The following is a 114,060-nucleotide window of genomic DNA, read 5'->3' on the forward strand; positions in this document are numbered from 1 at the left end:
GCTGCCCGAGGCGTGGAATCGATGCCCACGATGCCGTGGAATCCATGCCCACGATCGCGTGGAATCGATGCCCATCATCCGTGGAATCCGCACGTTGGGGCTCATCCCCAGCAGCTTTGACATAGCCGAAGCCGAGTCCATGCCGATGTCGGTGCGGATTAGTTTTGCTCTCAGAGCGATGTCAGCGGCCATGCCAACTATTCCTTCGTCGCCAGCCTTACGCCAGGCCCGCCGTCGACCGTGGCGCCTGCTTCCAGGAAGATCACGCCGGCGGATTCCAGGGCGGTACGGATGGCCAATAGGTTGTTGGCTTCCCGACCATGCCGAAACTTCCCGCGTTAGGAAACACCGATAGAGTCCAGCATTTTCAGATTACTGAAATTTCACCCTGCATAGGCAACCTCCCTCCCCTACCTGCAATCCACAGCCCATTCGAACAATGGGAAGCTGACAATGCGAGTGCGGCTTAAGGGCATAAACAAGGTGACAATGAAATTGGCCAGCGGCCAAACCGTCACCTATTATTATCATCGTGCATCTGGGAGGCGCCTTGTAGGCGCGCCCGGATCTTCTGCGTTTGTGGCTTCTTTTGGAGATGCCGAAAAATCGCTAGCCGGGCGCACTGACGGCACGCTAGCCGGGCTGGTGTCTTCCTTCGAGAAAACAGCAAAGTGGCGCAAACTCGCCGCAAGCACCCAGATTGAATACAAGCGCGTCTTGAAATTCTGGACGGAAAAGTTCGGCACGGTGCCTCTGGCAGCGTTGGCCAGCAAAACATTCCGAAAGCGCGTCCTCTCGTGGCACGACGACTTTTCTCAGGACAAGCCACGCGAGGCTGACAACAGGGTGACCGTGCTGGCGCGCGTCCTGTCATGGGCGGCGAAGGACAGCGACCTATCCGTTAATGTTCTGGACAGCTTCGAACGGGCTTATTCGAGTGACAGGTCTGACAAGATCTGGTTGCCCGAGCACGTGTCAGCTTTCATGGCGGCCGCAGATTCGCACATGCAGCTTGCGATGGCGCTGGCGCTCCACACGGGGCAACGGCAGGCAGACATCCGCAAGATGGCGTGGTCTCAGTATGACGGACAGCGGATAATCCTGAAGCAAGGCAAGACAGGCCGGTCTGTTAGTGTGCCTTGCACAGCAGCCCTGAAGCAGACGCTCGACCACGCCCCGAAACGCGGTGCGTTGATTCTTCTGACAAAGACCGAGAAGGCATTTCAGAAGCGCTACTTCCATGAGTGCTGGACTGAAGTCGCGTCAGAAGCAGCCAAGGCGCAACCGGATATCGGCGACCTCCACTTCCACGACATCCGCGGCACAACCGTCACGATGTTGTTTGAGGCCGGCTGTACGGTGGCAGAGGTGGCATCGATAACTGGCCACACGCTGCGTCGGGCGCAGGAGATTCTCGACCGCTATCTGGCTCGCACCAGCACCATGGCAACTAACGCAATCGCGAAGTTTGAGGCCGTCCTTCCGGTAGTGAAAAAGGAAGCATCAGCACGTACCGAGGGACCACCTGACAGAGTTGTCGCAAGACCCGCTGTGGATGCGGCGCTGGCAGCCATAATGGAAAGCCGAGGCTTCGGTGAACGCGGTGCCTTCACATGTGCTCGATGTAGGCGTGTTGCATCCGTGTTGCACGGACTGATTTGCACCGATTTGTAACCGTTGAAATTGCACGGCTTTTTTTGCAGCGCCTTACAACGCAAAAACCCGCCAGAACATGGCGGGCCTTCGACTAACATACTGATTCCTCTAAGGGAATTTTGGTAGCGAGGGAGGGACTCGAACCCCCGACACGCGGATTATGATTCCGCTGCTCTAACCAGCTGAGCTACCCCGCCGCAGCGACCCGGCAACCTGTCCAGAAGACGCGGCCGGACCGAAGACAGGGCGGATATAGGGGGGCATCGCGCGCCCTGTCAAGAACGCCGGTCGAGTTATCCTCACATGGCGTTGACGCCGTGCGACGGACCTGGCGGGAAGGGTGAAAACACCGGGGGCTTGCTGGCCCCGTCCCCAAGAGGGCCAGGGGACCCCAAGAGAGGGCCAGGGGCCCCAAGAGAGGGCCAGGGGGCGCCAAGCAACCAGGGAACCCAGGAGGGCCAGGGACCCGGAAGACTGAGGCAAGAGCCCAGAAGCCCGGAAGGCTCAGGGGGCCGAAGGCCGGGGGGCCAGGAAGGTGGGGGGGGCGACATGGCGGGCGGACGGCGCGTCATGAGCTTCGTGCGCCCGCTGCGCCGCGGGGCCTGCTGGGCGCCGCGGGGCCTGCTCGCGCCCGCGCGGCGAATGGCCCTTCGTCCGGCCGGCGCGCGGACCTCAGCCAGCCTTGCGCAACCGCACCAGCTTGAAGAACCCGAAGGGGTTGAGCGGCTGCACGCCAACGCGTGTGAAATCACCGCGCTGGCGGGCCCAGGCGTCGAGACGGGCGATCTTGAAGGCAGAGCTCCAGCCCACCTTGCTGACCAGCGGCGCGACGGCCTCCTCCAGCCGCGCCTGCAGGCCCCCGTCAGCGCCGAAGTGGTTGACGAGGATGATCTCGCCGCCGGGCCTGAGCACGCGCGCGAACTCATCCAGGGCGCCTTCCGGATCGGGCACCAGCGTAATCATCATCTGGGCGCTGACAGCGTCGAAGGCGCCGTCAGGAAAACCCAGATGGCAGCCATCCATCACAACAACGCCCTTCACATGGCCGAGCCCCTGCTCGCGCACCTTGCGCATGGCGAGTTTCAGCATGTCCTCGGACAGGTCCGTGGCGATGACCGAACAATCGCTGGGGTATTCTTCCAGCGACATGCCGGTGCCGGCGCCCACTTCCAGGATGGTCCGGCCACAGGCAAGCCCGGCCTCAACCGCCGCGCGGCGTCCCGGCGCGGTCAGCCGCCGGTAAGTCAGATCATAAACGGGAGCCCAGCGGGCATACGCCTTCTTCATGGACGACGTGTCCGGCTGGCTGAAACCATGCCCGGACGCGTCGTCGCCGTTGCCCGAAGTGGCGCCCATTCAAGTCCCTCCCGCCGGATCACAGAACGTCCCCGGCTTCGCGTTCATATGCCGGCCCTTCCCGAGCTGGCCGCGCCAGCGTCGGAACCGATTCTACACAACAAGCCGGCGCGCGCGACGGATACCTGTCCCACGTTAAGAAAATACGTCGAACCCGGGAGGATAAACGCAGTTTTGACCAGACTGGCCAGGTTCACCGGCTTGCGGGCGGTCAGGCGCCCGCCTGCCGTCCGGCCGCCGGCGCGGGACGGCCATCCGGGCGCGCGCCACTCGCCGCATCAGCCAGCGCCTCGCGCGGGGCGCGGCTGATCACGCCGCCGCCGAGCACCCGGGCCTCCGGCCCGGCGCCGTCATAAATCACACAGGCCTGGCCTGGCGCCACGCCCTCCTCGCCCGCGGCAAGCTCCACCTCGGCCACGCCATCGCGGCGGCGCAGCACGGCCGGCGCGGGGGCGCGGGTTGAACGCACCCGCACCGCCACATCAAGCCCGCCCGCCGGCAGATCATCCCAGGCGCCGTCGCCGATCCAGGACATGTCGCGCAGCTTCACCCGACGCGTCAGCAGCGCCGTGCGCGGGCCAACGATCACCTGTGCGCGGGCGGCGTCCAGCGCCACCACATACAAGGGCTCGCCGCCCGCAAGGCCAAGGCCGCGTCGCTGGCCAACGGTGAAGCGGATGATGCCGTCGTGGCGGCCGAGCACGCGACCGTCGACATGGACGACGTCGCCCGGCGTCGCCGCCTCCGGCCGCAGCTTGCGGATCAGGTCGGCGTAGCCGCCGTTCGGCACGAAACAGATATCCTGGCTCTCGCTCTTTTCGGCGACGGCGAGGCCGTAATGGCGGGCCAGCTCACGGGTCTGGCTCTTGGTCATGCCGCCCAGCGGAAAACGCAGCATGTCGAGCTGCGGCTGGGTGGTGGCGTAGAGAAAATAGGTCTGGTCCTTGTCCGGGTCGGCGGCGCGGAACAGGCCGCGGCGGCCATCCGGCAGCAGGCGGCTGGAGACATAATGGCCAGTGGCCAGCACATGGGCGCCGATATCCACGGCGGTGCGCATCAGATCGGCGAACTTCACCGTGCGGTTGCATTCCACGCAGGGGATCGGCGTCTCGCCGGCCAGATAGCTGTCGGCGAAGCGGTCGATCACCGCTTCCCGGAAGCGGTCCTCATAGTCGAGAACGTAATGGGGAATGCCCAGCCGGTCGGCGACGCGGCGGGCGTCGTGGATATCCTGACCCGCGCAGCAGGCGCCCTTGCGATGCACGGCGGCGCCGTGATCGTATAGCTGCAGGGTGACGCCCGTGACGTCATAGCCCTGATCTTTCAGCAACGCCGCGACAACGGACGAGTCGACGCCGCCCGACATGGCGACGACCACGCGGGTGTCGCGCGGCGCCATGGGAAGATCGAGACTGTTCAGCGGCGTGGCGGACATCGGTTCCTGGCTCTTCAAACTTCGCGGCGGCAACCGCGCCATGATGGCTGAGGCGGACGTCGGCGGCAAACCGCGCAATGCCCGGCGTTCCCGCCTCCCCCGCCGCCATCCGGCGCTGTTCGCGCCCGTGTGATAAACGCAAAGCCGGCGGGGCGCCACCTGCCTGCGTCAGGGCTTACAGGGCGGCGGCGTCGGCCCGGCCCGCGCCATTTCCTGCCCCACTGCCCCTTCTGCCGGCGCGGGCCCGCCATCCATGGTCCAGACCTGCGGAAAAAGTATGACCGGAACGTTCCTGGCGCCACGGCTCACGCCCCCTGGCGTCCCGCGCCGGCACAGGCGACGGCTGCAAGGTCATCCGGAGACATCATTCCGAAGCGCGCTGGAAACACACTGTTCACCACGTTCCATCGCGGGAATACCCAAGGTTTTGCTTTAGGCAATTCTTAAAACAGCGCGTGCCAGATTGCCTTCATCGACATGGATCATTGAGTGTATGAGCGTACCATGAGCGAAACCCACCGCCCGAGGGTCAAATACGTGATCGGGCCAGACGGCAGTCCGCTCACCATCGCGGACCTGCCGCCTCCGGACACAAGACGCTGGGTTATCCGCCGCAAGGCGGAAGTGGTCGCCGCCGTTCGCGGCGGCCTCCTGAGCCTGGAAGAGGCCTGCAGCCGCTACACGCTGACGGTTGAGGAGTTCCTCAGCTGGCAGATGTCGATCGACCAGCATGGCCTTGCCGGACTGCGCACCACGCGCATCCAGCTTTACAGGCAGTGAAACGGCGGTCCCCGCAGGCTTCGGCCTGGCGGGGACAGCGCCGTTTCTGGAGCCCTGGCCGCCGCAAGGCGGCTTTTTTCATGTCCGGGCAGCATCTCCTGCTCCATCCCGCATGCCTGACCACACTGGATGAGGCCGCCGCATTGGGTCCCGGTGAAGGAGTTCCGGTGAAGGAGTTCTGGCGCACCTGGCGGCAGGCCCAGGTCAAGCGGGATGGGCGCGGCGCCCCGGGGCCTGACCGTCGTCCTGTCCGGCGACCGGCGCGGCCGTCTTGCGCAGCCACAGGCTGGTTTCCATGGCGCCCTCCGCCAGCGGCAGCCAGCCAACAGCCGCCTGAACCTCGTCGGGCAGGTTGCGGCTGGCCCAGTGGCTGGCGAAAACCAGCTCATACCCCCCGCCCTGCAACAGGGCGCCGACAGCGGTCTGCTCATTGTAGCCGCGCCAGGTCCAGCTTTCCGGATAGGGATCGGGCAGGAAGACATCGTGGATGTGGACATAAACGCCCGCGGGCAGGCGCGGCAGCACGTCGAGCAGCAGCACGTCCACGTCGGAGCCGGGCATGGCGATGTGGCTGGAGTCGATGAACAGGATGTCGTTGGCGCCCAGACCGGCGAACAGGCCGCGATCCACGTCCTCCACCAGAGCGGCGATATGGCGGGCGCCCGTTTCCGCCAAAGCGGCGCGCGGCGCGGGGTCAATGGCCAGCAGCGTCGCCGGATCGGCGCCCATGTCGGCAAGCGCCCGGGCCAGGAAGCGGGTGGAGTGACCCGAGCCGATCTCGATGATGCGCGCCGGACGCAGCCGCCGCGCCATGGCGTAGACCGCCGCCGCGTCGAGACGGGGAAACCAGCTCTGGCCCCAGCGCAGACCCGGGCCAGACGGCGGGATGGCGCGCAAGGCCATGCGCAGGCGGGCGATGTCCGCCAGCAGCGCCGTCATGCGCGGCGCCGCCGCGTGGAACAGCGGCTCCAGCGCCGGATAGGCGGGACGCGCCTGCGGGCGGGCGTGACGGTAGGGAATGAACCAGCCGCCGCCAGCCTGGCCCGACAGCGCCCGCAGCCCGAGCCGCAGCCGGCGCAGACGTTTGCGCGCGCCGGGACCGAATGGACGCAGCAACTGGTCGGCGACCCGGGCGCGCCAGGCGCGAAGGATGGCTGAACTGGCTTTTGCCCCGGCGACCGGATCAAACCCCGGTTGCGGCGCGGGATCGGGGCCACTGCGGCTCACCCGGCGGCCCCGTCATGGGGACTGCCGCCCTGCCGTTCCTTGCCGGCTTCGGCCAGGCGCTCCTGCATGACCTTCGACAGGCGGGAGCGCTCGAACAGCACAACGACCACCAGCGAGAAGGCCAGCGGGATCAGCAGGTAAAGCAGACGGAACACCAGCAGCGCCGCCAGCACGTCGGCCTTGGGCACGCCGGGCATGGCCATGATGAACACCGCCTCGAGCACGCCGATGCCGCCTGGCGCATTGGAGGCCAGGGCGACGCAGAACGACGCCACAAACACGCCCAGAACGATGAAGAAGCCCGGATTGTAAACGTCGGGCAGGGCGAAATAGATGATGCCGGCGGCGCCAATCAGCTCCAGCGGCGCGGCGAAAAGCTGGCGGACGACGATCGGCATGCGCGGATAGACGATCGAGAAATTGCCGATGCGCCAGGGGCGGAATTCCTTCCACGAGCCATAAACGTAAAGCGCGACGAGCAGCAGCAGGACGACGCCGGTTCCAAACGCCCAGTTCTGGGGAATGTTGAACAGGCGCTGGATGATGTCCGGCTCGCCGACCAGCACCAGGCCGCCCAGCAGCACCGCGCCGAAGCCGAAGGTGAAGGAGCACAACGCCACCAGCACGCCGACCTCGGCGAGGCTAAGCCCCATGGCGCCATAGGCGCGCAGCCGCACCATGGCGCCGGAGAACACCGAGGCGCCGATATTGTGGGACAGGGCGTAAGTGGTGAAGGACACCAGCGAGATCGCCGGCCAGGGCAGATGTTTGCCCAGATGCAACAGGGCGATGCGGTCGTACCAGGCCAGGGCGCCGTAGGCGACGATGGTGGCGAAAATCGCCCCCACCCAGTTCTTCAGCGGAATGGCGCGGATGGCGCCGGAAATCTCGGCCAGGGAAATGCCGGACAATTCGCGATACAGCAGCCAGCCCGCGAACACGACCGCGCACAGGCCGACAATGGGCCAGATGTAATCTGCGTACTTTCTCATTTGCCAGCCGGCCCGGGGTCATGCGCGCCGGAAGGAAAGTGCGCGCCATTGCAGGTGTGCCCCAGCGCCGGAGACGCCGCAAGCCAGAACTTCAGATGGGAGGAAATGAACGGGTTACAAGGCCCTGGACCCAGGGCCGTGGCCCGAAGGGGCGTGGCCGGAGGTCGCGGCGCCGCGCCGCTGGCGACGGCGTTGCGCTCCCGGGCGGCGGCGCGAGAGGCCGGCCGCGATCAGGCCCCCAGACGGGCGGCGCGAACCGGGCCGGGGCGCCACTCGTCCGCCGCGCGCTCGCGATCGTCCATGGCCTCGGCGGCCTTCAGGTCCTCCTGCGCTTCATCCAGTTCAGCGCGGGCGTCATGCAACTGCGCCTTCAGTTCGCCGGCGGAGCGCAGCAGGTTGTCCCGCCGGGTGCGGGAGGCGGCGGCGTAGGTTGAATAGGCGAAATGCTCCGGGTCGGTGATGCCGGTTCTCGCCTCTTCCTGACCAATCTCACGCTCCAGTTCGGCGGCCATGCGCTCGAACTCGGCCGCCATGGTCTCGATCTGCATGACGCGACGGCGTTTGCCATCGGCCTGAAAGCGCTTGAGCCGCAGCAATGTATCACGCGATTTCATGAGCGTCCCTGGCTCCCCGTCCAAGGCCGGCGACGCGCCCGGCCATGTGCAGCCTCCTTAAAGGCGTGCGGCGTTTCACCGGGTGGGCCGGCGCCACGCGTGGCGGGGGCTTGCGCCGCTGGCGCCAAACCTCAGGGCACAATGCCTTGGGAAGGTTGAGCCTTCCTTACCGCGTGGCGGCGGCTGTCCACATGGCGCCCTGGTTCTGGCGCCTGTTGGCAACATTTTGTTTACCATTGACGACCAGATTGGCATGACCGACGCCGGGCCGCGACAGATGCGCAGGCCGGAGTCGCCAGAATCACTTGCGCCGATTCGTTAATCCAGTTCGTTAACTATTTTCTGGAACCTAAAAATCTGATTTCTCAACAGCATGGACACATTTTTGTCACCACCTGACAGTCGACCTTGCTAGCCTGAATCAGATTTTGTTAACCGTTAGTGGTTAGCGTTTCGAATCGGATCGACAGGGCGGCCAGCGCCGGTAGCGGCGACGGCGGCCATGGAGGGCGCATGCCCATAACCGATACGACGTTGGGGAGCCGAGATGCGCGTTCTGCTCATTGAAGACGACAGCGCGACAGCGCAGAGCATTGAGCTTATGCTCAAGTCCGAGAGCTTCAATGTCTATGTCACCGATCTCGGTGAGGAAGGCGTCGACCTCGGCAAACTGTATGACTACGACATTATCCTGCTGGACCTGAACCTGCCGGACATGTCGGGCTACGAGGTGCTGCGCTCGCTGCGCGTCGCCAAGGTGAAGACGCCGATCCTGATCCTGTCCGGCCTCGCCGGCACGGAAGACAAGGTGCGGGGCCTCGGCTTCGGCGCCGACGACTATCTGACCAAGCCGTTCCACAAGGACGAGCTGATCGCCCGCATCCACGCCATCGTCCGGCGCTCGAAGGGCCACGCCCAGTCGGTGATCATCACCGGCGACCTGGTGGTCAACCTGGACGCCAAGACAGTGGAAGTGAGCAGCCAGCGCGTGCATCTGACCGGCAAGGAATACCAGATGCTGGAGCTGCTCAGCCTGCGCAAGGGCACGACGCTCACCAAGGAGATGTTCCTGAACCATCTCTATGGCGGCATGGACGAGCCCGAGCTGAAGATCATCGACGTCTTCATCTGCAAGCTGCGCAAGAAGCTGGCCAACGCCTCCTACGGCAAGAACTACATCGAGACGGTCTGGGGCCGCGGCTACGTGCTGCGCGAGCCGGCCGGCGAGGAGCGGATCTCCGCCTGAAAAGCCTGAAGAACGGTCGGCGGAGGCATGAAATCGCCCGCCGGACATGAGCGGATGCACCGAACGCGGGAGGCTTCAGCCTCGCCGCGTTTTTTGCTGTCCGGGCGCGGGAGCAGGCGGGCGCCGCCGCGCGCCTCGCCCCGCCGGCGCGGTTCAGCCCGCGGGCGTCACGTTGATGGTCACCACATCCCCCTGGATGGCGAAGGCGACGGCCATGCCCGCCGCGCGGGCAATCAGGCCGGCATAGTAGGGCTGGATGGCGTGGGCGTCCACGGAGCCGCTGGCCGGGGCGCCGGCGATCAGCTCTTCCGCGTGTGGCGGAATGCGGGCGTTCACGCCCTGGGCGCGCACGGTAAAGGCGCGACCTTCCGGGCCGATCTCCACATGGAGCTGGCCGCCGCGCGGAATGGCGGTGGCGGCGATCAGCAGCACGTTCAGCAGCAGCTTCACCCGGTTCTTGGGCAACAGCAGCCGGGGGCCGGACCAGTCGAGCCGGGTCTTGTCGTCGGAAAAGAAATTGCGCGCCACCTGCTCGGCGTCGCCGGTGTCGATCTCCGCGCCGGCCGAACCGGCGGCGCCAAAGGCGATGCGGCACAGTTGCAGGCGGGCGGACGCCTGGCGGGCGCTTTTGGCGATCAGCTCCTGGGCGAATTCGCGCATGGAGGGATCTTTTTCATCCTCCAGAACCTCCAGCCCATTGACGATGGCGCCGACGGGGCTGATCACATCGTGGCACACCCGGCTGCACAGCAGGGCGGCGAGGTCGAGCGCGTCGAGGCTCACAGGATTCATCTCGATCTCCGGCGCGGGCAGCGCCGGGCGCGGCTCCGCTATGCAAGAAGAAGGGGCGCAGGAAGCCTGACCGGCCGGGGCGCCGCGATCGCGCGAGCAGGCCGGCCATCCCGACGGTCGAAAGCCGCCCGCAGACGCCGGGGGGAAATCACTCCCGCAGTGAACCGGATGTGTTACATGGCGGCGCGGCGCTGGCAATCTGGCGTGAAGCCCGTCGCGGCCAGCCCGCCCTGGGGCTTCACCTCAGACGCGCGCTTTACAGAATAATGCTCTGTGCGGGGAAACACGATGGCAGCGATGGAACCGGAGATGGCGTTCACCGACGAAGCTGGAAATCTGCGCCTCAATGAGGCGGGGCGCGACGCCATCGCACGCGAGCTCGCATACGTCGCCATCGCCGCCGGAAAGTTGATTCGCGACATCACCGCGCGCGGCGTCGTCGCCAGCGAGAAGCCGGACGGCAGCGCCTGCACCGACGCCGACGTGGCGGCGGAGCGGCTGATCGTCGCCGAACTGGCGCGGCGGTTTCCTGGCGTCGCCGTGGTGGGCGAGGAAACCGCGTCGGCAGCCAGCGGGCCGCTGCCCGCGCTGTTTTTCCTCGTCGATCCGATCGACGGCACCAGCGAGTTCGTCGCCGGCGGCGACGGTTACACGGTGAACATCGCCCTCATTCATGACGGCGCGCCCATCGCCGGGGTCATCCTCGCCCCGGCGCAGGCGCGGGCGTGGACCGGCGGCGCCACGGCGCACGCCGCCGACGCCGTGCTGAACACGCCGGCCGGCGCCCTGGCCTGGCGCTCCCTGCATACGCGCCCGGCGCCGGAGGACGGCCTCGTCGCCCTGGCCAGCGCCCGCCATGGCGACGCCGCCACCGAGGCCTGGCTGGCGAGGATGCCGGTGAGCGCCCGGCGCAACGCCTCATCATCACTGAAATTCTGCGTCATCGCCGCCGGCGAGGCCGACGTTTATCCGCGCTTCGGCCGGACGATGGAATGGGACACCGCCGCCGGCCAGGCGGTGCTGACGGCGGCGGGCGGCGTGGTGACGGAACCGGATGGCCGGATGTTCCGCTATGGCGACTGGCGCGGCGGCTTCGCCAATGGCCCGTTCATCGCCTGGGGCGACCCGCTGGCGGCCCTGACGCACGCGGGGCCAAAAGCCTGACCCGAATGAGAAACCTGCGGAAACCTGATCTGAAGGGCGGCTTGACTCCAGCGCCTGCCCGCCCCATCAAGCGGGTATGAACCGCCGTTTCGCCATGCTTCGCAACTGGCGCCGCTCCCCATAAGGAGCGGTCGGGCATTCATGCACATGAGGTTCGGGCCGCCGCGTCGGGCGGCCTTTTTTGTTTTTCCGTTCGGCGTGGCGCGCCTGCCCCCCAACGGAGAACAGCCAATGACCACCTGCGCCACCTCAACCAGTTGCGCCGCGCCAACAAACAGCGCCGCCTCCGCCGGCCGCCCGGTCGTCCTCACCGGTGACCGCGCCACCGGCCCACTGCATCTGGGCCATTACGCCGGCTCGCTGCGCAACCGCCTCGCCCTGCAGGAAACCCACGACCAGTACCTGCTGCTGGCCGATTCCCAGGCGCTGACCGACAATGCCGGCGACATCGCCAAAGTGCGCGACGCGGTGATGGAGATCGCGCTCGACTACCTCGCGGTCGGCGTCGATCCAGCCAAAAGCACCATCTGCCTGCAATCGCAGCTGCCGGCGCTGGCCGAGCTGTCGATGCTGTACCTGAACTTCGTCACCGTGGCGCGGCTGGAGCGCAACCCGACCATCAAGGACGAAATCCGCGCGCGCGGTTTCGGCCGCGACATCCCCGCCGGCTTTCTCTGCTATCCGGCCGCCCAGGCCGCAGACATCACCGCCTTCCGCGCCACGCTCGTGCCGGTTGGCGCCGACCAGGCGCCGCTGATCGAGCAGTCCAACGAGATTGTCCGCCGCATCAACGCAACCGCCGGCGTCCCGGTGTTGCCGGAAGCGGAGGCGCTGATACCGGCGGCGGGACGGCTGCCGGGGATCGACGGCCGCAACAAGATGAGCAAATCATCCGGCAACGCCATTCCGCTCTCGGCCACGCCTGAACAGATCGCGGCGGCGGTGCGCGCCATGTTCACCGACCCGCAACATCTGCGCGCCGCCGACCCGGGACGCGTCGAGGGCAACGTGGTGTTCGCCTTTCTCGACGCCTTCGACCCGGACGCGGCGGAGGTGGCGCGGCTCAAGGAGCACTATCAACGCGGCGGACTGGGCGACGCATTGCTGAAACGCCGGCTGGACGATCTGCTGCAGGGGTTGCTGGCCCCCATTCGCGCCCGCAGGGCGGCCCTGGCCCGTGATCCCGGCCATATCCGGGCGGTGATTCGGCAGGGCGTGCAGCGCGCCCGCGCCATCACCGGGCAAACCCGCGACGAGGTTTTCGGCGCTTTGGGGCTGTTTCAGCCCTGATCGGGCAGCTTGTCAGGAGGCGGATCGCTTTTTTTCTTCCAATGGCAACGAATTCTACGCAATTCACCTGACATGCTGGGCCGGAACGGACACGTTTCGGCCAAGGATGGGAGGCAGTTTCCATATTGTCTTTCACGCCTGCGGCGCGGCGACGTCCGCGGGGTTTTCAGTCATGCCTCCTGTCTGGGGGCGCCGTCTGGCCTGGAGCCCGGCGGCCATGACCGGAAACGTCGTTACACCCCGACTCTGGCATGGCGGCGCCTCCGCTCCGCCCTGTCCAAACCCGAGGCTGAATTCCATGAAAGCAACCCTGAGAGCCCTGCTGATCTTCATGGCGGCGCTGCTGTCGGCGCCGGCGTTCGCACAGGGCCCCCGGATCCAGCAACACGAGACATTCCAGCCTGAGGAAATCGTTCAGGCTGGCCACAGTTTCTTCGGCACCGTGTCGCGCGGCATCGCACTGACCGTTCAGGAAGCGTTCCGGCGCTGGGGCGCGCCCAACGGCTACATCCTTGGGCAGGAAGGCTCCGGCGCCCTGATTGGCGGGCTGCGCTATGGCGAGGGCGTGCTTTACACGCGCAACGCGGGCCAGATGAAGGTGTTCTGGCAGGGGCCCACCGTTGGCTTCGATGTGGGCGGCGAAGGCGCGCGCACCATGATGCTGGTCTACAACCTGCCCTCCATGGACGGCATATTCCGGCGGTTCCTCGGCCTTGACGGCTCGGCCTATTTCATTGGCGGCTTCGGCCTGACGGCGGCCGTGGCGGATAATATGGTTGTGGTGCCCATCCGCTCTGGCGTCGGCGCGCGCCTCGGCGTCAATATCGGGTATCTGAAGTTCACGCCGACCGCGACCTGGAACCCCTTCTGATGTGTGACGGGCGCGCGCCCATTCAGGAGAAAACTTGTATAAAAGGCGCATCCGGCAATAATCCTGGCGCGACCCAGAAATAAAACCGGACGCTGAAAACAGGTTCGGCGCGACAAAACTGAACCCGGCGCGCAGGCTATATTTGTTAGCGCGGGCCGAATCTGGTTTTCTGGCAACTGTCGCCGCACAGGCCGTTCTGACAGGGAGTCACTGGTGGTCGAGCAATCGATGTTCTTCGCGCTTGGCTTTCTGGTCGCCGGGTTTATCGCCGTGTTGCTGACCTCGGCGCTGAACCAGCGGGCAGAGCGGCTGGCCAATCGCCGCATGCGGGCGATGTTTCCCGTCTCCCTGGAAGAGGTGGCGGCGGAGCGCGACCACCTGCGGGCGGAATTCGCCGTGGCCACGCGCAACATGGAGCGCAAGCAAAACCGTTTGCGTGAAGAAAAGGCCGCGGCGCTGGGCGACGCTGGCAAACAGCTTTCCTTCGCCAATGCGCTGAAACGTGAGCTGGATGAAGCCCGCGCCAGGCTGTCGTCGCTGGAGGCGGTGCACGCGGATCTCAAAACCGACCTCGCTGAAGCCCGCAAACAGGTGGAAACCACAACGACGGACCGGACCTCCCTGGACGCGGAGCTTGCCTCCGCCCGCGCCGAAAAGGAGCGGCTGACGCGCGAACAGGCTGACGCCGTCAAGCGCATCGAAAGCCAGCGCGTGGCCATCGCCGAACTGGAGCAGCGGATCAGCGCCATTTCGGCGGCGGCCGGCGAACAGAAGCGTCTGGCGGAACGGCGCGCCGATGAGCTGCTGGTTGAGCAGAACGCGGTGCGGACGCTTCAGGAAACCCTGGCCAGCCACCGCGCCAACGCCGCCCGCCTGGCTGACCGGGTCGCGGCCCTGGAAAAGACCCGGGACGAGGCCCGCGCCGCCAACGGCGCCGTTGGCAAGCTGGAAGCCGAAATCCGCTCCCTGCGCGAGCGCCTCGCCCAGACCCAGGGCGAATGCCAGACGCTTCGCCACAAACTGGCGGCCGAAAGCGCCTCGCGCCCGGCCGGAGCAGCCGGCGCGCCGGAAGCCGGGGCCAGCGACGGAAAGCAGGACGCGGTGATGGCGGACATCGCCAGGCTGCAAACCGAGCTGGCGCGCGCGGCAAAGGGCGGAAGCGTAATGGACAGCGCCGACGGCGCCCTGCGCCAGCGCATCGTTGATGTCGCCGACGCAATCATGGCGCGGCCCGACGCCGAAGCCCCCGCCGCCCCCAGGCGGCGCGCCAGCCGGGCCGCGCGACCGGAAGCCCGCGCCGGGGCGCGCAAGAGCGCTTCCTGAGAAGAGGCTGGAGCGACGCGGCGGGCAGGCCGGTTCCCAGGGCTGACGGAAACAGGGCGGAGCGCGCACACGCGCCTCGTCTGGCGCCTCCCAACGTCTGGCGCCTCGCCGCGTCATCTCCCGTCCGATGCGGCGCGCGCCGGTTTGGCGACAGGTGGACACGTTCATGGCCGCCGGGATTGGCGTGGGCGGAACCGTTCCGGCCATGACGCGTGGAGGCGGGATCGCCGGACCTGCGCATCTCCAGACGGGCAGCGGCGCATCAGCCAGGCCGGTCTGACGCGCCGCGAGCCGGTTCAGGACAGCGCCGCCGTCCGCGCCTCGATGACGTGGCGCAATTGCAGCTTGTCGAGCTGGCGCCCCAGGTCGTCGAGCGCGTCCTGCCCCGCCCCGGCGATGCGCAGGGTGGCCAGCACGCCATGCCTGGGGTGGGGCGCCACTTCCACATCAATATCGGCGCCCTCGCCCAGCACGGCCCGGGCCATGCGGGCCAAAGTGGTCTCGGCCGCCATCAGCCGCAACTGCGGCTTGAAAATCTTGCCGACCGCGGTCACCGGCATCTGCGGCAGAATGAAGATTTCGGCCGGCACGGCGGCGCGCTCCGGGATCAGGCCGCGGATGAACTCGCGGATTTCTTCCGGGTCAGCGTCGGCGCCGGCCTTGAGCTGGACGAACCCCACCGGCATCTCGCCGGCGTAGGCGTCGGGCCGGCCGACAGCCGCGCCCGCCTCCACCGCCGGATGGGCGTGCAGGGCCTCCTCAATCACCACCGGATCAATATTGTGGCCGCTGCGGATGATGATGTCCTTGGCGCGGCCTGTCAGCCAGACGTAGCCGTCCTCGTCCATGCGGCCGAGGTCACCGGTATCGAGCCAGCGCCCGCCTTCGCTCCACGCCGGACGTTGCTCGTCATCCGCCGGCCGCACCCAGGCTTTGGCGTCCTGGTCCGGGTCAGTGTAGCCGCCGAAAACCTGCGGGCCGCGCACCAGCACGCTGCCGATTTCGTTGGGCGCGCAAACCCGGGTCACCTTGCCGTCGACGACTTCCGCGACAATCACTTCAGAGAACGGCAGGCGCACGCCAATGGAGCCGAGGCGGCATTCGCCTGCGCCCGGGTTCATGGTGGCGAAGCCGTGGGTTTCGGTCATGCCCCAGCCTTCCATCATGGGCACGCCAAGCCTGGCGCTCACCGCCCGGGCCACTTCCGGCGCGATGCCCGACCCGCCGCTCTGGGTAATCCGTAGCGAACTGACGTCATGGCCATCGACCGGCACATTCAGCGCCGCCCCCCAGCTGGTGGGCACCATGCCGAGGCAGGTGGCCCGGAAACGGGCGACGTGAGCCCACAGGTTTTGCACCACCAGTGGATTGCGATAGCCGGCCGAGGTCATGATGACGATGGTCGCGCCCTGGCTCAGCGGCGCCAGGCCGGCGCAGGTGGCCCCGCCCACGTGGAATGGCGGCAGGCCGTTCAGCAGCACCTGCTCATCGCCGGGTCCAACCAGAATGGCGAGCGCGTTGGTCCAGCTTTGGGTCAGCAGGCCGCGCTGGGTGTGGCGGGCCAGCTTGGGGGCGCTGGTGGTGCCGCCGGTGTGGAACAGCGACGCCGTATCGTCCAGCGAGACGTCGCGGGTGAAGTCCAGCCGGTCGCCGTTGTAACGGGTCAGCTCCGTGTCGAAGTGCAAGGCGTCGACGCCCGGGCGCTCCGCCGGCCCGCCAATGCGCATCACCGCCTTCAGTCCCGGAATTTCGTGGCGAATCTGCTCGATGCGGTCCCAGACGCCCGGCAGCACGTCGGGATCGGGACCAATCAGCACCTTGCAACCGGCGCTGCGCAGCAGGGCGACCAGATGCTCTTTCTCCAGCATGAAATTGATGGGGTTGGCGACGCCGGCGACCTGGGCGCCGAACATGGCGGTGAAGGTCGCCGGCCAGATCGGCATCAACATGGAAACCGCGTCCTGTGGCTCGACGCCCAGCGCGCGGAACATGTTGGCGGCCTGGGTGATCTGGCGGCCGAACTGCGCGTAGGTGATGTCCTGCGTTTCCTCGTCAGGACGGCCCTCGCGCAACAGGCGAAAAGCCAGCCGGTCGGGATTTCGGGCGCAGGCGTTTTGCAAACGCTCGTAAACGCTGCGCTCGGGCACATGGACGCTGAGCGGCGTCCGCTCCAGTTCCTCGACCTCGGCAAGATTACGCAAGACCATGGGACCCCTCCGGCAAATATTTGTTATTTGATATCCGAAACCGGAAGATGAGCAGGGTCGGCGCCGGGAATCAACCAGTATTTCGGCTACTACGCCGGCGCCCGCGACCGCCTCGGCCGGCGCCCGCGGATCGGGGACTTCCGGCCCGCCCGGAGGGGAGATTTTCAACGCGGGGCGCAGGCGTGCTATGAGGGGAAAACTCTTTCGGGTCAGGAACCGTCATGCCACGCGCCACCGCCATCACCCGCCGCGCCGCCGTCAAGGCCGACCGCGTCGTCGACACCATCACGCTCGATCACCGGGCCCGCGACCTGCAGGCGGGGGAAGCTGGACCGTTGCGCGGCGACGGCGGCCTGCCCGTCGATCTGGCGCTGCCCGGCGCCGCGCTGCTCCACGATGGCGACGCCCTGAAGCTGGAGGACGGCAGCCTGGCGCTGGTGCGGGCCGCCGCCGAGCGGGTGCTGGAAGTGCGGGCGGAGAACCCGGCCCGGTTGCTGCGCGCCGCCCTGCTGGCCGGCGGCGCCCATGTGCTGGCCCAGGCGGAAGCGGACGCGCTTTATATCCTGCCGGACGGCGCGCTGGCCGAGGCCATCCGCGGCCTCGGCTGCGCGGTGACGCCGGTGGAGCGCCCCTTCAGTCCCGACCGGGCCGCAGCGCATGACTGTTGCGGGCATGATCACGGACACCACCATCATGGGCATGACCACGGGCACGGGCATGAGCGCGCCCAACACGCCCACGATCATGACCACAAGCATGAGCATGGCCATGGCTGCGGCTGCGGTCACGACCATCATGATCATGACCACGATCACGGACATGATCACGCGCACGGCCACCATCACGGGCATGCGCACAAATAAGGTCGGCGCCCCGCCCCATAACGTAAGGGCATGGCTGCCGCGATTTTGACTTGATGAGCCCCGCGCCACAGGCATGATGGCGTGAGGGCCCGCCGGCTCGCGGACATGAGGCGCCAGCGCGGGCATGGGGAGCCCAAGTTTCGTGAGGAGAAGCACGCGACCCGCGCGCGACAACCGCGCGGAACGTGCGCCAGGGTAGAAAGATGGAGCGTCCCCTGTGAGCCGGTTTCACCGGGAATGCCCGCAAATGAAGAAGGCCGCGCGCCGCCAGGCGCCAAAACAGGCCGGTCAGGGAGCTAACGACAGTGATGCGTGAGAGGGCCAGCAACGCGCCTCCAGCCGGAGGAACCGCGTCCAGGATCATGACGCCAGCGACAGGCAGATACCCGAGAGCAGGCAGCGCGCGCTTCGCCAGTCGCAGCCGCGCCAGGCGCGCCTGAACGGCGCGCGCCCGGCCCGCAGTCGTCCGCCCCCGGGCCCTCCCCCTTTGCAATCCATTTGCGACGCGCCGCCGGACCAGAGCCGCGCCCGCCGTCGCGCCATCGCCAGCCAAACGGATATGTCATGATCTCCCGCCTGCTGATCGCCAATCGTGGCGAAATCGCCATCCGCATCGCCCGCGCCGCCAGTGAACTGGGCGTGCATACGGTCGCCATCTATTCCACCGATGAGGAAAGCGCCCTGCACGTGCGCAAGGCCGACGAGGCGGTGGCGCTGGAGGGGCGCGGCGCCCGCGCCTATCTCGACGTCAACGCGGTGATCGCGGCGGCGAAAGCGGCCAATTGCGACGGCCTGCACCCCGGTTACGGCTTCCTGTCCGAAAACGTCGATCTGGCGAAGGCCTGCGCCGACAATGGCATTGTCTTTGTTGGCCCGTCGGTGGGCGGGCTTGGCCTGTTCGGCGACAAGACCGCCGCGCGCGAACTGGCCAAAAAGGTCGGCGTGCCGGTGATTCCGGGCACGTCCGGCCCGACGACGCTGGAGGAAACCACCGCCTTCTTCGACAGCCTCGGCGATGGGGCGGCGGTGATGATCAAGGCGGTCGCCGGCGGCGGCGGTCGCGGCATGCGGCCGGTGACGGCGCGCGCCGATCTGGCGGAAGCCTACGCGCGCTGCCAGTCAGAAGCCACGGCGGCGTTCGGCGACGGCGCGGTCTATGTCGAGCGGCTGATGCGCAACGCCCGCCATATCGAGGTGCAGATCATCGGCGACCGCGCCGGCAACATCTCGCACCTGTATGAGCGCGAATGCACCATCCAGCGCCGCAACCAGAAGGTGATCGAGATCGCCCCCAGCCCGGCGCTGACGCCGGATCTGCGCGAACGCATCACCCTGGCCGCCCGCGAGCTGGCGGCGGCGGCGAAATACGACAATCTCGGCACCTTTGAATTCCTGCTCGACGCCACGCCCGGCGCATCTGGCCAGGGCGAGCCGTTCTTTGCCTTCATCGAGGCCAATCCGCGCCTGCAGGTGGAGCACACGGTCACGGAAGAAGTGCTGGGCGTTGACCTGGTGCAGGCGCAGCTGCGGGTGGCCGGCGGCGCCACGCTGGCGGACCTGGGCCTGCTGCAAACGCAGATCCCGGCGCCGCGCGGCTACGCCATCCAGTTGCGCGTCAACATGGAGGCCATCGACGCCAGGGGGAACGTCAAGCCCCAGGGCGGAACGCTGGCGGTGTTCGAGCCGCCCTCCGGCCCCGGCGTGCGCGTCGACACCTTCGGCTACGCCGGTTACCGCACCAGTTCGGCCTTCGACTCGCTGCTCGCCAAGCTGATCGTACACAGCAATGCGCCAGATTACGCGGCGGCGGTCGCCAAGGCCTACCGGGCGGCGCGCGAGTTCCGCATCGAGGGCGTCGGCACCAACCTGCCGTTCCTGAAGGCGCTGCTGTGCAACGCCGCCGTGCAGCGCAATGAGGTGACGACGAAGTTCCTGGAGGAGAATGTCGCCGGGCTGGTCGCTGGCGCCAGCGCCGACCAGCACCGCGACCTGTTCTTCGCGGCGAAGACCGAAACCGCCGACGCGGCCGCCAGAACCGAAACAAAGGCGCCGGAGGGCACGCAGCCCACCGCCGCGCCCATGCAGGGCACCATCGTCTCGATCGACGTGGCGGTTGGCGATCTGGTGCGACCTGGCCAGCAGGTCGCCGTGCTGGAAGCGATGAAGATGGAGCACCTGATCGCCGCCGCCCATGGCGGCGTGGTGCGCGCCATCGCGACCGCGTCCGGCGAAACGCTGATGGCCGGCGAACCGGTGCTGCATATCGAGCCGCAGGAGGTGGGGGGCGCCGACGCCCAGGCGGACGAGGCCATCGACCTCGATCACATCCGCGCTGACCTCGCCCATGTGCTGGAGCGCCAGGGCAATCTGCTCGATGAAAACCGGCCGCAGTCGGTCGAACGCCGCCGCAAGACCAACCAGCGCACGGCGCGGGAGAACATCGCGCAACTGGTCGACGCCGGCACGTTCATGGAATACGGCGGCCTCGCCATCGCCGCCCAGTCGCGCCGCCGCTCGCTGGACGATCTGATCATCAACACCCCGGCTGACGGCCTGATCGTCGGCACCGCCTCGATCAACGGCCGGCACTTTGGCGCCGACGTCGCCCGCGCCATGGTGGTGTCCTACGATTACACCGTGCTGGCCGGCACCCAGGGCAAGCGCAACCACAAGAAGCTCGACCGGGCCATGCACCTGGCCCAGCAATGGTCGCTGCCGCTGGTGCTGTATGCGGAAGGCGGCGGCGGCCGTCCCGGCGACACCGACAGCGGCGGCCTGACCGGGCTCGACACCACCAGCTTCGTGGAGTTCGCCCGCCTCTCCGGTCAGGTGCCGGTGGTTGGCGTCGTTTCGGGCTATTGCTTCGCCGGCAACGCCGCGCTGCTCGGCTGCTGCGACGTCATCATCGCCACGAAAAATTCGTCCATCGGCATGGGCGGACCGGCGATGATCGAGGGCGGCGGCCTCGGCGTCTATCACCCGGCGGAGGTCGGCCCAGTGTCGGTGCAGGTTCCCAACGGCGTCATCGACGTGCTGGTGGAGGACGAGATCGAGGCGACCGAGGTCGCGAAAAAATACCTCTCCTACTTCCAGGGCGAGATCAGCGAGTGGGAGGCGGAAGACCAGCGCCTGCTGCGCCGGGTCATCCCGGAAAACCGCCTGCGCGTCTATGAAGTGCGCGACGTCATCCGCCTGATGGCCGACAAGGGCTCCGTGCTGGAGCTGCGGCCGGAGTTCGGCGTCGGCATCATCACCGCCTTCGTGCGCATCGAGGGCAAGCCGTTCGGCCTCATCGCCAACAACCCCAAGCACCTCGGCGGCGCCATCGACGCCCCGGCCGGCGACAAGGCGGCGCGGTTCATCCAGCTGTGCGACGCCTTCGACCTGCCGGTGATCTCCCTGTGCGACACCCCCGGCTTCATGGTGGGGCCGGAGGCGGAGAAGACCGGCGTGGTGCGTCACGTCTCGCGCATGTTCCTCGCCGGCGCCAACGCCAGCGTGCCGGTGTTCACGGTGGTGCTGCGCAAGGGCTACGGCCTCGGCGCCCAGGGCATGGCGGCGGGCGGCTTCCAGGCGCCGTTCTTCACCATCGCCTGGCCAACCGGCGAGTTCGGCGGCATGGGCCTGGAGGGCTACGTGCGCCTTGGCTTCCGCAAGGAAATGGAAGCCATCGAGGACCCGGCCGAGCGCCAGGCCTATTACGAGAAGATGGTCGCGAAGAAGTACGAGGAAGGCAAGGCGACCTCCATCGCCTCGGTGCTGGAGATCGACAATGTCATCGATCCGGCCGAGACGCGCACATGGATCCTGCGCGGTCTTGCCTCAGCCCCGCCGCGCAAGACCCCGGCCGGCGGCAAGCGGGCCTATATCGACGCGTTCTGACCGGCGTTCGCCAATCGCCCGGACCAGATGGCAGGCCTCCGTTTTACGGGGGCCTGTCCGTTTTTATCGACCATCCCGCCATTTGCTGGCCATTGCGTTGAACCGTAGCCAACGGGCGTACGACCTATTGTTACAGGTAAAACAATTTGGCCCCGGATGTCTGGCGGTTCACTTTTGGTTAGGCTGGATTGCCGCAAACTTAAAAAAACAGGGGACGGTGAGAAGGAGATACAACATGACCGGCATGCGTTTACGCGACCTCATGCTGGCGGCAGGCGTCATGGTCCTGGTGGTCGCTTCGGTTTCCCTCCAGCTTTCGGTGGCTGGCAACATGATGAAGGGCGGCCGGGCCGCCGCGACGGCGATCGCCGCCGTGGCCGAGTGATTGGCGCCGCGCCGTAACGGAACGCCTCTGGCGCACGGATGCGCCAGCCCGCGGGCGAGGCAAGGAATGGCCCCGCCTGCCGCCTGGGATTGACGCGCGCGCGCTTTCGCGCCAACGGCTATAATCACCCCGGACAGGAACGACCCGCGAGGCCGCCGTCGCGCTCATGACCCATCGCAAGGCCCAACGGACCAGCGCTCAAGCCCCCGATGCGCCCGCCGCCCCCCTGCCGGCGGCCCCCTTGCCCGCCGCCGCCCCGCCCGCGCCCGACAGCGCCCGCCCCGGCGATCTGGCCGAACGCAATGTGCTCGTCGATCTGGTGGCGGTGGTGGTCGCCGTCAGTCATGACGAGCCGCGCGTGCTGACGCTCGACAATGGCGCCAGCCTGCCGGCCGGCCCGTTCGGCTCCGACGCGCGTTCATTGCAGACCGGCCTGCGCGACTGGGTGGAGCGCCAGACCCATCACCCCCTCGGCTATGTGGAGCAGCTTTACACCTTCGCCGATCGCGACCGCACGGGCGCCGATGGCCAGCGCGTCATGTCGATCAGCTACCTCGCCCTGACCCGGGAGCAGGCGGAGCGGCGGGCGCAGGCGGAGGGAACCTGGCTCGGCTGGTACGCCTGCTTTCCATGGGAGGACTGGCGGGACGGACAGCCCGCGGTGGTGCGCGAGATTCTTGCCCCCGCCCTCATGCAATGGGCCGCCGCCGCGCCCTCGACCGTGATGCGCGCGCAGCGCCGCCGCCGCGTCGCCACCGCCTTCGGCCTCGACGGCGCGACGTGGCACGACGAGATGGTGTTGCAGCGCTATGAGTTGCTGCACGAGGCGCGCCTGACGCCGGAGTCGCTGCGCCATGTCCCGGAGGCGGAGCGCCCGGCGGTGGTCGCGCCAGGCCACGCCATGACCGGCGACCACCGGCGCATTCTCGCCACTGGCGTGGCGCGGCTGCGCGGCAAGATCAGATATCGTCCCGTGGTGTTCGAGCTGATGCCGGAAACCTTCACGCTGCTTGACCTGCAAAAGGCGGTGGAAGCGCTGGCGGGACGCCGCACCCACAAGCAGAATTTCCGCCGCCTTGTCGAACAGCAGGAGCTGGTCGAGGAGACCAGCGAAATGTCGACGACGCGGGTGGGCCGGCCGGCCCGGCTGTTCCGTTTCCGCGAGGAAGTCCTGCTGGAGCGCGCCATCGCCGGAACCAAGCCGGCCGGCTGAACCACGCCTGCACCACCACGCCTGCACCACCGCGCGCCATATCCACGGATGCGCCGGCGGGCGCACGCTCATCGCGCGTTTTTGCGACAGCGGAATGAACCCGCGATATACCATTGATAATTAAATGATTTATCCCATAGCTCCGCCCTCCTGACGCCGACGTCGCTTCATCATCACGGCTTGACAACGCTTATACTCAGTTTAAGCATATATCCGAATTATACTCATTCGGAGCATATAAAATGCCCTCAGCCGCCTTTGCCTCCGCTGGCGCAGCCGTTCCTTCCGCCGCGCTCTACGAGCGGGTCCGCCGGGTGATCCCGCCCATGGAATGGGCCAGTTTCGCCGATGACGTCGACGCCATCCTCGAACTGAAGCGCCGCAGGAACGCGGTGATCCTGGCGCACAATTACCAGACGCCGGAGATCTTCCATTGCGTCGCCGATATCGTTGGTGATTCGCTGGCTCTCGCCCGCGAGGCGACCCGCGTCGACGCCGACGTTATCGTGCTGGCGGGCGTGCATTTCATGGCCGAGACGGCCAAGATGCTGAACCCGGACAAGACGGTGCTGATCCCTGACCTCGGCGCCGGCTGTTCGCTGGCCGATTCGATCACCCCGGAGGACGTGCGCCTGATCCGCCAGCGCCACCCGGGTCTGCCGATCATCACCTATGTGAACACCTCCGCGGCGGTGAAGGCGGAGTCGGACATCTGCTGCACCTCCGGCAACGCCCTGAAGATTGTCGAATCCTTCGGCCTGCCCGAGGTCATCATGATCCCGGACGAGTACCTGGCCCGCAACATCGCCGCCGAAACCGCCGTGAAAATCATCGCCTGGAAAGGCCACTGCGAGGTGCACGAGCGCTTCACGCCGGCCGACGTGCAGGAAATGCGCCGCAACTGGCCAGGCGTGGTGGTGCTGGCCCATCCCGAGTGCCCGCCGGAGGTGGTGGCCGAGGCCGATTTCTCCGGCTCCACCGCCCACATGTCGAACTATGTCGGCGACGTGAAGCCATCCCGCGTCGTGCTGCTCACCGAATGCTCGATGAGCGACAACGTCGCCGTCAATCACCCGGACGTGGAGTTCGTGCGCCCGTGCAACCTGTGCCCGCACATGAAGCGCATCACCCTCGGCAATATCCGCCGCTGCCTGGAGCTGGGCGAACATGAGGTGACCATCCCGGCCGACATCCTGGAGCGGGCGCGCCTCCCCGTCGAACGCATGCTGGCGGTCTGAGGCGGCCGATGCCCACGCGCCCTTCCCTTGCATCCCTGGCGAACCGGCCGGTCATCGTCGGCGCCGGCGCGGCCGGCCTGATGACCGCCCTGCAACTGGCGCCCATGCCCTGCGTGCTGGTCAGCCCTGGCCCCATTGACGCGACCGGCAGCGATGCGACCAGCTCCAGCGTTCTGGCCCAGGGCGGCCTCGCCGCCGCCATCGGCCCCGACGACGACGTCGCCCTGCACCTGGCCGACACCCTGGCCGCCGGCGACGGCTATTGTGACGCCGCCGCCGCCGCCGCGATCATCGGCGCCGCGCCAGAAGCCATCGCCGATCTGCTGCGCCTCGGGGCGCGGTTCGACCGGAACGACGGCGGCCACCTGGCCGCCGCCACGGAGACGGTTCCAGACGCAAAAGTGGAGGCCACTTTTGCTGGAACTGAGGGACCTTCCACCCTGGACGCAATTTCTGACACAAAAGTGGAAACCACTTTTGCTGGAATTGAAGGGCCTTCCTGGCGGGACGCAATTCCGGGCGCAAAAGTGGGAACCACTTTTGCTGGAATTGCTTTGGGGCTCGAAGCCGCGCACAGCCGGCGCCGCATCCTGCACGCCCATGGCGATTCCAGCGGCGCCGAGGTGGTGCGCGCCCTTGCCGCCGCCGTGCGGACGGCGGCGCATGTCACCGTGCTCGAAGGGGTCATCGCGCGCGACATTCTCACTCGCGACGGCGTCGTGACGGGCGTGGCGCTGCATGACATCGTCAACGGCGAAACCAGCCACGGCGTGCTGGCGACGGCCAGGGTTGTGCTGGCGACCGGCGGGCTTGGCGGGTTGTTCGCCCGCACAACCAATCCGCTGTCCAGCATCGGCGCCGGCGTCGCCCTGGCGGCGCGCGCCGGGGCGGCGGTCGCCGACATGGAGTTTGTCCAGTTCCACCCCACCGCCCTCGATCCAGGGCAGCTTGCCGGCCGGTTTGTTGGCCCCGCGCCGCTGGTCAGCGAAGCGGTGCGCGGCGAAGGCGCCCTCCTGGTCAATGACCTCGGCGTCCGTTTCATGACCGGCGCGCCGGGGGCGGAACTGGCGCCGCGCGATGTGGTCGCCCGCGCCATCTGGCGCCAGCAGCAGGCGGGGCGCCGGGTGTTCCTCGACGCGCGCGCCAGCCCGGGCGCCGGTTTTGCCTACCGTTTCCCGGCGATCACCGCCCTGTGCGCCACGGCCGGGCTCGACCCGGCCCGCGACCTGCTGCCGGTGACGCCGGCGGCGCATTACCACATGGGCGGCGTCGCCGTGGACCTGCGCGGCCGCGCCTCGTTGCCTGGCCTGTGGGCCTGCGGCGAAGTCGCCTGCACCGGGTTGCACGGCGCCAACCGGCTGGCCAGCAACTCGCTGGTCGAGGCGCTGGTCTGCGCCGGATTTGTCGCCAGCGATCTGAAGGGAACCTGTGCCGGCGCCGCCGGCGGAAGCGCCGTCCTGCGGTCGGCGGCGGCGGGTCTTTCCCCGCCGGGTCTTGCGAACGTGACAGGGCTTGCGAACGCGGACCTCGCGCCGATCCGCGCCCTGATGAGCCGCTGCGTTGGCCTTGAGCGGAGCGCGGACGGGCTTCGCCAGGCGCTGGCGCGTCTCGCGCCGCTCGCCGCCAACCCCACCCATCCGGCCGCCGACGCGGCGCTGGTCGGGCTGCTCATCGCCCATGCGGCGCTGGCGCGCCAGGAGAGCCGCGGCGCCCATTTCCGCACTGATTTCCCCACCCCGGCGCCGGCCGCCCCGCGACGCGCGCCCGTTCTTCTGGCCGACGTGCTGGCGGACAGCGCCGCGCCTGCCGCAACCCCTTACGTCACAAAGATTGCATCATGACCCAAGCCACCGTCATCTCGCCCGCGTCGCAGCATGCCGGCACATTTTCCGCCGAGGCCCCCGCCGCCATGCCGGAGGCCGGCGGCACGCCCTTGCCGCGCGTCACGCCCCTGCCGCGCGTCATGCTGGAGCCGCTGGTGCGCGCCGCGCTGCTGGAGGATCTGGGCCGGGCCGGCGACATCACCAGCGACGCCATCGCCCCGGCCGGCGCCCAGGCGACGATGACGCTGACGGCGCGCGATCACGGCGTGCTCGCCGGCCTCGATCTGGCCGTGCTCGCCTTCCAGCTCATCGATCCGGCGATCCGCATCGATATCGCGGTCACCGACGGCGCGACGCTGGCGCCTGGTCAGGTCATCGCCACGATCAGTGGCCCGGCGCGCGGCATGCTCACCGCCGAACGCACGGCTCTGAACTTTCTCGGCCATCTCAGCGGCGTCGCCAGCGTCACCAATGGAATCGTCCGCGCCATCGCGGGGCAGAAGGCGCGGATCGTCTGCACGCGCAAGACGACGCCTGGCCTGCGCGCCGTCGAGAAATACGCGGTGCGGGCCGGCGGCGGCTCCAATCACCGCTTCGGCCTCGATGACGCGGTGCTGGTGAAGGACAACCACATCGCCATCGCCGGCGGCGTCACCGAAGCCATCCGCCGGGTGCGCGCCAGCGTCGGACATATGGTCAAGGTGGAGGTCGAGGTGGACGCCCTGGCGCAGTTGCACGAGGCGCTGGCCCTTGGCGTCGACGCGGTGCTGCTCGACAACATGACGCCGGAGCAGCTGCGTGAGGCCGTGGCCATCACCGCCGGGCGCGCCATCACCGAGGCTTCTGGCCGCGTCACCGCCGCCACCGCCCCGGCCATCGCCGCCGCCGGCGTCGATCTGATCTCGATTGGCTGGCTCACCCACAGCGCGCCGGTGCTGGATATCGGCCTCGACTGGCAGGGGTAACATCACGCGGGCGATTGCCAGCGGCCGGCGCATCGGGCCAAATGGCGGGATTGTCCAGAACCGCCCCGGCCGAAGCGCGACATTCGCTACGGATCGGGATCAACCAATGGACAGGGTCTGGACGTTCGCAAACGCTGGCCCTGCCCCAATAACGCCGGAGGAAAACCGCATGGCCAGCGAGACACTGACAACGCTTGTGGCGCAATTCCGCAAGCGGCCGCTGGACCTTGCGGACGGTGAAGCGGTCAACCGCGCCAAATACGACCGCTTCGCCGAACTGTTCCCCCCAGCGGAAGGCGTGACGATCACGCCCATGACCCTGGGCGGCGTGGCGGCCGAGCGCCATGTGGCCGGCGATGGCCCCTCCGTGCTGTATCTGCATGGCGGCGGCTACACGCTGGGATCAATCCGCTCGCACCGCCACCTGATTTCGAAACTGGCGGCGGATTTGCAGGGCGTGGTTTACGCCATCGACTACCGGCTGGCGCCGGAGGCGCCGTTTCCCGCCGCCGTGGACGACGCCGTCGCCGCCTGGCGGGAATTGCATGAGTCAGACCCCGGACGCGCCATATCCGTGATGGGCGATTCCGCCGGCGGCGGCCTCAGCTTCGCCCTGACCATCGCGGCGCGCGACCAGGGTCTGCCGGCGCCGCGCGCCCTCGTCGCCATCAGTCCCTGGGTGGACATGACGGCGAGCAGCAGCAGCTATGAATTCCTCAGCGGCGTCGATCCGATCCTGTCGCGGCAGGACATCGTCTGGCATTCGGGCCGTTATCTCGCTGGCGCCGATCTGCTCACGGGCCTCGCCTCGCCGCTGTTCGCCGACTTGAAGGGCCTGCCGCCGACGCTGATCCAGGTGGGCGACCATGAGGTGTTGTTCGGTGATTCCGTGCGCATCCACCAGCGGCTGATCGCGGCCGGCGTCGATACGGAGCTGTCGCTGTGGAAGGACATGTTCCACGTCTGGCACTTCTACTGGCGCCAGCTCGACGAGGGCGCCCAGGCCATCGCCGCCGCAGCCAGGTTCATCCGCCGCCAGCACGGGGCGGCCTGAAGCGCTTTTGCCAGACCGGATCGTCCGGTCGACCAGGCGTCGCGCAAGCAAGGCAGACGGGCGGGCATCAGCTCTGGTCAAGCGCGGCCGCGATGTGCGGCCGCATCGCCTCCGCCAGAAACTCCGCCACAGGCGCCACCACGGCGTTGCCGAACTGCCGGTAGGCCTGGGTGTCGGAAACGGCGATTTTCCAACGGCGCTCGCCCCGGTCGAAGCCCATCAGCCGGGCGCATTCCAGCGGCGTCAGCCGGCGTGGGCGTCCGCCCGGCTGGTCGATGAGGATTTCCGAACCGTCCTTGTAGTAGCGCGCCGACAGGGTGCGGGCGACGTCGCCCGGCCCGAACAGGCTGTAGCCAAAGCCGTTGCCCTTCGCCGCGTGCTTGTCGCGATAGGCGCGCAGATAGTCCCACAGGCGCGGCGTCAGGGTATATTTCTCATCGACCTCCGCATGTGGCAGCAGGATGTCGCCCAGCTTCGGTCCGCCGGCCGGCAGTTCCAGCGCGTTCAGGTCAAACGCCGTTGGCTCACGGAAGCCGACGATGAAAATCCGCTCACGCTTCTGTGGAACCCAGTGGGCGGCGCTGATGACGCGGCTCTGCACATGATAGCCAAGCTCTTCGGTCAGCACATGCATGATGGTGGCGAAGGTGCGCCCGCGGTCGTGGCTTTCAAGATTCTTGACGTTCTCCAGCAGAAACGCCGCCGGGCGATGGTGGGCGATGATGCGCGCGGTGTCGAAAAACAGCGTGCCCTGGGTGTCGCACAGGAAGCCGTGCGGGCGCCCAAGGGCGTTCTTCTTGGAAACGCCGGCGATGGAGAACGGCTGGCAGGGAAAGCCGGCGAGCAGCACGTCATGCCCGGGAACCCGCCCCGGGTCGGCGGCGTATTCGCGAACATCGCCGGCGAGTTCGTGATTGTCGCGAAAGTTCAGGGCATAGGTCTTGCGCGCGTTAACGTCCCATTCGGACGTAAAAACGCAATGGCCGCCAATGCCCTGGAAGCCGATGCGCAAACCGCCAATGCCGGCGAACAAATCAATGAAGCGGAACGTCGCCGGCTCCGGCTGCGGCGCGGCCCGTTCGGCCGCTGCGCGCAACACCCGCATGGCCAAGGGCGAAGGCTGCGCGTCGCCAGCAGCGTAGCGGGCGATGGTCCGCTCCGAAACCGCCAGCAATTCCGCCGCTTCCGCCACGGTCAGGCCCGCGCGCTCGCAGAGCTGGCGGAACTCCGGCCTGGATTTCACGGATCGCGCGCGGGTCGGCGTGGCGACGTCGGACATCGGTGCTCCGGCGGTGAGCCGTCCAACCCCTCCCTTGCGCAACAGGAGCGAATCGCGACGACTGGGTCGATTTCAGACACCATGTCGCCGGTTGTCCGGCATCGCAACGCCGTTTCACGGCGGCGGCGCCAGTTACCTGTGCGTTTTCAGTGGCCCTGCGCAAGCCACGGTGGGGCCTCCAGATCCGGGGTCACACGACCCTGTAAGCCCACCACGCCTCAAGAATGACCCAGGCAAGACCGACGAGCAGCAGGCTCGCCACAAGCACATACAGCACCTTGCGGCCCAGCGGACCCTCACGGGCCTGTTCATCGCTCATCACAACCTTGCCGTGATGTTTCCAGAACGTCATGTCAGGTCTCCCCCTGTCATTGCGGCGGCCACATGGGGGCGCCAGGTCTGTTGGATGGGAACGCGGCCACCGGCCCGCGTGTTCCCGGTGAGGCCGCCCGCAGCGACGCATCCTTGATACGGCGCCTTCTCCAATTGGATAAATCGGCGGTCCGCGCGCAGCCTGAAACCGGAATGACGGGAGGCGTCGCCGCCGCGCGCTGAGATAAAAATCAGCGGCAAGGGAGACGAATGTGGGGTGGATCAAAAGCGGCGACCGCACGCTCAGCGGCCCCGAATTCAACGCGCGCGCCCTGCGCGCCGCCGGGGCGCTGGAGAGCCTGGGCGTCCGCAAGGGTGATGGCGTCGCCCTGTATCTGCGCAACGGGCTGGCCTATTTCGAAGCCTCGTTCGGCGTTGGCATGCTCGGGGCCTATTCCATACCAACTGGCATTACACGGCGGATGAGGCGGAGTATCTCCTGCGCGACAGCGCCGTGAAGGTGCTGCTGATCCACGCCGACCTGCTGCCGCCCTTCGCCCACGCCATTCCAGAAGGCGTCACGCTCGTGCTGGTGGAGACGCCGCCGGAAATCATCGCCGCCTATGGCCTCGCCGACGTCGCGCCGCCGGCGGGCGCGAAGACACCCTGCGCGCCGCGCTGCGCAAGACCCTGACCGGCTACAAGGTTCCGCGCCAGATCAACTTCGCCGACAGCCTGCCGCGCGAGGATTCCGGCAATATCTTCAAACGCAAGTTGCGCGAGCCCTATTGGGCGGGACGCGCACGCCATCTGACCGCGCCTGCCCCGCCGCGGCGGCCGAGCGCCAACAAAAAAGCTCCGGAGCCTGCGCCCCGGAGCCTTTTTGCATTGATTTGAAGCCGGCGGCGGCGCCGGCCCCATATCAGTTCTTGACCAGCGGGCAACCGCCTTCGTCCAGCGGGCGAAAAGCCTGGTCGCCGGGAATGGTGCGGACCAGCTTGAAGTAGTCCCACGGATACTTCGACTCTTCCGGCTTCTTGACCTCAAAGACATAGAGATCGTGCACCATGCGGCCGTCGGCGCGGATGACGCCGTTTTTGGCGAAGAAGTCATTGACCGGCGTGGCCTTCATTTTCGCGACCACGGCCTGGGTGTCGGCCGTGCCGGCCGCCTTGACGGCGTTGAGGTAGTGCATGATCGAGGAGTAGACGCCGGCCTGACCCATGGTCGGCATGGCCTTGTGGCGCTCGTAGAAACGCTTTGACCAGGCCCGCGTCTCGTCATTCAGATCCCAGTAGAACGCCTGGGTCAGGATGAGCCCCTGGGCGTCCTGAAGGCCGATGCCGTGAATGTCGGTGATGTGCAGGTAAAGGCCGGCGAGCTTGACGCCGCGCTGCGGCAGGCCGAACTCGGTGGCCTGCTTGATGGTGGCGATCTGGTCGGCGCCGGAACTGGCGATGCCGATCATTTTGGCGCCGGAGTTCTGGGCCTGCAGCAGATAGGACGAGAAGTCGTTGGCGCCCTGCGGATGGCGGACGCCGCCGAGGATCTCGCCGCCGGCCTTGCGCACCGCGTCGGAGGTGTCGCGCTCCAGGGCGTGGCCAAAGGCGTAATCGGCGGTGATGAAGAACCAGGGGCCATCCTTGGCCAGCGGCGCGCCAGTGCCGACGGCAAGGGCGTAGGTGTCATAGGTCCAGTGGATGCCGGTGGGCGCGCAGAACTTGCCGGTGAAATCCGACGAGCCGCCGGTGGAGGCGAGCACCAGCCTGTTCTTCCGCCGGCCAATCTCCTGCACGGCGAGCAGCACCGAGGAGGTGGGAATATCGGCGATCACATCGACGCCGTCCTCATCGATCCAGCGGTTGGCCACGGCCGAGCCGACGTCCGGCTTGTTCTGGTGGTCGCCAGCGAGAATCTCGATCTTGCGGCCGAGCACCGAGCCGCCGAAATCCTCGACCGCCATTTGCGCGGCGATCACCGAGCCTGGACCCGCCATGTCAGCGTAGATGCCCGACATGTCGTTGAGCACGCCAATGCGCAGGGGCTTCGGGGATTCGGCGGCGACAGGCGAAAACAGCAAGGGGGCAAGAACAGCCGCGAGCCCAACGGCAAGAGAACGGACAGACATGTTGACCTGGTCACTGGAGGAAAGCCCCCTCTTCTAGGAGCGACGCCAAAAACAGGTCAACACCGCGCCAGGTTTTGAGAACACGATGATTGCCGGAGATGGTCTTCGTGGAATATTTTTCCAAATCCGTCGGTTTTATGAGATTATTTTTGCGACGCGGGAGAACGCTTCTTCAGGGCGGCGGCCAGATTGCCCTCCGGCAGGGGCCTTGCCCCGGCGGCGCCCCAATGCCCGGCGAGGCTGTTGATGTGACAGACCTCTCCGGCCCAACAACCCGCAGGGCGGCATACGACAGGCGGTTCTCATACGAAGCACGGACTGACGGAATGGACGAAACTCACCGACCTTGCGGCTGACCACTCACGACATCGCCTGACACGCGCGGGACCATGCCGGCGGCGGCCACGCAGAGTTTACACGCGGAAGGCCGAACGGGCGCTACTCGCGAGAAACGGGGGAAGGTTGGCGTAAAGCAAGGATCAGGGGGGCAGGCAGAACCGCAGCTAACCTGATGACGATCTATAATGGCTAACTGCCATACAGGTCATTCATCCAACATGGCAATGGCGCTCCCAAGGGGACTCGAACCCCTGTTTTCGCCGTGAGAGGGCGACGTCCTGGACCGCTAGACGATGGGAGCCGCTGCGGAGGACTGCCGTATATCCAGCATCCGGGAGACTTTCAAGGGCCTTGCGGGTTTATCTGTGCATAGTTTTGCGGATATCGGCCTCTGGCGGGTTGCGGCCGTCGCGGCATGCGCGGCTTCCGCCTTGTCCGCCAAAGATTTTCCGGCAAAAGCGCGCCGGATCGCGTACAACTCCGGCGCGATCCGGCGGGAACCGGTTTTTTGTTCGCGGGGCAGCGACGTTTCCAGAAAACAGGCTTGCTTCGGCAAAGGCGCAAGGTGGACAGCGTGACAGGACAGGACGAGGCAGATGCGCGCGCGCGGGGCGCAACGTCCGCGCCCGGGGTGATCGCGCCTGCAGAAATCACGCCCACAGCAAAGGCGGCGCAGGCAAGGGCCCAGGGGGAAAGCGGGTCGCTGGAAGGGGCGCCTCTGGACACTGCCGTCTTCACCACCGAAGCTGCCGGCCGGCTCGATAAACTGCTGGCCGACGCCTTTCCCGAGCTCTCGCGCAGCCGCTTGCAACAGGTGGTGCGGGCGGGCGGCGTCAGCGTGGACGGGGTTGTCGTGGCGGCGCCGTCGACAAAGGTGAAGGCCGGCGCGCGGATCACCCTGCAGATCCCGGAGGCGGAGCCGGCGCGGCCAGAGGCCCGCGCCATTCCACTCGACATCATCTATGAGGACGACGCCCTCATCGTCATCAACAAGGCGGCGGGCATGGTGGTGCATCCAGCGGCGGGGCATCACGACGATACCCTGGTCAACGCCCTGCTCGCCCATTGCGGCGACAGCCTGTCCGGCATTGGCGGCGTGCGGCGGCCCGGCATTGTCCACCGGCTTGACAAGGACACCTCCGGGGTGATGGTGGTGGCCAAGACCGATCAGGCGCATCAGGCGCTATCCGCGCAATTCGCCGATCATGGCCGCAGCGGGCCACTGCGGCGCGCCTACCTGGCGCTTGCCTGGGGCGCGCCCCCCCTGCCCCGCTTCACCATCCGCAAGGCGCTGGCGCGCAGCGCGCATAACCGGGAGAAGATCGTCGTGGTGGGCGAGGACCGGGGGCGCGAGGCCATCACCCACGTCTCGACGCTAAAATCCTGGACGACGCAGACCCGCCACGCCAGGGAACCGGTCGCCACCCTGTTGCGTTGTGAACTAGAAACGGGGCGAACCCATCAGATCCGCGTACACCTGGCTTCCCAGGGCCACCCGCTTCTGGGGGATGCGCTCTATGGATCCGGGTTCATGTCGCGGGCGGCGAAACTGACGCCGGCCGCGCGCGACGCGCTGGAACAGTTGGGCCGGCAGGCGCTGCATGCGGAAATGCTGGGCTTCGCCCACCCGCTGACGGCGACGCCAATGCGGTTTGAGGCGCCGCCGCCAGAAGATCTGCAACGGCTTCTGCGCGCGCTTGACGAACCCGGCGCCTGACGGCGGCTTTTCCGGCCGGCGCGAGCACACGACGAAAACTGGAAAATTCGGAGCGGACAGGCCCGGAACGCGCCGGGAAGAAGTTTTTTGCACCGTCCTGAACAGCGAAATGAAGATCTCGGCGGGAAAAACCGCTGATCAGGTGCGGCAGCGCACCGCGCCTGCATGGCTCGGGCGCCAGTTTAAACAGGGACGAACGGCGGTCGGGCAGGCATATATTGCCCGGACAGAACGAATGACCTCCAGAACCATGGGCTGAGCGACATTCTGCAATGGCGCAGACGCCAAGTTTCAGCCATGGTTGCCGGCGACCATACGTTCTGCGGTCGGCCCGCGCGGCGGCCGTTCATGCGCCTGCCCAGAAAGGGGGGCGCGAAAGGAGTGTCCTATGGCCACAACATCGATGCCTGTTCTCGCGAACGAAGGCGGACTTTCGCGCTATCTGGACGAAATCCGCAAGTTCCCCATGTTGCAGCCCCAGGAAGAATTCGACCTGGCCAAACGCTGGCGCGACGACGGCGACCGTGAGGCCGCCCACAAGCTTGTCACCTCCCACCTGCGCCTCGTGGCCAAGATCGCCATGGGCTATCGTGGCTATGGCCTGCCAGTCTCCGAGGTTGTTTCCGAGGGCAACGTCGGCCTGATGCAGGCGGTGAAGCGGTTCGAGCCCGAGAAGGGCTTCCGCCTCGCCACATACGCCATGTGGTGGATCAAGGCGGCGATTCAAGAGTACATCCTGCGCTCGTGGTCGCTGGTGAAAATGGGCACCACGGCCAACCAGAAGAAGCTGTTCTTCAATCTGCGCAAGGCGAAGAGCCGCATCTCGGCGCTGGAAGACGGCGACCTGAAGCCAGAGCACGTGGCGCACATTTCGACCCAGCTCGGCGTGCCGGAGCAGGACGTCATCGAAATGAACCGTCGCCTCGGCGGCGACGCCTCGCTGAACGCGCCCCTGCGCGCCGGCGGCGAGGGCGACGGCGAATGGCAGGACTGGCTGGTTGACGACAGCGCCAGCCAGGAGAGCCTGCTGGTGGCGGCGGAAGAGCGCGACAACCGCCACGCCGCGCTGATGGACGCGCTGGGCGTGCTCAATCCACGCGAGCGCCGGATTTTCGAGGCCCGCCGCCTCACCGATGATCCGATCACGCTGGAAGAGCTTTCAGGCGAATTCGGCGTCTCCCGCGAGCGCGTGCGCCAGATCGAGGTGCGGGCGTTCGAGAAGGTGCAGGAAGCGGTGAAGCGCGCCCTGGCGCGCATCGAGACCCCAAGCGCGCGGGCCCCTGGCGCGCGGGCCCCTGGCGCGCGGAAGACCGCGCCGGCGTTGGGCGCGGCGACGCGATAGGCGCCCGCGCCACCGGCGCCTGAAATTACAAAAGCCCGCCTGGTTCAGGCGGGCTTTTCGCGTTTTACGCCCTGTCATGGCCCGGGCGGGCGGGAAGCGCCGGCGCCAGTCACATCGAGCGCGCGGGCGGGGCCGATGCCTCAAACCCGGCCCGGATCAGGGCCGCCTGAGCCTTTCAGGGCCGGATGGGCCTGTCGCCCCGTCCGGGGCTCAGTTGGCGGCGCCCCAGCTTTTGAAAGCCTCGGCGATCACCCGGTCACCGGTCGCGCCCTTTTCCAGAGCGATAACAGCGCGGCGACCATTGTCATACCGCACCGGCAGGTCGATCCATGGCCGGTTGCGGATCAGGTCGATATTGCGCTCCACGTCGTTGGGCAGGTTCGACAGCCCCACCAGGAACACCGACTCCGACACCGCCACCGGCAGGCCGGCGAGCGGCACGCCGCGGGCGTTCTCCTCGGTCTTGAACTGGGGAACGCCAACGTCGCGGATCACCCGCCCGTCACCGGTCGCGCCTTTCCTGAACGTCAGCTCCATCAGATGCGACGCCGGCAGGGCTGCATCCGTATTGCGACGCAGGGTGATCTTGAGATCAAGCCCGGCCTCCGGAATGGTGACGTCGGCGCGCACGACGTTCTCGAGCGGCTGGTTCTGGCCCGGGTTCTCGGAATCGAGCCGCCAGGTCACCGTGCCCTGAAAAACCTTCGGGGTCTGTGGATTGTCCGGCGTTTCCTCATACAGGATGGCGCGCTGGACCCCTTCGGCGGTCTGGCCCTGTTGGGCCGCCCCGCCCTGCTGCCCGGCCGGCGCCCGGCCCGCATCGACCCGCTGGCCGAACTTCTGTTCATTGCCCGCGTCCGGCGCGGCGGCGACGGGCGCCTCCGTTGGCTGCGGCGTGGGCTGGTTCACCTTGTTGGCCCAATACGCGACGCCACCGACGCCCGCCAGCGCCACCACCAGCAAGGCGCCAATCAGGGCGTTGCGGCGTCCCTTGCCGGCGGGCTTTTGCGACGGGGGGCGCAGGCGCGTCTCGTCAACCGCCGGCGCCCCGTCAGGCGCGACGCCCGATGGCCCGGCCTTTGAGCTGCCCGTGGAAGCGGGCTCCCGGCCTGCTCCGGCGCTGGCCTGCGGCGCGCCATTGGCGGGACGGATGCCGGTGTGGCCAAGCTGCGACGCCGGTTTCGGCGCGGCGGACGCAGACGAATCGCCCATGGCGGGCGCGGCGTTTGAAGAAGCGCCGCCGGCCTGGGCCCCGGAGGTCTGAGCCCCGGAAACCTGGGCCCCGGAAGCCTGGACCCCGGAGCCTTGAGGCGTGGGAGCTTGAGGCGCGCGGGACGCGGAGCCTTGCGGAGCAGGGTTCTGCGAAGCGGCGGGAGTGGACGGAGCTGACGCCGCCGGAGCCGGCGAAACGGCGGGCGGGGACGCTGGCGGTTGCCCACCCTTGCCCTCTGCGCCCTGCTCACGCTCGATGCGGGCGATCACATCATCGAGCGCGGCCAGCTCATGGGCGATGTCCGCCTCTGGCAACGGCGGGTCCATGCCCCGCAACTGGGCGAGAAGCACATCCCTGGCGCGCGCAAACAAAGCGTTGCGCGCTTCAGGGGTGTTGTCCGGCAGGCCGCGGATGGCCCGATCCAACAGAGGATAAAAGTCCGCCATGGCTGCTGGAATCGCTCCCGCCTGTCAGGTTGTCAACCTTCGAATGGATTATGCACCAATATGGTATCATCCCGCTCCGGGCTGGTCGACAGAACCGCAACCGGCGCGCCGACAAGCTCTTCAATGCGGCGCACATACTTCACCGCCTGGGCCGGAAGCTCCGCCCAGCTGCGTGCGCCGGCGGTTGATTCGGACCAGCCCTCAATCTCTTCATACACCGGAATCACCCGCGCCTGCTCGGCCTGGCCGGCGGGCAAGTGATCGATTCGCCGGCCGTCCAGATCATAACCCACGCAGACGCGGATCGTCTCGAAGCCGTCGAGAATATCGAGTTTGGTCAGGGCAAGACCGTGGATGCCGGAGGTGCGGACGGTCTGGCGCACCAGCGCCGCGTCGAACCAGCCGCAGCGGCGCTTGCGGCCGGTGTTGACGCCGAACTCCCGGCCGCGCACGCCGAGCAGTTCGCCGATCTCATCGTTCAGCTCGGTCGGGAACGGGCCGCCGCCGACGCGGGTGGTGTAGGCCTTGGCGATGCCCAGCACATAGCCGATGGCCGAAGGGCCAAGGCCGGAGCCGGTGGCGGCCTGGGCGGCGACGATGTTGGAGGAGGTGACGAACGGATAGGTGCCGTGGTCGATGTCGAGCAGCGCGCCCTGGGCGCCCTCGAACAGGATGCGGCGGCCGTCGCGGCGCATGGCGTCGAGGCGGGCCCAAACCGTATCGACGAACGGCAGAATCTTCGGCGCGATCTCCGCCAGCGACGCGATCAGCTCGCGGCCGTCGATTTCGGCGATACCAAGCCCGCGACGCAGGGCGTTGTGGTGGGCCAGCAGGCGCTCCACCTTGCCAGGCAGGGCGTCGATGTCGGCCAGATCAACGACGCGGATGGCGCGACGGCCAACCTTGTCCTCATAGGCCGGGCCGATACCGCGCTTGGTGGTGCCGATCTTCAGGCCTTCGGAGGCATTCTCGCGCAGCTCGTCCAGCTGGCGGTGCAGCGGCAGGATCAGCGTGGCGTTGTCGGCGATCTTGAGATTGTCCGGCGTGACGGCGACGCCCTGACCGGTCAGCTTGGCGATTTCCTCAACCAGGTGCCACGGGTCGACGACGACGCCATTGCCGATCACCGACAGCTTGCCCTTACGGACGATGCCGGAGGGCAGCAGCGCCAGCTTGTAGGTGACGCCATCGATCACCAGCGTGTGGCCGGCGTTATGGCCGCCCTGAAAACGCACGACAACATCGGCCTGCTCCGAGAGCCAGTCGACGATCTTGCCTTTTCCCTCGTCGCCCCACTGGGCGCCCACCACCACGACATTGGTCATCGCGAACTCTCTGATATCCCCGATCGTCAAACGGGCCGCCATCCGACAGGCCCGACAGCAAAAAACCCCGGCGCAAGGCCGGGGTCTTGCACCTCCCTTTGCTCCATTCGCGCCGGAAGGTCAAGGGCGACACGCTGTCCGGCGCCCGCCTGCGACGCGGACGCGCCCATACAAAGGCCCATGGCGCCGGCGCCGCGACTGTGCCACGTTCGGCGCATGTCAGCGCCCGCAAACGCTCCCTCTCCGTCGCCGCTTCACCGTCTGGCCTCCGGCCTTTACGGCAACGGCCCCGTGCTGCTCGCGCTCACCACATTGATGTGGGCTGGCAACGCCGTCGCCAGCCGGCTGGCTCCAGGGCACCTCTCGCCCATGCTGATGACCTGCGTACGCTGGATGGTGGTGCTGGCGATCGTGCTTGTGCTGTTCCGGCGCAGCATCGCGCGCGAATGGCCGGTGCTGAAGCGCAGCTGGCCGACGGTGCTGTTCCTGGGGGCGATTGGCTACACCATCTTCAACGCGCTGTTCTACGCGGCGGGGGCGTACACCAGCGCCATCAATCTCACCCTGTTCCAGAGTTGTCTGCCGGCGCTGATTCTGGTCGGCAGCTTTCTGGTGTTCGGCGTGCGGGCGACATGGATCCAGCTGCTGGGCCTGGCGCTGACCATGGCGGGCGTGGCCGTCGCCGCCAGCCATGGCGATCTTTCCAGCCTGAAGCAGTTACGGCTGAACTTCGGCGACATCCTCACCATGATCGCCTGCGTGCTCTACGCCATCTACACCATCGGCCTTGGCAAACGCCCGGCGGTAAGCGGCCAGACCCTGTTCGCCGGCATGGCGGCGGCGGCGTTTCTCACCTCGATCCCCCTGCTCGGCTGGGAAATCGCCAGCGGCCGCGTGATATGGCCTACCGATGCGACCGGCTGGGGCATCCTGATGTTCATCGCGATCTTCCCCTCGCTGATCTCGCAGATGTTCTACATGCGGGCGGTGGAGCTGATCGGCGCCGACCGGGCGGCGGTGTTCCTCAATCTCACGCCGGTGTTCGGCGCGATCATGGGCGTCGTCATTCTTGGCGAGCGCTTCGGCGTCTACGAAGCCGCCGCCCTGGCGCTGGTGCTGGGCGGCATCTTCCTCTCGGAAAAGCTTGGACGGCCGAGGCAGGCGGCCGCCAGGCCGGCCTGAACTGCTTTCCTGTCCTCAGGACTTGAGGCGCATGCGCTCCACCATCTCGGGCGTCGCCGCGCCTTCGCGAAACACGGCGCTGGCGCGCAGCACCGTCTCGCCGTCGCAGGTGAGGATGCACTGGGCGAACAGGGTGCGATCGACGTTGCGCACCACTTCGGTGCGCCCCTCCATCCAGCCGCCGAGCTTGCCGGCGCCGAGGAAGTCGCAGGTCAGCGACACGGTCATGTGGAAGCCCTGCAGGTCCTCCTGATGCTTGCCGGCGATCGCCATCTGGATATCAGCGAAAGTCAGCAGCATGCCGCCATGGCAGATGCCGGCGACGTTGCAATGCTTCGGCTGGACATAAAATCCCAGACGCAGCTGACCGTCGGCGATTTTCATCGCGAAGGGACCGGTGAGCGCGAGGAAGTCCGTCTCCGTGCCGACGCGGAGCGGCCGGAAGCCGGGCGGCAGCGCCCGCCCGCCCGCGGGGGCGGCGGAAACGGCGGAGGCGACGGGGGAATGTGCGGATGGAGCGGTCGTCAAAGCGGTCATGGCGCCGCCCTACCCGCCCGCGCCGCCCTGGTCAACATGCGCAAATGGCAGCCCTGGCAGGTAAAATCCGGGCGCCATCGCGGCGCGCGGTTGCTCATGGAGCGAGGACTGGAAAAGGGCGGCCGCCGCGCGCGCCAGCGCCAGGACGCCCACGACAACGCCCGGAAGACCATGGCGGTCCTCCGGGCGTCGGAACTGTCAGGAGGTCAGGCAGGCAGCCGGGCCGCTCAGCCTTCCGCCGCGGCCACAGCGTCCGGCACAGCCTCATCTTCCACCGGGCCGGTGGGAACCGGGCCGTCGTATTTCTTCACCACCACTTTGGTTCCGACGGGAACCTGGCTGTACAGGTGGATGATGTCCTGGTTCAGCAGACGGATGCAGCCGCTCGACAGCGACAGGCCGATGCTGCCCGGATCATTGGTGCCGTGGATGCGATACAGCGTGTCGCGGCTGCCCTGGAACAGGTACAGCGCCCGGGCGCCCAGCGGATTGTCGGGGCCGCCCGGCATGCCCTTCGCCCACGGCCGCGCCTTGGGGTCGCGCTTGACCATGGCTGCCGGCGGCGTCCACACCGGCCAGGAGGCCTTGCGGGCCACGGTCGCCCGGCCGTTCCAGCGGAAACCGGCGCGGCCAACGCCAACGCCGTAACGGATGGCGCGGCCGCCAGGACGGACCAGATAGAGATAGTGCGCGCCAGGATCGACCACGATCGTGCCCGGCTGCTCGGTGGTGTCGTAATCCACCTCGCGCCGCAGGAAGCGGGGATCGATCTGGGTCAGGTCAACGGCGGCGACCGTGAAGCGGCCATCGTCGATTTCCTGGTAAATGCGGGCGTAATAGGGGTCGACGGGCGGCGGCGCCGCGAGCTCCGGGCGGCTACGGTCCGTACAGGCAGCCAGAAACACCGGCGCGGCCAGCAAAAAACGTCGACGATCCATCATGTCATTCAGGTCCCGGGAGGCCACGCGCCGGTGAAGGCGGATGGCCGGAATTGAAAAGTCAGAAACCGGAGAAGCCAGTAGAAGCGACGCCACCGCGACAGGGCCGCAGGAAGCCGCTCCATGTGGTTTCCCGTCTTGTGATTGGGCCGCTCTCCGCGGAAAGCGGAACAGCGACCATGGCGACGACGCGCCGTCGTGAATGCATGCGATCCCAAGCCAATAAGGCGAGATTGCGTTGAATATTCCCGAACAACGGTCGCCAGATACGGACAGTGGCGAAAGCGCAACAGCCGCAACGATGGCCGGGGGGGCCTGAAACGGAAGCGTAAAACGTTGTATTTACAGTTGCTTTAAGCCAGCCGCCCGGCGGGCGCGCCGCAGGCCGGGGCGCCCACAAAAAAACCCCGGCTTGCGCCGGGGCCACATGCGCCGCGTGCGGCGAAATTCAGGCTGCGCCGGCGGGGCGCACGCCAGGCCTCGCCGTCGCGTCCCCTGATTCACTGGCCGGTGAAGGTCGGCTTGCGCTTTGCCAGGAAGGCGGAAATTGCCTCGTCGTGGTCGGCGGTGGCGTGCGACAGCGCCTGATAGGCGGCCGACAGGTCGAGCAGGGCCGGCAGCGAAGTTTCCTGACCCTTGCGGATCAGCGCCTTGGTCATGCGCACGGCGTGGGGCGGGTTGGCGGCGATGCGCAGCGCCAGGCTCTTCGCCGCCTCCAGCAGGTCGGCGTCTGGCACCACCTTCGAAACAAGGCCGATATCGAGCGCTTCAGCGGCGTCAACCATGTCGCCGGTCAGGGCCATTTCACAGGCCTTGGAATAGCCGACGACGCGCGGCAGCAGCCAGGCGCCGCCATCGCCGGGAATGATGCCCAGCTTGACGAAGCTCTCGGCGAATTTGGCGCTCTCACCGGCGATGCGGATGTCGCACATGCAGGCGAGGTCGCAGCCGGCGCCGATGGCGTGGCCATTGACGGCGGCGATCACCGGCACTTCCAGTTTGTCGAACGCCAGCGGAATGCGCTGGATGCCCAGCTTGTAGTTGCGGCGGGTCTGGGCCGGCAGCTTGTCGGACAGGCCGCCCGCGCCGCTCATCTTCTTGACGTTGCCGCCGGAGGAGAAGGCAGTGCCGGCGCCGGTGAGCACGGCGGCGCGCACGCTCATGTCGGCGTTCATGCGCTCGCAGGCGTCTTCAAGAGCGGTGATCATCTCTTCCGACGAAATGGCGTTGCGCACGTCGGGAAGATTCATGGTGAGGATGACGAGCGGCCCTTCCTGGGCGTAGTCGAGCGGCGATTGCATCGCGGATCTCCTGGATGCGGAAAAGTTGTTGGGAATGGCGCTGGCTTGCGGGCCAAAGCGCTGCCAGCGGGCTGGTCCGCTGGCAGCGCCATGTCTTTGAACCGACGCGCCTTTTCAGGCGAGCCGGCGTCCACTTCGCCTGAAGCCGCCTAGCGCAGGCCGAGGCCGCGGGCGATCATGCCGCGCAGGATCTCGCGGGTGCCGCCGCGCAGCGAGAACGAGGGGGCGTTCAGCACGGTATGGGCCAGCACGGCGACGAAATCGCTGGTGGATTTCGTGTCCGGCTCGGCGGCGATGAGCTGGCGGGCGATCTCGGGGATCTCCTGCTCCACCAGCGCGCCGAGGTCCTTGACCAGGGCGGCCTGGATCGCCGGATCATCGCCGCGTTGCAGCATGCCGGCCACCGAGCGCGACAGGCGGCGCAGGGTGTAGATGTGGGCGACCAGCCGGCCGATGGCGATCTTCGCCGCCGGCGAGGGATCAGGCCCCAAAGCGCGCACCAGCTCCACCAGCAGGGTGAAGGAGGACAGGAAGCGCTCCGGCCCGCTGCGCTCCAGCGCCAGTTCGCTGGTCACCTGCTTCCAGCCGTCGCCCGGCTTGCCGAGCACGGCGCTGTCCGGGATGAAGGCGTCGCGGAACACCACTTCGTTGAAATGATGCTGGCCGGCCAGGTCGTAGATGGGGTTGATCTGGACGCCGTCGGTGGCCTTCAGGTCCACCAGCATCTGGGTCAGGCCCTCGTGCCGGTTGGCGGTCGGCTCGGCGGTGCGGCAGAGCAGGATCATGTAATGGGCGATGTGGGCGCCGGTGGTCCAGACTTTCGTGCCGTTCACCACCCAGCCGCCGTCGGCCTTCACCGCCTTCGTGCGCACCGAGGCGAGGTCCGAGCCGGTGTCGGGCTCGCTCATGCCGATGCAGAAATAGCAGTCGCCGGCGGCGATGCGCGGCAGGATCGACTGCTTCTGCTCTTCCGTGCCGGCCTTGAGGATCAGCGGGCCGCTCTGGCGGTCGGCGATCCAGTGGGCGGCGACCGGCGCGCCGGCGGCGAGCATCTCCTCCAGCACCACATAGCGCTCAAGGGCGCTGCGTTCATGGCCGCCGTACTGCTTCGGCCAGGTCATGGCGATCCAGCCTTTGGCCCCCATCTTGCGGCTGAAGGCCGGGTCGGCGCCATTCCAGGAATCCGCCTTCTTGAAAGGCGGGCGATTGGCCAGTTCGGTTTTCAGGAACGCGCGCACTTCGGCGCGGACGCGTTCGGCTTCCTCAGAGACTGGCGGCGGGGCGAAACTGAGCGCTTCCATGGCTCAACTCCTTCTGGAGCATTTTCGGCAACGGCGGACCGCCTGTCGCGAAAATGCATCAAATCAAAGAGACAGGGCCTATCCTGTGAACCGGAGCTCACCGGATTGGCGCCAAAAGGTTGGCTGTCAGGCGGCGGCGGTCAGCATGGCCCACAGGCCGTCAGCGCCGGCGGCGACGGCCTGGTCGCCCAGTTTCAGCTCCCAGAAGGCGTCATTGCCGAATTCATCGCGCCACGACCACAGCCGCTGGGTGCTGAAATGCAGCGCGTGCTCGGCGGTGAAGCCGATGGCGCCGTGCACCTGGTGGGCGATGTTGCAGGCGATGGAGGCCGCCTCGCCGGCGCGGGCCTTGGCCGAGGCGATGGCGATGGAGCCAGCGCCATGTTCCGCATGGGCGATGGCGGCGTCGGCGGCGGCGGTGGCGGCGGCGGCCTGGCCGGCCAGGGTGGCCAGATTGTGCTGGATGGCCTGGAACTTGCCGAGCGGCTTGCCGAACTGGCTGCGCTCCAGGGCGTATTGCACGGAGAGTTGCAATACGGTCTGCAGGGCGCCGGCCATCTGGGCGCTGCGGGCGGCGGCGGCCATGGCGTAGACGTCGGCGGCCTGGCGCGTCGTCAGCTTCGCCGCCTGGGCCGGCGCCTCGTTGAACGCCACGTCGTCGCGCGGTTCGTGGGCCAGATTGGCCGCCTCCGCGATTTTGCAGTCAGCCAGCGCAACTTGCGCCAGCAGCGGTCCCTCAGCGGTTTCGGCGATCACCGTCACGCCGCCGGAGGCGAAGCGCGCATAGGGAACGCGGGCGACCGCGCCCGTGATGAGCCAGCCGTCGCCCTTGCGGACAGCGCGCAGGGTTTCGCCGGGGCGGGGAATGGCGATGGTCAGCGGCGCGTCGGGAACCACAACGCCCGCCTCGCCGAGCAGGAACCCGGCGATGAGCGTTTCAGCCAGGGGCGCGGGGACGGCGTTCGCGCCAGCCGGAACCAGCAGGGCCAGGGCGTCGGCAAGCTCGGCGCCGCTGCCGCCAGCGTCCTCGGCGACGGCGGCCTTGGTCAGGCCGGCCTCAACCATGGCGTCCCACAATTGCGTCTGGAACGACCCCGCCGCGGCGGCGCGGAGCAGGTCTGGCGTGCAGTAGTCCCTGAACAGCCGGCTGGCTGTCTCGACGAACATGTCGCGCATGTCGCTCATCGAGAATCCTCTCTACCTGAAACGTTTCCAACCCTTTGAAGCGGAAACGCTTCATATTTTTCATTCTGGCGCAAGGTTCCGGCGCGAAGGCGGGGCGTCGCCATGGCCGGACACGGCTCCTGGTCACGCGGGGGGAAGCCGCGCTTGGCTTTCTCTATCGCGGCTCAGCACAACAAAATCTACCCCCCCGGACGTGCAGACGACGCAGCGCCTTCCCGCGCTGCATGTGCGGAAAGCAGATTTGCGCAGCCCGCCGACGCGCCGTCCCCAGGACGTCGCAAGCTGGTTCCGCGCAGCCGCCACATGCTCTATGCAAACGCAACATTAACGGGCGCGGCCCGCGTCCGGCAGAAAACAGCCGCAGGGAGGCAGCATCGTGGGCATGCAGAGCGCGTTGGCGCCAGAATTTCAGATCGTCGCGGACGCGGCTGGCGAGACGCCCTGGCGCGTCGTCGCCGGCGGCGCCACCATCGCCCGTTTCGCCACGGAAGCGCTGGCCATGGCCTGCGCCGACGCGCTGGAGTCGGCGGAACTGGAAGCGGCCATGCCGCCGCCGGGCGAGGGCTGGGACATGATCCGCAGCCGCGGCTTCACCCGCCACGCCGGCCCGATCTGGCATCGCCATGACGAAAAGGGCCTGGTGTTCGGCTTCCGCGCCCTGCCCAAGCACCGCAACCGCAACGGCGTCATCCACGGCGGCATGATCATGACGTTCATCGACCGCATTCTCGGCGTCGCCATCACCGAGAACAGCGCCGCGCGGCCGCACGCCACCATCCAGCTCGACACGCATTTCGTCAGCGGCGCCAAAGTGGGCGAGTTCGTGGAGGGACGCTGCGAACTGGTGCGCGCCACCAAAGCGGTCGCCTTTGTCTCGGCGACCGTCACGGTTGGGGAGCGCATCGTGGCGAAAAGCCAGGGCATGTGGAAGCTGCGCGAAGCCGGCTAACCAGTCATTGTCAGTCGCTGGCGCTGCTCTCCCAGGCGGCGTGCAGCACGCCTGGTTCGGCCTCCAGCGCGTTGACCACGGCTTCCATTTCCTCCGGGTCGACGGAGTTGCTGGCCAGCACGGCGATGAGATCAACCGTGCCGTTGCCGTGGGGCGTCTCGCGGACGTCGGCGATGGGGTAGTAGGCGTCTTTCAGCCGCTGCACCACCAGTTCGCGGATCGGCCCGACGTCGGCGCGCGTGGTGGTGACGGTGACCTCGATGGTCAGCTCGGCGCTCTGCTCATCCACCGGGATGCGGTTGATGGCGTTGACCAGGGGCCGCAGCAGGGTGTTGCCGGCGACGACGAAGATGGTGATGAGCAACGCCTCCGCCAGCAGGTCGACGCCCGCCGCCGCGCCCACCGCCGCCGAACACCAGAGCGTGGCGGCGGTGTTGAGGCCGCGCACGTTCATCCCTTCCTTCATGATGACGCCGGCGCCGAGGAAGCCGACGCCGGACACCACATAAGCGATCACCCGGAGGGACTCCCTGTCGCCGGCGATGCGGGCGGCGACATCGACGAAGGCGGCGGCGCCGACAGCGACCAGCACATTGGTGCGCAGGCCGGCGGATCGCAGCCGGAACTGCCGCTCGACACCGATGATGGCGCCGCAGATGAAGGCGGCGAGCAGGCTGACCACCGAATCCAGAAACGGCAGCAACGCAAAGGTCTGGATGAAACGCATGCCGGGCCAACTCCTGTACGCGCGCCGGGAACCCGCGCCCGTTACGACAATTTCATGACAGATATGCGTCAGCCGCGGCGCCCCAGGATTATGTTCTGGCAAAATGAGCCATTTCCCGGCCCGCAATGCAGCCGACAGGCGGGCTTGCCGGGCTGGATCACCCCGGCTATTCCGGCAGCACCGTGGCGAAAACCCCGGGGCTGGCCTGGAGCTTCCGCATCGCCGCCTCTTTCCCCGCCGCGTCGGCGGCGATGCGCAGCCGCCACAGGTCGCCGGGCTTGGGACCATCGACGATGCGCATGCCGTTGTCCCGCAGCCATGCCGCAACGGCGGTCATGGTGACGCCGGGAGCGAAGCGCGCCAGCACATGGACGCCGCCCGGCTCCACCGGCGCGGAGGCGGTGACATAGACGTCCGGCCGGTTCCGGCCCGACGCCAGATGCGCCAGCAATCCGGCCTGGACGACGGCCAGCGCCGCGAGGCCAGCGACGGCGTAGCCCATGGCGCGCGGTGTGATTGCGGCGGCCAGGCCCACCAGCCAGGCGCGCAGGCCGCCGCGCAAGCCTTCCTGCCCGCCGGCCGCGACGCTGTCGTGATTGCCCTGATAAGCTGCGCGGCCTGCCGGCGTTGCGGCGATGTCAGCGTCGATCATGGCGAACAGCCGCTCGCGCGTCGCGGACGATGGCGGCGCGATGCTGTCATTGAGCAACACGGTCTGGCCGCGCTCTTCCTCGATCAGGTCGAGCCGGCGGCGGAATTCGGCGTCGCCGGCAAGGCGCGCCTCGATGCGGCGCGCCTCCTGCGGCGACAGTTTGCCGGCGGCGTAAAAGGGCAGCAGCAGCTCCAGATCATCATCCGGGGGCTGCGCCGCCGCTGACGCGGATGTCATGGCAGGCTCCCTGGTTGGCTCCCTGTCGGTCATCATGGCCATCCCCGGTCGACGCCCGCTTCGGCGAGCAGGCCCGCCAGGCGCTTGCGCGCATGGAACAGGCGGGTTTTGACGGTGTTGGCCGGAATGCCCAGAACGCGCGCCACCTCATCGACACCCTGCTCATGATAATAGACCAGGTCGATGACCTCGCGGTGCTCCAGGCTGAGCCGGCCGAGACAGGCGCGCATGATCGCCGCCTTGTCGGTTTTTTGCGCGACGACCTCCGGGTCGTCGGCGTCGTCTTCCAGGGTTTCCGCGAAGGCGTCGTCCAGCGGCGCTGTCGTGCGCCGCCGCAGGTGCGACAGCGCCTTGAAGCGGGCGACGCCGAGCAGCCAGGTGGTGGCGCTGGAGCGCCCCTCGAAGGTCCCCGCCTGGCGCCACACGTCCAGAAACACGTCGCTGACCAGTTCCTCCGCCGTCGCCTCGTTACGCACCATACGAACGAGAAAACGGAAAACCCGCAAATGGTGACGCTGGTACAGCGTCATCATCGCCGCTTTGTCGCCCCCGGCGATGCGCCGGATGATCTCCCCATCCGCGTGCGTGTCCACGGCGCCCCCCAGCCCATGCAGACCGGACGTCCCCCGCCTGGATGACGTCCAGCCCCTGCGCCGGACGCGCCGGCCTGCGTTGCGGCGACTGGCGCGAAGCCGTTCCCCGTCGCTGAGCATCCCCGGCGGACGCGGCCACGGTCAAGCCCTGAAACGGGCTGGACCAGCGCCCTGCCCCATTGGCCCGGGCGCCGGACCGGGGCGCCCACCATCATGCGGTCTCCACCGCGAGGCGTTGCCGCCGGGAGGCGCGCCCTGCCCATGCCTCAGTAGCAGCGGCGGCGCCAGATAATCTCGCCCCAGGGCGTCACATGCTGGCGCATGACGCAACGCGGGCCGCGCCAGTAGCCATAACGGGGGCCGTAATAGGAGCCATGGCGCCAGCCGGGATGACGATGGCCCCAATGCGGGCCATGCCCATGACCGTGGCCATACCCATGACCGTGGCCGTGACCATGACCATGACCGTGGCCCGGCCGGGCGACCGCCGCATCGGAGGTGATCATGACGCCGCTGGCCGCGGTGAACGCCAGGCCAGCGGCCACGAGCGCCGCGCGGATGGTTTTGCCGGCGGTAACGGCGTTGAACAGGTTCCTCAACATGGCTGCTCTCCCTTGCAGGATCCTCTGTCGGGAAACGGTTCTGTCTCCCTTATGGCCATGGGTCGCCACGGAAGCGGGATCGGTTCATTCTCCGGGTGATATTTTTTGGTCACGCGCCATGCGAACGCCCGTTTGAACCAGACTGGCGCCAGGCGCGACACAGGTTCGCTGGCCTTCAGAAACACGCATTCCAGGGCCATGAGCCCCACGAACTTCCTTTGCGTCAGCAAAAACGCACGATCGTGGGACATCAGGCCCTATTCCGGCCAGGTTTGGCGGAACGGCGCCGGCGCCAGCACGACGGCAGCGACGGATAGCGGACCGGAACCGCATCGCGCTCCGCAACTTTCACTTTCGGCGCTCCCCGGCGCGATGATGCGCCGGAAGCCGGATCATGACGGGTAACGGACATGTCTTTGGATATCCGCCGGGCCGGCGTCGGCCGCCGCATCGCAACATGGATCGTCGCGCTCCTGGTCATGGCGCCGTTCGCTCAGGCGCAGTCCCAGCCGGACTGGCGACACGACAGAAGCCGAAGCCAGGACCAGGCGCGCGGCCACGACCACGAATCCTCCGGCCGCAGAAACGGCGGCCGGGCGGAACACGGTAACGGCGGAAGGGCGGAGCACTGGCATGGCCCCCATGGACGTGGAAACTGGCGGGGGCCACGTGATAGCTCACAGGCTTACGGGAACACCCGCCCGCGCCCGCCTGAAGCCTGGCGTGGACGGCCGCGCCCGCCCGCGCCCCACCACCACGACCCACGGCCCCGCCCCTGGCCCGGCGCCTATGGTCCGCCGCCTGCGTATCCGCCCGACATGATTCCCGTTCCCTATCCGGCGCCCTATCCAGCGCCGATCTATATGGATGAGGGCGAAGCGGACGGACTTCCGGGGCCGCAACCGCGTCGCCGCGCCCCGGCGCGGCTTGCGCCGGAGAAAGCCGGGCCGCGCGCCAAACCACCGCAGCGCCGGCCACCGCCCGCCGCCCCGCCAACAGCGCCAGCCAGGGCCAACAGCGGCGTTCCCCCGGCGGGAGAAAGCCGTTTCGTCGCCCGCGAGGTGCTGGTGACGCTGGCGGCGGACGCGGAGCCGCTCGCCCGTGATCTGGCGCGAACCCAGCGCCTGCGACTGCTGGCGACGCGCCCGCTGGCGCTGACCGGCGCGCTGCTGGTCCGCTACCGGATCCCGGATGGGCGAACGGTGGCCGCCGTCATCACCGCGCTGGAAGGCGACAGCCGGGTGCGCGCGGCCCAGCCCAACTATCTCTACACCCTGATGCAGGCGTCGCCCCCGTCTCAGGGCGGCCTCGCCGCCGCGCAGTACGGCCTGGCGCGGTTGCGGGCGGGCGTGGCGCAGCTGAACGCCAAAGGCGTCGGCGTGCTGGCCGCGGTGATCGATTCCGGTGTCGATGGCCAGCACCGGGAACTGGCCGGAACAGTGACCCAATCGGTTGACGTCACAGGGGCCAGCGCGGCGAAACCGCCGGCCGAAGCCCACGGCACCGCCATCGCCGGCGTCATCGCGGCGCGCGACCAGATGAGCGGCGTCGCCCCTGGCGCGCGCATCGTGGCGATCCGGGCCTTCGCGCCGCCATCTGGCAAGGGCGGCGCCAACCGGAGCGGCAGCCTCGGCTCGTCCCAGGCTGTCATCCTGGGGCTGGAAGCCGCCGTGCAGGCGAAGGCGCGGGTGGTGAACATGAGCTTCGCCGGACCGCGCGACCCCTTGCTGTCGGAAACGCTGGCCGCCGCGGCCGCCAAAGGCGTGGTTCTGGTCGCCGCCGCCGGCAATGACGGCCCTGACGCGGCGCCGGCGTGGCCGGCCGCCGACCCCCATGTCATCGCCGTCACCGCCACCGACGCCAATGACCAGCGCATCGCCGCCGCCGGTCGCGGCGATCACATCGCCATCGCGGCCCCCGGCGCCGACATCATCGCCCCGGCGCCCGGCGACGCCTACCAGTTCAGCACGGGCTCATCGATGGCCGCCGCCCATGTGACCGGCGCGGTGGCGCTGCTGCTGGAGGCAGACCCGGCGCTAACGCCCGCCGGCGCGCGCCAGATTCTGACGGAAACGGCAAAGGACCTTGGTCCCGCCGGGCGCGACGCCGACACCGGCGCTGGCCTTGTCGATGCGGCGGCGGCGGTGGCGGCGGCGAAGAAAATTACGGCGACCGGGCAAGCGTCGCCAGCGCCGTGAAGCGCCACGCCCCGTCAAAGCATTGCTCAAGGCCGGAACGCATCCGGTCACCAAAGGCCCAGCGCCAGCCCGACCGCTTTCTCGCCGCGCACACCCCTCCTGGCGTCTCTGGACGTTCGCGGCCAGGAGCGCACACTGGTTTCACTACCCAAGACGTATGCATACTTCATCAACCCGCCTGGCCGGCGCAAAGATCGCGCTGATATTTTTCATTCCGGATGACAGCTTGTGAAAGAAAAGTGTCGGCTGTGAGGTGACCGGCTGCGGCGCCCGCTGGCGGCCCCAATTGGCCGGGCGCATGTGTGCGCATCGTATTGCTGAGGCGTCGTCATGCGACGTCCCCCGGCCGGGCGCAGAAAAGGCCGCAGGGCAAACGCCCTGCGGTCGCGTTGGCGGCGCTCAGGGCCGGATGGCGAAATTGCTGCGGCCGGTTTCCAGGGTCGGCCACGCCAGATTGACGAAATCGACCAGCAGGGGGCGGGTTTCGCGCGGGTCGATGATCTCCTCCACCCAGAAGGTTTCGGCGCTGCGGAACGGCGAGCGCAGCTTGTTCAGCCGGTCCTCGATCTCCGCCATCTTGGCGACGGGATCATCCGCCGCGTCGATGTCGGCGCGGTAAGCCGCTTCGATACCGCCTTCCAGCGGCAGCGAGCCCCAGCGGCCGGACACCCAGGCGTAGCGGAAGCCGAAGCGACCCGCCGGCTTGTGGACGGCGCCGGCGACGCCAAAGGCGTTGCGGACGATCATGGTGCACCACGGCACCGTGGTCTGGTTCATGGCGGCGAGCGCCCTGACGCCCCAGCGGATGGTGGCCGCCTTTTCCGCCTCAAGGCCGATGAGAAAGCCGGGGCAATCCAGCATGTAGACCACCGGCAGGTGGAAGGTCTGGGCCAGATCCATGAAGCGGATGGCCTTTTCGCAGGCGTCCGCCGTCCAGGCGCCGCCATAGAAATACGGGTCCGAGGCCATCACCGCCACCGGCTTGCCGTCGATGCGGGCAAGGCCGGTGATCAGCGAGCGGCCAAACATCTTGCCAAGTTCGAAGAAGCTGCCCGCATCGACCACCGCCTCGACGATCGGGCGCATCTTGTAGACCTTGCGGATGTCGCGCGGCACCGCCTTCAGCAGGCTTTCCTCGCGCCGCTGCGGATCATCGGTCGGGGCGATCACCGGCGGCAGCTCGTGCACCGAATTGGGCAGATAGGACAGGAAGCGCCGGGCCGCCGCGAAGGCTTCCTCTTCCGTATCCACCGCCATGTCGATGGCGCCGGAGCGGGTCTGGATTTCCCAGCCGCCGAGGTCCTGCTTGCCCAGCGTCTCCACCGTCTGGCCAAGGCGCGCCACCAGCGGCGGGCCGGCGACGAACATGGCCGAGGTCTTCGACATCACCGAGAAATGGGTGGAGGCAAGGCGCGCCGCGCCGAGGCCGGCGACCGAACCAAGACCAAGACCGATCACCGGCACCTCGGCCAGATTGCTGGTCATCAGGTCGAAGCTCTCGCCGCCGCCGATGCCGCCTGGCAGATTGGCGCGGCCCTTGGTCTCGATGGTCTTCACCGAGCCGCCGCCGCCAGAGCCCTCGATCATGCGGATGATCGGCATGCGGTATGCTGCGGCCATCTGCTCGGCCATCTGCGGCTTGGCGGCGATGGAGGCGTCAGCGGAGCCGCCACGCACGGTGAAGTCGTCGCCAACCACCACCACAGGGCGGCCATCGATCCGCGCCCGGCCGAAAACGCAGTTGGAAGGCGTGAACGCCTTCAGATTGTTCTGCTCATCATATTCGGCCATTCCGGCGACGGCGCCGGTTTCATGGAACGTGCCGGCGTCAACCAGCCGCTCCACGCGCTCGCGCACGGTGAAGCGACCGCCGTCGTGCTGGCGCTTCACCTTGTCGGCGCCGCCCATCTCATGCGCCAGGGCCTCGCGCCGCCGCAACTCATCGATTTCCGCCTGCCAAACCATCGAACGCTCCTCCGTGCCGGCGGCGGCAGGCGTTTCACCGGCAGGCAAAACCAGACCCGGCCCGTGATGTCACGGCCGCTGAGTCCCTGGTCCCTCCCCGCCGGGCGGGCGCGCCGCTCCGGACTTCACGGGCCAGCGCGGCCCGTTTCTGTTATGCGAAATCGTTATACAAAATTTCATTTTGCTTGCCAGCCATGCAGAGGCGCGCCATCGTTCACCCGAAGCGCCCGCGGCAGGCGCGTGGGGTGCAGATCGGCAACCGGACAAGCAGCAACCTATTGACGTAATTCAGCTAACCACGCGCGCGCGCCGCAAGGGCCGGCGCCATAAAGAATCCGGGCGCTGGCGTTCATCCACAGCCGCCGGCGCCAGTTCTGGAGACGTTGCCAAACCAGCCGGCGGGTCGACGCCGGAAAATCAATGACACGGGGCGGCGCAGACCAGCCCCGGCAAACATATGCAGGAGGAAGCCACATGCCGCTCAACGGCTTGCGCGTGGTCGAGGCGGGCTGTCTGCCCGCCGCTGGTTATACGGCGCAATTGCTGGCCGGGTTCGGGGCCGAGGTGGTGAAGATCGAGCCGCCAGGGGGCGATCCCCTGCGCCGCCAGGCCCCATTCGCCAGCGGGGCGACCAGCGCGGCTTACGCCTTTCTGGCGGCCGGCAAGCGCAGCGTCGTGCTGGATGGCGACAAAGCCGCCCAGGCTGGGGCGCTGGAGCGGCTGATCGCCGGCGCCGACGTGCTGATCGCCTCCGATGGCCCGCCCTTCGACCATCTGGACATCGCCGCCATCGCCGCGCGGCGGCCGGGATTGATCATCTGCGACGTCTCCTGGTTCGGCCGCAGCGGGCCCTATGCTGGCTGGCAGGGCGCCGACGCCGTCTGCCGGGCGCTGGCCGGCCTGGTTGAAAATGTTGGTCCGGCGGAAGGTCCGCCGCTGGCCGCGCCGGAGTTTCAGGCGCTCATCACCGCCGGCGTCTCGGGCTTCATTGGGGTCATGGGCGCCCTGTATGGGCGGGCGCGTCATGGCGGCGGACGGGCGCTCGAACTCAGCGTATTCGAATCCTGCATCGCCCATTCGGAATATCAGTGCGCCGACGGCTGGCTGCGCGGCGCGGGGTTTCCGCGCGGCGGCGTCAACCGTTTCGCGCCGACCTATCCGCTGGGCGTCTACCGCGCCGCCGACGGCTGGATCGGCCTGACGGTGGTGACGCCGGCGCAGTGGCGCGAATTCTGCAATCTGCTTGGACTGGAGCACTACGCCGCCCGCGCCGACATGGCGACCGGCGAGATGCGCCTGGTCTTCGCGAACGAACTGGACGCGATTTTCAACGAACGCCTGTCGCAGCGGCCGATGGCGGAATGGTTCGCCGAGGCGCTGCGCCGTCGCCTGCCGATGGTTCCCGTCTGGGACATGGCGGAGATTGTCAACAATCCGCAGTTCCGGGCGCGCGGCGCCATCGTCGACATCACCGTCGACGGCCGCACGGCGGCGGCGCCGGGCTGTCCGCTGGCGCTCACCGCCACGCCGCCCCGACGCGGCGGCGTGGTCGAGGCGACGGGCGCCTCCGTCCTGCCCGACTGGCCAGCAAAGCCCGCAGGCCAGGCCGCCACGGGTCTGCCGCTGGCGGGCGTCACCGTCGTCGATCTCTCGATGGGCTGGGCCGGGCCCCTGTGCGGCCGGTTCCTCGCGGACCTCGGCGCGGACGTCATCAAGGTTGAGGCCTGTCGATATCCGGACTGGTGGCGCGGCGTCGACGCAACGGAAGAAGTGTTCCGCGAGCGGCTTTACGAAAAGGCCGGCCGCTTCTGCGCGCTGAACCGCAACAAGCGCGGCGTCACCCTCGACCTCACCCACCCCGACGGGGTCGCGGCGCTGAAGCGGCTGGTCGCCAGGGCCGACGCGCTGATCGAAAACTACGCGGCCGACGTGTTGCCGAAGCTCGGCCTCGACTACGCCGTCCTGCGCCAGGTCAATCCAAGGCTGGTGATGACTTCCATGTGCGCCTTCGGCTCGTCCGGCCCCTGGAAACAGGCGCGCGCCTATGGCTCGACCCTGGAGCAGGCGTCTGGCCTGCCCGGCACGGTGGGCCGGCCGGAAGACCCGCCAACCATGGGCCACATCGCCTATGGCGACGCCACCGGCGGCCTCAACGGCGCCGCCGCCACCCTCGTCGCCCTGCTGCACCAGCTGCGCACGGGCGAGGGCCAGCACATCGACCTGTCGCAGGTGGAATGTCTGATGCCGATGACGGCCCCGGCGATGATCGCCGCCTCCCTGGGCGCGGAGCCGGCCCGAACCGGCAGCCGCCACCCCGCCTTCGCGCCGCACAACTGCTATGCCTGCGCGCCGGACCCGGCGCCGGCGTCCTGGCAGGTTCAGGGCGCGCCGATGCCGGCGCCGAGCAATCCGCCGCCCGGGGCGCGGGCGGAAGGCTGGGTGGTGATCGCCGTGACCGACGACGCCATGTGGCCGGCGCTGGCCCAGGTCATCGGCCGCGCCGACCTGGCCGGCGATCCGGCGCTGGCGACCGCCGCCGGCCGCAAGGCGCGCGAGGACGACATTGACGCCGCCATCAACGCCTGGTGCTCCGGGCGCACCGCCACCCAGGCCATGGCCACATTGCAACAGGCCGGCGTGGCGGCGGGCCGCGCCAGGCCGGCGCTCGACCTCTATAACGATCCGCATCTGGCGGCGCGCAACTACTGGCGCATTGTCCGCCGGGCGTGGATTGGCGACTTCCCCCATGGCGCCACGCCGTTCCGCGACGCCGGCGCCATCGAGGCGCCGCCGGTGCGCTTTCCCGCGCCGACCCTGGGGGAGCACAGCGTCGCCGTGCTGAGCGAGGTGATGGGCCTGTCCGACGCGGACATCACCGCCTTGTTCGCCAGCGACGTCACCGGCACGGAAGCGCTGCCGCCGCGCCCGCGCAGCATGGCGGCGGGGTGACGCTGGACGGGTAAAGGCATCCCGGAGCCCTGCCAGTTGCGGGGCTCGCCTGACGGCGGCGCCGGCGCTACACAGGACGCAGCAACAGGGAGGAATGAAACGATGACCGTCAACCGGCAATGGGTGCTGCGGCGCAGGCCCGACGAGGCGATTTCGGAAGGCGATCTGGACCTGGTTGAACGGCCGTTGCCCATGCTCACCGACGGCGAGGTGCTGTGCCGCAACATCTATCTGTCGCTTGATCCGACCCACCGCATCTGGATGAGCGACCGGGAGCAGTATCTGCCGCCGGTGGATCTCGGCCAGCCCATGCGCGGCGGCGTCATCAGCGAGGTGGTCGACAGCCGCTCCACTGCCTTTCGCCCCGGCGACATCGTCAAACCGGCGTCCGGCGCCTGGGAGGACTACACCATTGCCCCGGAAAAGCTGCTGCGGCCATTGCAGGACCTCGGCGGCGCGCCGCTCACCGCCTGGATGAGCGTGCTCGGCTCCACCGGCCTCACCGCTTTTTTCGGCCTGATGGATATCGGCCAGCCGAAGCCCGGTGAAACGGTGGTGGTGTCCGCCGCCGCCGGGGCTGTGGGCTCGATCGTGGCGCAGCTGGCGAAAATGCAGGGCTGCCGGGTTGTCGGCATCGCTGGCGGCCCCGACAAATGCGCCTGGCTGCGCGACGACCTGAAGCTGGACGGGGTCATCGACTACCGCAACGAGGACGTGGGCGCGGCGCTCGACCGGCTGTGCCCGGATGGCGTCGACGTCAATTTCGAGAACGTCGGCGGGCCGATCATGGACGCGGTGTTCAGCCGGATGAACGATTTCGGCCGCATGCCGCTGTGCGGCATGATCTCCACCTACAACAACGACGGACCCACGCCCGGCCCCACCGATTTCAGCCGCATCCTGATGCGTCGCCTCACGGTGAAGGGCTTCATCGTCATCGACTATTTCCCGCGCGCCGCCGAGGCGCTGGGGGTGCTGACGCCGCTGGTGCGCGACGGCAGGCTGAAATGGAAGACCCATGTGGTGCAGGGCCTGGAAAACGCCGCCAGCAGCCTTGGCCTGCTGTTCAGCGGCGGCAACGACGGCAAGCTGCTGGTGCAGGTGGGACCGGAGCCGTGAGGCCGAAAGCCGATGAGCCGGGCCCCCCGGGCCAGGCAGGGAGATTTTGACGAAGCATTGGCGGCGCGCATGGCGGCGCAATTGCGCCTCCGGCAAGGGCGTGCGTCAGGCCGGGTTGAGCGGCGCGAGAACGCGCATGCGCCAGCGTCCGCCATCTGGCGCAGGCGCCGCCGGAAAGGAAAACGCGGCGTGAAGCCGCGATGGACAGACATCCATACAGGACAGGGGACGCGACAGGTGGATCTGCAACTTCAGGACAAGGTGATTTTTGTCGCCGGGGCCAGCCGGGGCATCGGGCGCGGCATCGTCGAGACGCTGCTGGCGGAGGGCGCCCGGGTCGCCATGACAGCGCGCGGCGCCGAAGCGCTGGAGACGGCGCGGGCCGAACTGGCGGAACAGTATGGCGCCGACCGGCTGTGGACCTTTGCCGGCGACATGCGCCAGAGCGCGGTGATCGACGACGCGCTGGCGCGGACGGAGGCTGAATTCGGCCCGGTGTGGGGGGCGGTGGCCAATGTGGGCCTGCACCCCTGCCCGCCCGGCTTCGAGGTCGATGATGAAACCTGGGACGCCGGCTTCATGCAGAATCTCGACTCGGCGTTTCGCCTGGCGCGCGGAGCGCTGCGGCTGATGACGCCGCGCAAGGACGGCGCCCTGCTGATGATCAGCTCCATCGCCGGCCTTGGGGCGCTGGGCACGACGCTGACCTATGGCACGGCCAAGGCGGCGATGAACCACATGACCAGGGAGCTGGCCCGCATTGCCGGCCCCAGCCATGTGCGGATCAACGCCATCGCGCCCGGCAACATCATTTTCCCCGGCGGCGACTGGGAAGCCCGCGCCAATGGCGAGCGCGCCGAGGCCTGGAACAAGTGGATCCGCCGCGAGGTGCCGCTACGGCGCTTTGGTCATCCGGAGGAGATCGGCGCCATGGCCGCGTGGCTGCTGAGCCCGCGCGCCAGCTTCGTCACCGGCGCCATCGTGCCCGTGGACGGCGGCCAGACGCGCTGAACCGGCGAGGCGCCATCTCCGCGCCTGTCGCGGGCATCCACGGCGGGCGGCGCCAAACCGAAGATGCGACGCCCGTCGTGGGATGGCCGGGGAGAGCCTGGCCATGACGGGAACGGCGCTACGGCAGAGTTGCGCGATGTCCGGGCGGCGCCGTTTCGGCGGCGAGCCGGCTCCCCCCCGCCAGCATCACGGCCAGCCTGCCCGTCACACCTTGACCGGGCCCCTGACCAGGGCGCCGGCCAGCGCCCTGCCTTTTGGCGCTACATGCCGACGCCGCCGTCGGCTTCGATGATCTGGCCGGTGATGTAGTCGGACTCCGGCAGGCAGAACAGCAGCACCGCGCCGGCGGCGTCCTCGGGCGTTCCGCCCCGGCGCAGCGGCGTTTGCGCATACAGGTTATCGCGGATTTCCCGGGTCAGGCCGACCCGGTGGCGGCGGCCGCCAACCTCGATGCTGGTTTCACCGGTGATGACCTGGGTCAGGCGGGTCTCAATCAACCCGAAAGCCACGGCGTTGACCGTGACGCCCAGCGGCCCCCACTCGCGCGCAAGGCTCTTGGTGAGGCCAATCAGCCCGGCCTTGGCCGCGGAATAGCCGATCTGCTTCCAGGCCCCGTGCGTGCCGGAAACCGAGGAGATGTTGACCATCTTGCGGGCCTGGCGCCGCGCGCCCTCCTGCTGATCCGCCGCCTCCGCCCGCGCCCGTTCGACCAGCCACGGGTTCCAGGCGCGGGCGATGCGGAACGCCGCCTTCAGATGCACGTCCTGCATGGCGTCCCACTGCTCATCGGTGGTGGCGCCGACGCCGGCGTTCCAGATGTAACCAGCGTTGTTGACAAGAATATCGGCGCCGCCGAAGCCGTTGACGCCCGTGGCGATGAAATCTTCCGCAAAGCCGGGCCGGGTTACGTCGCCGGCGAAGGCCAGCGCCCGTCCGCCCCCGGCGGCGATGGCGGCGACGGTTTCCTCCGCCGGCGCGGCGTCAAGGTCGTTGACGACGACGGCGGCGCCTTCGGCAGCCAGTTTCAGCGCCAGCGCCGCGCCGGCCCCGCGACCCGCTCCTGTGACCAGGGCGACCTTACCTTCAAGTCGTTTCATGCATGCATCCCGTTATGGCTGGCGCAGCCTGGCCAATCTGGACGCGCGGCGCGCCCGGTTTGCCAGGCTCACCGGCGGGTTTCCCCGACAAAGCGCGCGCCAGCCTGCATCAGGAAAATCCCTCAAGGCAGAGATCCCCCGGCAGAGATCCGCCGGCAAAGATTTCCAGGCGAAATCCCGGCTCCGCCTGGGGGATTTTGCGCCAGGGGGTCCTGCGCCCTGAACGGCGCGGAGCAGGGATCAGTCGATAAAATCCCAGCTTTCGCCGTTGAACCTCTGCAGCTTCATGTAGGTGATAACGGCGTAATCTTCCGGCGTCGTATTGATGCGCCCTTCGGGAAGCAGGAACGGATTGCGGTAATCCTTCATGTTGGCGGCCTGCTTCATGATGTTTTCGCGCGTCAGGTCATCGCCTGCCTTCTCCAGCACGTGTTGCAGGGTCATGGCGTAAGCGACGCCGGCCATGTACAGCGTGTCGGTGAGATCAGCGTTCGGCAGATTTTCCTTCCCCCACGCCTTGTACCATTTGATGGTTTCATCATCGGCCCACTTCGGATCGGTGGGATCCTTGATGAAGCCGGCGGTCATCACCCCTTTGGAGTTCTGAAGCCCGGCGGGCTTCAACGTGGCGCCGACGGAGGCCGAACCCAGATGCAGGAAGGTGGCCGGCTTCCAGTTCAGATCGGCCAGCTTCGAAATCGCCTGGGCCGCCTGCTTGGAATAGGCGAACAGGAACAGCGTATCGACGCCGGCGTTCTTCAGAATCACCAGCTGGCTGTCGATGGTGGGATCGGTGGCCTGGAAGCTCTGGGCGCTGACGATCAGCTTGTCCGCCTTGTCGCCAAGCCCCTGGCGCAGACCGTTGAGCAGATCCTTGCCGAAGTCGTCGTGCTGGTAGAGGACGCCGATTTTGGCGTTTGGCGTGGTTTTCAGCAGATGTTTTGCGTAAAACGCCGCCTCATTGTTCAGGGCCGGCTGCCAGCCCATCGTATAAGGGAAGTGTTTGGGATCATTGAAGGCGGAAGAGCCGGCGGCGATGAACAGCAGCGGCACTTTTTTGGCGTTGAGATAGGGCCGGATCGCCATGTTGATCGGCGTGCCAAGGTTGCCGAAAATCAGCGCGACATTGTCGTTTTCGACAAGGGCGCGGACATTCTCCACCGCCTTGGAGGGCTGGTAGGCGTCATCGCGGCTGATGAAATTGATCTTGCGGCCGTTCACGCCGCCCTTTTTCTCATTCAGCCATTTGAAATAGGCGGCCTCGGCCTGGCCCAGCCGGCCGTAGGCCGAGGCGGGACCACTATGGGCGATGGTCTGGCCGACCTTGATTTCCTTGTCGGAAGTTCCGGGGCCATATTTGGCCTCTGCGAATGCGGCGCCGGCGGCAAGCGTCGCGCCGGCCAGCGCGGCGACGGTCCCAAACCATGCGCGCGCGCGCCATGAGTAGCGTGACATGCTGTTCCTCCCCGATGTGGGCGGGTCCGTTGCCGGACCCGCCTGTTTTGCCATCATGAGAGTGCATGGCCGCGCCAGTTGTCAATCCACGAAGTCCCAGCTTTTTCCATTAAATTTCTGCAACTTCATGAAGGTGACAATGGCGTAATTGTCCGGCGAGGTGTTGATGTAGCTGCCAGGCAGCAGCAACTCCGGGCGAAACTGCTTCAGGCTGGCCACCTGCTTCATGATGTTCTCGCGCGTCAGATCATCGCCCGCCTGCTTCAGCACCTGCTCGAGGGTCTGCGCGGCGGCGTAGCCCATGGCGTAGAGCGCGTCATTGGTGTCGGCCCCTGGCATGTTCTCCTTCATCCACGCCAGCCATTCCTTCACCGCCGGATCGTCCTTCCACTGCGGATCGCTTGGGTCCTTGGCGAAACCGGCGGTCATCACGCCCACCGATTTGTCGAGGCCAGCCGGCTTCAGGGTGGCGCCGATGGACGCCGAGCCCAGATGCAGGAAGGTATGGGGCTTCCAGTTCAGGTCCGCCGCCTTGCTGATGGCCTGGGCCGCCTGCTTGGCGTAGGTGAACAGGAACAGGGCGTCGGCGCCGGAATTCTTCAGGATCACCATCTGGCTGTCGACGGTCGGGTCCGTCGGCTGGAACATCTGGGCGCTGACGATCATCTTGTCGGCCTTGTCGCCGAGCCCGTCCTTCAGCCCCGCCAGCATGTCCTTGCCGAAGTCGTCGTTCTGGTACAGCACGCCGATCTTCGCGTTCGGGTTCAGCTTGAGCAACTGTGTGGCGTAAAACTTCGCCTCGTCGTGCAGGTTCGGCTGCCAGCCGGTGGTCCAGTGATACTTTTTCGGGTCGTTGAAGGCGGACGAACCGGCGGCGTTGAACAGGTGCGGCACCTTTTTGGCGTTGAGATAGGGCCGGATCGCCATGTTCACCGGCGTTCCCAGCACGCCGAAGATCAGCGCCACCTCATCGCCTTCCACAAGGCTGCGCACGTTCTCGACGGCTTTCGGCGGCTGGTAGCCGTCATCGCGGCTGATGAAGGTGATCTTGCGGCCGTTAATGCCGCCCTTCTTCTCATTCAGCCATTTGAAATAGGCCGCCTCGACCTTGCCGAGATTGCCATAGGCCGACGCCGGACCGCTGTAGGCGATGGTCTGGCCGACCTTGATTTCCTTGTCAGAAGTTCCGGGGCCATATTTGGCTTCGGCCTGCGCGGCGGTTGCGCCCAGCACCAGCGCCGCGCCAGCCAACAGGGCGCGGACGCGCAAAAACGTCTTCATAGCTTCCTCCCGGCGGGCCGGCAGCGGCCCGCACCATTATTTGATCGGGTTAACCTGGCCAGTTTGCTGCGCGGGTCAAGCGAAAGCAGCGCCCTGACAGGCGTCGTCCCGTGGATGTCCGCCGGTCAGGGCGTCTTGCCGCCTTCCAAACCCGCCGCACGCCGGTAGGCGGCGTAGCCTGGCTGGTCGACCGACAGCTTCTCCAGGGTGGTGGCGTAGAGATGGTCGATGACGGCCGGATCGTCCGCGTTCACGACCCCGGAGGCGATGCCCGCCGCCAGGGCGGCGTTGAGGGTCGCCAGATCGCCGTCCTGGCGCAGGAGCGCCGCAAGCCGGCCGCGTTCGGCGGCCTCGCCCTGACCTGCCTGAGCCAGTTGCCGCAAGGCCAGATCAATGGCGTTGGCGGCGACGCGGACGTGGAAAACCTTGTCGGCCGGGGCCACCGGCATCAGTTCGTTGCGCAGCCAGGCGGCGACGGCGGTCAGCAGTTCCTGGGGTGTGGGTTCGTCCTGCATGGCGTCTCCAGAAGCGTCAGGCCCGCGGGGCGATCAGGTTGAGAAGATCGATCTCGGTTTCAGAGGCGCGACGGGCGATCATGGCCCGTTCGACGCCGGCGTCGAGACCGGAGCGGAAGGTGTCGATCATGCCGGTGCAGGCGATGCCCCAGCGCAGGGAGCCAAGCGCCTCCCAGAACCGCACCTGCTGCGGGTCGACCTTGCGGCCGCCAGCTTTTTCATAGCCGGCGAACAGTTGCTCGCGGCTGCCGAAGCCGCCGGCCGGCTGGTCCAGCGCGCCAAAGCGCCAGGAATTGACGCAGATCCACGCCAGATCCTCCATCGGATCGCCGAGGTGGGCGATTTCCCAGTCGAGCACGGCGCGGACGCCGTCGGGGCCGATGATCAGGTTGCCATTACGGAAATCGCCATGCACCAGCACCGGCTGCGCCGGATCGGGCGGGCAGCGCTCCGCCAGCCAGCGAAACGCCAGCTCGAACACCGGTTTGTGCAGGTTCATGCCGCGCCAGCGCCGCAGCAGGTCATCCAGTTGCTGGCGCGCCGGCGACAGCCGCAGCGGCGGCAGGGCCGCGACGTCGACCTTTGCGATGCGGGCGAGAATGCCGCCGCACTGCTCCGCCAGAAAGGTGCGGGCGTGAGCGAATTCCGCGTCGCGCAGGATCTTGCGGGCAATGGTTTCGCCCTCGACCCGGCGGGTGATGAAGCCGCGCCCGACGCCGTCCTCCGGCGTCAGCACGCGCATAACCTCCGGCACGGGCACGCCACGGGCGCCGGCGGCGCGGATCACCGCCGCCTCGGTTTCCAGGCCAGCGGCGCCATCGGCCTGGCGCCAGCCGCCGGGGGCGCGGCGCAGGATCAGCCCGACATCCACGGCGGAGCCGACGGCGCGGAACGCCCAGGTCTCCTGGCTGGCGCCGCCAGAAAGCCGCATCATGTCGACAACGGCCGTGGCTCCTGGCGCCAGTTGGCCAGCGATGCGGGAAAGCTCCTGGGTGAGCAACGCCTGATCGTCGAGAGTCGTGCGCGCGGCGATTGCGTCCGTTGCTGGCTTCATGGCTCCCCCTGCTCCCACCATGGGTACTGCGACGGCATGTCCCGCGAAACCTTGCCCGGGAAGGCCGGCTTGCGCTTGTCCAGAAACGCCTGCACGCCCTCGCGCACATCGGCGTGGGCGCCGCGCTCCATGGACATGGGGCCATCGATGGAAAGCAGATGGAACGGGTCTGGCTGGGCGGCGTAGCGCCACAGCAACTGGCGGGTCAGCGCCACGGAAACCGGCGAGGATTCCGCCGTCATTTCAATGGCGATGGCCTTGGCCCGGGCCAGCAGATCCTCCGGCGCCGTCACCTCCGCGACCAGGCCGCCGCGCAGCGCTTCTTCCGCGCCGAAGGTGGCGCCGGTGATCGACCAGCGCAACGCCTGGGGCAGGCCAACGATCTGCGGCAGGAACCAGGCGCTGCCCGCCTCCGGCACCAGGCCGCGCCGGGCGAAAATGAAACCGATTTTGGCGTTGGACGAACAGATGCGCACGTCCATCGGCAGGGTCATGGTGGCGCCGACGCCAACGCAGCCGCCGTTGATCGCCGCGATCGACGGCTTGCGGCAGTTGAAGATGGCGTGCACGAAACTGACGCCGGACGCGCGGCCGCCATTGGCGAGACGCTGGCCGAAATTGCCGGCCCCGTGCGGATCGGTCGTGTCAAAGCTTTTGGCTCCGGCCGATACGTCGGCCCCGGCGCAGAAGGCGCGGCCGGCGCCGGTCATCACCACGGCGCGCACGCTGTCGTCGGCGTCGGCGCGCTGGAAGGCGTCGGCGATCTCCATCCCCATCACGCCGGTAAAAGCATTCAGCTTGTCCGGCCGGTTGAGGGTGATGACCATCACCGGCCCGTCCTGCTCACAAAGGATCTGCTGATAGTCCATGGCGCCCTTCCCTGCTGGCGCGTCTTGTTTGCGCCGTTCTGCTGTTCTTGCCGGGTTTTCCCGGTTTTCTGCTTCAGATGCTGCGCCCGACGCCGGACCAGAACGGCTCGCGCAGCTTGCGCTTGAAGATCTTGCCGGTGTCCTCGCGCGGCAGCGCATCGGAAAACTCGATATGGCGCGGGATCTTGTAACTGGCGAGGCGCTGGCCGAGGTCGGCGCGCACCATCTCCGCGTCGAGATCGGCGCCCGGCTTTGGCTGGATGAAGGCGCAGACCTGTTCGCCATATTCGGCGTCGGGAATGCCGAATACAGCGCAGTCGGCGACGCCAGGGACGCGCATCAGCTCCGCCTCGATCTCGGCTGGATAAATGTTCGTGCCGCCGAAGATGATCATGTCGCTGGCGCGCCCCGACAGGTACAGGAAACCGTCGGCGTCGAAATAGCCGACGTCGCCGGTGGCGACGAGGCCGCCGCGATCGGCCTTGCGCCGTTTGGCGTCGTCGCCGTGATAGGTGAAATCCGGATAGGTCGGTCGCAGGCAGACCACCTCGCCGGCTTCGCCCTGCGGCAGCAGATTGCCGTTCTCATCCATGATGACGACCGTGGTGCCAGGCACGGCGCGGCCGACGGTTCCTGGATGATCCAGCCATTCCTGGCCAGTGCAATAGGTCACGGCGCCGACTTCGGTGGAGCCGTAGTGCTCGGAGATCACCGGCCCCCACCAGTCGAGCATGGCGCGCTTGACGTGCGGCGGACAGGGCGCGCCCACGTGCATGACATGGACGACGGAGGACAGATCGTAACGGTTGCGCACGTCTTCCGGCAACGCCAGCATGCGCACGAACATGGTCGGCACGGCCAGCACGTGACTGATGCGGTGACGTTCGATCAGGGCCAGCATGCGCTCCGGGTCGAAGCGCGGCTCGACGACAAGATTGCCGCCCATGTTGAAGAAGGCGAACATCCAGCCGTTGGGGCTGGAGTGATAGGCCGGCCCCGGAATCAGCAGGGTCGCCTCGTGCAGCGGCCTGTCCCAATGGGTCAGCCCGCCGATGATGCGCAGCACCTCAAGGCCGGATTCCACCTGCTCCGGCGTCGGCGGACTGCGGCGCACACCCTTGGGATTTCCGGTGGTGCCGGAGGTGTAGATCATTGATCCGGGCGCGGTTTCGAACGGCTCCTCCAGCGGCGCGTGGCTCGCCTGCCAGGCGTCCCAGTCCGTAGCGCCGGCGGGAACGACGGCGGCTTCGGCGCTGACCCGGTAGGGCGCGCGGAGATTCTCTGGCGTTGCAGCGACCAGCACATGCACCCCGGCGGGAATCACATCGCGCACGGCGCCGTAGAGATCGGCGTGGATCACCAGCACTTTCGCGCCGGAATCCTGCAGCACATAGCGGGCTTCCTCCGGCGTGTTATGCCAGTTGACCGGCGTGACATGGGCGCCGACGAGGCCGGCGCCCACCGTCGCCTCCATGAAGCCGAAGCTGTTGCGCATATAGACGGCGACCACGTCGCCGCGCCCGACGCCAAGCTCGCGAAAGCCCCGCGCGGCGCGGCGGGCGGCGAGATGGATCTGCGCCTTGCTGCGAACCTCATCGCCAATCCGCACCGAACTGTCCGGCGCGGTGTCGGCGAGGCCGGCGGTATCAATGGCTGCCTGTTGCGTGCTCATGGGTGACTCCCCGATGTTTCCGCCTGGAAGCGCGCCGGAACGTGAGGTTCTCCCGCGCGGCAACATGTGAACGAACGCGGGCGCGAAGATCGCGGCCGCTTGCGCCGGCGCTCAGCGCCCGGTGAACACGGGCTCGCGCTTCTCCAGGAAGCTGCGCACGCCCTCCCGGTGATCTTCCGTGGCGAACAGGCGGTAGATGACATCAATGGCCCAGCCGCCCACATCAACCGGATCGCCGCCATGGGCGCGGCGCAGGCCTTCCTTCATGTAACGCAGGGCCAGCGGCGGGTTGGCGGCGATGCGCGCGGCCAGCGCCATGGCGCGCGGCATCAACTCGCCGTGTGGGGCGACCTCGCTGACGAGACGGATGCGCGCCGCCTCCTCCGCCGTGATCACGTCGCCGGTGTACAGCAGACGCGCCGCCATCTCCGGGCCGACGATGGCCGGCAGACGCAGCAGGCCGCCCACATCGCAGATCAGCCCGCGACGGATGAACAGCTCGGCGAATTTCGCTTTCTCCGAAGCGATGCGGATGTCGGCGTAGAGCGCCAGCTCCATGCCCCAGCCGACAGCGGCCCCGTTGACCGCGGCGATCACCGGCACGCTGCACTCCAGCGCCGCCATGGCGGCGGGCGTCGGCGGCCGGCGGGCCTGCACGCTGAGCGCCGGGGCGGCCGGCTTCTCGCCGGTCATCATTTCCTTGACGTCCTCGCCGGAGCAGAACGCCGGGTCGGCGCCGGTGACCACGACGCAGCGCACGTCATCGTCGGCGGAGGCCGCCAGGAAGGCGGCGCGCACCTCGTCGTAGGCGCGGCGGTTCAGGGCGTTGTGGCGCTCCGGCCGGTTGATGGTGATGACCGCGACATGATCTTTCACCTCATAAAGCAGATGCAGGAACGCATCGGGCGCGATGGGCGCGCTGGTCATGGCGTTTCTTCCCGGACTGTTATGTTTCTGGTTGTTTTCAGGACACAGACCGGCCAGCCGGCCGGCGCGCCCTGTGCGCAATCATGGGTCGGGCCTGGCGAAACGGGGCCCGCTTCGTCAGGACCTGGCTCAATCATACATTTTCACGTCGTGCTTCTGCACGGGACCGATGGGGTCGAAGCCCTCGCCATTGAAGCGCATGAGCTGCATCTGGGTAATAGGAAAGTAATTGGTGGGGCTGGTGTTGACGAGCACGCCATCCAGCAGCAGGCCGAGCCTGACGTCTTTCAGGCTGGTCGCCTGTTTCATGATGTTCTCACGGGAGAGGTCGTCGCCGGCCATCTCCAGCACCTTGTGCACCAGCTTGATGCACATGTAGCCGTAAGCGTTCTGGTTGTTGGTCGGGTCGCCCTCCGGGTACCACTGCTTCATGAAGGCCAGATATTCCTGCACGCCCGGATCATCCCGGTAGCGCGGATCGCTCGCCTCCTTCAGCGAGGTGGCGGTGATGACGCCTTTGGCGTTTTCAATGCCGGCGGGTTTGAACACCATGGGGATCGAGGCGCCGGTGGTGTTGACGATCTGCAACTCCGGCTTCCAGCCCAGTTCCGCCGCCTTGCGGATGGCCTGGGCGGCGAAGCGGGGAGTCGAAAAATTGACGAAGATACTGGCGCCCGAAGCCTTCAGCTTCGACATCTGTGAATCGATGGTCGGCTCGGAATTGTCATAGGTGGCGGTGGCGACGACGTATCTGTCGTAGTCCTTGCCCAGCGCCTTGCGAAAGCCCTCGAAGATATCGCGGCCATAGTCATCATTGGGGTAGATGACCGCCACCTTGCCATTGGGAAACTTCTCGCGGATGTAGCCGGCGTACATGGCCGCCTCGACATGATACACCGACGTCGACAGGCCCATCGTCCACGGATAGTTGCGATAATCGCCGAATTTGGTGGCGCCGGTGGCAGCGAACAGTTGCGGGACCTTTTTGGCGTTCATGTATTTCATGATCGCCGCATTGGGCGGCGTGCCGACGGCCTGGACGATGGCGAGCACGCCGTCCTGCTCCACCAGCTTGCGGGCCTGCTCCACCGCCTTGGGCGGGCTGTAGGCGTCGTCATAGGAAATGAACTCAACCTTGCGGCCGTTAACGCCGCCCTTCGCGTTCACCATGCGAAAATAGGCTGCCTCGGTCTTGGCGAAGGCGCTGTAAGCGGAGGCCGGACCACTGTAAGGGGCGAGGTTGCCGATGCGGATCGGCGGTTTTTCGCCAGCCCGCGCCGGGGCGCCTGGCAGCGCCCAGACAGCGCCGGCGACGAGCCCAAGGGTCAGCAGGGCGCGGCGGCGAAGCGGGGGGCGCCCGCCCCCCATGCGCTGGCCATGGGCGTGCGGCATGTTCACGTTCATCATGTCCTCCCGGCGGCGCGGCGCGGGTTGCTCCCCGGACGGCGCGCAACCCGGCTGTCTCCACATGGTCGCATGGAGGCCGGTGATTGTTTTTTTGAAACGTGATATAAATTTTTGCCGCCGTCAATTGGCGCATCACACATGACGGATTCCGGCGCGACATTTGCGGAAACCGGGCGGGCGCGTCATCAGGCCCGAACGCGAAGGCGCATCGCCGCAGGCGGCCGGATGGGGTTGACCAGCCCCTGGCAACCCAGCTTCATCGGGCGTCGAAGCAAAACCACGAGAGACACACGCATGGGGCAGCCAGCGCCGGCCGCACAGGGACGCCGCGAGGAAGCGAAGGCCGAGCGCCGTCGCCGCATCATCCACGCCGCGCGCGAGCTTATCCGCGAGACCGGCGACGCCGGACTGTCGATGCGGGCGCTGGCGGCGCGCGCCGGCGTCAGCCTCGCCACGCCCTACAACCTGTTTGGCTCGAAGGGCGCCATCCTGCTGGCGGTGCTGGAGGACATCAAGGGGTTCGGCCGTCGCTTCGCCGGTTACGAAGCATGTTCACCGCCCGATCGCGTGCTGAAAGCCGCCGCGCTCGCCGTGAGCTATTACGAACAGGACCCGGATTTCTACCGGGCCCTGTGGGGCAGCATGCTCAGAACCACAGGCGCCGAAGCGCGCAGCATGATTTTCAACCCGAAGCGCGAGGCCTTCTGGATTGGCCTGCTGGACGCCGCCGCCAGCGACGGCTGGCTGCTGCCGGAGATCGACACCGCCGCGCTGATGCGCAATCTCGACTTCACCTTCCGGTCGATCATGCTGCACTGGATCAATGGTGAAATCGGCCTCGACAGCCTGCAACCCGCCGTCGGCTATGGTTATGCCCTGGCCCTGCGCGGGGCGGCGACGGAAAAAGGCCAGCAACTGATGCTGGAGCGGGCGCTGGCTTTCCAGGCGGAGCTGGCCGCGTCGCCGGCGGCCAGCGACAGGGGCCGCCCGGACTGATCCGGCCCCCGCCGCCAGGCCCGCCTCAGCGTCCGGTGAAAGCCGGGGCGCGTTTCTCGACGAAGTGGGCGACGCCTTCCTTGAAATCCTCGCTGCTGAACGACGCCACCATTTCGCGGTCGGCCACGTCCCAGGCTTCATCGAGGTTCTGGAACATGGCGTCGTAGACCTGGCGTTTCATCACGCCGATGGAGCGGGGCGAGGCGTTGGTGGTGAGCTCGCGGGCGACGGCGCGCACGGCGTCCAGAAACCCTTCCTGCGGCAGCAGGCGGGCAAAACCGAGCCGCTCCAGTTCCTTTGCCTCAACGGTGCGGGCCGACATCAGCAGGTCAAGCGCGTTGGTCAGGCCGACGATGCGCGGCAGCATCCATGAGACGCCGTGTTCGGCAATGAGTCCGCGGCGGGCGAAGGCGGTGGTGAACTTGGCGCCTTCCGCCACATAGCGGAAATCACAGAACGATGCGAAGCACACGCCCATGCCGGCGATGGGGCCATTGACGGCGGCGAACACCGGCTTCGGCACGCGCAGCATCCAGGAAAAGCGCCGGTTGAAATTGGCGTCAATGCCGTCGCCGCCGTTGCTGGCGCGCGCGTCATCCTCGGCGGCGCCGCCGCCCTGCTGCTCGCCGGAGCTGATGCCGCTGAGCAGGTTCATGTCCGCGCCGGCGCAGAAGCCGCGCCCGGCCCCGGTGATGACGATGGCCCGCACCGCGTCATCGGCGGCCGCCTGCTCCATGGCCTGACGCAACTCGCCTTCCATATGGCGGGTCCATGCGTTCAGCCGGTCCGGCCGGTTCAGCGTCACCGTGGCGACGCGATCCGTCTCGTCATAGAGGATTTCGGTCCATGCCATCCGTTTCTCTCCCAGTGTCATGCCGCGGCCTCATGGGCGGACCGCTGGCGCAGGCACTTTTATCCCCCACTGGCGCCCGCCAGCGCAACCACCGGCGCCGGAGGGCGGCCATGTCGCGGACGCGGCCAGGGCATGTCGCCGACGCGGCCAGAGGGCGACGTCCACGGCGCGTGACCGTTCAGAAGCCGCCAGGGGCAGGATGAGCCGGGCGACGGCGGCCACTGGCGGCGGCGACCGCAAAAAGCAAACGCCGGAAGACTTTCCGTCTTCCGGCGTCGCTGTCATCCGATGCTGACCGGACCAGGCTGTCGCCGCCTGGCCGGTTGCGCCATTTCCGGTCAGGCCGGATCCGGCAGCTTCTTCCAGATGCGCTTCTTGGCGAAGTAGGTAAGGCCAGCCAGCAGGATCAGGAAGATGATCGCCCTGAAGCCCAGCGCCTTGCGCGCCTCCATCTTCGGCTCGGCCGTCCACATCAGGAAGGCGGCGACGTCCTTGGCGTACTGGTCGACCGTCTCCGGCGCCTGCGGCTTGCCATCCGGCCCCTTGTAGTCCACCTGGCCGTCGTTGATCGGCTTCGGCATGGCGATGACGTGGCCGGGGAAATACTTGTTGTAAGTACCGCCATCAGGAAGATTGAAATCCTTCGGCTTCTCCACATAGCCCGTCAGCAGGGCGTGGATGTAATCCGGCCCCTGCTCGGCGAACTGGGTGAACATGTCGAACACGAAGGTAGGGAAGCCGCGCTCATAGGTGCGCGCCTTGGCCATCAGCGACAGGTCCGGCGGCGCCTTGCCGCCATTGGCGGCGGCGGCGGCGTTATCGTTCGGGAACGGGCTCGGCCAGTGATCAGCCGGGCGGCCGGGACGCTCGAACATCTCGCCGGCGTCGTTGGGACCGTCCTGCACCTTGTACTCGGCGGCCAGCGCCTTGACCTGGCCTGCCGTGAACAGCGGCCCGCCCGGCTCGGCCAGATTGCGGAACGTGACGTACTTCAGCGAATGGCAGGCGGCGCAGACTTCGCGATACACCTTGAAACCGCGCTGCAGCTGCTGCGGATCAAACTTGCCGAAGGGGCCGGAGAACGACCAGTTCACGGACGGCGGCGTCGGGCCGGCCTCGGAGGCCTGCGCCGGCGCCGACAGGGCGCCCAGAACCACCGTGAACACGCCGGCGGTCAGGAGTTTCGTAAGCTTCATTTGACGATTCCCCTTCACGGCTCAGCCATTGACCGACGCATCAGCCGGCGCGGCGCGCTTCGCCTTTTTGGCGAGCACCGCCTCGGCGATCGAGCCGGGCAACTGGCGCGGCGTCTCAAACAGGCCGAGCAGCGGCAGGATGATGAGGAAGTAAGAGAAGTAGAACACGGTCAGGATCTGCGCCGCCAGGGTGTAGCCGCCCTCGGCCGGCTTGGCGCCGAGCCAGCCCAGCACAACGCAGGCGGCGACGAACAGCCAGAAGAACACCCGGAACACCGGACGGTAGTTGCCCGAACGCACCTTCGACGTGTCCAGCCAGGGCAGGAACGCGAGGATCAGCACCGCCGAGAACATGGCCAGCACGCCGCCAAGCTTGGAGGGGATGGCGCGCAGGATGGCGTAGAACGGCAGGAAGTACCACTCCGGAACGATGTGGGCCGGCGTCACCGAAGGGTTGGCCTCGATGTAGTTGTCGGCGTGGCCCATGAAATTCGGGATGTAGAACAGGAACCAGGCGAAGAGGATGAGGAAGAACACCACGCCCACGGCGTCCTTGACGGTCGCATAGGGGGTGAACGGCACGGTGTCCTTGCAGATGTTCTTCACTTCCACGCCGGTCGGATTGTTCTGGCCCACGTGATGCAGCGCCCAGATGTGCAGGCCGACGACGCCCGCCAGCATGAACGGCAGCAGGTAGTGCAGCGCGAAGAAGCGGTTCAGGGTCGGATTGTCCACCGCGAACCCACCCCACAGCAGGGTGACGATCCAGGTGCCGACGCCAGGAATGATCTCGTCAAAGGCCGAGAACAGGTTGGTGATGACGGTGGCGCCCCAGAACGACATCTGGCCCCACGGCAGCACGTAACCCATGAAGGCGGTGGCCATCATCAGCAGGAAGATGATCACGCCAAGGATCCACAGCACTTCGCGCGGCGCCTTGTAGGAGCCGTAATACATGCCGCGGAAGATGTGGATGTAGACCGCGATGAAGAACATCGAGGCGCCGTTGGCGTGCATGTAACGCAGCAGCCAGCCGAAATTGACGTCGCGCATGATCGCTTCGACCGATGCGAACGCCAGCTTGGCGTTAGGCACATAGTGCATGGCCAGCACGACGCCGGTGACGATCTGCACCACCAGCATCATCGTGAGGATGGCGCCGAAGGTCCAGAAATAGTTCAGGTTGCGCGGAACCGGATAGGCGACCGCCGACGAGTGTGTGAGGCTGATAATCGGCAGCCGGGCCTCGAGCCACTTCGTGAAGCCGCTCTTGGGGACGTAAACAGAATGGCCTTCCATAATGGTCGCCTGCTCCAGAAATGGTCGTTGCGCCTCAGCCGATCGTGATCTTCGAATCGGAGACGAATGTGTAGGGCGGAATCGGCAGATTGGTCGGCGCCGGCCCCTGGCGAATGCGGCCGGAGGTGTCGAACACCGAACCGTGGCATGGGCAGAACCAGCCCTCATAGGCGCCCTGGTGACCCAGCGGCACGCAGCCGAGGTGGGTGCAGTTGCCGTACACCACCAGCCACTGGGCGTGCCCCTCCTTGACGCGCGCCGAGTCAGGCTGCGGATCGCGAAGCGAGGCGACGTCCACCTTGGCGGCGGACTCGATCTCGGCCTTGGTGCGGTGGCGGACGAAGATCAGCTTGCCGCGCCAGAACAGCTTGAGGATCTGGCCTTCCGCCACCGGCGTCAGGTCAACCTCCACCGGCGCGCCGGCGGCGATGGTGGCGGCGTCCGGCTGCATCTGCGCGATGAATGGCCACGCGACGGCGGCGGCGCCGACAGCGCCGACAGCTCCGGTGGCGATCAGGAGGAAGTCACGCCGGGTCGGCTCGGCGGATGGTACGGTCTCGGCCACAATCGGCTCCTACAAAAGTGGACGGCGCCCGGCGACATCGGCGCGTCCCGCTGCACCGGGCGCGGTGCGCCGGACCGGACGGCGCCGATATCACGCGAAACACCCACGCCAGAAATTGCGCGCGACGATGGGAGTCGCCATGCGGCTCTTTGGCATGCTTCAAAAGTGGTGTCCATACCAGCACAGGCAGCCTGCCGCTGCCAAGCGCTGGCGCGGAAGCTGGCCCTGCGCCGTCCGTTGCTCACAGGCGGAGGCAGAAAGATTGCACGTGACCACTTCCTTGATAACGCCGTGTTTCCGCCACACTCGGGGGCGCCGTCAACAAAAAACCACATGCGTCATTCCGCGCCACCTGACGGTGACGAAAAAGCGCGTCCCGACGCCGCCAGGCGCGGGAAAACGTCGGCCGGTGACGCTGGCGACGTGACTTTTTCCTCGTTTAAAGTGAATCAGGCATGACATGTGCGAGCCCCCCCGACTCCCCGGGACGGCCAGGACGGATTGAAGGGCGCGGCCTGGCGCGCCCCGCGCCAAGGCCGGCGACGACAACAACCGCATCGCTTTCCCCCGCCCGCCGCTACATCATGCGCGCCGCAAAACCCGGCCGCTAACTCAGCCCAGGACTCAGCTAAGGACTCCTGACGGGCGGGAGCGATCCCCGCGCCAGCGCGCCGGCCCCAACGATCATTCGAGGAAGGCAGCCATGCGGCTTGCGCTGTTTCAACCGGACATTCCACAGAACACGGGCGCAATCCTGCGCCTCAGCGCCTGCCTCGACATGGCGGTGGATATCATCGAGCCCGCCGGTTTTCCGGTCACCGACCGGCACTTCCGTCGCGCTGGCATGGATTATCTGGATAACGTGCGCATTGATCGCCACGCCTCCTGGCGCGCCTTCCAGGAGGCGCACGCGGCGCGCGGCGGCCGGCTGGTGCTGGCCACCACCAAAGGCTCCATCGCCCTGCCCCACTTCCATTTCGCGCCAGACGACACGCTGGTGCTGGGGCGGGAGAGCGCCGGCGCGCCAGACTACGTGCATGCGGCGGCGGACGCGGCGGTGCACATCCCCCTCGCCAACGGCATGCGCTCGCTCAACGTCGGCATGGCCGCCGCCATTTTCGCCGCCGAGGCGCTGCGCCAGACTGGCGGTTGGCCGCGCGCCGCCGCCGGATAGCCCGGGCCCCCTGGTCAATTTCTCCCATGGCGCGACGGCGCTGATCGCGTCAGATAAATACTGGCGTTACGGATACGCCGGATATGGAGAAGCGACGTGACCAATCCCGCAGGCAAGCCGGCCCGGTTGCCCCCTGAGGCGACCCTCGATGGTTACAAGGAGCGCGCCGCCGCCTGGTTCGCCGGGCTTCAGGAACGGATTTTCGCGGCTTTCGAGAAGCTTGAGGACGCGGCGGGCGACATGCCTTCCGAATCCTGGGCGCGGGACATGCCGCCAGAGGTTCGCGACAGGCCAGGGCGTTTCGAGCGCACGCCGTGGACGCGCACCGATCACACCGGCGCGCCTGGCGGCGGGGGAACCATGGGCCTGCTGCGCGGCCGGGTGTTCGAGAAGGCGGGCGTGCATGTCTCGACGGTGCATGGCGAATTCGCGCCGGAGTTCCGCGGCCAGATCCCGGGCACGGACACCCATCCCGGCTTCTGGGCCGCCGGCATCTCTCTCATCGCCCATCCCTGGCACCCCCAGGTTCCGACGGTGCACATGAACACGCGCTTCGTGGTCACCGCGAAGCCGTGGTTCGGCGGCGGCGCCGATCTGACGCCGATGCTCGACGCCCGGCGCGGCCAGGACGACCCCGACGCGCAGGCGTTCCACGCGGCCATGCGCGCCGCCTGCGACGGACATCCGCACGCGGACTACCCCCGTTACAGGGACTGGTGCGACGAGTACTTTTTCCTGAAGCACCGCAATGAGATGCGCGGTATCGGCGGCATCTTCTACGACTATGTCTGGAACGACGATTTCGACGCGGACATGGCCTTTACCCGCAGCGTCGGCGAGGCGTTTCTCGACATCTATCCGGCCATCGTTCGCGCCAACATGGGCAAGCCATGGCGTGAGGACGAGCGGCTGGAGCAGCAGGTGCGGCGCGGCCGCTACGTCGAATTCAACCTGCTCTATGACCGCGGCACGGTGTTCGGGCTGAAGACAGGCGGCAATATCGCCTCGATCCTGTCGTCGATGCCGCCCACGGTGCGCTGGCCGTAAGCCCCTGGCGCAATTCCGTTCATCCCGAACGGAATTGCGCCCACTGATATGGGCGCGCTGGCCCCGACGCAGGGCGGGCGCCGGCCCGAGGGGAAGGCGCGGGGAAAACGCGGGGAAAACGCCTCAGTCTTCCAGCCGCTCCAGGCCCTGCATCGACAGGCGCGCCAGCGCCTGTCGCGCCGGCATGGGCTGCACCCGCTCCCCCTCGCGCACCTCGACCTCCAGGTCCGGCGCCAGCTCCACCAGCGGCGCCAGCGCGAACGCCCGCTCGCCGAGGCGGGGATGCGGCAGGATCAGCTCCGGCGTGTCCAGGGTCACGCCAGCCATGGCGAGCAGGTCAATGTCGATGGGGCGCGGCCCCCAGCGCCGGGCGTCCGGCGCCTGACGGTCGCGGCCCAGTCGCCGTTCGACATCAAGGCACAGGCGCAGCAGCGCCAGCGGCGGCAGCGTCGTGGTGATTTCCAGGCAGGCGTTCAGAAACGGCGGCTGGTCGGGGTCGCCCCAGGGCGGCGTGCGCCACAGCGCCGAGCGCCGGCGGACTTCCACGCCCTCCGCCGCACCCAGCAGGGCGATGGCGGCGGCGAACCGCGCCGCCACGTCGCCAAGATTGCCGCCGAGCCCGAGGAAGGCGCGCGTGGGAGCCGCCTCCGGCCGCTTCCCCTGCCCGTCTTCCCGGCTCACTCGCCCCGCTCCATGGCGGCGGCGAGCGCCAGCTCCGGCGCCATCACCCCCTGGACAATGCGCAGGGCGTCGCGGTGGGCGGCGACGTCATGCACGCGGATCACGTCGGCGCCGAAGGCCAGGGCCAGGGTGTGGCCGGCAAGCGAGCCGGCAAGCCGGTCCGCCACCTCGCGACCGGTCAGCAGGCCGATGGTCGATTTGCGCGAGACGCCGACCAGCACGGGCAGGCCGTAAGCGGCGCGGAGTTCGGGAAGCCGGCGGATGGCGTGCAGATGCTGGGCGCGCGCAGCGCCAAAGCCGAAGCCGATATCCAGCACGATGCGATCGTCGCGCACGCCCGCCCGGGCGGCGATGGCCAGCGAACGGTCGAAGAAACGCCGGAACAGGTCCATCACGTCGGCGTCGGGTTCGGGCGCGTCGGCATTGTGCATGATAACGACGCCGGCGTCGTGCTCCGCCGCGACCCGGGCAATGTCGGGATCGCGCTGCAAGCCCCAGATGTCGTTGACGATATTCGCCCCCGCCGCCAGCGAAGCGCTGGCGACCGGCGCCTTCCAGGTATCGATGGAGATCGCCACCGGCAGCGCCGCGTCAGCCATCGCGGCGGCGGCGGCGCGGATGGCCGGGACAACCCGGGCAATTTCCTCGTCCGCCGGGGTCGGCGCATGGCCGGGCCGGGTGGATTCGCCGCCGATGTCGATGATATCTGCGCCATCGCGGGCCATGGCGCAGGCGTGTTCCGCCGCCGTTTGCGGGGCGTTGAAGCGGCCGCCGTCGGAAAACGAATCCGGCGTGACATTGAGCACGCCCATCAACAGCGGCAGCCGGTCGCGCCGCCACGCCGCGTCCGCGCCGGAACCCGGGCGCGGGCGCACGCGGTCGAGCAGGCGCGCCGCGCCGCCACGCGCTGCGGCTGGCGCTTCTGTCCGGTCCGGGGCGGCGGAAGGATGAGGCTCGGTCATGGCGGTTTCATTGCGCCAATTCGCCCGTCCGTCCAGCCCGCAACGCGGATCGACGGAACAAATCCATCCAGATGGCTCCCATGCTAGGCGTCGGGGCGACCGCGCAAACGATCGCGCCAGCTCCGGCGCCCTGTCATGGCGGCGGCGGCCAGCGGCTCCTGCCCGGGCGGCTGGATCAGGCGCACGTCGCGCGCGCGGCGGGCCAGGGCCACGGCGACCGGCGTCGCCACGCCTTTCACGGGAAAATCGCGAAACTGGCGCTTCGCGGCGGCGCCGTCGACGCCGGCGGCCTGGGCGGTCGCGGCCGAGAAGGCCAGTTGCACGTTCTCCTGCTTGGCGATTGATTCGATGCGGCTGGCGACATTGACCGTTGGGCCGATCACCGTGATGGCGGCGCTGTCTCCCCAGCCAATGCGCCCCACCACCAGCGGGCCGGTGTGGACGCCCATCGCCACATTTAGCGGATCATCGAGCTCCGCCGCCAGCTCGCGATTGAGCTGGTCCAGCGCCAGATCAATGTCCCGCGCCGCCAGCAGCGCCCGCGTCGCACCGGCGATGGCGTCGCCGCTCTCGGGAAACAGGGCGAGCAGCCCGTCGCCCATGTATTTCTCGATGCGGCCCCCGGCCTGCTCGATCGCCACCCCCATCAACTGGAACACCCGGTTCAGGATGAACACGGTGTCGTAAGGCAGTTTGGACTCGCTCAGCCTGGTAAAGCCGCGAATGTCGGCGAACAGCACGGTGAAGCGGCGCTCAACGCCGCCGGCCTCCAGGCTGTCGGCAGCCCAGGCGGCGTGGGCCTGCCGCGCCTTGCCCCGCCCGGGCGACAGCAGCGGCTGCACCACCACGACGCCGCGCGGCTGCGCCTGGCAGGCGAGGCGCACGTCGGCGTCGGCGCCGATGGACAGCAGGGTCTTGCGCTCGGCCTCGCCCACCGGCGACATCTCGTCCAGCCCCCGGATCACCCGCACCCGGCAGGTGGAGCAGCGGGCCCGCCCGCCGCAAACCGCCAGATGCGGAACGCCATTGGCGCGGCCAATCTCGAGAATGGTGCCGCCGCGCGCGCCCTGGACCGTCGGGCCGTCGAGATACTGGATGCTCACCGTGCGCCGGGCGATGCGCGAGGCCGCGAGCCGGCCGGCGGCGAGGGCCAGAACCAGCGCCGCCACGCCATAGAACGCCCGCTGACCCAGATCACGCCAGTCGGCCAGGGCCGCCTCCCCCGCCGCCGATGGCCAGCGAACAGTCTGCTTCAGCGCTTCCATGGCCGCCGGGTCAGCCAGCTCCACGTCAAGGCGGCGCCCCTCGGCCACGAAGCCGGCAAGGGCCAGCGCGGGCGCCAGCACGGCGCCGGACAGCAGCCAGGGCGCCCAGCGGGCGTACCAGCGCGCCTCGCGCAACCACATGTGCAGGCCGAGGCAGCCATGGGCCCAGACCAGCAACAGCAGCAGCGACTGGGGAACCGCCGCGCCCGGCCACAGCCGCGCCAGTTCATAGGCATAGTTGTCATTGACGCCGAGGACCGAGAAGGCGACGCGGGTATTGACGATATGGGGAATGAGCAGAAAGGGGATGGCGAAGCCGGAAAGCAGCTGCGCCCACTCCCATCCGCGCAAGCGGAACGTGCGCTTGCCGCCGACGCGCGCCAGCGCGAGAACCACGTGGGTCGTCAGCGCGAGCCCCAGAATGAGGGAGCCGGGGAGCGAGCGGGTCACCGCGGTCCGGGCGGCGCGAACCTGCTCCATGGCGTCAAGGCTGACCAGCCCTAGCGCGACATTGAGGAAGTGCGTTCCCGCGAACGCGAACAGGACAAGGCCCGAGGCCAGACGCAGCCGTTGCGCCGGAGACCCCAGCAACAGCCTGTTCATGACGCACCTCCGATTCTGGACACCGGCGCGTCCGCAATCCGGCCTCTGCAAGGGAATATGGGTCCGCCGGTGCAAAAATCGCCGGGGGCGGTCAACCTGACGCATTGCCTCGCGCAGGTTTTGAAACGGGTAAAACCGGGTGAACGCAATTCAAAATGGCGCGGGCAAGGCGATCAGCGGGAAAGCATCTGACCAGACCGCCCGACGCCGTGATGACCAGAAAGCGGCGCGGCGCGGCCGCAAAGGGGAAAGGCCGCAAAAGGGGAAAGGTCACTGGGCAATGCCGCCAGGACGGGCGGACGGTTACGGCGGGTCGCGACATGAAAGGCGCCGCGCCGGCCTGGCTTAGCCGGGCGATCCGCGCCTGGAGCGGACCGGGAAGCGCAGCGCCGACGACGCGGGTCCCGGCTCGCGGGCGCTCCAGTACAGGGCGCCGCCCAGGCTTCGCGCCACGCGGCCGGCCACCCGCTCCGTCATGACGTTATGGGCGTTCGCCGCACGGGACGGCGCATCGCTCCGCAGCCATGTCAGCGCCAGCACCGCCTCATTCTCCTCCACGGCCAGGCTGATCCTTAGCGGCTCCCGGGACGACGGCTCTTCCCGCAGGGCAAGGAACAGCAGGTCGGCAAGCACGAGGCACAACCGGACGAAATCTTCGTGATCCAGCTCCATCGGCGCGATGGTGATCTCTCCGCGCAAATCCGGGCGGCGCTCCGCGCGGATGATCTCCGCGCACAGGTCGGTCATGACGCTGGACAGGTCAGCCCCCTCCAGCACCACCCGGTCGCGCATCAGCCGCTCGACCCGGGCGGTCATCAACATGCGATCGCGCGCCACGCCCGCCAGAAGCTCCAGGTCCACGTCGTCCAGCGTCCGCATCAGGCCGGCCGCGAGCCGCGCGTTGCGACCGAGCCAGCGGCTGAGGGCGCTGGACAGCGCCGCCGCGCGCCGGGCCTGCCGGGCGGCCCACGCCGCGCGCGCCGCCTGCCGGGCGGCCAGCAGATAAACGACAAGGCCCGAAGCAACGTAGCCGCCGATGAACACCAGACCGTTCGGCGAAAGACCGAGCGTGAAGTTCAGCGGCGGCGCCCGCATGGCCATCACCGCTGCGACGACCGAGACCGCCAGCACGAAAATCCCGGCGATATGGCCCGCGAACGTGGTGGCGATGGCCACGCCAGCGAAAAACATCACCAGCGGCAACCCGACGATCGCTCCGCGCAACCAGAACGAGAACAGCAGCGGAACCACCGCGCAGGCAATCGCCAGCAACGCCTGGAGACGCGGATCAGAAAGACGCATCGGACGGTCCGGCGCCGGCTCCGCGCTCCGCGCCTTCGGCCCACGCCACGAGGCGGCGCATCAGATCCAGCGCCTGCTCCTGGTCGAGGGCGATGATGACCGGATCGCAATTGGCGAATTTGGGATCGAAGCGGAGCTGCACCCGACCATCGCCATACGGATCGGACACGCCCGCGCCGATCGCCTCGATCGCCATGCGCAAACCGCTGGATGAGGCCGGTGGCGCTGGCGGGGCAGCGGACAGGGCCGCCCGCGCCAGGCCCGCCAGCTCGTCACGATCCGCGAATACATCCGTCGCGCCGGAAACGGAGGTCATCGCCAGGGCGCCGAACAGGTCGGGCGGCGGCGCGCCAGCGGAGGCGGCGAGCGGCTGGAGCCAGGCCTGGAGGGCGGGATCGAGCGCCTCGCCGCCAGCGTCGCGCGACGATGGCGCGGCTTCATCCAGACCATCCGGCGGCGCCGGGAGCGCGGCGTCGGGGAAATCGCCGGGCAGGTCGTTGGAGATTGGCGCCGGACCTGGGCCAGGCTCCTGAGGGGTATCCGGGCGGGTGGCCCCAAAGGTTCGCACCGTGGGCGACAGGGTAACGCGCATCGTTCGGCTCCAGGCGCGGAAAGCATACGGACGCCAAAGGCCGGAGCCAACTGCCCCCGCGGTGTTTTGAACGCGAATTCGTCGTCCGAGCGCGCAGGGGCGGCGCCAACGTCAGCAATCCGCAGGCGGGCGCGGGGGCAAGCCCGGCCCGTATCCCGCCCTGATTATCCCAGGGGCGGGGCGTCATCGCCCCGGACAATATCAAAGGTCAGCAACGGCCCGCTGTGAACCGAACCCGCGAGCCGGTGGCCGGCTTCATGCACCATGTGGGGAATGTCGATCGCCGCCATGGGATCGGTGCAGCGCACGCGCAGGCGCGCCCCTGGCGCCATGCCGGCCAGCTCCCGCCGGGCGTAGAGCACCGGCAGCGGGCATTTCAGTCCACGCAGGTCAAGTTCACGCAAAGTTGCTCCGCCATCGTCCGTGTCACGCATGTGCGACGACGCCATGTCTCCTCTCCATCATCCAGAACTGCGGGCGGCGCCCGCCATGCCGTCAATAAGGGACCGGGCGGCGCGACGTCAAAACCTGACCTGTCCCCAATGGCGGCCGCCCCCAAAATATCCGCCGACCCGACGCCATCGGACTTGACGCGGCGCCCCGGGATTTGAACTAGTTGTCCCCGTCCGGAAGCGCGCGCCGGTCCGTCCGCCGGAACCCGCGCGGCGCGCTTCCATATCCGCCTGGGGCGCGCCCGTTCTGTCCGGGGCCGCGCATGCGCCCTGTTTCCGATGTCTCGCGTTTTCCATGCGCCGCCAGCCGTCGCGCAGCGCCGGAAAATGCCATAACAATCTGATTTCACGCAACTTCCACGCAAAAGCAGCATCCGTTTTTGCCAACGTTGCGCAGCAGGAAAGTCTCCATGTCCCAGCCGATCAGCGCGGAAGCCGCCGCCCGCCTTGCCGACCTGCGCGGTGAAATCGACCGCATCGACGCGGAGATGCACGCGCTGCTGATCGAACGTAGCCAGATCATCGACGAGCTGATCACGGTCAAAAGCACCCAGGCGTCGGGCTCAGCCTTCCGCCCGGGCCGCGAAGCCTCGATGATGCAGGCCATCGCCCGCCGCCATACCGGCTCACTGCCGCTCGACACCGCCGAGGGCATCTGGCGGGTGATCATCGCCACGTTCACCTGGATGCAGGCGCCGTTCAACGTGCATGCGGACATCAGCTCCGGCGACGGCCCGATGCGCGACAGCGCCCGGTTCCATTTCGGCTTCACCGTGCCGTACCTGCCCCATGGCAGCGCCGCCGACGTGATCGCGGCGGTGGGACGCTCCGCCGGCGATGTGGGGATTTTCCGCGCCGACAGCGGCGTCAGCTCCCTCGCCTGGTGGGATGCGCTGACCGACGCCGCGGCGCCAAAAATCATTGCCCGCCTGCCGTTCATCGAGCGGCCGGACCATCCCGCCGGCACGCCGGTGTTCGTGGTGTCCAAGCCGCTGGCCGATGCGGCGGTGCGCGAAACCATCCTCTACGCCGCCAGGGTGGAGCGCTGGCCGGAGAACGCCGCCGCCGCGCTGGCCGGCGTGGGCGCCGAGGTCATCGGCAGCGCCGGCGCTTCCGGGGGGCTGTCGCTGCTGATCGCCGCGCCTGGCGCGCTGGCTCCCGACGCAATGGCCGCCGCCCTGCCCCAGGCCGCCGGCCGCGCGGCGCTGGTCGAAGTGGGCAGCCACGCCGACCGCTTCCGCATGACGTGAGCCCGACGACGCCAGGGCGCCCGTGATCCTTGCGCCCAGGTCGGCGCGAGACGGCGCATGGGCGAAATGGCGCATGGGCGAAACGGCGCCGGGCGGGATAGCCGTCTGGACGGGATGGCGCATGGGCGGCGCGGCGCCGGGGCGGACGGACGCCCGGGGGGCGATCTTTTCCGAAAAGTGGTTCCCACTTTTCGCCGATCTGCTCTATAGCTGCCCGCGTCCAACTGGAGTTCAAGCTGATGGCCAATTCAGAGGCCCGCCCTGTTCCGCGCCCCGGCGTGCTGTCGATCGCCCCCTATGTCCCGGGCCGCAGCGAAGCCCCCGGCGTCGCGAAAGTCTACAAGCTCTCGTCCAACGAAACGCCGCTGGGTCCCAGCCCCCACGCCATCGCAGCTTACCGGAACGCCGCGGACCATCTGGAAGCCTATCCCGACGGCGCCGCGACGCGCCTGCGCGCCGCCATCGGCGCCCGCTATGGCCTCGACGCCAACCGCATCATCTGCGGCGCCGGCTCCGATGAGCTGCTGAACCTGATCGCCCACACCTATATCGGCCCGGGCGACGAAGGCCTGTTCAGCCAGCACGGCTTCCTTGTCTACAAGATCGCCATCACCGCTGCCGGCGGAACGCCGGTGGTCGCGCCGGAGCGGGATTACACCACCGATGTCGACGCCCTGCTCGCCGCCGTGACGGAGCGGACGAAAGTGGTGTTCGTCGCCAATCCGAACAATCCCACCGGCACCTATATTCCGCATGACGAAATGGCTCGGCTGCGCGCCGGCCTGCCGCCGCACGTGCTGCTGGTGATCGACGCCGCCTACACCGAATATGTCCGCGCGAATGACTACAGCTCGGGCCTGGAGATGGCGGCCAGCCTGCCCAACGTGCTGATGACGCGCACCTTCTCCAAGATCCATGGTCTGGCCGGGCTGCGCATCGGCTGGGCCTTCGGCCCGGCGGAGGTGATCGACGCGCTGAACCGGGTGCGCGGTCCCTTCAATGTCAGCGCTCCGGCGATCGCCGCCGGCGTCGCCGCCATGGAAGATCCGGCGCACGAGGCGCGCGCGGCCGAGCACAACCTGACCTGGCTGGCCTGGGTGACCGAACAGGTGCGGGCGCTCGGCCTCGACGTCACCCCCAGCGTCGGCAATTTCGTGCTGATCCATTTTCCGGACACGCCCGGCGGGACGGCGCGCGACGCTGATGCATTCCTGCTGAAGCGCGGCCTGGTGCTGCGCGCCGTGGCGTCCTACGGCCTGCCCGACGCCCTGCGCATGACCATTGGTTCGGAAGAAGCCAACCGTCTCGTCATCGACGCGCTGCGCGACTTTCTGAAGCGGTGACATGAGCGACATGGGCAGCCACCTCGTGGACGCAACAGCAGCAGCAAACGCAGGGGCGTCCGTGGCCAAGGCGTCCGTGGTCAACCGGCTGGCGATCATCGGCATCGGCCTCATCGGCTCCTCGATCGCGCGGGCGGCGCGCCAGCATGGCCTCGCCGGCGCGATCGCCATCGCTGACGCCAGCCCGGAGGCGGTGGCCACCGCCAGCCGGCTCGGCCTTGGCGATGCGTGCGGAACCGACGCCGCCACAGCGGTCGCGGACGCGGACCTGGTGATCCTGTGCGTGCCGGTGGGCGCCATGGGTCAGGTGGGCGCGGCCATCGCCGGCGCCCTGAAGCCCGGGGCGATCGTGTCGGACGTGGGATCGGTCAAGGGCGCCGTCATGGCGCAGCTCGCGCCGCATCTGCCGGGCGGCGTGCATCTGATCCCGGCGCACCCGGTGGCCGGTACCGAGAACTCCGGCCCGGAGGCCGGTTTCGCCACCCTGTTCCATAACCGCTGGTGCATCGTCACGCCGCCCGAGGGCGCCAGCCAGCAGGCGGTGGACGCCCTATGCGCCTTCTGGGCCGGCATGGGCGCCAATGTGGAGACCATGAGCGCCGAACGGCACGATCTGGTGCTCGCGGTCACCAGTCACCTGCCGCACCTGATCGCCTACAACATCGTCGGCACCGCCGCCGACCTGGAGCAGGTGACGCGCTCGGAAGTAATCAAGTTCTCCGCCGGCGGCTTTCGCGACTTCACCCGCATCGCCGCCTCCGACCCGACCATGTGGCGCGACATCTTCCTGAACAACAAGGACGCCGTGCTGGAGATGATCGGGCGCTTCAACGAGGACCTGGCCGCGCTCGCCCGGGCGATCCGCTGGGGCGACGGCGACGCGCTGTTCGAGCTGTTCACCCGCACGCGCGCCATCCGGCGCGGCATCATCGACAGCGGTCAGGAAACCGCCGAGCCGGACTTCGGCCGCCGCCACGAGGATGACGCGACGGCCTGACATGGCGCCGTGCTGGCCAGCCGGCCGGTGGAACGCGCGAGGTGGGCGCGCGAAGTAGATGGGGGAAGCGGCAAGCTGTTCCTGATCGGCCCGGCGATGTCCCGCCGGGCCATTTTTCTTTCACTGGCCGTCAGTACAGCGGCGGCAGGCGCATCACCGGGAACGGGCCGATCATCAGCCGGCCCTCGGCGAAGACCAGCGGCGGCATCGGCGTCAATGGCGGCGCCGGCGGCTGGCCGTCCGCCGCGTCGCCCTGCCGTTGCGCGCCCTGGCCGCCGCCGAGCATGGCCAGACCGCCCGCCAGCAGGCCGCCCATGCCGCCGCGCCGGCCCGTGAGGCGCGCCAGCAGTTCAGAAACGCCGGCGGCCTTCACGTCCAGCTGACCCGACAGGCGGCGCAGGTCATCAACGCCCAGTTCGCCGCGCGCTTCGATAATCTGGTCACCGCGCGTCAGCTTCAGCAGCGCCACCTTCAGCCGGCCGCCAGCGGCGCGCCAGGCGTCGATCTGGGCGGGCCCCGCGCCTTTCACAAAAACCCCGGCATGGTCGAGTCCGGCCTGCAATTCGACGTTGGCGGGCGCCGGATTACCCAGCAGGGCGTCCGCCACCGGCGACGTCGCCTTCACCAGTTGCGAAGCCACATCCCACATCTCGCGGTCGCCGGCGGCGGCGGGGTCGGGTCGCACGTGCGCTTCCCAAGCCTCGGCCCGGCCGAGCAGGGTTTCGCCGCCATTGCTGTCGAGGGCGGCCAGCACCGGTTTCTTCATGTAAGCCGACATGCGGGAGAAGGCGTTCGCCGTCCGGCGGACGCTGAGGGAAAAGCCCTCCCAACCGAGGCGCAACGTTTCGGGACGCCCCTCCTCACGCACCGTCACCGGTCCGGTGAAATCCAGCACCACGAGGTTCGGATCATAAATCTGCGCGACAGCCCTGAAACTGGCCATCTCCCCCTGAACGCGGCGGCCGTCGCCAAGCCGGCCATCGAAAGTGGGACGGGTGCAGGAAATCTCGAACCGCAGGGGGAAGCCGGACAGGGCGCGATCCGGGCAGGTCCACTGGCGGCCGCGCCCCGCTTCCGTCGTCAGCCAGGCGTCCACCGCGTCATCGACCCGGTCCCGGGCGATGAACCAGAAGGCCGAAACGCCGGCCGCCAGCACCAGCAACAGGATGTAGGGCAGATAAAGCGCCCAGCGGGCCACACGGCGGGGCGCTGGTGATACGGGTTGTTCGCTCACGCGATTCTCCCTGAAGCGATTTGCTGGCGCGGCGCCGTCCGCCGCCGCTGAAACTGCATGAAACCGAAGGACAGGACAAACGCCCGGCCGAGGCTGACCGGAGTTTGCGCCGCGGCGGCGGCGAAATCCTGGCGACGCCGGATTGCAAATCCGGCGCCCCGCGCCAACGCCGGCGCGCCATATCAATACCAGAACGTCCGCCAGGCGCCAGGGCGGGAGCCCCTGCCCCGGTCTTCCGGACTGGACGAACCCGGAAGACGGGCCCTGCAACCGTGCGCCACGACACGGGCATGGGGCTGCGTGTTCTCCTGCACCAGGACCGACGGCCGTCAGGCGGCGCGCGCCGTCCTGCCCTGTCAGCCCCCCGCTTTCTTGCCTTTCCCGCCTTGTCCTCCCCCCTTTCCCTGCCCCCTTAGCCCTGCCCGCATGAGGGCCGGGACGCGAACCGCAGGATCGTTGCGCACCGGCCGGGGCTGCGGACATGGGCGCCGGACGACAGACGGGTCCTCTGGATCGGCGGCGCGGCTCCCGCTTTATATCGCGAAGCAAAACCCGTATGAACGCCCCCGGATTTTCCACGTCAGGGGCTTTTGTGAGAAGCGATGGCGTGGTTCGCGGAGAGAATGCGTCAAATCAGCAATATTGCGTCCTTCCAGCGAACCAGACCGGCCGGGAGCGCTCGCGCTTCGGCGCCTGAGGGCGCAGGGCGGTCTGGCCTCGCCAGACCCTTCTTGCGGCCGGCCTGACCCGCCTGGCGCAGGTTCCGGCGGGCGCGGCGCGCTCACTCTTCACTTTCCCGGCGGGGCGGGACGTCATGACAGAAGCTTCTGAGGATTTGTGGGTATTCGGCTACGGTTCGCTGATGTGGCGGCCCGGCTTTGACTATATCGAGCGGCGCGCCGGCCTGGTGCGCGGCTATCACCGCGCGCTCTGCGTTTACTCATTCCACCATCGCGGCACGCCGCAGGAGCCGGGGCTGGTCATGGGACTGGACCGGGGCGGCTCGTGCCGTGGCGCCGCGTTTCGGGTCGCCGCTGGAAAGCGGGCCGACACCATCGCCTATCTGCGCGAACGCGAGCAGGTGACCGGCGTTTATCTGGAGCGCAGCGCCGCCGCCACCCTCGACAATGGCCAGACCGTGCCGGCGCTGGTCTATGTGGTGGACCGCCGGCATGAACAATACGCCGGCAGGCTCGACGTGGACGCAGTCGTCGCCATCGTGCGGCGCGGCCGCGGCGTTTCAGGCTACAATCCCGACTACGTGCGGAACACCCAGAGCCATCTGGTCGAAATGGGCGTCCACGACCCATGGCTCACCCAGGTCGTCAACCGGCTCGACCAGGAGTTTTGACGCGCGGGATACACCCCCGGCGGGGCGGGCATGGACTACCCGGAGTGACGCCGGGGCGCTGGCGGCGCAGCCGCCACGCCGCCCTGCCTCAGGCGGTCAGATCCAGCAATGTGCGCTGGCGGGCGGCGGCGTCGCGCGCCAGCAGATGCACGTGCAGCTCCGTGGCGCCCCGCTGGCGCATGGCGGCGACCCAGCGCCCGTTGCCGCCGGCGGCGCCAGCCTCGCCGCTGTCGCGCCCTTCCAGCAGCACGGAGCAGCCGCCCGCGTCACGTTTGACCGCGAACAGCAGGGCGCCGTCGTATTCACAGGCGGGATCGGCTCCGTCGAGCGCGTGCTCCGAGACGATGTAACGCCGGCCTGAACGGCCGAGCCAGGCGCGGAAATGGTCGCCAAGGCCGTCGCCGGCGTCGGCGCCGCCTGATCCAAGATCAAGGGCAAGCGCGTCCTCGCGGGCGGCGCTGGCCGCGGCCGGGGCGATGTCAGCGATTCGCCGCGTCTCGCCGGCGCGGGCTGACGCGGGACCCGGCAGCGAGGACCGGAGCGACGACCATGTCCCGGAACCGCATTCCCCCCGGATCTGCCCCCGAAAAGGCGGCGACGGGCGATTGCGCGTAACCGGGAAACGGATGACGGAGGCCATGACGCGCCTTCCCCAAAACATGGTTAACTTGAACAAAAAGAGAACAAATCATTCTCCGGGTCAAGCGCCACATCAGGTCAGACGTTACAGGATGAATTAGTGTTTTAAATCAATCATGCGCGGGTCATGGGGGCCGGCGCTGCCGCCGGTTGCGGACAGGCGCGCCCGCCCGGAAGGGCGCGAATCATCCGTGCGAATCACCCACGCGCGGGCGTTTGCATGACGGGCGGCGGCGCGCCGGTCAGACCCGTCGTCCCTCGACCAGCAGCCGGTCGCTGGGCGGTTCAATGGCGGCGATCAGGGCCGGGATAATCTCCGCGCGGGGCAGGTCGGCCGGCAACGGCGGCAGCACCTCGATGACCGCGACGCCCGGCCGGAAGGCCAGGCTGCGACGCGGCCAGAACAGGCCGGTGTTGAGCGCCACCGGCAGGCAGGTCGCGCCGAGCTGGCGGTACATCTGGATGACGCCGGGCTTGTAGTCCGGCTCCGCCCCCGGCGCGCGACGGGTTCCCTCGGGGAAGATGATGATCTGGGAGCCGCCGGCGATCGCTTCCTTCGCCTCGTGCATCATGGCGCGCAAGGCCGAAGCGCCCGCCGCGCGGTCGACGCCGATATGGCCCATACGGGTGATGTACCAGCCGAAGATCGGAATGCGGGTCAGCGATTTCTTCAGGATGAACACCGGCCGCTCAAACACCAGCATCAGCGCCAGGGTTTCCAGCGCCGACTGGTGCTTGGAGGCCACCAGCAGCGCGCCGCGCGGCGCCAGTCCGGTGTTGCGGAACTCCACTTTCACGCCGGCAGTCAGGCGCAGCAGCAGCAGCGTGCAGCGCACCCAGGCGCGAATGACCTTCATGAACACATCCCGCCCCATCAACGCGAACGGCAGCACCGCCACGGTCCAGATGGCGGTGTTGATGTAGAACAGGGTGAGGAACAGGACGGCGCGGAATGTCTGCATGGGGCGGCGGCTTTCCGTGTCGCGCGGACGGCCGGATCAGGTCAGACGGGACCGGAGGGATGCGGCGTCGCGGGGGCGTGCTGTCGCCGGCTTTCCACGCCAGCGCGCGCCAGTCAACCGCCGGTGGAACGGTCGGCGAACCAGGCGCCGGAGAACAGCGGTTTGCGGCCGCCGGCCATCAGGGACATGGGCGCGTATTCGGGATCGCTTTCCAGGCGGGTGCGCACCAGCGCCACGAGATATTTGCCATATTCCGCCAGCAGCAGGCGCGCTGACGCCGGGCTGCGCCACCATGTATCGGGATCGACCGAACCGGTGACGACGGCATAAGGCTTCAGTTCATAGTCGGAGAGGATGCTGCGCATTTCCACGAGGGCGCGCGGCATGTGATAGTTGCTGGTGACGACAATCAGCGTGCGGAAGTCGTGCTCGCGCGCCCAGCGGCGCGTCTCGATGGCGTTGCCGATGGTGTTGCGGGCCCGGTAATCCAGATCAACGCAACAGTTGAACAGCTTCGCCGCCTCCGGGTTCTGGCTCGCGAGCCGGGCGCGCGTGGTGCGCGCATAGACGCCGGAAACCAGCAGACGACGGGCGTGGCCGCCGGCCAGCAACGCCACCGCGCCATCCACCCGCTGCGCGCCGCCGGTAAGCACGACGATGCCGTCAGCCGGGGCCAGCAGCGGCGCGCCCGAACGCGGAACGGCGGAAAGGAACAGGAAGAACCCGGCCATCACCGCCAGGACGCCGACCGCGAACAGGCCAGCCGCAGCCTTCACCGCGAAGCCAAACATCTGTCGGATTCGCCGCGTCGCCATGGCCGACCGTAACCCGGACGTGCGCACTGGCCACCCCCCGGCATACGTCGGCCCTGCTGTCCATCGCATGAGCATCATCACACGAACCAGTATGACCGAGAATGCGGCAGCGTGAAGGCAAATTGGTTAATTTATTGTTAATAATGGTATTTTTAAATCAATCGCTTGTCATATTACAGACAATATCACTCAAGTTCACGCAGATGCCGCGTGACTGTGATGCGCGACATGATCGCCGTCACTGCCGCGACAATGCCTGCAATTGCCAGCACCGCTGCGTAACCCTGCCAGCCAACTTCAAAGGCGCCGAACAGCGCTTCGAGCTGATCGCCGCCGGCGCCAGCCCGCCAGACGCCGGCCGCGACGCCAAGCGCCGCCACGAGGGCAAGGGCGGCGACGCCGCCGACGAGGCCGCCTTTCAGGCCAAGCCACAGGAAGCGGGACTGGAACTGGCGGGCGATGTAGCTGTCGTTGGCGCCGACGAAGTGCAGCACCTCGACAATCTCGCGGTTGCCGTCCATGGCGCCGCGCGTGGCGAACGCCACCGCCAGCGCCGCCGCGACCAGCACCAGCACCACCAGCACCACGCCAATGATCACCACCGTGCCCGCCATCGTGGCCAGGCGCGATATCCAGGCCTGGTGATCATCGAGACTGGCGGTGGGAACCTCCTGCAGGGCCTTGCGCAGCGCCGGCAGGTCCGGCTTCACGTCGCCGGAGAGGCGCAGCACGATGAGGCGCGGCACCGGCAATTCGGCGAAACCGAGCGAGCCGCCAAGCCACGGCTCCAGCAACCGCTCGGCCTCGCGACGGGAAAACACCCGCACGCTGGCGACGCCAGGGGCCGCCCGGGCGATCGCCGCGGCCCTGTCCACGTCGGCCTCGATATTGCGCTGCGCCACCGGACGCACCTGGATGGTCATTTCACGCGCCACGTCGGCGCGCCAGTCTGCCGAGGCGCGAGCCAGCAGCACGGCGGCGCAGGCCGTGAGGGCGGCGAGAAAAGTGAGAATGGCGATGACCGTCACCAGGGCCCGGCCGGCGATGGACCCGGCCGGAACCAGCGCCTGACCACGACTCAGGGCGACGGGAGCAGGGTCGCGCGACGACGCCGGCGGGGTTGCCGGAGGCGGATTGCGCAGGGTTGTGGAACGCTTGTCGTCCATGTCAGGTCCGCTCCGCCCGATAGCTGAACCTGGCGCCAGCGTCGCCGGCCACAACCCGCGCGCGATGGAAAATCCGGTGATCAGTCATAGATGTGCAGCCGCCCTTCCCCGAGCACCAGCCGGCGCGCATCCACCTGATCCATCAGTTGCAGATCGTGCGTGGCGATCAGCACCGAAGTGCCGAGGCGGTTCAGCTCGATGAACAGTCGCAGCAGACGCCGGCCGAGGCCAGGATCGACATTGCCCGTCGGCTCGTCGGCCAGCAACATCTCCGGCCGGACGATCAGGGCCCGGGCAATGGCGGCGCGCTGCTTCTCACCGCCAGACAACACGGGCGGCAGCACGTGCATGCGCTCGCCAAGCCCGACCCAGCGCAGCAGCTCCACCACCTCGGAGCGATAGGTCGCCTCCTCCCGCCCCTGCACCCGCAGCGGCAGGGCGACGTTCTCATAGGTGGTCAGGTGGTCGAGCAGGCGAAAATCCTGAAACACCACGCCCATGCGGCGGCGCAGGCCGGTCAGGGCCTCGCCGGAGATGTGCGACACGTCCTGGCCGAAAACGCTGATAAAGCCGCGCGTCGGCTTCAGCGCCAGCAGGATCAGGCGCATCAGCGTGGTCTTGCCGGCGCCAGACGGGCCGGTGAGGAACTGGAACGAGCCCGGCTCGATGGAGAAGGTCAGGTCGCGCAGCACTTCCGGTCCCATGCCGTAGCGCAGGCCCACATTCTCGAAATGCACGACGGCGGCCTGGCGCGCGGCGGCGCTGGCCTGGCGGGCGGCGCCAGCCTGACCAGCGCTGGCCTGGGCGGCGCCAGACGAAGCGGAAGACGTGTGCGCGCGACCCTCATGCCTTGCATCGTCACGCCCTGCATTCTGGCTTTTCATGTCGGTTCCGGCTTGAGGGGCAGGCAGGGCGGGCGGAGCGCCGGCCTGGACAGGGCGCGATTCTGACGGTTGGCCGGCGGGCGCGCAAGGCGTCCGCCTTCCTGAAGCATCGGAAAGGGGTAACCGCAGGCGCGGCGGGCTGGCGCGCCACAAGCAGTGGGGGCAGGATTGTGTTCAGATTGGGGAAATGTCCAGCGCCGATGCGCCCGCCCCCGTATTCCACATGCCGCCGCGGCGCGCGGCGCCATTGCCCTGTCGCCGCGCCGACACAAAGATAGGTGCATGTGCGGCGTGGCCGCGAATCACCGCCGCCGCCGCGACTGTCAGGCCGGCGCGATGGTGATTGCCGCTGGCTCGCGCCGCCCGGGCGCGCGCCGTCCGGGGACTGGCGCATCAGCTTTCTGGCTGAAAGGCGCCCCGGCCCGCCGGCGACCCCACGTGGGGATCGCGCAGGATGATGATCCGCCGCCTGACCGCGGCGCGTGATCCGGCGCGATCTGGAAGGAGAAATGAATGGTTATTCCGGCGGAAACGCGCATCCGCGTGCTGTTCGACGCGGCGACGATCGCGGCCCGCAATCGTGAGATCGCCGCGGAGGTCGCCGCGTCAAAACCGGTCAACCTGCTGGTGGCCCCGGTGCTCAAGGGCTCGTTCATGTTCGCGGCCGATCTGCTGCGCGAGCTGCACGCGGTCGGCCTCACGCCGCAGGTGGAGTTCCTGCAACTGTCGAGCTATGGCGCCGGCGTCAGTTCATCGGGCCAGGTAACCATGCTGCGCGACCTGGAAAGCAGCGTGAAGGGGCGCGACGTGCTGCTGGTCGATGATATTCTCGAATCAGGCCGCACCCTCGCCTACGCCAAGGATCTGCTGGTGGCCCGCGGCGCCCGCAGCGTGAAGTGCTGCGTGCTGCTGGAGAAGCCAACGAAACGCGCCGTGAACGTCACGCCGGACCTGGTGGGCTTTCACTGCCCGGATGTGTTCGTGGTCGGGTATGGCATGGACGTGGCGCACAGTTGCCGTGAACTGCCCTACGTCGGCGTCATCGAGAGCTGACGCGGGAGCAGCATCGCGCGCCCTCCACGCCCGCCCCATGGCGGGCGTTTGCATGCCAGGCGTTTACATGGCTGGCGCCGGGAACCGGCCGGATCAGCCGTTGAGCTTCCAGATGGAGAAGTTCAGCAGCGTCGCGAAAGCCACCCAGCCAAGCAGCGGAACCATGCAGAGCGCGGCGACCCTGTCGAGGCGGCGGAACACCGACACTGTCAGGACAATGAAAAACAGCTGGATGACGATATTCACCAGCCCGAGCAGCGGGCTGTGGGCGCCAAAGAACAGCCACGACCACGCGGCGTTGAGCGCCAGCTGGATGTAGAACAGCGTCACGCCGAGGCCCTTGCCCACCGTCTCCTTCGGCAGGTTCAGCACGCGCCAGATGGCGAAGGCCATCAGGGCGTACAGCAGCGTCCACACCGGCCCGAACACGGCGTTCGGCGGATTGAAATGCGGCTTGCGCAGACCCGCGTACCAGGGCTCCAGATTGGGAAACGTGGCGATCTGGCCAAGCACCAGGGTCAGCAGCACCGGCGCGATGGCGATGACATAAATCTTCCATGGCGCCATGGGCGGCTTCGCAGGGGTCTGGTTTGCGATCTGTCCGTCAGTTCCGCTCATGCGCCATCCGTCTCTGTTCGATTGCTGGCGATCGCCCGGGCCGTGGCGCCACGGGTCAGCGCCACGCCCCTGCTTCCGCGGACCGCTCTTCGCACGCGCCGGCGATTTCGCCAACCGCGGAACGACGCCGGCATGTCCCCCGGAAACAGCTGATGCCCCGGACGGGTTCCGGGGCATCAGCTGTTTTGACCGGCGCTGGCGCAGGAGACGTCGACACCCGCAACACGCGCGGGCGCGCCGCCCCAACCGGACGCAGGCCACAGGGGCCAGACCAGCCGGCGCGCCCTGAACGGACGCTTGCCGGCTGCTCCGTCTTCAGCGCTGGCGCTCGAGCACGCTCACGTAGTTGGCGACGGCGGCGCCGCCCATGTTGAAGATACCGGCGGTGGTGGCGCCGGGGATCTGGATGCCGCCAGCTTCGCCGGTAAGCTGCATGGCGCAAAGCGCGTGCATGGAGACGCCGGTGGCGCCGACCGGATGGCCCTTGGCCTTCAGGCCGCCCGAGGGGTTCACCGGCAGCTTGCCGTCCTTGTAGACCCAGCCCTCGTCAAGGGCGCGCTTGCCCTGACCTTCCGGCGTCAGGCCCATCGCTTCATATTCGATCAGCTCGGCGATGGTGAAGCAGTCGTGGGTTTCAACCAGCGACAGGTCGTCGATTTTCAGGCTGGCCTGATCGAGCGCCCGGCGCCACGCCTCGGTGCAGCCTTCAAACTTGAGGATGTCGCGTTTCGACATGGGCAGGAAGTCCTGCACATGGGCCATGCCGCGGAAGCCGACGGCGCGCTTCATGGTGCGGGCGGTCTCGCCATCGGCAATGATCACGGCGGCGGCGCCATCGGAAACCAGCGAGCAGTCGGTGCGCTTCAGCGGGCCGGCGACGTAGGGGTTTTTCTCGCTCTCGTTACGGCAGAAGTCGAAACCGAAATCCTTGCGCATCTGCGCATAGGGATTGTCGACGCCGTTCTTGTGATTCTTCGCCGCGATCTGGGCCAGGGCGTCGAACTGCTCGCCGTGACGCTCGAAATAGGCGTGGGCGATCTTGCCGAACACGCCGGCGAAACCGGCCTTGGTCTCGCCGTCTTCCTTCAGGTAGGAGGCGCGCAGCAGGTTCTTGCCGACCTGGGGCCCAGGCGTGGTGGTCATCTGCTCGACGCCGACGACGAGCACGATCTTGCCGGCTTTCGCCTGAATGGCCTTCACCGCCTGGTGCACGGCGGCCGAGCCGGTGCCGCAGGCGTTCTCAACGCGCACGGTCGGCTTGAAACGCAGATTGTCGTCGGCCTGGAGCACCAGCGAGGCGGTGAAGTCCTGCTCCGAGAAACCGGCGTTGAAGTGACCGAGATAGATTTCGTCGATGTCCTTCGGGCCGACGCCGGCGTGCTCCATCGCCTCGCGGGCCACGCGCACCACCAGACTCTCAACCGTCTCGGTGTCGAACTTGCCAAAGGGCGTGTGCGCCCAACCCACGATCGCAGCAGTCATCGTCTGTTCCTTGCATCATGCCCGGCGCGCCGGCCAGGTTCCCTGGCCCTGGTCAATAATGTGTATCTGCACGCATGGCGTTTCAACCGCACAATAGTGCGTTATCGGGACAATGGGAACGCGCCACGATCGCCCAGGTCGCAGTGACGGCGACGGGTTGGAAAAACCGCCTGAAACAGAAAAGCCCGGCGGTCAGGCCGCCGGGCGTCCGGGTAATGATCATGAGGACCGCGCCTGACGCGTCCGACGCCTGCCGTATCAGAACCTGCCGCGTCAGAAAATACTGGCCGGCGTGCCGAAGCGGTAATTGACGCCCAGCGAAACGATATCAACATGCGCCTTCGCCGAACCGACCCACGGCAGGCCGACGTATTGCGGGTGGCCGGGAACGATACGGATCGACGCCGGTTCGCCGAACAGGTGGGCGTAGGACACGTCGAGGCTCAGCGCGTCGTTCAGGCGCCAGCCGAGGCCGACGGACGCGGACAGGCGGTTGGTATCCGGCAGGCGCACGTCGCGCACGCGGTTGCTGACCGGCGACCATTCGTAACCGAGGCCGGCCCGCAGGGTGAGTTGCGGCGACCACGCATATTCAACGCCGGCCGAGGCCATGTAGCCGTCCTTGTAGGCGAAGGGCAGCGCTTCGGAGACGACGCCATTGATGCGCACCGGCACGTAGCCAAGCCGGCTCCAGTTGGTCCATTCGAAGCCCGCCAGGACCGTCCATTGCTCATTGAGCTTCTGGCGCACGCCGACGGTCAGGACTTCCGGCGTGTTAAGCGGCGCCTTCGCCTTCAGGCTGAGCGGACCGGCGCCGGGAATGAAGGGGCCGGTGGCGCTGCCCGTGACGTCCTGGTGGACGGCCGAGCGGAAGCCGATGCCGATGGTGGTGTTGGGCCCGGGCGTGATGGTGGCGCCCAGCATGTAACCGACGCCCCAGCCATCCGCATCCAGCGCCACGCCGGTGGCCGCCGGGGCGACGCCGGCGGCCTGGGTCAGGCGCACGTCCATGTACTGGGCGGTGACGCCAACGCCGAGGCTCAACCAGTCGGTGGCCTTGACGGCGATCATCGGCGACACCGACATGCCGAGCACCCGCGAGGTGCGGCCATAAACCTGGCCGGACCAGGTGTAGTCCGATTTGGTGGACAGGCCGAAAGGCGCGCCCGCCGACACGCCGATCCAGACCCGATCGTTGATCTGGTAGGCGGCGACGGAAGACGCCAGCACGCCGCTGAGGCCGATGTCGCGGCCAGGGCCAAGCGCCCAGGTCGGCGTGGCCGGGTCAGCGGTGATGTTGGCGTAGGGCGCGATGGCGGTGTAGCTGCTCGCGGTCGTAAAACCACCGAAGCCGGTGATGATCGCCGGGTTCCAGTAACCGGCGGACAGGCCGCCGCCGCCGGCGGCGACGCCGGCGAAGGACAGGCCAAGACCAGCGGCGCTCTGTTCGCGCAGGGCGAAGCCTCCGGCCATGGCGGCGCCAGAAGACGCGAGCATGACGCACCCGGCAAGCAGCGCGGCGCGAATGCGGAAGCGCCGATGCGCGGGCTGGCGGGTGTTCCTCATGGTCTGCATTCCCTGTTCAACTGACATATATGCGGGCGGGCGCGCAGGATGATCGCAGCGACCACAGACGACGCGCGGCTAGAGCCCGAACCTTGCGCGACCGTGCCGCCATGACGCAGGTGAAACAACTCACATATGGCGACTTGCGCACATTCGGCCGCTGGTGTTGCATCGCGATCAACATGGGACGCGCGAGTTGCCGTCTCCCGTCGCCCGGATGGCGATCCCTACCCCCAGGTCGCGAGCAGCGCGGCGACGCCAGCCACGATCATCGCCGCCCCGGCGATTTCCCGCAGACCCGGAGCTTCATGGAAAACGCGACGCGAAACGATCTGCGCGAACACCACCTCCAGCAAAGCGAGGGTGCGGACATTGGCGGCGCTGGTCAGCGAAAAGCCGATGAACCAGCACTGCGAGGCCAGCGCGCCCATCAGGCCGGCGGTCAGCGAGGCGCGCCAGACCCGCACGCTGCCCATGAACGCCGCACGGTCAAACAGGCCGAGCCAGAGGCCAAGCATCACGCATTGCAGCCCGAGGCTGGCGACCAGCGCCGTGGACGCGCGGATGACGAAGCCGCCGTCGCCCAGGGCGAGAATCGCGCCGCGGAACCACACCGACGACAGGGCGAACAGGGCGGCCGAGGCGACGCCGGCGCCAGGCGCCCGCCAGCCAGGGGGAAGCGCCCGCCAGCCAGGGGGAAGCGCCTGCCGGCCGGCGCCTGCCGCCGGATCTGGCCCGGCGAGAACCCGCGCCGCAGTTCCGCGCTGCGGCTTCAGCGACATGATGATGACGCCGGCGCTGGCGACGAGCACGCCTGCCCACGCCATCAGGCCCAGGTGGTCGCCAAGCACGATGACGCTGAACAGGGCGACCAGCACTGGCTCGGTTTTGGTGTAAGCGATGCCGGTGGCGAACGAACGCTGGCTGATGGCCCACAGCATCATGGCCGTGCCAAAAATCTGCGCGACGGCGCCGCCAAGGACGTAGAGGAAAAATATCAGGCCCGGCGCCGGCGGGGTTTCGCCGGTGACCAGCGTCACCACCGCGAGGAACAGGCAGGCGAACGGAAAACCGTAGATAAAGCGGACCTGGGTTGCTCCGGCCGCGCCAATCGCCCCCACCAGCGATCCCTGCATGGCGTTGCGCGCGGTCTGGGCGCCAGTAGCGGCGAGGGTCGCGGCGATCCAGATGGCGGGTCCGCTCAACATGCGTCTGGTCCTGTTCGGGTTTGGGCGATGCGTCCGGGTTTGGGCTATGCATCCGGTCTGGCCGGCGCGCCCGGCGCCGCCCGGCCTCCAGCCGCCGTGGCGCCCCATGCGCGGGGTCATGCGGGAGGAGCAGAAGGACCGGACATCAGCGCCCTGCCCTCGCCGCATTCAGCGGGTACCAGCCGGTTTCTTCCGGTAAATGGGTTCTCCCGCAAGGGTTTCGCTGACGATGCGGCCATGCGGAGCGCGCATGCCGGGCCGGCCTCCTCGCCCCCGCCGGCAACGGCGGCGGAAAACAGCGCGGGCGGCGGGACATTAACGCCGTCTTCTGTAATGATGCGCATGATGACGCATCCATACGCGCGACATGCGGTTTGCCGCGCGATATCCGGTTCGATCGCCCGCGCAGCCGACATGGCGGGCGGGGACCGCCGGCGGAAATTCAAACGAGCAGGCGCCTGGACATGAGCTCATACCAGAACCGACCGGCCGGCGAGGTCCATGCAACCAGCCGGGGAAAAGGACAGGCGATGAGGCGGCTCCAGCGCCCCGCCCTGCGTTCTGGCCAGCCTCCAGCCGTCTGGGCCCGGCTGCGTCGCGGCGGCGCGCTCCTGCTGGTGGCGCTGGCGGCCCTGCTGGGCGCCGCGCTTGCGCCGGCCGCGGCCGGCCCGGCGCTCGTCGCTGACCTCGACAGCGGCCGGGTGCTCTACGCCAGGCAGGCGACCGACCCGTGGTATCCGGCTTCCGTCACCAAGCTGATGACGGCCTATCTCACCCTGCACGCCCTGCGCTCCGGGCAATTGCGACCGGATTCGCCGCTCACCGTCAGCGCCCGCGCCGCCGCCGTGATTCCCTCGAAGATGGGTTTCAAACCCGGCGTTGAAGTCACCGTCGACAACGCGCTGAAGATGATGCTGGTGAAGTCCGCCAATGACATGGCGGTCGTACTGGCGGAAGGGGTTGGCGGCTCGGTGGAGAATTTCGCCGGGATGATGAACCAGGCCGCCGAGGAACTCGGCATGGGGCAAAGCCATTTCGTCAATCCCAATGGCCTGCCTGATCCCGGCAACAGGACCAGCGCCCGCGATCTGGCCGTTCTTGCCCGCACGATGCTGCGTCAGTTTCCCGAATACGCTCACTATTTCAGCATCGAGGCCGTGCAGCTGGGCAAGCGGGTGTTCAAGAACACCAATGGCCTGGTTGGCCGCTATCCGGGCGTCACCGGCATGAAAACCGGTTTCATCTGCTCCTCGGGCTTCAACGTCGTGGCGACGGCGGCGCGCGGCAACCGCCGCCTCCTCGTCGTGGTGCTGGGCGCCCATTCCGGCGTCGAGCGCACGCTGATCGCGGCGTCGCTGTTTGACCGGGGGTTCGCGGACAGCGGCTGGGGCGGCCCTGGAACCCTCGACACCTTGCCGCTGCCCACCAGCGCGGCGCCCCCTGACATGCGTGATTCCATCTGCGGCGCCGGTCGCGGCGCCCGCGGCGAGGAAGAGGCGGAAAACGCGCCGCAAAACGCCAGCCCGCTGTTCGCCCTGTTCAAGGGCGGCGCCAGCGACTGGGAAGCGCCGGTAGCCGGCCGCACCCTGCCGCCGCGCGCGGCGCTCGCCGCCATTCCGGTCTATGTGGGCCGTTATCCGGGCGCCCCCGCCACCGCGGTGGCCGCGCATCGCGGACGGGCGCAGAAGGGCGAAACCGCCAGCGCCTACGCCGCCGACGAGGAAACGTCGCCCGGCGCGAAGGCGCTGCAGAAGGTGAAGCGCCCGGCCGCCCGCAGGAACGCCAGCGCCCAGAAAGCGCCGGCGGAAACGAAGCAGAAGGCAGGCAAGACGGAACCCGGCGCGAAAAGCCAGGGCAAGAAGGCGGCGGATAAAAAGGCTCCCGCCAAAAAACCCGCCGGAAAAAACAGGAATGCCTCCAACAATGACGGCTGACGGCGCCAGGCCGGCAGGCCCGCCGCCCCCCCTGCCGCTCATCGTCATCACCGGCTTTCTCGGGGCCGGAAAGACCACCCTGCTCAACCGGCTGTTGCAGGACCCGGCGCTGGCTGACACCGTCGTCATCATCAATGAATTCGGCGACGTGGGCCTCGACCATCTGTTCGTGGAAGCGGCGGACGAAGGTCTGGTGACGCTGTCGGCCGGCTGCCTGTGCTGCACGGTGCGCGGCGATCTGGTGGCGACGCTGGAGGATCTGCTGCGCCGGCGCGACAATGGCCGCATCGCGCCGTTCCGTCGGGTGGTGATCGAAACCACCGGCCTCGCCGATCCGGCGCCCGTGTTGCAGGCGGTGCTGCGCCATCCCTACCTGCAGATGCGCTACGCCCTCGCTGGCGTGGTGACGCTGGTGGATGCGGTGAACGGCGCGGCGACGCTGGCCGCGCACCCGGAAGCGGTGAAGCAGGCGGCGGTGGCCGACCGGTTGCTGCTGACCAAGACCGACCTCGCCGCCGCCCCGGCCATCGCGGCGTTGCGCCAGGAGTTGCGCGCGCTCAATCCAACGGCCCGTCTGATCGACGTGCAGGCGGAAGACGTCGATGGCGCGCTGCTGGCCGGGCTCGGCCCCTTCGGCGTTGACGGCAAGATCGCCGACGTGCGGGCCTGGCTGGACGCCAGCGACGACCGGAGCGATCACGGGCATCACCATGACCATGACGCCTCCCGCCATGCGGGCCACGGACATGGACATGGACATGGGCGTCACGCCCATGTTGATGACGCGCATGGGCATGACCACGATCATCACGGGGCCCACGACCATCACGCCCACGACGTCAGCCGTCATGGGGCCGATATCCGCACGGTGGCGCTGGTCGAGGAGCGGGCGATACCGCGCGCTACGTTCGAGATGTTCACGGACCTGCTGCGCTCAGCCCACGGCCCCGACCTGCTGCGGGTGAAAGGCCTGGTGAAGCTGGCCGAGCATCCCGACCAGCCCGTGGTCATTCACGGCGTGCAGCACGTGTTCCACCCGCCGCAGACCCTGCCGGCGTGGCCGGACGCCGACCACCGCACCCGCATCGTCTTCATCGTGCGCGGCATGAGCGAAGACTTTTTGCAACGGATGTGGGGCGCCTTCACCGGCAAGCCGGCGGTTGACGCGCCGGATCGCGCCGCCCTGACCGACAATCCGCTGGCGCCGGCCGGCTTCCGTTTTTCCGGCGGGCGCTGATCCGGGTGGGCGCTGAATGGCAGGCGTCAATCTGGAAGGCTGATCTGGCGCCGGGCCATTCGCGGGGCGATGCGCCCTGGGCGTCAGGTCCGATGCCGCGACCGGATTATTCACAGCCGACAACCATCTCCCCTTCCTACACCACCTCCCCGTTCCACGCGGCCGGAGCTTCTCATCCGCGAAGCAACGCTTCCGGCAAGCGGTTGCGCCAGAACCATCGCGGCAAGACGCGGACGTCCGCGGCTCTCCCCAACGCGACTGGCGCGGCATGAGCCCCGCCCAATGTGTGGGCGCGCCTGCGGATCGACGGGCGCACGCGCATGGCCCCAGGCCGGCGACCGCCGTCAGCGGGCCAGCGCCGGCTTCTTTCCGCCGGTTTTCGGCAGGAACCAGACCAGCAGGCCGGCCAGGGGCAGGAACGAACAGATCTGGTAGACCACGCCGATGCTGGTGTGGTCGGCGACAACGCCGAGCAGCGCCGCGCCCAGGCCGCCCATGCCAAAGGCGAAGCCGAAGAACATCCCCGAGATCATGCCGACGCGACCAGGCATCAGCTCTTGGGCATAGACAACAATCGCCGGAAACGCCGAGGCGATGATGAAGCCGATGATCATGGTCAGCACAGGCGTCCAGGCCAGGCTCGCCCACGGCAGCAGCAGCGTGAACGGCGCGGCGCCGAGGATCGAGAACCAGATCACCGGCTTGCGGCCGAAGCGATCGCCCAGCGGGCCGCCGGCGATGGTGCCGGCCGCCACCGCCGCCAGATACAGGAACAGGTAAAGCTGCGCCTGCTGCACCGACAGGTGGAACCGGTCGATCAGGAAGAAGGTGTAATAGGTGCTGATCGAGGCGGTGTAGAAGAATTTCGAGAAGATCAGCACCCCCAGCACCACCAGCGCGGTGGTGAGCTGCCGGCGCGACACGGGACTCTGGCGCGACGGCTGCACGCCGCTGGCGCGGGTGCGGGCGACGTGGTCACGATACCAGCGGCCCACCATGTACAGCACGATGATCGCCAGCAGGGCCACCAGCGAGAACCAGGCGACGCTGTGCTGGCCCTGGGGCACGACGATGGCCGCCGCCAGCAGCGGCCCCATGGCCGTGCCGGCGTTGCCGCCAACCTGGAACATGGACTGCGCCAGACCGTGCCGGCCGCCGGACGCCATGCGCGCGACGCGCGAGGCTTCCGGGTGGAACACCGCCGAACCGAGGCCGACCAGCATCGCCGCGAGCAGCAGCACCGGATAGCTCCACGCCACCGACAGCAGCAGCAGGCCGACCAGGCTGGAGCCCATGCCGATGGCCAGCGAGAACGGGCTCGGCTTTTTATCGGTATAGATGCCGACCAGCGGCTGGATCAGGGACGAAACGGCGTAGAAACACAGGGTGATCATGCCGATCTGGGCGAAATCGAGATGGAATTCCCGTTTGAGCACCGGGTAGATCGCTGGCAGCACAGACTGGATCAGGTCGTTGAGCAGATGCGACAGGCTGATGGCGCCCAGCACCTGAAACGTGGTGCGCTCGGCCGCGGTCTGGCCGGCATTCTCGGTGGTGACGCTCACGGTCGGCTCCTGCCCTCTTGTCCAGCCTGGTGTCGCCGGATTGAAAGGGATGCGCAGATCACGCGCCTGTTTTCAATTGCTTGCCGCGCGTCCAGCGACTTTGCATGGCTGAACTGCATGCGGCGCATTCCTGAACGCCGCCCCTGCCTGTCATCCGCCGCGCTGGCGCGCGCCGGCTATGGCGGGTCACAAAAAGATACGGTTTGTTCACCATAAAGGCCGATCCTGGAACGGCTTTCCGTCATTGTCGCCGGCTGCGCCTGGCCGCACGGACGCCCAACCGATGGCTTGATCCTGATGCGCAAACAATTCCTCTTCGCCACGCGGCGCGTCCTTGTCGCCGGCCTGATCAGCGGCGCCTTCGCCGGCCTGGGCTGGAGCGCCCCCGCCGCCGCGGGGCCGGCGACAGGGGGCGGCTCCTTCGCCGCCAGCTACGCCCTGACGCTTGCTGGGGTCAGCATCGGCGCGGCGAGCCTCGCCGCGAAAATCGACAATAGCGGCGCATATGCCCTCGACATGCACGCCAAGCTGACGGGCCTTGCGGGCGTGCTGGTCAGCGGCAAGGGCGGCGCCCGGGCCACCGGCGTGATCAATGGCGATCGCGCCATCCCCGCCTCGCTCGCCGTCATCGCGTCCACCGCCAGCGACAAACGCACCCTGCGCATGTCCTTCGCCGGCGGCGCCGTCAGCGCCATCGAAATCAACCCCCCGCTGGAAGACTGGGACCGGCCCGATCGCATTCCCGTCGCGGCCAGCCACCGCCAGTCCGTCATCGACCCGCTCAGCGCCCTGCTGATGCCGGCGCCTGGCAAGAGCCTGGCCGACGCCTGCAACCGCACCATTCCCGTATTCGACGGCGCGACGCGATTCGACGTGGTGCTGCGCTACAAGGGAACCACGACGATCAGCCAGGGCGGCTATACGGGACCGGCCGCCACCTGCTCCGCGCGCTACGCGCCGGTGGCCGGCCACCGCCCGCTCCGCTCGATGACGAAGTTCATGGTGGAGAACACCGACATGGGCGTTACGCTCATCCCGGTCGGCGACACCGGTATTTACGCGCCGTGGCGCATCCATGTGCGCACCACGCTGGGCATGTCGATGCTGCAGGCGACCAGGGTTCGCATCGAAGGCCTGCAGGCTGTCGCGTCCCGGCGGGATAAAAAATAAAATGGCAGTTGATTTGGGACACGCTTAAAGCCAAGCTTGCGCCATTCACAATGAATTGACCTTCGCGCCGCGCGGGAGGGAGGCCTGGGGCTTGCCAAGCTGGCCAACTGGACCGCAAGCGTAGCAGCAAATATCAGGAAATCGCCGCGCGAATAACCGGTTCTGGCGGCTTGCGGCGGCGGAGAATGGCCGGCGCGGCCTGTTTCCGGCGATGACGCACGGCGGCGTCAGGTGGTTTTACGGCGCGCCGGCTGGCGGGCGATATTACGGGACCGACTGCCGACGCGGTCCGGACATGGATTTTGCAAAGGGCGCCCCGCAGACTGGAAGGGGCGACGCCTTTGCGACAAGGTAAAGACGGACCGGCTGGCGGCGGCCAGGGAGAGCCAACCCGACGACGCCGGGAGCGACACGGTTCAGGTTGATTCCAGGGCGGCGTCGCCATGGTGGAGCACGAATGCGACCTTTTCTCTTGCCTGCCCGGCTTCTCTCGCCTGCCCGGACATCATGCGTCGCCACCGGGACATCAGCGCGGCGGCGGGCGGCGGGCTGGGCATGGGGAAGGCTCGCGATCCCGATGGTGGGCGTACATTCATGAATCCTGTCGCCCGCTATCGGGACCGGGTGACGTCGCCGGTCGGACAGTTTGTGGTCGCGGCGGCGCTGGCGATTATTCCAACGCTTCCACAACTCTATCTGGCGACGTCGCTGATCGGGGCGCCGATCATGGCCTACATGCCGGCGACCGCGCTGGCGCGCCATCTGGCCGGGCGCTGGTCCGGCGTGTTCGTCGCCATCGTTGGTTCGCTGGTCTGCGCCTCATTGGTTTTCACGCCCCCATGGAATTTCACCCTTGGCCACACGGTGCAGGGCTATTTCATGCTGGGTCTGTTCATCGTCAGCGTTGGCGCCATTCTGCTGCTGTATGAGGATCGCGGAGAACCCGCGCCGGACCTGGCGGGAACGCGGTTCGCCGCGCCCGGCGCGACACGCGGCGACTACCCGACCGGCCAGTCCCGGCCAACCGTCACCATCGCCCTGCACGCGCTCAATTCCTGGATCCAGAAGAACGTTTCGGCCACGGGCCGTTCGCTGCGGCTTTACCGGCGCGGCGCCGCGCCCGCCCACATTCTCGCGGCTCCCGGCATCGAGGAGCGCCGCGCGGCCATGCGCAGCATCCATTCCATCATCGGCCGCCTGCCGTTCGATGAGGAGCGGGCGCCAGATTTGCTGGAGCGGGTCGCGCGGATGACCCTGGCGGACGCCAGCGGCGGGCGGGTCAGCCTCGACATCGTGTCCCCCTGGGCGTTCCGGCCGCTGCACGAGCATCAGGTGCACGCTTACATCATGGTGGCGGAGCTGTTGTGGGAGCTGGCGCTCGCCATCCCGGACGGCGGCGCGATCCGCATTGTCGTCCAGAACGCCGGGGAGGACGCGGCGATCCGCCTGCAGATCACCGAAGGCATGCTGGTGCGCGACAACCGCACCCACTACATCAGCACCATGGCCACGACCATCGTGCACAAGATGGCGCGCGACATCGGCGCCCGTTACGAGCGCGTCAGTGAGAGTGAACGCGTGCTGATGATCCCCGTCACCTGACCGGCTGAAGCGCCGGCCATTCCGGCGCCTGCGCCGTCACTCGGGCAGCCCGGGCTTCCGGGTCTTCCGGGTCTTCCGGGCAGCCGGCCTCCGGAACACCAGATCGCAAGGCGTTGGCGTGTCGCGAACCGCGTCAGGCGCGGGTCCATCCGCCCGCGCCTGAAACCGGAAGCCGGCGTCGCGCGATCAGACGGCCGCCAGCCGGCGAACGCCATCGGCCGCGGGCATCCAGCGCAACTGGTCGCGATCAACCAGATAGTTCACGTGCGCCAGCACCTCGCTGAAGGCAAAACTGAGCTGGTGCGGATCGAGTTCGCGCGGAAACATCACCGGCACCAGCTCCGAGGCCGAATGCGGCGCGACGCGGCAGGCCTCGACAAGCTGGGCGCAGCGGTGGGCATGATGCTCCTCCAGCGCCTGCAGGCGCAGGTGCAGGCCGCGGAACGGCAGGTTGTGGCCTGGCAGCACGAGGGCGTCGGCGTCGATCTGGCCCTGCAATTCGCGCAACGACCGGCGGTAGAGCCCCAGCGGGTCGCCTTCCGGCTCCATGGCCCAGACGCTGACGTTGGGCGAAATCTTGGCCAGCACCTGGTCGGCGCCGATGAACAGGTTCTCGGCCCGGCAATACAGCATCACCTGCTCGGACGAATGGCCGCCGCCGGTGTAAATCTCGAACTCCCGGTCGCCGATGCGCAGGCGTTCGCCGTGCGCCAGCCGGCGGAAGGTGTGCGGCAGCGGCGTCACCATGCGCAGATAGCCATGTCCCTGGCGCAGCACGATCTCGGTCGCCTCGGCGCTCAGACCATGATCCACATAGAACTGGCGGAACGGCCCCTCGGCCATCTGGTCCGGGTTGAGGGCGATGTAGTGCCCTTCCAGATATTCCGCCTGACTCATCAGCAGCTTGAGATTGTAACGCTCGCACAGCCAGCCGGCGAGGCCGATGTGATCAGGATGGTGATGCGAGATGATCAGCCGGGTCAGCGGCCGGCCGGCCAGCGGCCCGTCCAGCAGCGCCTGCCACTGCTCGCGGGTGCTGTCGGTGGCGATGCCGCAATCGAAGGCGGCCCAGCCATCGCCATCGGCGATGAAATAGACGTTGACGTGGTTCAGGCTGAACGGCAACGCGAACCGCGCCCACAGCAGGCCAGGCGCAACCTCCACCGTCTGCCCCGGCGCCGGGGGCTGAAGAAAGGGAAAGGTCAGGAGCGGTTCATGCTGCTGGAGGTCCATCGATTGTCCGTTTCCGTTATTTCTTGTTGCTTCGGGCAGGCCGGCCGGCTGGCGACCATGCATACCTTGCCTCGTTTCGATACGCGCGCGTCACGCAGGGGGCGGCCGCCCTGCCCGATCGGCCCGGAGATTTTTCGCCGGGCGAAAACCGCGCCAGGAGAAACCGGGCTTCAAGGTTACGGAGAGAGCCGGGCGCCGGGTAGTCCGTCAATGGCATGATGGATCGATCCGGCCACCGCTGGCTGCATGGCGCTGCCGCCGGCCATGAGCGTTCCGCATGCGCTTCCGAAACGGTGGATGCTGAATGTCGCAGGCGGACGGCTCAGTCGTCATGGCCGGGCCGGGCGCGGCCGCTTTTGACGCCGGCGCGGCGGGATTTGGCGTCGAGCCGGCGGCGCTGCGAGGCGCGGGTGGGCCGTGTGGGCCGTCGTGGCGGCGGCGGCGGCTCCGCCGCCGTGCGAATCATTGCCGCCAGCCGCTCGCGCGCATCGGCGCGATTGCGCTCCTGGATGCGAAAACGGTTGGCCTTGATGACGATCACCCCGTCCCGGGTCGCCAGATGACTGGCGACCTGCAACAGCCGCTCGATCACGGCGGGCCGGAGCGAAGGAGAATTGCGGGCGTCGAACCGCAGCTCCACCGCGGTCGCCACCTTGTTGACGTTCTGGCCGCCGGCGCCGCCGGCAAGAATGAACCGTTCGGTCAGTTCGCCGGCGTCGATGACGATCCTGTCAGTTACGTGAAGCATGCCGGATCATCCGCGCGGGTCAGGGGTTATCCAGGGAAAAACGGCGGGCGGCCGTATCCGTTCCGCCGGCGCCGCCAACTGTCCAGGCGCGGCGCCTGGGCCGGCGAGAAAAGGTTTCCACACGCCGTCCGGGGTTAAGACCCCCTTAAACCGCCACATTTACCATCACAATACAGGGACAGGAATCCCGTTACGGGATCAGTGCGTCACGCCTGGGACGGGCGCGCTTCACGATATTCCTGTCGCTTCTGGATCCAACGGCACATGGCGTTTTCTGACGGCCCGAACAACAGGCAAGAACCCCGTTTCGGCCCCCCAGCCAACCAGGACGACGGCTCCCGGGACGCCCACGAGACGACAACGCACCCAGCAGGCGCGACCGATACGCCCGCGACGGCCGGCGAGATTCATATTGACGCCGCTGACAGCTGGCGCCGGACCGGCGCCGGCGCTGTCGGCGGCACCCCGGCTTCCCGGTCCCAGCGCCGGCGCGAGCCTTCGTTTGACGACGGGGCCAGCCCGGCCCCACGGCAGTCCGCGTCCGGGTTCGCCCCCGCGGCGACGGAGCGGATGACCGGCGATGCGGGAGCAGGGAAGCGCGTGGCCAGAGGCGGACAAAAAAGCGGACGCAAGAGCAGGGCGCCGCGCGGCAAGGCGCCCCGGGCGCGACGCTCGCGGTCGTTTATCGGCCACCTGTTCCGCCTGGGCTTCAGCCTGGCGATTATCGCCATGCTCGGCCTCGCCGGCGTCATCGGCTATCACTTCTCGCTGCTGCCGCCCATGGACCAGCTCACCGTGCCCAAACGCGCGCCCAACGTCGCCATTCTGGCGGCGGACGGCTCGCTGATCGCCAACAAGGGCGACATGGGCGGCCGCGAGGTGAGGCTGAAGGAGCTGCCGCCGTATCTGCCGAAAGCCTTCGTGGCGATCGAGGACCGGCGCTTCTATGAACATTATGGCGTGGACCCGGCGGGCGTGGCGCGCGCCCTGCTGCGCAACGTGTCGGCCGGCGGCGTGTCGCAGGGCGGCTCGACCCTGACCCAGCAGCTGGCGAAGAACCTGTTCCTCACCCAGGAACGGACCATGTCGCGCAAGATCCAGGAGCTGATCCTCTCGGTCTGGCTTGAGCGCAAGTTCAGCAAGGACCAGATTCTCGAGCTGTATCTCAACCGGGTGTATTTCGGCGCGGGCGCCTATGGCGTCGAGGCCGCCGCGCACCGCTATTTCGGCAAGGACGCCCGGGACGTGACCATCGCCGAAGCGGCGATGCTCGCCGGCCTCGTGCAGGCGCCGGCGCGGCTGGCGCCAACGCGTAATCCCGAAGGCGCCCAGGCGCGGGCCCAGCTCGTGCTGACCGCCATGGCCAACGAGAAGTTCATCACCGAGCAGCAGGCCAAGGGCGCGATCATGACCCCGGCGACGGCGGTGAAGCCAGGCGGAACCCGCTCCGCCAACTACGCCGCCGACTTCGTGATGGACGTGCTGGACGATTTCGTCGGCAAGATCGAGCAGGACGTGCAGGTGCGCACCACCATCGACATGCCGCTGCAAATGTCCGCCGAAGCGGCCCTCAACGATGAGCTCAGCAAGCAGGGCGCGAAGCTGGGCGCTCATCAGGGGGCCGTCGTCACCCTCGCCTCCGACGGCGCGCTCAAGGCGCTTGTGGGCGGGCGCAGCTACGCCGCGAGCCAGTTCAACCGCGCCACCAACGCCCGGCGCCAGCCCGGCTCCGCCTTCAAGCCCTTTGTCTATCTCACCGCCATCGAGCACGGCGTCACGCCCGACGCGGTGCGCGAGGACGGCCCTGTCTCGGCGGGCGGCTGGTCACCGTCCAACTATTCGCGCCGCTTCTCTGGCCCCATGACCCTGCTGACGGCCATGGCGCACTCCATCAACACCATTCCGGTGAAGCTGACCCTGGAGCTGGGGCCGAAAGCGGTGGTGCGCACGGCCCAGCGCCTCGGCATCACCTCGCCGCTGCAGCCCAACGCCTCGATCGCGCTCGGCACGTCGGAAGTAACGCCGATCGAGCTGACGGCCGCCTTCGCCGCCTTTTCCAACGGCGGCATCGGCGTCATCCCCTATGTGATCGAGTCGGTGCAGACCACGGACGGAAAATCGCTGTACAAGCGGATGCCGAACAGTCTTGGCCCGGTGATCACGCCAAAGAACGAGGGCATGATCAACGCCATGCTGCGCCAGGTGGCAACCAGCGGCACCGGCAGCAAGGCGAAGCTGCCCGGCTGGGAAATCGGCGCCAAGACCGGCACCACCCAGGATTTCCGCGACGCCTGGTTCATGGGCTTCACCAACCAGCTTGTCACCAGCGTCTGGATCGGCAACGACGACAACAGCTCGATGAAGAAGGTGACCGGCGGCTCGCTGCCGCTCGACGTCTGGAACCGGGTGATGCAGGTCGCCTCGCGTAACCTCAAGCCGGGGCCGCTGCCCGGTATCCCCTGGACGCCAGCGCCAGCCCCGGCCGCGGGCTGGGCCAGCGCCCAGCAGCAGGGCGAGGGCGGCCAGGCGCCGCAACCACAGCCGCAGCGCCGGGAGCCAAACTTCTTTGAACGGCTGTTCGGCGGCTAGGGCGTGTTCACGAAAAGCCGACACCACTTTTTGTGAAAAAACAAACTTCGGCAAAAAAGCGTCCGGCAACACGCGCTTTCTGTGAGGGGGCGTCGAAGCGACGTCAGGCCCCCGTGGCCGCGCCACCCTACAGCCGGGGCGTGCGTCGGTGGGCGGTGGCGTGCGTTATGGCGGGCCGCGCAGCCGCGTTTGCGCCGTGGGGAGCCCGACCGTCGCACCGGCCTGAGGCATCCGTCACGCGCGCCCATCGCGCATGGCGCGCCCCCGCGTCAGACAGCCGGCCGGACCGCTTCGCCCGTCCCCGCTCCCGCGTCATCGCCGTCGCCGCCCACGCCGTAACGGTGCAGGCTGGCGCCGTGGGCTTTCAGCCACGCCTCCGCCTCGTCGGTCCCCGGGCAGAGATTATAGACCAGCGCCCAGAAACGTTCGGAGTGGTTCATTTCACGCAGGTGGCACACCTCATGGGCCGCAAGATAGTCGAGCACCGCGGGCGGCGCCATGATCAGCCGCCATGAGAAGTTGAGCCGCCCCGCCGCCGTGCAGGAGCCCCAACGGGTGCGCTGGTCGCGCAGGGTGATGCTGCGCGCCCGCACGCCAAGGGTCCGCGAATGGCGCGTCACCGCCTGCTCCAGGTCCCGCGCCGCCTCGCGCCGGAGGAAATCCTGCACCCGGCGCGGCGTATGGCGCGGATCGCCGCCAACCAGAATCATCATGCCGCCATCCGGGTGCGGCGCGATCACGGGAACGGCCCGTGCGCTGGCCTGCCAGACAATCGGATGCGGCGCGCCCCGCACCAGCGCGATGGCGCCTGGCCTGAATTCGATGCGCTTCGGCACGCGGCGCAGGCGGGCCGCAATCCACTCGCCGTGCGATTCGGCGAAGCGGACAGCCGCCCGCACGTCGCCGCGCGGCGGCATGGTCAAGGTCGCTTCGCCAGTAACCTGGGACACGCGCAAGGTGAAACGCCGGGCGTCGTGGCGGCGACGAAGAATCACCTGAAAAATTTCTTCGCCCGAACGAACCGAAACCATATGATTTTCAGAAGCGCTTCGTCGAAAAAGCCGCATCAGCATCAACTGCCATTTATATTGTTTCAACAATTGGGCAAGCCGTAGCATCACATATTTGTGATATGAAGAAAAGCACAATAATTGCGGTGGCCCCACCCCGGCGCGTCACGATTCGGCCTGCGCCAGCCCCTCAGCTCAACCATCACCATTTCGCCGCCGGCGCGGATCGGCCATATTGACGCAGATGCGCGCGCCATCCGCAATCACCCCATGCGTTGCCGGCAGGCGCCGCAGCCAGCCCGGAACCCGCCATGCCGCCAGAATATGACCTGTCGACCGCCGCCTCGCCGGCCGGCCTGCGTCTTGACACCCTCGTGCGGCTTCGCTGGCTCGCGGTCATCGGCCAGAGCGTGGCGGTGGCCGGCGTGCACTTCGGCCTCGGTTTCTCACTGCCGTTTGGCCTGTGCTTCCTGCTCATCGCTGTCTCGGCGTGGCTGAACATCGCCCTGCGCATCCGCTACCCCATGAGCCACCGGCTGAGCCTGTGGCCGGCCACCGGCCTGCTGGCCTATGACCTGACCCAGCTGGCCGGCCTGCTGTACCTCACGGGCGGCCTGCAAAACCCCTTCGCCATCCTGTTCCTCGCGCCGGTGCTGATCTCGGCCACCTCGCTGCCGCCGCGCGTCACCATGGCGCTGGGGGCGCTGTCGGCGCTCTACGCCACGGCGCTGATCTTCTGGCGACGTCCGCTGCCCTGGACGCCGGGGGAGACGCTGGAGTTGCCGTTCGTCTACATCATTGGCATCTGGGCGGCGATCACCCTCGGCATCGCCTTCACCGCCATCTACGCCTGGCGCGTGGCCGATGAGGCGCGGTCGCTGGCCCAGGCGCTATCCGCCACCGAGTTCGTGCTGGCCCGCGAGCAGCACCTGACCCAGCTCGACGGCCTCGCCGCCGCCGCCGCGCACGAACTGGGCACGCCGCTCGCCACCATCACCCTGGTCACCAAGGAAATGGCCCGGGAAGCCCCGCCGGACAGCCCGCTGGCCGAGGACATCGCCCTGCTGCGCGAGCAGGTGGAGCGTTGCCGGGGCATTCTCGGCAAGCTGACGTCGCTGGGGGCCGGCGGCGACGCCGGACCGCTGGAGCAACTCACTCTCAGTCACCTTGTCGAGGAGGTCGCCGGTCCGCAGCGGCCGTTTGGCGTGCCGATCACGGTGACCCGCGACGGGCTCGACCCGGAACCGGTCTGCCGGCGCAACCCCGGCGTGATCTACGGGCTTGGCAATATTGTCGACAACGCCGTCGACTTCGCCCGCAATGCGGTCGCCATCGAGGAGCGCTGGAACGACCAGTTCGTGGAAATCGTCGTGCGGGACGACGGCCCCGGCTTTGCCCCGGACGTGCTTTTGCGCATCGGCGAGCCTTACGTCACCACGCGCGGCGCCGGGCAGCGCCACGCGGACGAGCCGGCCAGCGGCCTCGGCCTCGGCCTGTTCATCGCCCGCAGCCTCATTGAGCGCACGGGCGCTGTCATCACCACGTCCAACGCGCCGCCGCCGGCGACTGGCGCGGTCATCACCATCCGCTGGCCGCGTCCGGCCTTTGAGCGGGACGTGGGAACGGGCTGACGTTGCGTCCGTCTGACCAGACTGTGACCATTTGGTACACTTTGCGGACAAAATGATCTAAAAGAGGGATGGTGGAGATGCACCGGCGCGGTGGACGCCCGATCGTGGGCGGGCAAAGCCCGCAATGCCCCTGCGCCGCCGGCGCGCGAAACGGCCGGGCGGCCAGGCAGCCGGCGCACATGTGAGCAGGGGGCCAGCGCGCCTCCCCCGTCTCACGGAACCGCCGGCGCGCGCCCGGCGCGTCGCTGATAACCGGCGCCTCCCGGTAGAGAGGCTGGGAACCGCCGGCGCGCGCCCGGCGCGCAGGTGAAAGCATGATCATGGAGTCTTCCGCCCCGTCTCCCGCCGCGCCAGAAGGCGATCGCAGCCTGCTGATCGTCGATGACGACCGCCCGTTCCTGACGCGCCTTGCCCGCGCCATGGAAAGCCGGGGCTATGCGGTGCGCACGGCGGAGACGGTGGCCGACGGGATCGCCGCCATTGAGGCGGAAGCGCCCGCCTACGCGGTGATCGACATGCGCCTTGGCGACGGCAACGGCCTTGAGGTCATCACCAAGCTGAAGGAGCGGCGCGCCGATGCGCGCGGCGTCATTCTCACCGGCTACGGCAATATCGCCACGGCGGTGACCGCCGTGAAGCTCGGCGCCTTCGATTATCTGGCAAAGCCGGCCGACGCCGACGAGGTGCACGCGGCGCTGATGGCGCTGCCGGACGGACGCGCCATTCCGCCAGAAAATCCCATGTCCGCCGACCGGGTGCGCTGGGAGCATATCCAGCGGGTCTATGAGCTGTGCGGCCGCAATGTTTCGGAAACCGCGCGGCGGCTCAACATGCATCGCCGCACCCTGCAGCGCATCCTGGCCAAGCGCGCGCCGCGCTGACCCCCAGAGGCGCCGCCCGGGCCTGGCATGAAACGGCGGACGCGGGCCGCCTCCCGGCGCGGCAACGTCCTGACGTGGCAGAAACTTTCCCCCACCGGGCGGTTTTACGCGTTCCCTGATGCAGGCGGCGTCCGTCTCGCGCAACCCCGTGGAGGGGAGAGATGACAGTCAGAACATGGTTCGGCGCCGCCGCCGCCATGGCCGCGACCATCGCCACCGTCTGTCCGGCCACAAACGCCGGCGCGGCCACGCCGGCGCAGCGCAACGCCATGGACCATATCGCGGCGGTTCTGGCCGCGGAAAAATCCTGCGCCGGCTTCCGGGCCAACCTGCCGCTCATGGTCATGCTGAGCAACCGGATCGGCCTGAAGACGACCCATCCCGGCAACAGGGCCTACCTCGCGGCCCAGATCCGCCATTACCAGAATGAGATCGCCCAGGGCGTCGCGGAGGCGACCTGCGCGCAGCTCTACGCGCTTTACGGCCCCAAAGGGGAAAGCGCGCCCAATCTGATCCGGATGAAGTGATCATCGCTGGCCTGGCCAGACAACCGGCCTGAACCGGCCGGCCGTTCAGGATTTCGCCGCTGCCGGCGCATCTGCCGGGGCAGGCCGCGCCGCTGTCATAGGGGCCAGGCGTTTCCGGCTTCCGCCCGGGTTCAGTCGCGCAGGCCGGCGGCGCCGTCCGGATCGGCCAGGCGATGCA

At 68.0% G+C, this 114,060-nt stretch carries 98 protein-coding genes and 2 tRNA genes (1 of these 100 only partly in view); 41 read left to right on the forward strand and 59 right to left on the reverse strand.

Annotation, left to right across the window (positions count from 1 at the left end; translation table 11 throughout):
• A partial coding sequence (locus tag EV666_RS18455; protein WP_207906409.1) for a hypothetical protein occupies nt 1-192 on the reverse strand: 192 nt, incomplete at its 3' end.
• A 261-nt stretch (nt 193-453) separates the two neighbouring features.
• Between EV666_RS18455 and EV666_RS12385 the strand changes: the two genes are divergently transcribed.
• Nucleotides 454-1,674 (forward strand): tyrosine-type recombinase/integrase, encoded by a 1,221-nt coding sequence (locus tag EV666_RS12385; protein ID WP_132008333.1) that lies wholly within the window; start codon nt 454-456, stop codon nt 1,672-1,674.
• Nucleotides 1,675-1,776: 102 nt separating this feature from the next.
• On the opposite strand, the gene EV666_RS12390 is transcribed toward EV666_RS12385, so the two are convergent.
• The 3 genes from EV666_RS12390 to mnmA all read right to left on the reverse strand — a co-directional run bounded on the left by EV666_RS12390 (nt 1,777) and on the right by mnmA (nt 4,447).
• Nucleotides 1,777-1,853 (reverse strand) — tRNA-Met (locus tag EV666_RS12390).
• A 475-nt stretch (nt 1,854-2,328) separates the two neighbouring features.
• Entirely contained in the window at nt 2,329-3,012 is a 684-nt protein-coding gene (locus tag EV666_RS12395) for a class I SAM-dependent methyltransferase (RefSeq protein WP_132008336.1), read from the reverse strand.
• A gap of 211 nt (nt 3,013-3,223) precedes the next feature.
• Nucleotides 3,224-4,447 (reverse strand): tRNA 2-thiouridine(34) synthase MnmA, encoded by a 1,224-nt coding sequence (mnmA, locus tag EV666_RS12400; RefSeq protein ID WP_132008339.1) that lies wholly within the window; start codon nt 4,445-4,447, stop codon nt 3,224-3,226.
• A gap of 504 nt (nt 4,448-4,951) precedes the next feature.
• Here mnmA and sciP point away from each other — a divergent pair.
• Nucleotides 4,952-5,227, forward strand: coding sequence for a CtrA inhibitor SciP (sciP, locus tag EV666_RS12405; RefSeq protein WP_132008342.1), 276 nt, complete (start codon nt 4,952-4,954; stop codon nt 5,225-5,227).
• 204 nt (nt 5,228-5,431) lie between these two features.
• Here the strand turns inward: sciP and EV666_RS12410 are convergent, their stop codons facing one another.
• The 3 genes from EV666_RS12410 to EV666_RS12420 form a co-directional block, all read right to left on the reverse strand.
• Nucleotides 5,432-6,454 (reverse strand): class I SAM-dependent methyltransferase, encoded by a 1,023-nt coding sequence (locus EV666_RS12410; RefSeq protein ID WP_245514394.1) that lies wholly within the window; start codon nt 6,452-6,454, stop codon nt 5,432-5,434.
• A complete protein-coding gene (locus EV666_RS12415) occupies nt 6,451-7,446 on the reverse strand; it encodes a lysylphosphatidylglycerol synthase transmembrane domain-containing protein (protein ID WP_132008345.1) in 996 nt (331 codons plus the stop codon). Before EV666_RS12415 ends, EV666_RS12410 begins: the two co-directional genes overlap by 4 nt.
• 230 nt (nt 7,447-7,676) lie before the next feature.
• The gene (locus tag EV666_RS12420; RefSeq protein ID WP_132008348.1) at nt 7,677-8,060 is read right to left on the reverse strand and encodes a flagellar export protein FliJ; all 384 of its coding nucleotides are present in this window, start codon (nt 8,058-8,060) and stop codon (nt 7,677-7,679) included.
• Nucleotides 8,061-8,607: 547 nt separating this feature from the next.
• Here EV666_RS12420 and ctrA point away from each other — a divergent pair.
• On the forward strand, nt 8,608-9,306 hold the full coding sequence (gene ctrA / locus EV666_RS12425; RefSeq protein ID WP_132008351.1) for a response regulator transcription factor CtrA: 699 nt from the start codon (nt 8,608-8,610) through the stop codon (nt 9,304-9,306).
• A 153-nt stretch (nt 9,307-9,459) separates the two neighbouring features.
• Here the strand turns inward: ctrA and chpT are convergent, their stop codons facing one another.
• Nucleotides 9,460-10,098 (reverse strand): histidine phosphotransferase ChpT, encoded by a 639-nt coding sequence (chpT, locus tag EV666_RS12430; protein ID WP_132008354.1) that lies wholly within the window; start codon nt 10,096-10,098, stop codon nt 9,460-9,462.
• 288 nt (nt 10,099-10,386) lie between these two features.
• Between chpT and EV666_RS12435 the strand changes: the two genes are divergently transcribed.
• The 4 genes from EV666_RS12435 to EV666_RS12450 all read left to right on the forward strand — a co-directional run bounded on the left by EV666_RS12435 (nt 10,387) and on the right by EV666_RS12450 (nt 14,746).
• On the forward strand, nt 10,387-11,262 hold the full coding sequence (locus EV666_RS12435) for a 3'(2'),5'-bisphosphate nucleotidase CysQ family protein (RefSeq protein ID WP_245514395.1): 876 nt from the start codon (nt 10,387-10,389) through the stop codon (nt 11,260-11,262).
• Nucleotides 11,263-11,493: 231 nt separating this feature from the next.
• Nucleotides 11,494-12,552 carry a tryptophan--tRNA ligase gene (gene trpS / locus EV666_RS12440; protein ID WP_132008357.1) on the forward strand — a complete coding sequence of 353 codons (1,059 nt, stop codon included), beginning with the start codon at nt 11,494-11,496 and terminating at the stop codon, nt 12,550-12,552.
• A gap of 298 nt (nt 12,553-12,850) precedes the next feature.
• Complete coding sequence (locus EV666_RS12445) at nt 12,851-13,423, forward strand: DUF1134 domain-containing protein (RefSeq protein ID WP_132008360.1); 573 nt, start codon at nt 12,851-12,853, stop codon at nt 13,421-13,423.
• Between the two features lie 213 nt (nt 13,424-13,636).
• On the forward strand, nt 13,637-14,746 hold the full coding sequence (locus tag EV666_RS12450; RefSeq protein ID WP_132008363.1) for a coiled-coil domain-containing protein: 1,110 nt from the start codon (nt 13,637-13,639) through the stop codon (nt 14,744-14,746).
• A 296-nt stretch (nt 14,747-15,042) separates the two neighbouring features.
• Here the strand turns inward: EV666_RS12450 and EV666_RS12455 are convergent, their stop codons facing one another.
• Nucleotides 15,043-16,953, reverse strand: a complete 1,911-nt coding sequence (locus EV666_RS12455; protein ID WP_132008366.1) for an acyl-CoA synthetase — start codon at nt 16,951-16,953, stop codon at nt 15,043-15,045.
• Nucleotides 16,954-17,174: 221 nt separating this feature from the next.
• On the opposite strand from EV666_RS12455, the gene EV666_RS12460 reads away from it, so the two are divergent.
• From EV666_RS12460 to EV666_RS12490, 8 genes are all read left to right on the forward strand, one after another.
• Nucleotides 17,175-17,816, forward strand: a complete 642-nt coding sequence (locus tag EV666_RS12460; RefSeq protein WP_132008369.1) for an urease accessory protein UreE — start codon at nt 17,175-17,177, stop codon at nt 17,814-17,816.
• A gap of 564 nt (nt 17,817-18,380) precedes the next feature.
• Entirely contained in the window at nt 18,381-21,698 is a 3,318-nt protein-coding gene (locus EV666_RS12465) for a carboxyl transferase domain-containing protein (protein WP_132008371.1), read from the forward strand.
• Nucleotides 21,699-21,933: 235 nt separating this feature from the next.
• Complete coding sequence (locus EV666_RS18255) at nt 21,934-22,083, forward strand: hypothetical protein (protein ID WP_165910006.1); 150 nt, start codon at nt 21,934-21,936, stop codon at nt 22,081-22,083.
• Nucleotides 22,084-22,249: 166 nt separating this feature from the next.
• A complete protein-coding gene (locus tag EV666_RS12470) occupies nt 22,250-23,296 on the forward strand; it encodes an NUDIX hydrolase (RefSeq protein WP_245514396.1) in 1,047 nt (348 codons plus the stop codon).
• Nucleotides 23,297-23,538: 242 nt separating this feature from the next.
• Nucleotides 23,539-24,534: a quinolinate synthase NadA gene (nadA, locus tag EV666_RS12475; RefSeq protein WP_132008374.1), complete on the forward strand. Its 996-nt coding sequence runs from the start codon at nt 23,539-23,541 to the stop codon at nt 24,532-24,534.
• Between the two features lie 8 nt (nt 24,535-24,542).
• A complete protein-coding gene (locus tag EV666_RS12480) occupies nt 24,543-26,375 on the forward strand; it encodes an FAD-binding protein (protein ID WP_132008377.1) in 1,833 nt (610 codons plus the stop codon).
• A 68-nt stretch (nt 26,376-26,443) separates the two neighbouring features.
• The gene (gene nadC / locus EV666_RS12485) at nt 26,444-27,322 is read left to right on the forward strand and encodes a carboxylating nicotinate-nucleotide diphosphorylase (protein ID WP_132008699.1); all 879 of its coding nucleotides are present in this window, start codon (nt 26,444-26,446) and stop codon (nt 27,320-27,322) included.
• A gap of 169 nt (nt 27,323-27,491) precedes the next feature.
• Nucleotides 27,492-28,376 (forward strand): alpha/beta hydrolase, encoded by an 885-nt coding sequence (locus tag EV666_RS12490; protein ID WP_165910007.1) that lies wholly within the window; start codon nt 27,492-27,494, stop codon nt 28,374-28,376.
• 67 nt (nt 28,377-28,443) lie between these two features.
• Here EV666_RS12490 and dcm read toward each other — a convergent pair whose 3' ends face one another.
• Nucleotides 28,444-29,655 carry a DNA (cytosine-5-)-methyltransferase gene (gene dcm, locus EV666_RS12495; protein WP_132008383.1) on the reverse strand — a complete coding sequence of 404 codons (1,212 nt, stop codon included), beginning with the start codon at nt 29,653-29,655 and terminating at the stop codon, nt 28,444-28,446.
• 190 nt (nt 29,656-29,845) lie between these two features.
• A complete protein-coding gene (locus EV666_RS18260) occupies nt 29,846-30,007 on the reverse strand; it encodes a hypothetical protein (RefSeq protein ID WP_165910008.1) in 162 nt (53 codons plus the stop codon).
• 232 nt (nt 30,008-30,239) lie between these two features.
• Here EV666_RS18260 and EV666_RS12500 point away from each other — a divergent pair, with 232 nt between their 5' ends.
• A complete protein-coding gene (locus EV666_RS12500; protein WP_132008386.1) occupies nt 30,240-30,485 on the forward strand; it encodes an AMP-binding protein in 246 nt (81 codons plus the stop codon).
• Nucleotides 30,482-30,661 (forward strand): hypothetical protein, encoded by a 180-nt coding sequence (locus tag EV666_RS12505; RefSeq protein WP_132008389.1) that lies wholly within the window; start codon nt 30,482-30,484, stop codon nt 30,659-30,661. The genes EV666_RS12500 and EV666_RS12505 overlap by 4 nt, the downstream gene beginning before the upstream one ends.
• Nucleotides 30,662-30,889: 228 nt before the next feature.
• Here EV666_RS12505 and EV666_RS12510 read toward each other — a convergent pair whose 3' ends face one another.
• Both EV666_RS12510 and EV666_RS12515 read right to left on the reverse strand, forming a co-directional pair.
• Complete coding sequence (locus EV666_RS12510) at nt 30,890-32,095, reverse strand: ABC transporter substrate-binding protein (protein WP_132008392.1); 1,206 nt, start codon at nt 32,093-32,095, stop codon at nt 30,890-30,892.
• Nucleotides 32,096-32,659: 564 nt separating this feature from the next.
• A tRNA-Glu gene (locus EV666_RS12515) sits at nt 32,660-32,735 on the reverse strand.
• 402 nt (nt 32,736-33,137) lie between these two features.
• Here EV666_RS12515 and EV666_RS12520 point away from each other — a divergent pair.
• The gene (locus tag EV666_RS12520) at nt 33,138-34,151 is read left to right on the forward strand and encodes an RluA family pseudouridine synthase (RefSeq protein WP_245514409.1); all 1,014 of its coding nucleotides are present in this window, start codon (nt 33,138-33,140) and stop codon (nt 34,149-34,151) included.
• Between the two features lie 388 nt (nt 34,152-34,539).
• Nucleotides 34,540-35,493 (forward strand): RNA polymerase sigma factor RpoH, encoded by a 954-nt coding sequence (gene rpoH / locus EV666_RS12525; RefSeq protein ID WP_132008398.1) that lies wholly within the window; start codon nt 34,540-34,542, stop codon nt 35,491-35,493.
• 210 nt (nt 35,494-35,703) lie between these two features.
• On the opposite strand, the gene EV666_RS12530 is transcribed toward rpoH, so the two are convergent.
• Both EV666_RS12530 and EV666_RS12535 read right to left on the reverse strand, forming a co-directional pair.
• Nucleotides 35,704-37,131, reverse strand: a complete 1,428-nt coding sequence (locus EV666_RS12530; RefSeq protein ID WP_132008401.1) for a hypothetical protein — start codon at nt 37,129-37,131, stop codon at nt 35,704-35,706.
• 53 nt (nt 37,132-37,184) lie between these two features.
• Nucleotides 37,185-38,477 (reverse strand): adenylosuccinate synthase, encoded by a 1,293-nt coding sequence (locus tag EV666_RS12535; RefSeq protein WP_132008404.1) that lies wholly within the window; start codon nt 38,475-38,477, stop codon nt 37,185-37,187.
• A 216-nt stretch (nt 38,478-38,693) separates the two neighbouring features.
• On the opposite strand from EV666_RS12535, the gene EV666_RS12540 reads away from it, so the two are divergent.
• Complete coding sequence (locus EV666_RS12540) at nt 38,694-39,659, forward strand: DMT family transporter (protein ID WP_132008407.1); 966 nt, start codon at nt 38,694-38,696, stop codon at nt 39,657-39,659.
• A 15-nt stretch (nt 39,660-39,674) separates the two neighbouring features.
• Here EV666_RS12540 and EV666_RS12545 read toward each other — a convergent pair whose 3' ends face one another.
• The 5 genes from EV666_RS12545 to EV666_RS12565 all read right to left on the reverse strand — a co-directional run bounded on the left by EV666_RS12545 (nt 39,675) and on the right by EV666_RS12565 (nt 44,921).
• Nucleotides 39,675-40,196, reverse strand: coding sequence for a PaaI family thioesterase (locus EV666_RS12545; RefSeq protein WP_132008410.1), 522 nt, complete (start codon nt 40,194-40,196; stop codon nt 39,675-39,677).
• Nucleotides 40,197-40,423: 227 nt separating this feature from the next.
• A complete protein-coding gene (locus EV666_RS12550; RefSeq protein WP_132008413.1) occupies nt 40,424-41,137 on the reverse strand; it encodes a L,D-transpeptidase in 714 nt (237 codons plus the stop codon).
• A 497-nt stretch (nt 41,138-41,634) separates the two neighbouring features.
• Nucleotides 41,635-42,435 (reverse strand): crotonase/enoyl-CoA hydratase family protein, encoded by an 801-nt coding sequence (locus EV666_RS12555; protein WP_132008416.1) that lies wholly within the window; start codon nt 42,433-42,435, stop codon nt 41,635-41,637.
• A 149-nt stretch (nt 42,436-42,584) separates the two neighbouring features.
• Nucleotides 42,585-43,736, reverse strand: a complete 1,152-nt coding sequence (locus EV666_RS12560; RefSeq protein WP_132008419.1) for an acyl-CoA dehydrogenase family protein — start codon at nt 43,734-43,736, stop codon at nt 42,585-42,587.
• Between the two features lie 126 nt (nt 43,737-43,862).
• Nucleotides 43,863-44,921 carry an acyl-CoA dehydrogenase family protein gene (locus tag EV666_RS12565; RefSeq protein WP_132008422.1) on the reverse strand — a complete coding sequence of 353 codons (1,059 nt, stop codon included), beginning with the start codon at nt 44,919-44,921 and terminating at the stop codon, nt 43,863-43,865.
• 382 nt (nt 44,922-45,303) lie between these two features.
• On the opposite strand from EV666_RS12565, the gene EV666_RS12570 reads away from it, so the two are divergent.
• The gene (locus tag EV666_RS12570) at nt 45,304-45,870 is read left to right on the forward strand and encodes a PaaI family thioesterase (protein ID WP_245514410.1); all 567 of its coding nucleotides are present in this window, start codon (nt 45,304-45,306) and stop codon (nt 45,868-45,870) included.
• Between the two features lie 10 nt (nt 45,871-45,880).
• On the opposite strand, the gene EV666_RS12575 is transcribed toward EV666_RS12570, so the two are convergent.
• The 4 genes from EV666_RS12575 to EV666_RS18265 form a co-directional block, all read right to left on the reverse strand.
• Nucleotides 45,881-46,597, reverse strand: a complete 717-nt coding sequence (locus EV666_RS12575; protein WP_132008428.1) for an MgtC/SapB family protein — start codon at nt 46,595-46,597, stop codon at nt 45,881-45,883.
• A gap of 166 nt (nt 46,598-46,763) precedes the next feature.
• On the reverse strand, nt 46,764-47,486 hold the full coding sequence (locus EV666_RS12580) for a hypothetical protein (RefSeq protein ID WP_132008431.1): 723 nt from the start codon (nt 47,484-47,486) through the stop codon (nt 46,764-46,766).
• A 32-nt stretch (nt 47,487-47,518) separates the two neighbouring features.
• Nucleotides 47,519-48,079 carry a sigma-70 family RNA polymerase sigma factor gene (locus EV666_RS12585; RefSeq protein WP_280990839.1) on the reverse strand — a complete coding sequence of 187 codons (561 nt, stop codon included), beginning with the start codon at nt 48,077-48,079 and terminating at the stop codon, nt 47,519-47,521.
• A 266-nt stretch (nt 48,080-48,345) separates the two neighbouring features.
• Entirely contained in the window at nt 48,346-48,681 is a 336-nt protein-coding gene (locus EV666_RS18265; RefSeq protein WP_207906410.1) for a hypothetical protein, read from the reverse strand.
• An 818-nt stretch (nt 48,682-49,499) separates the two neighbouring features.
• Here EV666_RS18265 and EV666_RS12595 point away from each other — a divergent pair.
• A complete protein-coding gene (locus EV666_RS12595) occupies nt 49,500-50,879 on the forward strand; it encodes a S8 family peptidase (protein ID WP_132008437.1) in 1,380 nt (459 codons plus the stop codon).
• Between the two features lie 399 nt (nt 50,880-51,278).
• Here the strand turns inward: EV666_RS12595 and EV666_RS12600 are convergent, their stop codons facing one another.
• Nucleotides 51,279-52,844 carry an acyl-CoA carboxylase subunit beta gene (locus EV666_RS12600; RefSeq protein WP_132008440.1) on the reverse strand — a complete coding sequence of 522 codons (1,566 nt, stop codon included), beginning with the start codon at nt 52,842-52,844 and terminating at the stop codon, nt 51,279-51,281.
• Nucleotides 52,845-53,318: 474 nt separating this feature from the next.
• Between EV666_RS12600 and EV666_RS12605 the strand changes: the two genes are divergently transcribed.
• From EV666_RS12605 to EV666_RS12615, 3 genes are all read left to right on the forward strand, one after another.
• A complete protein-coding gene (locus tag EV666_RS12605) occupies nt 53,319-55,793 on the forward strand; it encodes a CaiB/BaiF CoA transferase family protein (protein WP_165910009.1) in 2,475 nt (824 codons plus the stop codon).
• A gap of 102 nt (nt 55,794-55,895) precedes the next feature.
• A complete protein-coding gene (locus tag EV666_RS12610; protein WP_132008447.1) occupies nt 55,896-56,912 on the forward strand; it encodes an NADP-dependent oxidoreductase in 1,017 nt (338 codons plus the stop codon).
• A 237-nt stretch (nt 56,913-57,149) separates the two neighbouring features.
• Complete coding sequence (locus EV666_RS12615; protein WP_132008451.1) at nt 57,150-57,923, forward strand: SDR family NAD(P)-dependent oxidoreductase; 774 nt, start codon at nt 57,150-57,152, stop codon at nt 57,921-57,923.
• A 260-nt stretch (nt 57,924-58,183) separates the two neighbouring features.
• Here the strand turns inward: EV666_RS12615 and EV666_RS12620 are convergent, their stop codons facing one another.
• The 9 genes from EV666_RS12620 to EV666_RS12660 form a co-directional block, all read right to left on the reverse strand.
• Nucleotides 58,184-59,020: an SDR family NAD(P)-dependent oxidoreductase gene (locus EV666_RS12620; protein ID WP_132008454.1), complete on the reverse strand. Its 837-nt coding sequence runs from the start codon at nt 59,018-59,020 to the stop codon at nt 58,184-58,186.
• 240 nt (nt 59,021-59,260) lie between these two features.
• Entirely contained in the window at nt 59,261-60,475 is a 1,215-nt protein-coding gene (locus EV666_RS12625; RefSeq protein ID WP_132008457.1) for an ABC transporter substrate-binding protein, read from the reverse strand.
• 81 nt (nt 60,476-60,556) lie between these two features.
• A complete protein-coding gene (locus EV666_RS12630) occupies nt 60,557-61,756 on the reverse strand; it encodes an ABC transporter substrate-binding protein (protein WP_132008460.1) in 1,200 nt (399 codons plus the stop codon).
• Between the two features lie 125 nt (nt 61,757-61,881).
• Nucleotides 61,882-62,271: a DUF6285 domain-containing protein gene (locus EV666_RS12635; protein WP_132008463.1), complete on the reverse strand. Its 390-nt coding sequence runs from the start codon at nt 62,269-62,271 to the stop codon at nt 61,882-61,884.
• 16 nt (nt 62,272-62,287) lie between these two features.
• A complete protein-coding gene (locus EV666_RS12640; protein ID WP_376886248.1) occupies nt 62,288-63,271 on the reverse strand; it encodes a phosphotransferase family protein in 984 nt (327 codons plus the stop codon).
• A 50-nt stretch (nt 63,272-63,321) separates the two neighbouring features.
• Entirely contained in the window at nt 63,322-64,194 is an 873-nt protein-coding gene (locus EV666_RS12645) for an enoyl-CoA hydratase-related protein (RefSeq protein ID WP_132008465.1), read from the reverse strand.
• Nucleotides 64,195-64,267: 73 nt separating this feature from the next.
• Nucleotides 64,268-65,866: an acyl-CoA synthetase gene (locus tag EV666_RS12650; RefSeq protein ID WP_132008467.1), complete on the reverse strand. Its 1,599-nt coding sequence runs from the start codon at nt 65,864-65,866 to the stop codon at nt 64,268-64,270.
• Between the two features lie 111 nt (nt 65,867-65,977).
• Nucleotides 65,978-66,793 carry an enoyl-CoA hydratase/isomerase family protein gene (locus EV666_RS12655; RefSeq protein WP_132008469.1) on the reverse strand — a complete coding sequence of 272 codons (816 nt, stop codon included), beginning with the start codon at nt 66,791-66,793 and terminating at the stop codon, nt 65,978-65,980.
• 129 nt (nt 66,794-66,922) lie between these two features.
• Complete coding sequence (locus EV666_RS12660) at nt 66,923-68,197, reverse strand: ABC transporter substrate-binding protein (protein WP_376886245.1); 1,275 nt, start codon at nt 68,195-68,197, stop codon at nt 66,923-66,925.
• 297 nt (nt 68,198-68,494) lie between these two features.
• On the opposite strand from EV666_RS12660, the gene EV666_RS12665 reads away from it, so the two are divergent.
• The gene (locus tag EV666_RS12665; protein ID WP_165910010.1) at nt 68,495-69,196 is read left to right on the forward strand and encodes a TetR/AcrR family transcriptional regulator; all 702 of its coding nucleotides are present in this window, start codon (nt 68,495-68,497) and stop codon (nt 69,194-69,196) included.
• Between the two features lie 25 nt (nt 69,197-69,221).
• Here EV666_RS12665 and EV666_RS12670 read toward each other — a convergent pair whose 3' ends face one another.
• The 4 genes from EV666_RS12670 to petA all read right to left on the reverse strand — a co-directional run bounded on the left by EV666_RS12670 (nt 69,222) and on the right by petA (nt 73,109).
• Nucleotides 69,222-70,049, reverse strand: a complete 828-nt coding sequence (locus EV666_RS12670; RefSeq protein WP_132008474.1) for an enoyl-CoA hydratase — start codon at nt 70,047-70,049, stop codon at nt 69,222-69,224.
• A gap of 338 nt (nt 70,050-70,387) precedes the next feature.
• Nucleotides 70,388-71,245, reverse strand: a complete 858-nt coding sequence (locus EV666_RS12675) for a cytochrome c1 (protein ID WP_132008477.1) — start codon at nt 71,243-71,245, stop codon at nt 70,388-70,390.
• A 21-nt stretch (nt 71,246-71,266) separates the two neighbouring features.
• Nucleotides 71,267-72,544 (reverse strand): cytochrome b, encoded by a 1,278-nt coding sequence (locus tag EV666_RS12680; protein ID WP_132008480.1) that lies wholly within the window; start codon nt 72,542-72,544, stop codon nt 71,267-71,269.
• A 34-nt stretch (nt 72,545-72,578) separates the two neighbouring features.
• Nucleotides 72,579-73,109 (reverse strand): ubiquinol-cytochrome c reductase iron-sulfur subunit, encoded by a 531-nt coding sequence (petA, locus tag EV666_RS12685; RefSeq protein ID WP_132008483.1) that lies wholly within the window; start codon nt 73,107-73,109, stop codon nt 72,579-72,581.
• A 703-nt stretch (nt 73,110-73,812) separates the two neighbouring features.
• Between petA and EV666_RS12690 the strand changes: the two genes are divergently transcribed.
• Nucleotides 73,813-74,283 carry a tRNA (cytidine(34)-2'-O)-methyltransferase gene (locus tag EV666_RS12690; RefSeq protein WP_132008486.1) on the forward strand — a complete coding sequence of 157 codons (471 nt, stop codon included), beginning with the start codon at nt 73,813-73,815 and terminating at the stop codon, nt 74,281-74,283.
• Between the two features lie 96 nt (nt 74,284-74,379).
• On the forward strand, nt 74,380-75,330 hold the full coding sequence (gene hemF / locus EV666_RS12695) for an oxygen-dependent coproporphyrinogen oxidase (RefSeq protein WP_376885015.1): 951 nt from the start codon (nt 74,380-74,382) through the stop codon (nt 75,328-75,330).
• A 123-nt stretch (nt 75,331-75,453) separates the two neighbouring features.
• On the opposite strand, the gene folK is transcribed toward hemF, so the two are convergent.
• The 6 genes from folK to EV666_RS12725 all read right to left on the reverse strand — a co-directional run bounded on the left by folK (nt 75,454) and on the right by EV666_RS12725 (nt 81,184).
• Nucleotides 75,454-76,011, reverse strand: coding sequence for a 2-amino-4-hydroxy-6-hydroxymethyldihydropteridine diphosphokinase (gene folK / locus EV666_RS12700; protein ID WP_132008489.1), 558 nt, complete (start codon nt 76,009-76,011; stop codon nt 75,454-75,456).
• Nucleotides 76,008-76,823 (reverse strand): dihydropteroate synthase, encoded by an 816-nt coding sequence (gene folP, locus EV666_RS12705; protein WP_245514412.1) that lies wholly within the window; start codon nt 76,821-76,823, stop codon nt 76,008-76,010. Before folP ends, folK begins: the two co-directional genes overlap by 4 nt.
• A 233-nt stretch (nt 76,824-77,056) precedes the next feature.
• Nucleotides 77,057-78,841 (reverse strand): adenylate/guanylate cyclase domain-containing protein, encoded by a 1,785-nt coding sequence (locus EV666_RS12710; protein WP_165910011.1) that lies wholly within the window; start codon nt 78,839-78,841, stop codon nt 77,057-77,059.
• Between the two features lie 345 nt (nt 78,842-79,186).
• Nucleotides 79,187-80,143: a sensor histidine kinase family protein gene (locus EV666_RS12715; RefSeq protein ID WP_132008498.1), complete on the reverse strand. Its 957-nt coding sequence runs from the start codon at nt 80,141-80,143 to the stop codon at nt 79,187-79,189.
• Nucleotides 80,130-80,735 carry a hypothetical protein gene (locus tag EV666_RS12720; RefSeq protein ID WP_132008501.1) on the reverse strand — a complete coding sequence of 202 codons (606 nt, stop codon included), beginning with the start codon at nt 80,733-80,735 and terminating at the stop codon, nt 80,130-80,132. Before EV666_RS12720 ends, EV666_RS12715 begins: the two co-directional genes overlap by 14 nt.
• Before the next feature lie 164 nt (nt 80,736-80,899).
• Complete coding sequence (locus EV666_RS12725) at nt 80,900-81,184, reverse strand: sulfurtransferase TusA family protein (protein ID WP_245514398.1); 285 nt, start codon at nt 81,182-81,184, stop codon at nt 80,900-80,902.
• 413 nt (nt 81,185-81,597) lie between these two features.
• Between EV666_RS12725 and EV666_RS12730 the strand changes: the two genes are divergently transcribed.
• The 3 genes from EV666_RS12730 to EV666_RS12740 all read left to right on the forward strand — a co-directional run bounded on the left by EV666_RS12730 (nt 81,598) and on the right by EV666_RS12740 (nt 84,777).
• Nucleotides 81,598-82,437 (forward strand): chorismate mutase, encoded by an 840-nt coding sequence (locus EV666_RS12730; RefSeq protein ID WP_132008504.1) that lies wholly within the window; start codon nt 81,598-81,600, stop codon nt 82,435-82,437.
• Nucleotides 82,438-82,676: 239 nt separating this feature from the next.
• Nucleotides 82,677-83,780 (forward strand): histidinol-phosphate transaminase, encoded by a 1,104-nt coding sequence (gene hisC, locus EV666_RS12735; protein WP_132008507.1) that lies wholly within the window; start codon nt 82,677-82,679, stop codon nt 83,778-83,780.
• A 10-nt stretch (nt 83,781-83,790) separates the two neighbouring features.
• Nucleotides 83,791-84,777, forward strand: coding sequence for a prephenate/arogenate dehydrogenase family protein (locus EV666_RS12740; protein ID WP_132008715.1), 987 nt, complete (start codon nt 83,791-83,793; stop codon nt 84,775-84,777).
• A 130-nt stretch (nt 84,778-84,907) separates the two neighbouring features.
• Here the strand turns inward: EV666_RS12740 and EV666_RS12745 are convergent, their stop codons facing one another.
• Complete coding sequence (locus EV666_RS12745; protein WP_165910012.1) at nt 84,908-86,011, reverse strand: DUF2125 domain-containing protein; 1,104 nt, start codon at nt 86,009-86,011, stop codon at nt 84,908-84,910.
• Nucleotides 86,012-86,825: 814 nt separating this feature from the next.
• On the opposite strand from EV666_RS12745, the gene EV666_RS12750 reads away from it, so the two are divergent.
• Nucleotides 86,826-87,362 (forward strand): gamma-glutamylcyclotransferase, encoded by a 537-nt coding sequence (locus EV666_RS12750; RefSeq protein WP_132008513.1) that lies wholly within the window; start codon nt 86,826-86,828, stop codon nt 87,360-87,362.
• 88 nt (nt 87,363-87,450) lie between these two features.
• On the opposite strand, the gene EV666_RS12755 is transcribed toward EV666_RS12750, so the two are convergent.
• The 5 genes from EV666_RS12755 to ftsE form a co-directional block, all read right to left on the reverse strand.
• The gene (locus tag EV666_RS12755) at nt 87,451-88,002 is read right to left on the reverse strand and encodes a hypothetical protein (protein WP_132008516.1); all 552 of its coding nucleotides are present in this window, start codon (nt 88,000-88,002) and stop codon (nt 87,451-87,453) included.
• A 241-nt stretch (nt 88,003-88,243) separates the two neighbouring features.
• Nucleotides 88,244-88,963: a lysophospholipid acyltransferase family protein gene (locus EV666_RS12760; RefSeq protein ID WP_132008519.1), complete on the reverse strand. Its 720-nt coding sequence runs from the start codon at nt 88,961-88,963 to the stop codon at nt 88,244-88,246.
• A 113-nt stretch (nt 88,964-89,076) separates the two neighbouring features.
• A complete protein-coding gene (locus tag EV666_RS12765; protein WP_132008522.1) occupies nt 89,077-89,778 on the reverse strand; it encodes a YdcF family protein in 702 nt (233 codons plus the stop codon).
• A gap of 185 nt (nt 89,779-89,963) precedes the next feature.
• Nucleotides 89,964-90,944, reverse strand: a complete 981-nt coding sequence (locus tag EV666_RS12770) for a cell division protein FtsX (protein ID WP_245514399.1) — start codon at nt 90,942-90,944, stop codon at nt 89,964-89,966.
• An 80-nt stretch (nt 90,945-91,024) separates the two neighbouring features.
• Nucleotides 91,025-91,828, reverse strand: a complete 804-nt coding sequence (gene ftsE, locus EV666_RS12775) for a cell division ATP-binding protein FtsE (protein WP_132008525.1) — start codon at nt 91,826-91,828, stop codon at nt 91,025-91,027.
• Nucleotides 91,829-92,341: 513 nt separating this feature from the next.
• Here ftsE and hpt point away from each other — a divergent pair.
• Complete coding sequence (gene hpt / locus EV666_RS12780) at nt 92,342-92,881, forward strand: hypoxanthine phosphoribosyltransferase (RefSeq protein ID WP_132008527.1); 540 nt, start codon at nt 92,342-92,344, stop codon at nt 92,879-92,881.
• Nucleotides 92,882-92,974: 93 nt separating this feature from the next.
• Here the strand turns inward: hpt and EV666_RS12785 are convergent, their stop codons facing one another.
• The 4 genes from EV666_RS12785 to EV666_RS12800 form a co-directional block, all read right to left on the reverse strand.
• Entirely contained in the window at nt 92,975-93,499 is a 525-nt protein-coding gene (locus EV666_RS12785; RefSeq protein WP_245514400.1) for a TspO/MBR family protein, read from the reverse strand.
• Nucleotides 93,500-93,814: 315 nt separating this feature from the next.
• Nucleotides 93,815-94,981, reverse strand: a complete 1,167-nt coding sequence (locus tag EV666_RS12790; RefSeq protein WP_132008529.1) for an acetyl-CoA acetyltransferase — start codon at nt 94,979-94,981, stop codon at nt 93,815-93,817.
• 273 nt (nt 94,982-95,254) lie between these two features.
• On the reverse strand, nt 95,255-96,547 hold the full coding sequence (locus tag EV666_RS12795) for an OmpP1/FadL family transporter (RefSeq protein ID WP_245514401.1): 1,293 nt from the start codon (nt 96,545-96,547) through the stop codon (nt 95,255-95,257).
• A 227-nt stretch (nt 96,548-96,774) separates the two neighbouring features.
• Complete coding sequence (locus EV666_RS12800; protein ID WP_132008532.1) at nt 96,775-97,755, reverse strand: DMT family transporter; 981 nt, start codon at nt 97,753-97,755, stop codon at nt 96,775-96,777.
• Nucleotides 97,756-98,285: 530 nt separating this feature from the next.
• On the opposite strand from EV666_RS12800, the gene EV666_RS12805 reads away from it, so the two are divergent.
• A complete protein-coding gene (locus EV666_RS12805) occupies nt 98,286-99,689 on the forward strand; it encodes a D-alanyl-D-alanine carboxypeptidase family protein (RefSeq protein ID WP_245514402.1) in 1,404 nt (467 codons plus the stop codon).
• Nucleotides 99,679-100,926 (forward strand): CobW family GTP-binding protein, encoded by a 1,248-nt coding sequence (locus EV666_RS12810; RefSeq protein WP_245514403.1) that lies wholly within the window; start codon nt 99,679-99,681, stop codon nt 100,924-100,926. The genes EV666_RS12805 and EV666_RS12810 overlap by 11 nt, the downstream gene beginning before the upstream one ends.
• 344 nt (nt 100,927-101,270) lie before the next feature.
• Here EV666_RS12810 and EV666_RS12815 read toward each other — a convergent pair whose 3' ends face one another.
• Entirely contained in the window at nt 101,271-102,491 is a 1,221-nt protein-coding gene (locus EV666_RS12815) for an MFS transporter (protein ID WP_132008535.1), read from the reverse strand.
• Nucleotides 102,492-102,788: 297 nt separating this feature from the next.
• On the opposite strand from EV666_RS12815, the gene EV666_RS12820 reads away from it, so the two are divergent.
• Both EV666_RS12820 and EV666_RS12825 read left to right on the forward strand, forming a co-directional pair.
• Nucleotides 102,789-103,661, forward strand: a complete 873-nt coding sequence (locus tag EV666_RS12820; RefSeq protein ID WP_132008538.1) for a DUF3108 domain-containing protein — start codon at nt 102,789-102,791, stop codon at nt 103,659-103,661.
• A 594-nt stretch (nt 103,662-104,255) separates the two neighbouring features.
• Nucleotides 104,256-105,263, forward strand: a complete 1,008-nt coding sequence (locus EV666_RS12825; protein ID WP_132008541.1) for a hypothetical protein — start codon at nt 104,256-104,258, stop codon at nt 105,261-105,263.
• A 186-nt stretch (nt 105,264-105,449) separates the two neighbouring features.
• On the opposite strand, the gene EV666_RS12830 is transcribed toward EV666_RS12825, so the two are convergent.
• Complete coding sequence (locus EV666_RS12830; protein WP_132008544.1) at nt 105,450-106,496, reverse strand: MBL fold metallo-hydrolase; 1,047 nt, start codon at nt 106,494-106,496, stop codon at nt 105,450-105,452.
• 322 nt (nt 106,497-106,818) lie between these two features.
• Nucleotides 106,819-107,244 carry an alternative ribosome rescue aminoacyl-tRNA hydrolase ArfB gene (gene arfB, locus EV666_RS12835; protein ID WP_132008547.1) on the reverse strand — a complete coding sequence of 142 codons (426 nt, stop codon included), beginning with the start codon at nt 107,242-107,244 and terminating at the stop codon, nt 106,819-106,821.
• A 570-nt stretch (nt 107,245-107,814) separates the two neighbouring features.
• On the opposite strand from arfB, the gene EV666_RS12840 reads away from it, so the two are divergent.
• Nucleotides 107,815-109,833 carry a transglycosylase domain-containing protein gene (locus EV666_RS12840; RefSeq protein WP_132008550.1) on the forward strand — a complete coding sequence of 673 codons (2,019 nt, stop codon included), beginning with the start codon at nt 107,815-107,817 and terminating at the stop codon, nt 109,831-109,833.
• A 269-nt stretch (nt 109,834-110,102) separates the two neighbouring features.
• Here the strand turns inward: EV666_RS12840 and EV666_RS12845 are convergent, their stop codons facing one another.
• On the reverse strand, nt 110,103-110,864 hold the full coding sequence (locus EV666_RS12845; RefSeq protein ID WP_245514404.1) for a M48 family metallopeptidase: 762 nt from the start codon (nt 110,862-110,864) through the stop codon (nt 110,103-110,105).
• 290 nt (nt 110,865-111,154) lie between these two features.
• On the opposite strand from EV666_RS12845, the gene EV666_RS12850 reads away from it, so the two are divergent.
• The 3 genes from EV666_RS12850 (at nt 111,155) to EV666_RS12860 (ending at nt 113,882) form a co-directional block, all read left to right on the forward strand.
• Nucleotides 111,155-112,474 (forward strand): ActS/PrrB/RegB family redox-sensitive histidine kinase, encoded by a 1,320-nt coding sequence (locus EV666_RS12850; RefSeq protein WP_132008556.1) that lies wholly within the window; start codon nt 111,155-111,157, stop codon nt 112,472-112,474.
• Nucleotides 112,475-112,794: 320 nt separating this feature from the next.
• On the forward strand, nt 112,795-113,355 hold the full coding sequence (locus EV666_RS12855; RefSeq protein WP_207906411.1) for an ActR/PrrA/RegA family redox response regulator transcription factor: 561 nt from the start codon (nt 112,795-112,797) through the stop codon (nt 113,353-113,355).
• A 161-nt stretch (nt 113,356-113,516) separates the two neighbouring features.
• A complete protein-coding gene (locus EV666_RS12860; RefSeq protein ID WP_132008562.1) occupies nt 113,517-113,882 on the forward strand; it encodes a hypothetical protein in 366 nt (121 codons plus the stop codon).
• A 131-nt stretch (nt 113,883-114,013) separates the two neighbouring features.
• Here EV666_RS12860 and EV666_RS12865 read toward each other — a convergent pair whose 3' ends face one another.
• Nucleotides 114,014-114,060: the end of an MmcB family DNA repair protein gene (locus EV666_RS12865; RefSeq protein WP_132008565.1), read on the reverse strand. Its footprint extends 442 nt past the window's final position; 47 of the gene's 489 nt are visible here — the last part of the coding sequence; its start codon lies off the right edge, out of view; it ends in the stop codon at nt 114,014-114,016.

The organism is Camelimonas lactis (assembly GCF_004342915.1).
GTDB lineage: Bacteria > Pseudomonadota > Alphaproteobacteria > Rhizobiales > Beijerinckiaceae > Camelimonas > Camelimonas lactis.

What these genes read in the sequence shown, in the direction of transcription:
- EV666_RS12555 (WP_132008416.1), bottom strand. Translation starts at nt 42,435, where the DNA reads ATGCAATCGCCGCTCGACTACGCCCAGGAAGGGCCGCTCGTCATCCTC.
- EV666_RS12755 (WP_132008516.1), bottom strand. Translation starts at nt 88,002, where the DNA reads ATGGCCTCCGTCATCCGTTTCCCGGTTACGCGCAATCGCCCGTCGCCG.
- EV666_RS12670 (WP_132008474.1), bottom strand. Translation starts at nt 70,049, where the DNA reads ATGGCATGGACCGAAATCCTCTATGACGAGACGGATCGCGTCGCCACG.
- EV666_RS12650 (WP_132008467.1), bottom strand. Translation starts at nt 65,866, where the DNA reads ATGAGCACGCAACAGGCAGCCATTGATACCGCCGGCCTCGCCGACACC.
- EV666_RS12470 (WP_245514396.1), top strand. Translation starts at nt 22,250, where the DNA reads ATGACCCATCGCAAGGCCCAACGGACCAGCGCTCAAGCCCCCGATGCG.
- EV666_RS12605 (WP_165910009.1), top strand. Translation starts at nt 53,319, where the DNA reads ATGCCGCTCAACGGCTTGCGCGTGGTCGAGGCGGGCTGTCTGCCCGCC.
- EV666_RS12435 (WP_245514395.1), top strand. Translation starts at nt 10,387, where the DNA reads ATGGCAGCGATGGAACCGGAGATGGCGTTCACCGACGAAGCTGGAAAT.
- EV666_RS12665 (WP_165910010.1), top strand. Translation starts at nt 68,495, where the DNA reads ATGGGGCAGCCAGCGCCGGCCGCACAGGGACGCCGCGAGGAAGCGAAG.
- EV666_RS12575 (WP_132008428.1), bottom strand. Translation starts at nt 46,597, where the DNA reads ATGCGTTTCATCCAGACCTTTGCGTTGCTGCCGTTTCTGGATTCGGTG.
- EV666_RS12490 (WP_165910007.1), top strand. Translation starts at nt 27,492, where the DNA reads ATGGCCAGCGAGACACTGACAACGCTTGTGGCGCAATTCCGCAAGCGG.
- EV666_RS12600 (WP_132008440.1), bottom strand. Translation starts at nt 52,844, where the DNA reads ATGGTTTGGCAGGCGGAAATCGATGAGTTGCGGCGGCGCGAGGCCCTG.
- EV666_RS12840 (WP_132008550.1), top strand. Translation starts at nt 107,815, where the DNA reads ATGACCGGCGATGCGGGAGCAGGGAAGCGCGTGGCCAGAGGCGGACAA.
- EV666_RS12760 (WP_132008519.1), bottom strand. Translation starts at nt 88,963, where the DNA reads ATGCAGACATTCCGCGCCGTCCTGTTCCTCACCCTGTTCTACATCAAC.
- EV666_RS12770 (WP_245514399.1), bottom strand. Translation starts at nt 90,944, where the DNA reads ATGGACGACAAGCGTTCCACAACCCTGCGCAATCCGCCTCCGGCAACC.
- EV666_RS12715 (WP_132008498.1), bottom strand. Translation starts at nt 80,143, where the DNA reads ATGCGTCTTTCTGATCCGCGTCTCCAGGCGTTGCTGGCGATTGCCTGC.
- EV666_RS12825 (WP_132008541.1), top strand. Translation starts at nt 104,256, where the DNA reads ATGAATCCTGTCGCCCGCTATCGGGACCGGGTGACGTCGCCGGTCGGA.
- EV666_RS12455 (WP_132008366.1), bottom strand. Translation starts at nt 16,953, where the DNA reads ATGGTCTTGCGTAATCTTGCCGAGGTCGAGGAACTGGAGCGGACGCCG.
- sciP (WP_132008342.1), top strand. Translation starts at nt 4,952, where the DNA reads ATGAGCGAAACCCACCGCCCGAGGGTCAAATACGTGATCGGGCCAGAC.
- EV666_RS12830 (WP_132008544.1), bottom strand. Translation starts at nt 106,496, where the DNA reads ATGGACCTCCAGCAGCATGAACCGCTCCTGACCTTTCCCTTTCTTCAG.
- EV666_RS12720 (WP_132008501.1), bottom strand. Translation starts at nt 80,735, where the DNA reads ATGCGCGTTACCCTGTCGCCCACGGTGCGAACCTTTGGGGCCACCCGC.
- EV666_RS12855 (WP_207906411.1), top strand. Translation starts at nt 112,795, where the DNA reads ATGGAGTCTTCCGCCCCGTCTCCCGCCGCGCCAGAAGGCGATCGCAGC.
- EV666_RS12445 (WP_132008360.1), top strand. Translation starts at nt 12,851, where the DNA reads ATGAAAGCAACCCTGAGAGCCCTGCTGATCTTCATGGCGGCGCTGCTG.
- arfB (WP_132008547.1), bottom strand. Translation starts at nt 107,244, where the DNA reads ATGCTTCACGTAACTGACAGGATCGTCATCGACGCCGGCGAACTGACC.
- EV666_RS12620 (WP_132008454.1), bottom strand. Translation starts at nt 59,020, where the DNA reads ATGAAACGACTTGAAGGTAAGGTCGCCCTGGTCACAGGAGCGGGTCGC.
- EV666_RS12795 (WP_245514401.1), bottom strand. Translation starts at nt 96,547, where the DNA reads ATGAGGAACACCCGCCAGCCCGCGCATCGGCGCTTCCGCATTCGCGCC.
- EV666_RS12550 (WP_132008413.1), bottom strand. Translation starts at nt 41,137, where the DNA reads ATGATGGATCGTCGACGTTTTTTGCTGGCCGCGCCGGTGTTTCTGGCT.
- EV666_RS12710 (WP_165910011.1), bottom strand. Translation starts at nt 78,841, where the DNA reads ATGAACAGGCTGTTGCTGGGGTCTCCGGCGCAACGGCTGCGTCTGGCC.
- rpoH (WP_132008398.1), top strand. Translation starts at nt 34,540, where the DNA reads ATGGCCACAACATCGATGCCTGTTCTCGCGAACGAAGGCGGACTTTCG.
- EV666_RS12540 (WP_132008407.1), top strand. Translation starts at nt 38,694, where the DNA reads ATGTCAGCGCCCGCAAACGCTCCCTCTCCGTCGCCGCTTCACCGTCTG.
- EV666_RS18260 (WP_165910008.1), bottom strand. Translation starts at nt 30,007, where the DNA reads ATGACGTTCTGGAAACATCACGGCAAGGTTGTGATGAGCGATGAACAG.
- trpS (WP_132008357.1), top strand. Translation starts at nt 11,494, where the DNA reads ATGACCACCTGCGCCACCTCAACCAGTTGCGCCGCGCCAACAAACAGC.
- EV666_RS12765 (WP_132008522.1), bottom strand. Translation starts at nt 89,778, where the DNA reads ATGGCGACGCGGCGAATCCGACAGATGTTTGGCTTCGCGGTGAAGGCT.
- hisC (WP_132008507.1), top strand. Translation starts at nt 82,677, where the DNA reads ATGGCCAATTCAGAGGCCCGCCCTGTTCCGCGCCCCGGCGTGCTGTCG.
- EV666_RS12750 (WP_132008513.1), top strand. Translation starts at nt 86,826, where the DNA reads ATGACAGAAGCTTCTGAGGATTTGTGGGTATTCGGCTACGGTTCGCTG.
- EV666_RS12535 (WP_132008404.1), bottom strand. Translation starts at nt 38,477, where the DNA reads ATGACCAATGTCGTGGTGGTGGGCGCCCAGTGGGGCGACGAGGGAAAA.
- EV666_RS12460 (WP_132008369.1), top strand. Translation starts at nt 17,175, where the DNA reads ATGCCACGCGCCACCGCCATCACCCGCCGCGCCGCCGTCAAGGCCGAC.
- EV666_RS12820 (WP_132008538.1), top strand. Translation starts at nt 102,789, where the DNA reads ATGCGCAAACAATTCCTCTTCGCCACGCGGCGCGTCCTTGTCGCCGGC.
- EV666_RS12645 (WP_132008465.1), bottom strand. Translation starts at nt 64,194, where the DNA reads ATGGACTATCAGCAGATCCTTTGTGAGCAGGACGGGCCGGTGATGGTC.
- EV666_RS12785 (WP_245514400.1), bottom strand. Translation starts at nt 93,499, where the DNA reads ATGAGCGGAACTGACGGACAGATCGCAAACCAGACCCCTGCGAAGCCG.
- EV666_RS12725 (WP_245514398.1), bottom strand. Translation starts at nt 81,184, where the DNA reads ATGGCGTCGTCGCACATGCGTGACACGGACGATGGCGGAGCAACTTTG.
- EV666_RS18255 (WP_165910006.1), top strand. Translation starts at nt 21,934, where the DNA reads ATGACCGGCATGCGTTTACGCGACCTCATGCTGGCGGCAGGCGTCATG.
- ctrA (WP_132008351.1), top strand. Translation starts at nt 8,608, where the DNA reads ATGCGCGTTCTGCTCATTGAAGACGACAGCGCGACAGCGCAGAGCATT.
- EV666_RS12395 (WP_132008336.1), bottom strand. Translation starts at nt 3,012, where the DNA reads ATGGGCGCCACTTCGGGCAACGGCGACGACGCGTCCGGGCATGGTTTC.
- EV666_RS12800 (WP_132008532.1), bottom strand. Translation starts at nt 97,755, where the DNA reads ATGTTGAGCGGACCCGCCATCTGGATCGCCGCGACCCTCGCCGCTACT.
- EV666_RS12740 (WP_132008715.1), top strand. Translation starts at nt 83,791, where the DNA reads ATGGGCAGCCACCTCGTGGACGCAACAGCAGCAGCAAACGCAGGGGCG.
- EV666_RS12675 (WP_132008477.1), bottom strand. Translation starts at nt 71,245, where the DNA reads ATGAAGCTTACGAAACTCCTGACCGCCGGCGTGTTCACGGTGGTTCTG.
- EV666_RS12630 (WP_132008460.1), bottom strand. Translation starts at nt 61,756, where the DNA reads ATGAAGACGTTTTTGCGCGTCCGCGCCCTGTTGGCTGGCGCGGCGCTG.
- EV666_RS12625 (WP_132008457.1), bottom strand. Translation starts at nt 60,475, where the DNA reads ATGTCACGCTACTCATGGCGCGCGCGCGCATGGTTTGGGACCGTCGCC.
- EV666_RS12465 (WP_132008371.1), top strand. Translation starts at nt 18,381, where the DNA reads ATGATCTCCCGCCTGCTGATCGCCAATCGTGGCGAAATCGCCATCCGC.
- EV666_RS12385 (WP_132008333.1), top strand. Translation starts at nt 454, where the DNA reads ATGCGAGTGCGGCTTAAGGGCATAAACAAGGTGACAATGAAATTGGCC.
- EV666_RS12730 (WP_132008504.1), top strand. Translation starts at nt 81,598, where the DNA reads ATGTCCCAGCCGATCAGCGCGGAAGCCGCCGCCCGCCTTGCCGACCTG.
- EV666_RS12790 (WP_132008529.1), bottom strand. Translation starts at nt 94,981, where the DNA reads ATGACTGCTGCGATCGTGGGTTGGGCGCACACGCCCTTTGGCAAGTTC.
- EV666_RS18265 (WP_207906410.1), bottom strand. Translation starts at nt 48,681, where the DNA reads ATGTTGAGGAACCTGTTCAACGCCGTTACCGCCGGCAAAACCATCCGC.
- EV666_RS12595 (WP_132008437.1), top strand. Translation starts at nt 49,500, where the DNA reads ATGATTCCCGTTCCCTATCCGGCGCCCTATCCAGCGCCGATCTATATG.
- EV666_RS12680 (WP_132008480.1), bottom strand. Translation starts at nt 72,544, where the DNA reads ATGGAAGGCCATTCTGTTTACGTCCCCAAGAGCGGCTTCACGAAGTGG.
- EV666_RS12860 (WP_132008562.1), top strand. Translation starts at nt 113,517, where the DNA reads ATGACAGTCAGAACATGGTTCGGCGCCGCCGCCGCCATGGCCGCGACC.
- EV666_RS12805 (WP_245514402.1), top strand. Translation starts at nt 98,286, where the DNA reads ATGAGGCGGCTCCAGCGCCCCGCCCTGCGTTCTGGCCAGCCTCCAGCC.
- ftsE (WP_132008525.1), bottom strand. Translation starts at nt 91,828, where the DNA reads ATGAAAAGCCAGAATGCAGGGCGTGACGATGCAAGGCATGAGGGTCGC.
- EV666_RS12545 (WP_132008410.1), bottom strand. Translation starts at nt 40,196, where the DNA reads ATGACCGCTTTGACGACCGCTCCATCCGCACATTCCCCCGTCGCCTCC.
- EV666_RS12420 (WP_132008348.1), bottom strand. Translation starts at nt 8,060, where the DNA reads ATGAAATCGCGTGATACATTGCTGCGGCTCAAGCGCTTTCAGGCCGAT.
- chpT (WP_132008354.1), bottom strand. Translation starts at nt 10,098, where the DNA reads ATGAATCCTGTGAGCCTCGACGCGCTCGACCTCGCCGCCCTGCTGTGC.
- EV666_RS12415 (WP_132008345.1), bottom strand. Translation starts at nt 7,446, where the DNA reads ATGAGAAAGTACGCAGATTACATCTGGCCCATTGTCGGCCTGTGCGCG.
- folP (WP_245514412.1), bottom strand. Translation starts at nt 76,823, where the DNA reads ATGGGCGTGCTCAATGTCACGCCGGATTCGTTTTCCGACGGCGGCCGC.
- EV666_RS12850 (WP_132008556.1), top strand. Translation starts at nt 111,155, where the DNA reads ATGCCGCCAGAATATGACCTGTCGACCGCCGCCTCGCCGGCCGGCCTG.
- hpt (WP_132008527.1), top strand. Translation starts at nt 92,342, where the DNA reads ATGGTTATTCCGGCGGAAACGCGCATCCGCGTGCTGTTCGACGCGGCG.
- EV666_RS12570 (WP_245514410.1), top strand. Translation starts at nt 45,304, where the DNA reads ATGCAGAGCGCGTTGGCGCCAGAATTTCAGATCGTCGCGGACGCGGCT.
- dcm (WP_132008383.1), bottom strand. Translation starts at nt 29,655, where the DNA reads ATGTCCGACGTCGCCACGCCGACCCGCGCGCGATCCGTGAAATCCAGG.
- EV666_RS12610 (WP_132008447.1), top strand. Translation starts at nt 55,896, where the DNA reads ATGACCGTCAACCGGCAATGGGTGCTGCGGCGCAGGCCCGACGAGGCG.
- EV666_RS12845 (WP_245514404.1), bottom strand. Translation starts at nt 110,864, where the DNA reads ATGGTTTCGGTTCGTTCGGGCGAAGAAATTTTTCAGGTGATTCTTCGT.
- EV666_RS12560 (WP_132008419.1), bottom strand. Translation starts at nt 43,736, where the DNA reads ATGGAAGCGCTCAGTTTCGCCCCGCCGCCAGTCTCTGAGGAAGCCGAA.
- EV666_RS12690 (WP_132008486.1), top strand. Translation starts at nt 73,813, where the DNA reads ATGCGGCTTGCGCTGTTTCAACCGGACATTCCACAGAACACGGGCGCA.
- EV666_RS12635 (WP_132008463.1), bottom strand. Translation starts at nt 62,271, where the DNA reads ATGCAGGACGAACCCACACCCCAGGAACTGCTGACCGCCGTCGCCGCC.
- nadC (WP_132008699.1), top strand. Translation starts at nt 26,444, where the DNA reads ATGCCGGAGGCCGGCGGCACGCCCTTGCCGCGCGTCACGCCCCTGCCG.
- EV666_RS12480 (WP_132008377.1), top strand. Translation starts at nt 24,543, where the DNA reads ATGCCCACGCGCCCTTCCCTTGCATCCCTGGCGAACCGGCCGGTCATC.
- EV666_RS12510 (WP_132008392.1), bottom strand. Translation starts at nt 32,095, where the DNA reads ATGTCTGTCCGTTCTCTTGCCGTTGGGCTCGCGGCTGTTCTTGCCCCC.
- EV666_RS12565 (WP_132008422.1), bottom strand. Translation starts at nt 44,921, where the DNA reads ATGAGCGACATGCGCGACATGTTCGTCGAGACAGCCAGCCGGCTGTTC.
- nadA (WP_132008374.1), top strand. Translation starts at nt 23,539, where the DNA reads ATGCCCTCAGCCGCCTTTGCCTCCGCTGGCGCAGCCGTTCCTTCCGCC.
- EV666_RS12580 (WP_132008431.1), bottom strand. Translation starts at nt 47,486, where the DNA reads ATGACATCCGCGTCAGCGGCGGCGCAGCCCCCGGATGATGATCTGGAG.
- EV666_RS12660 (WP_376886245.1), bottom strand. Translation starts at nt 68,197, where the DNA reads ATGAACGTGAACATGCCGCACGCCCATGGCCAGCGCATGGGGGGCGGG.
- EV666_RS12810 (WP_245514403.1), top strand. Translation starts at nt 99,679, where the DNA reads ATGACGGCTGACGGCGCCAGGCCGGCAGGCCCGCCGCCCCCCCTGCCG.
- EV666_RS12655 (WP_132008469.1), bottom strand. Translation starts at nt 66,793, where the DNA reads ATGACCAGCGCGCCCATCGCGCCCGATGCGTTCCTGCATCTGCTTTAT.
- mnmA (WP_132008339.1), bottom strand. Translation starts at nt 4,447, where the DNA reads ATGTCCGCCACGCCGCTGAACAGTCTCGATCTTCCCATGGCGCCGCGC.